Consider the following 114,912-nt stretch of genomic DNA (forward strand, 5'->3'; position numbering starts at 1 on the left):
CGCCAACCCGACGCTGCCGAAGCAGGGCGAGCGGTTCCTCGGCACGGTGGTCAAGACCGCCGCGTTCGGCGCGTTCATCTCGCTGCTGCCGGGTCGTGACGGCCTGCTGCACATCTCCAAGGTGGGCGACGGCAAGCGGGTCGAGCGCGTTGAGGACTTCCTCAACGTCGGTGACCGGGTCGAGGTCGAGATCGCCGACATCGACGCGCGCGGCAAGATCTACCTGGACAAGGTCCGGCCGGAGGGCACCGAGGCGCCGGCCGCCGGCGAGGCCGCCGGTGGCGACCGTCCGGCTGGTCGTGACCGCGGCGACCGGGCTCCGCGTGACCGCGGCGACCGCGAGCGTGGCGGCGACCGGGGCGGGCGTGGCCCGGAGCGCGGCAACGGCGGCGGCGAGGGCGGCGGCGGCGAGGGTGGCGAGGGCGGCGAGCGTCCGCGCCGCCGGACCCGGCACAGCTGACCGTCGTACAACGCATCACCCACCCCTCGTCGAACCGGGAGCAAGTCGTGAGTCGGGCCTTCAGCGCGCCGTTTCCACCGGATCGACGGGGGGTGGCCCCCTCTCGGGACACCGGGGCGGGCCGCTCCGGCGGCACCGCCCGCGCGGTGACCCGGACGCTCAGCGACGATCCGCTGGGCGGCACGGTACGACGTACCGTGCTGCCCAGCGGGCTGCGCGTCCTCACCGAGGCGATTCCGGCGATGCGCAGCGTCTCGTTCGGCGTCTGGGTGGCGGTCGGCTCGCGCGACGAGACCGGTCCGCAGGCCGGTGCCGCGCACTTCCTTGAGCACCTGCTGTTCAAGGGCACGCACAAGCGCACCGCCCTGGAGATCTCCTCGCAGATCGAGGCGGTGGGTGGCGAGACCAACGCCTTCACCACGAAGGAATACACCTGCTACTACGCCCGCGTGCTGGACGAGGACCTGCCGCTCGCGGTCGACGTGATGTGCGACCTGGTGGCCGACTCGCTGTTGGAGCCGGCCGACGTCGAGACCGAGCGTGGCGTGATCCTGGAAGAGATCGCCATGCACGACGACGAGCCCGGTGACGAGGTGCACGACCTCTTCGTCCAGGCCGTCTACGGCGACCACCCGCTGGGCCGACTGATCTCCGGCACCGCCGAGACCGTCACGCCGATGACCCGCCGGCAGATCCAGAGTTTCTACCGGGGCCGCTACACGGCACCGCAGATCGTCATCGCCGCCGCCGGCAACCTCGACCACGCCGCAGTGGTCAAGATGGTCCGCCAGGCGGTGCGTGGCACCCCCCTGGACAGCGACCCGGCCACCCCGGCGCCACACCGCGCGGCAACCCCCACCGTACGGACGAAGCCGGCGACCACAGTGGTGGAGCCGAAGGAGACCGAGCAGGCGCACGTCATCCTCGGCTGCCCCGGCATCGACCGCCTCGACGAGCGGCGCTTCGCCCTCGGGGTGCTCAACAACGTGCTCGGCGGCGGCATGTCCAGTCGCCTGTTCCAGGAGATCCGCGAGCAGCGCGGCCTGGCGTACTCGGTCTACTCCTACGCCAGCCAGTACGCCGACACCGGCCTGTTCGCCGTCTACGCCGGCTGCGCGCCGGGCAAGGTGGACGAGGTGCTGGCCCTGACCCGCGCCGAGCTGGCCCGGGTCGCCGCCGACGGGTTGACCGAGGCCGAGGTGGCCCGGGGCAAGGGCATGAGCAAGGGCTCGTTCGTGCTCGGCCTGGAGGACACCGGTTCCCGGATGAGCCGGCTGGCCAAGGGCGAGCTGCTCTACGGCGACCTGATGCCGGTCGACGAGCTGCTCCGACGGGTCGACGAGGTCACCGTGGAGGACGTCAACGTCCTCGCTGCCGAGCTGCTCAGCCGGCCGATGTCGCTGGCCGTGGTCGGCCCCTTCGGCGCGGGCGACTTCGCGGTCTGAGGTCTGCCGCGCGGCGCGGTCGACGGCACCCCGGTCGGGGCGTCCCGGCCGGTGGAGCGCACCGGATCCGGCCGGAAGGGCACGTCCCGATTGGGATAGGTTGTGCCCCGTGACTGACGAGCAGGACAAGACCCCGGCCGAGCCGCTGAGGGTCGGCGTGTTGGGTGCGCGCGGCCGGATGGGCATCGAGGTCTGTAAGGCGGTCGACGCCGCCGACGACCTCGAACTCGCGGCGTCGATCGACCAGGGCGACAGCCGCTCCGCCGTGTCCGCCGCCGAGGTGGTCGTCGACTTCACCACGCCCGATGTCGTCATGGACAACCTGCGTTGGTGCATCGACCAGGGCATCAGTGCGGTCGTCGGCACGACCGGCTTCACCGAGCAGCGGCTGGAGCAGGTGCGTGGCTGGCTGGCCGACAAGCCCGGGGTGGGCGTGGTCATCGCCCCGAACTTCGGCATCGGCGCGGTGCTGATGATGCAGTTCGCCGCGCGGGCCGCCCGGCACTTCGAGTCCGTCGAGATCATCGAACAGCACCACCCGCGCAAGCTGGACGCCCCGAGCGGCACCGCCACCCACACCGCCCGGCAGATCGCCCGGGCCCGCGCGGAGGCAGGCCTCGGCCCGGTGCCGGACGCCACCAAGGACGAGGTGTCGGGCGCGCGCGGCGCCGACATCGACGGGGTACGCGTCCACGCCGTTCGTGCCACCGGCCTCGTCGCCCACCAGGAGGTGCTCTTCGGCACCACGGGCGAGACGCTGACCATCCGGCACGACTCGTACGACCGGGCGTCGTTCATGCCGGGCGTGCTGCTGGCCGTCCGCGCGGTGCGCAACCGCCCCGGCCTCACCGTCGGTCTGGACGCCCTGCTCGACTGACGGTCGGTTCCTCCGCCACGCGGCTAAGATCTGAGCCCCCAGCTCGGGTAGGATCCGGCGGATGATCAATGGGGGACACCTGGACCGGGCCGGGCGACGGGTGACGCTCCGGCCGGTCGACGACGACAACTGGCGGGCTGTGGCCGACGTCGCCCCGCGTGACGACCAGCGCCGGTTCGTGGCCGCGCTGGGCGCGCGGTACCTGCTGCTGAGCAGCCGCTCGGAGGTGTGGACCTCGCTCGCCGTGTACGCCGACGAGACGGTCGTCGGCCACGTCATGTGGGGCGTGGACGACGACGGCTCGCACTGGATCGGCGGAATGCTGATCGACGCCGCCGAGCAGGGCCGGGGCGTCGGCCGGGCCACCGTGCAGACGCTGGCCCCCTGGCTGGCGGCGCGGGAGGGCAACCCGCCGGTCCGCCTCTCGTACCACCCGGACAACACCCCGGCCGCCGCCCTCTACACCTCCCTGGGCTTCCACCCCACCGGAGCGGTCGACGACGAAGAGCTGGTCGCCGAAGCCAATGGCGGGTCGGACAAGGGCTGACCGACACGGTGCGGCGGCCCGGCAGAGGCCGCCACACCGGTCGCGTCACTCTTCTGCGGGCACCTTCTCCGCCGGGACGCCGACGTGCAGGCGCACCTGAGGCACCAGCATGTCGTCGACGTCCAGCGCGCGGGCCGCGCCGTCGGGCTCCCAACCGGTGCTGGTGAGGAACTTCCGGGTCGCCTCGTCACCCTCGAACGCCCAGGCCACCGCCCGGCTCAGCCCGTCCTCCCGCCACAGGTCGACGGCGGCGGCGAGCAGCCGGCTGCCGTGCCCACGCCGGCCCCACCGCGGCTCGACCAGCAGGTCGGTCACGGCGGCCACGTCGGGGCCGAGCGCGTCGGCCGGCTCACCCGGGGCCAACGCCTCGGCGTCAGCCGGGCCGGAGGCGGCGAACCCCACCAGATACGATTGCTCGGCCTGTTCGACGGCGACCAGCACCCGGTGCGCGCCCGAGGGCGGCTCCAGCACCGCGGCGCTCCACCGCCGGGCGAGGAACGCCTCGTCCAGGTTGTCGAGCACGTGCCGAGGCAGAATGCGGCGGTACGCGACCCGCCAGGTTGCGAGCTGGATGCGTGCGATCTCGCCGGCGTCCTCGGGACGCGCCGGGCGGACGTACCCGAGAGCCATGGGACGGAAGCCTACGCAGGGCGAGGGAGACGACGGTGGCGCAGGGTGCCAACAGGACGACCGCGCAGGTCACCGGGGTGGTGGTGCTCGCCGCGGCGGTCACCGCGTTCCTCGCCGTCGTGGCCGTCCGGCACGGTTTCTTCGACCTGAAGGTCTACTACGGCGCGTTGACCTGGTGGGTGCACGACGGCGGGGAGATCTACGACTACCTCAAGCCGGGCACCCAGTACGGCTTCACGTACCCGCCGTTCGCCGCGCTGGTCATGCTGCCGATGGCGTACCTGCCGTGGACGGCCGCGATCGTGGTGAGTGTGCTCGCCAGCGTGGTCACCACAGCGGTGCTGCTCTGGTGGCTGATCGACCCGATCGCCCGCCGGGCCGGCTGGACCCGGTGGTTCGCGCTCGCCGTGGCGCTCTGCCTGGCCGCCGCGTTCGAACCCATGCGGGAGACGGTCAACTTCGGTCAGGTCAACACGCTGCTGCTGTTCCTGGTGGCCGTGGATCTGCTGCGGCTGCTGCCGGCCGGCAACCGGTGGGCCGGGGTGGGCATCGGGCTCGCCACCGCGATCAAACTGACCCCGGGTGTCTTCATCGTCTATCTGCTGGTGACCGGGCGATGGCGGGCGGCGCTCACCGCCAGCGGCACCGCCGCCGGGGTGACGCTTCTGGCCGGTGCGCTCTTCCCCGACGCGTCCCGGGAGTTCTGGACCGAGGCGCTGTGGAACACCGGCCGGGTCGGTGAGCTCGCGTTCGTCTCCAACCAGTCGCTGCGCGGGGTCGTCGCCCGGCTCGACCCGCAGCACCCGAGCACCCTGCTCTGGCTGCTGCTGGTGCTCGGCACCCTGGCGCTCTGGGCCTGGCGGTCCCGGGCCGCCGTCGCGGCCGGCGACGAGGCGACCGGTCTGGCGTTGACCGGCGCGGTGATGTGCCTGGTCAGCCCGGTCACCTGGGTGCACCACCTGGTCTGGCTGCTGCCCGCGCTGATCCTGCTGGTCGACAACGCGATGGCCGCGCCGGCCGGCCGCCGACGGCGGGTCCTGCTGGTCGCCGCGACCATCGGGTACGCGGTGCTGATCAGCCGCACCGTCTGGTTCTGGGAGAAGGACTTCACCGGGGTCGACGGCTTCCTGGGCAGCAACGCCTACGTGTGGATCAGCCTGGCGCTGCTGGCCTTCCTGCCGATCCGCCGTTGGCTGACCCCGGGCGGCTCAGCCGTCGAGGCGTCCGGCGTACCGCAGCTCGACCAGCCCGACCGGCGGGCTCCCACCGGCAAGCGGCACCTGGTAGGTCGACTGCTCACCGTCCGGTGACAACCCGGCCCGCTCACAGAATCGTCGGGCCCGCCGGTTGTCCGCCAGCACCCACAGCCGATAGTCGGTCCAGCCCCGCTCGTGCAGCCCCGCCCGGGCGGCGGCCAGGAGCGCGGTGGCGGTCCCGTCACCCAGCACGCCGGCTCCACGTAGATCGCCAGCACCTCGCCGACCGTCGGGTCCAGGTCGTCGCGGTCCTGGTCACGGCGGTACGGCCCGAACGTCGTGAAGCCCACGACCAACCCGTCCACCTCGCCGAGCAGGGTGGTGAACGGGTGCTCGGGGTCGGCGGTGCCAATGTCGCGACGGCGCTGTGCCCACGCCGCCACGTTCAGCCGCCGCAGCACCTCGTCCGGCATGAAGCCGGCGTAGCCCGCCTGCCAGCCGTGCACGTGCACCCGGGCGACGGCTTCGGCGTCGTCCGGCTCCTCCCGACGGATGGTCAGCATTGCACCGTTCTATGCCCCGTTGGCCGTCGCGTCCAGCTTCCCGCACCGGCGTCGTACCGATGAATTATCGTCGCCGACGATGACCGCACCGGAATCACTCTCGCTCGCCCAGGCCCGCCGCGTGGCGCTCGCCGCCCAGGGCTTCGCCGACCCCGCGCCAACCGGCGTGCCGACGCGCCGGCATCTACGCCGGGTGCTGGACCGGGTCGGGTTGATCCAGATGGACTCGGTCAACGTGCTGCAACGCGCGCACTACCTGCCGCTCTACAGCCGGCTCGGGCCCTACCCGACCAGGTTGCTCGACAAGGCCGCCTACAGCCGCCCCCGCGAGTTGTTCGAATACTGGGGTCATGAGGCGTCGCTGGTCCCGGTCGAGCTGCACCCGGTGCTGCGCTGGCGGATGGCTCGCGCGCACAGCGATTCCTGGGGCGGCATGCAGCGGATCGCCCAGGAGCAGCCGGAGCTGGTCGCCTGGGTTCGCGACGAGGTGGCCGCCCGCGGCCCGCTGACGGCTGCCGAGATCGAGCACGACGCACCTCGGGAGACCGGCAACTGGGGGTGGAACTGGTCGGCGGTCAAACGGGCGTTGGAGTTCCTCTTCTGGGCCGGCGAGGTGACCGCCGCGGAGCGCAGCACCTCCTTCGCCCGCCGCTACGACCTGCCCGAGCGGGTGCTGCCCGCGGCGGTGCTGGCCGCGCCCACCCCGACCGACGCCGAGGCGTACCGCACGCTGGTCGCCCTCGCCGCGCGGTCACTCGGGGTGGCCGCCGAGCCGGAGCTGCGCGACTACTTCCGACTGCCGCTGGACGGTGCCCGCCAGGCCGTCGCGGAGCTGGCCGAGGCCGGTGAGCTGGTGCCGGTCACGGTGGCGGGCTGGCGACAGCCGGCCTGGCTGCACGCGTCCGCGCGGCTGCCCCGGTGGATTCGCGGCAATACCCTGGTCAGCCCCTTCGACCCGTTGATCTGGGAACGTGCCCGCACCGAGAGGTTGTTCGACTTCAGCTACCGGATCGAGATCTACGTCCCGGCGCCACAGCGGGTCTACGGCTACTACGTGCTGCCCTTCCTGCAGGGCGACCGGTTCACCGCCCGGGTCGACCTGAAGGCCGATCGCAAGGCCGGTGTGCTGCTGGTGCCGGCCGCGTGGGTCGAGCCCGGCGCCGACCCGGGGGAGACCGCTGTGGCGCTCGCCGCCGAGCTGCACCGACTCGCCGGCTGGCTCGGTCTGGACGCGGTGGAGCCGCCCACGGCCGGCGACCTGGCCGGTCCGCTCACCGCCGCGTTGACCGGCGTGTCCGGTGTACCGTGAGCGCGTGACGAGCGCTCCCGGACCGGTCGACCAGCCGCAGCCCGCCCCCGGGGCGGTTCACCCGGTGCCTGTCGGCACGGTGTCGACCAGCTCCAGTCCGACCGGCCTGGCATCGGCCGGCGAGGTCCCGGCCGACCCGGCATCGGGTGGCTCGGGTCCGGCCGGCTGGCCGACGGTCCCGCCGGATGGTTACGCGGAACTGAAGCCGGACCGGATCACGCGGTTCGTGCTGCGGCTCTACGAGCGTTCACCGCGCTGGGCGGTGCCGCTGGCCGCGGTCGGTTGCGTCGCCATCGGCATGGGCTACGCGTTGCTCAGCAATCCGACCCACGCCGCCCCGGACGCCGCGCCCACCTGTCTGCTGAAGTTGACCACCGGGCTGGACTGCCCGGGCTGCGGGGGCACCCGCGCACTCTGGTACGTGCTGCACGCCGACCTGCCGGCCGCCGCCCGGCACCACTTCCTGTTCGTCTTCGCGCTGCCGTTCCTCGCGTACCTCTTCGTGGCCTGGGCGGGAAACCAGGCGTTCGGTTGGCGACTGCCGGAGCTGCGACTCAGCTCGAAGGTCATCGTCGGGTTCATGGGCGCGTGGCTGGCCTTCTCGGTGTTGCGCAACCTGCCCTGGGCGCCGTTCACGTCGCTGTACGTCTGAGCGCGCCCCGCCGCCCGAGTCGATCACGCGGCGAGCGCCGCGCAGGCGGGCGCGTCCCGGCGGCGGTGCCGCCCGCGTCCTGAGTGATCGACATTGCACGAGGCGTGCCTGAGTTGGGGCGGGAGGCACCGCGCCACTACAGTCCCTGGCATGCCGGAGATGGTGCAGCCCCAGGTCAAGTTGATCGCGTGGACCCAGTTCGCGGCCCCGGACGACGTGCCGTGGTCGACCGACGCGGAAGGTGGCCAGGCGCTCGCCGAGTTCGCCGGCCGGGCCTGCTACCAGTCGTGGAAGAAGCCGAACCCGGCGACCGCCACCAACGCCGGTTACCTGGCGCACATCCTGGAGGTCGGGCACCTGTCGGTGCTTGAGCACGGGTCGGTCACCTTCTACTTCACCGGGGTGTCGCGCTCCTTCACCCACGAGTTGATCCGGCACCGGCACTTCTCGTACTCCCAGCTGTCCCAGCGTTACGTCCCGGAGCGGGACGCGGCCATGGTCGAGCCGGCGGTCATCGCCGACGACCCGGAGCTGCACAAGAAGTTCACCGAGGCTGCCGAGGCGAGCGTTCGGGCGTACAACGAGTTGCTGGAGGGCCTCGAAGAGCGCTTCTCCGACGAACCGAACCCGACGCTGCGCCGCAAGCAGGCCCGGCAGGCGGCCCGGGCGGTGCTGCCCAACGCCACCGAGACGCGGATCGTGGTCACCGGCAACTACCGGGCGTGGCGGCACTTCGTCGCGATGCGCGCCACCGAGCACGCCGATGTGGAGATCCGTGAGCTGGCCGTGGAGTGCCTGCGGCAGCTCCAGGACGTCGCCCCCAACGTGTTCGCCGACTTCGTGATCTCCACGCTGCCGGACGGCACCGAGGTGGCGGCCAGCCCGCACGAGGCGTCCTGAGCCCTTCCCCGGCGGGCCCCGGCTGGTCGTCCGCTAGGTTGGAGGGTATGACGCACGACCACCTCGACGCCCCGGCACGACCGGCGTCCCGCCCCTTCGGCCGGCTGCTCACCGCCATGGTGAGCCCGTTCACCCCCGACGGCTCGCTCGACCTCGACGGCGCCGCCCGGCTGGCGAGCCACCTGGTCGACGAGCAGGGCAACGACGCACTGGTGGTCAACGGCACCACCGGCGAGTCGCCGACCACCACCGAGGCGGAGAAGGACCACCTGATCCGGGCCGTGGTGGAGGCCGTCGGTGACCGCGCCAAGGTGGTCGCCGGGGTCGGCACCAACGACACCCGGCACACCATCGAGCTGGCCGCCGCCGCCGAGAAGGCAGGTGCGCACGGTCTGCTGGTGGTGACCCCGTACTACAACAAGCCGCCGCAGAGCGGGTTGTTGCGGCACTTCACCGCGGTGGCCGACGCCACCGGCCTCCCGGTGATGCTGTACGACATCCCACACCGCTCCGGCGTGCCGATCGACACCGAGACGCTGGTCCGGCTCGCCGAGCACGGCCGGATCGTCGCGGTCAAGGACGCCAAGGGCGACCTGACCGCCACCAGTTGGGTGACCAGCCGGACCGCCCTCGCCTTCTACAGCGGCGAGGACGCCCTCGCCCTGCCGGCGCTGGCCGTCGGCAGCGTGGGCCTGGTCGGCACCTCGACGCACTTCACCGGGGCGCTGACCGCACAGATGATCGAGGCGTACGACGCGGGGGACATGCCGACCGCGCTGGCGCTGCACCGGCGGCTGCTGCCGCTGTTCACCGGCATCTTCCGCACGCAGGGCACGATCCTGGTGAAGGCGGGCCTGGCATCGCTGGGTCTGCCGGCCGGCCCGGTGCGACCCCCGCTGGTGGACGCCACCAACGACGAGATCGCCCAGCTGCGCGCGGACTTCGCGGCAGCGGGCATGGAGCTGCCCGAATGATCAAACGACACGATGGACGCCGAGTGACGGCGTCGCAGATTGAGGTGGACGCGTGACCGAGGCGCACATCGAGGCGGAACTACCCCCGCCGCTGCCGGAAGGTGGCCTGCGGATCATCCCGCTCGGCGGGCTCGGCGCCATTGGTCGGAACATGACCGTCTTCGAGTTCGACGGCAAGTTGCTGATCGTCGACTGCGGGGTCCTGTTCCCCGACGTCGAGCAGCCAGGTGTGGACCTGATCCTGCCCGACTTCGGGCCGATCCTGGACCGGCTCGCCGACGTCCAGGCGATCGTGCTGACGCACGGTCACGAGGACCACATCGGCGCGGTGCCCTACCTGCTCGCCCACAAGCCCGACATCCCGCTGGTCGGCTCACAGTTCACCCTCGCCCTGGTCGAGGCCAAGTTGGCCGAGCGGCGGATCCAGCCGTACACGCTGACCGTGCGGGAGGGCGGCCGGGAGCGGCTCGGCCCGTTCGAGTGTGAGTTCTTCGCGGTCAACCACTCGATCCCGGACGCCCTCGCGGTGGCCATCCGCACCCCTGCGGGCCTGGTGCTGCACACCGGCGACTTCAAGATGGACCAACTCCCGCTGGATGGTCGGATCACCGACCTGGCTGGCTTCGCCCGGCTCGGCGCCGAAGGTGTCGACCTGCTGCTGTCCGACTCCACCAACGCGGAGATCCCTGGCTTCGTCACCCCGGAGCGGGAGATCGGGCCGGTGCTCGACTCGATCTTCGCGAAGGCCAAGGGCCGCATCATCGTGGCGTCGTTCGCGTCGCACGTGCACCGCGTGCAGCAGGTCTTCGACTCCGCCGCGGAGCATGGCCGCAAGGTCGCGTTGATCGGGCGGTCCATGGTTCGCAACATGGGCATCGCCCGTGACCTCGGCCTGCTCAACATCCCGGCCGGGCTGGTCATCAGCATCGACGAGGCGACCACGCTGCCGCCGGACGAGATCGTGCTGATGTCCACCGGTTCGCAGGGTGAGCCGATGAGCGCGCTGGGCCGGATGGCCAGCGGCGATCACCGGCACATCACCATCGCCCCCGGCGACACCGTCGTGCTGGCCTCCTCGCTGGTGCCCGGCAACGAGACCTCGGTCTACCGGGTGATCAACCGGCTTGCCCGGGCCGGCGCGGTCGTCGTGCACAAGGACGTCGCGAAGGTGCACGTCTCCGGGCACGCCCCCGCCGGAGAGCTGCTCTACCTGCTCAACGTGGTTCGGCCCAGCAACCTGATGCCCGTGCACGGCGAGTGGCGCCACCTGCGTGCCCACGCCCGGCTCGGCATCGAGTCCGGGGTCGCCGCCGACCGGGTGGTGATCTGCGAGGACGGCGACGTGGTCGACCTGGTCGAGGGTCGCGCCACACTGGTCGGGCACGTGAAGAGCCGGTACGTCTACGTGGACGGCCTCGCCGTCGGTGACGTCAGCGAGTCGCTGCTCACCGAGCGGCGGATCCTCGGCGACGGCGGCTTCATCGCCACCACCGTCGTCGTGGACTCGGTCACCGGCAAGGTGGTCGCCGGCCCGACTTTGTCCGCGAAGGGCTTCTCCGAGGATCCGGAGGCGTTCAACCCGGTGGTCCCGCTGGTCACCGAGGCGCTCAACCGGGCCGCGGCGGACGGCATCACCGACCCGCACCAGCTCCAGCAGATCGTCCGGCGCACGGTCGGTCGGTGGGTCAACGACAAGTACCGTCGTCGCCCGATGATCGTGCCCACCGTCGTCGAGGTCTGACACAACGCGTGACCGGGCCGGCCACCGACATCCCGTGGATGTCGGTGGCCGGCCCGGCTCGTTCAGGAGGTGTTCCGGCTCAGCCCCGGAACAGCCGCCGCCGCAGCACCAGCAGCCCGACCCCGAGGGTCAGCAGGGCCGCTCCGATGAGGCCGTACGTGCTGCCGGAGACACCGGTCCGGGGCAGTTGCGCCGCCTCCGGGGTGGACGTGGTCGCGGTGGCGGTCGGGCCCGCGGTGGCGGTCGGGCTCGGCGTGGTGGTCGGACCGGCCGGTGGCGGGGTGGTGGCGTCGCCGGCACCTGACCCGCCCGAGCCGCTCAGGCGCAGCGTCAGCGCGGTGTCCTTGTTGGTGTAGCGGTTGGCGGGGGAGAGTGACACCTTCACGGTCTTGGTGCCCCCGGTGACCGCCAGCCGTACGTCGAAGCTGTCGGTGGCGCCGTCGGCGAGCACGTTCGGTCGCAGGATCTCGCAGCCCACGCCGACCATCCGGCCGCTGTCGGCGCACGCCGGCGCGGCCACCCGCACCCCGGTCGGGGTGGTGATGGTCAACGAGTATCCGCCGATGTCGAAGGTGCCCGTGTTGGTGACCCGCACCCGCAGCGTCGTCGTCCCGTTGACGATCGGGCCAGCGGTGGCCCGCAACCGCAGCGAGGTGCGGTCCGGCCAGTTGATCCGGAAGTCGGAGAACTCGTCGGTGACCCCGGCGGCGTCCCGGCCGGCGACGGAACCCCACGCCTGCGCCCCGAAGACCGGCTCCGCAGCCGTCGAGGCCACCGTCAGCCGGTACACCCGCTCACCCCTGGCCGGCAGTTCCGCACCCCCGCAGAGCCAGGTACGCGGCGTGCCCTGGACGGTCCGGCAGTCCCCGCCGAGGGTCAGGTCGGTGTTGGCCGGCAGGCGCAGCACGAAGAAGCCCTTCGCGGCCGTGCTGCCCGGGTTCCTGACGGTGACCTCCAGCGGACCGGACGGCGACCAGGGGTCGCTACCGAGGAAGACGATGTCGCCCCGAGCGGTGATCGTGGGTGCGGCTTTCGCGCTCGTCGAGGCGGCCGGCGCGGCGACGGCCGGCCCGGCGAGGGTCGGTACGAGGAGCAGAGCGGCGGCGACGAGGCCGGAGGCGAACAGGCGGTTCATGGTGACTCCCGGGGTGCGTGGTCGGTGATGGCCGTAGCACATCGACGCGGCACTTCCGGTTGCGTCCTGTCGGATGTCGCACAGTCGCGCCCCGGAGCGCAACCATTCGCCCTGTTCGCGACTAGGGCCTGTTTCATAAGGGCGGTCGAGCCGAGGCGGAGTCCGGGCGGCGACGCGGCAAGGCGGGGTTTCGTCCGGATACCGGTGTTGTATCTGGACGAGACCGCAACGCCGCCGGTCGGCGTCCGGGCCCGCCGCAGGCCGGCCAGTCCTTGTGAAACAGGCCCTAAGGGAGCGCCGCGACCGCCTCGGCGTAGGCGACGCCGGTGGCGATGGCCGCGTCGACCAGCACCGTGAGCTGCGCCGGGGCCACCCCGTGGGTCAGATCGGTGGCCACGTCGCCGGCCAGCACCAACTCCTCGCCGATGTCGTGCGCGTAGGCCTTGGGCAGCAGCCGGTCATGGTTCCAGGCGTTGCAGAAGGCGTACGCCTCGGAGCGGCGGGTCGCCGGCAGCCGGCGGGCGGCCATTGCCCGGGCGTGCAGCACCTCGCCACGTTCGCCGGCCCGCCGGAACTGGATCACCACGCCGCCCCACCGGCCGACGACGGTGTCGCCCTCCTCCACCAGGTACTGGTCGCCGCGCCGGTCCAGTACCGCGGTGATCATGTCGACGGTCAGCGCCATCAGCTCCCGCTCGCCCGACCCGCTCGCCTCGTCGGACCCGTCGGCGTCGGGCTCGTCAGACCCGTCGGCGTCGGGCCCGTCCGGCTCGTCGTCGGCGGGCAGCGCAACCGGTGCCGTGAGCGGGCGCTCCGCGAGCCAGGCGGCCATCCGGCCGGAGTGGTGGCCGGTGCCGTTGCGGGCGTCGAAGCTGCCGGCCAGTTCACTGGCCACCCCGAGCAGCAGGGCGCCGAGTGTGGACACGTCCGGCTCGGTGGCGGGTCGTCCGCCGTACGCCGGTCGGGGCAGCGGTCGCCCACCCAGCCCCGCCTCCTCGGCCAGCGTGCAGACCAGCGCGCCGGCGGCGGCGAACTCCATCGCGGCGAGGTCGTCGCTGGGTCGGTCCAGTCTGGGCAGCTGTTCGGTCAGGATGGTCAGCCCTCGTTCCAGGTGCCCACCCAACGCGCAGAACCGCAGGTGCGCGGCGAGGTACGGGAACGCGGCCGGCTCACGCCGGTGCCGGCGGTACGCCCGCACGTGCGCCGCCGCGGCCCGCTCCGGCTCCCCGGCCCGCAGGGCGGGCAGCAGACCGGCGACCAGGTCCCGTTCGGGCTGGTCGGTGCAGGGCTCCGGCTCGCCGTCGCGCTTCTCCAGCTCGCCGAGCGCGGCTCGCCACTCACCCCAGCCGGCCAGCAGCTCCGCCCGCCGAGCGGAGGCGCAGCCCGGGCAGCCACCGGCGGGGCCGGGCCGTTTCCCGGACCACCGCTCATACCAGTGGCGGGCGGTCGGCTCGTCGCCCAGGTGATCGGCGATTCGGCAGTGCAGCTCCGCGACGGTTGGCGCGTCCGGACCATCCGTGCCGACCCGGTGGGCCAGGTCGTGCAGCAGGGCCCTGGTCTGGTCCAGCCCGACCCGGGGGGTGCCGAGCAGTGCCTCCACCGCGTACCGCTGGTAGCGCAGCAGCAGCCCGGTCTCGTTGTCGGTCAGCAGCTCGGGTCGGTGGTCTGCGGCCGCCCGGCAGCGCCGGACCGGCTCGACCAGGCGCCACCGCTCCCCGTCGAGCAGGTACGCCTCGATCAGCGCGAACCGGGCGTCCACCCCGGACCGGACGTCCCCGGCGGCGTCGGCGCGCTCGGCGAGCCGTTCCAGGGTCACCTGCCGGTCCGGGCCGTCGGGCAGGTCCCGGGCATCGGCGAGCGCGGCCTCCAGCGCCGGAAGGCGGCCCCCGCCGACCGGGCCGTCGGGCGCAGCGCCGGCCCGGTTGGTGCGACTGCCCGTGAACTCGTCCCGGCCGGTCACGACAGCACCGCGCCGGGCAGTCGGCGGACCGCCACGGCGAGCTGGCAGCCGGTGGAGATGCCACAGTCGAGCAGTTGGTCGAGCTGGTGCGGGGTCACCCCGCGTTCCAGGTCGGTGATCACCTCGCCGTAGACCCGGGCTCGACCGTCGTCGTCGACGTGCACGAACGCCTTCGGCCAGAGCCGGTCGTGGTTCCACGAGTTGCAGAAGGCGTACAGGTCGGGCACCTGCTCGATTCCGAAGGTGGGAGTGACCATGGTGCGTACCTGGAGCAGCTCGCCGTCGCCGCCCAGGCGGAGGAACCAGATCATGTTGTCGTCGAAGCGGCCCACCAACTCGCCGTCCACGGTCAGGCCGACGGGCCGGCCACGGGCGGCGAGCACCGCGGCGACCAGTTCGCCGCTCAGTGGACGCAGCGCACCGGGGTGCCCGGCCAGCGGATCGTCGGGATCGCCCGCGGTTTCCGGCGACGCCATGGGGCATCCCTTCTGAGGCGGATATCACGACCGGCGGTGGCGGTCGTGTTGCGACGCGCGGACACGACCCGGAAAAGCGGGGATCTGCCCGGCCCCACCGTTACCGTGACTCTATGGCGGGCCGTACCTCTCAGGCGAGCCGGCGGCGCGGCGCGTCGCCGCGCGGTGGCACCAACAGTCGTGCCCGTCAACCGGCGAAGAAGACCCGGGCACCGGTCCGGCGGCGCACCCCGCCCGCCCGGCCCGGCCCGGCCGTCTACGTGGGCCGGGCGGTCGGCGCACTGTGGATGGGTCTGGCACACGGGATGGGCTGGGCGGTGCGGGCCGCCGGCCGGCAGGCCGCCTCGGCCCGCGACCTCGACCCGGAGCACCGCCGGGACGGCGCCGGGCTGCTGCTGTTCGGGCTCGCCCTGCTCTCCGCCGTGGCGCTCTGGCTCTCCGGAGCGGGCCCGGTGGGCGCGCGACTGGCCGACACGATCCGGCTGTTCCTGGGCGCGATCTCGGTGGTCGTGCCGGTGCTGCTGATGATCGGGGCGTGGCGGCTGATGCGTCAGCCGGCCGACCCCGAGCACCGGGGCCGTGGGCTGATCGGCTGGGGTTCGCTGCTGGTGTCGACCGCAGCGCTGCTCCAGATCGGCCAGGACCCCGCCGACCCGCTGGAGCGTGACTTCGCGGGCGGTCTGGTCGGCGCGGGCGTCGGTGGTCTGCTGGAGCGGGCCGTCACCGCCTGGGTGGCGGTGCCGCTCCTGGTCCTGCTGCTGCTCTTCGGTCTGCTCGTGGTGACCGCGACGCCGATCAACAAGATCCCCGAGCGCCTCGGGCTGCTCGCCGGTGGGCTGGTCGCCGCACCGGACTCCTCCACGGAGGACGCCGACGAGCAGGCTGCGAAGCCGACGCGTAAGCGGCCGGCGAAGCGGATGCCTCCGCCGCTCGACCCGGACGACTTCGAGGACCTGGACGGCGCGGACCTCCAGGAAACCATGGTGCTGCCGCGCAAGTCGCCGGCGAAGGTGCCGGCGAGCCGCAAGCCGTCGGTCGAGCCGCCGGAGCACTCGCCCGCGCCAACCCGGGCCGAGCAGCTCGCGTTGACCGGGCTCTCCGGGGACTACACCCTCCCGCCGGCCAACATGCTCAGCGCCGGCGCCGCCGCGAAGACCCGCAGCAAGGCCAACGACGAGGTGATCGCCGCGCTGACCGGCGTGTTCGACCAGTTCGATGTGGACGCGGCGGTCACCGGCTTCACCCGCGGCCCGACGGTCACCCGCTACGAGGTGGAGTTGGGACACGGCGTCAAGGTCGAACGCATCACCCAGCTGTCCCGCAACATCGCGTACGCGGTGAAGTCGCCGGACGTGCGGATCCTCAGCCCGATCCCGGGTAAGAGCGCCGTCGGCGTGGAGATCCCGAACACCGACCCGGAGAACGTCGCCCTCGGTGACGTGCTGCGCTCACGGGCGGCGACCAGCGACCACCACCCGATGGTGGTGGCCCTCGGCAAGGACATCGAGGGTGGCTACGTGGTGGCCAACCTCGCCAAGATGCCGCACATCCTCATCGCCGGCGCCACCGGCGCGGGCAAGTCGAGCTGCCTCAACACCCTGCTGGTGTCCATCCTCACCCGGGCCACCCCGGACGAGGTGCGGCTGCTGCTGATCGACCCGAAGCGGGTCGAGATGACCGGCTACGAGGGCATCCCGCACCTGGTCACCCCGATCGTGACCAACGCAAAGAAGGCGGCCGACTCGCTGGACTGGGTGGTCCGCGAGATGGACATGCGCTACGACGACCTCGCCGCCAACGGGGTTCGGCACATCGACGACTTCAACCGCAAGGTCCGCAACGGCGAGATCAAGGCCCCGCCGGGCAGCGAACGGGAGATGCGCCCGTACCCGTACCTGTTGGTGATCGTGGACGAGTTGGCCGATCTGATGATGGTCGCGCCGCGCGACGTGGAGGACTCGGTCGTCCGGATCACCCAGCTCGCCCGGGCCGCCGGCATCCACCTGGTGTTGGCGACCCAGCGCCCCTCGGTCGACGTGGTGACCGGTCTGATCAAGGCGAACGTGCCGTCCCGACTGGCGTTCGCCACCTCCTCGCTCGCGGACTCGCGGGTCATCCTCGACCAGCCGGGCGCGGAGAAGCTGCTCGGCCGTGGCGATGGGCTGTTCCTGCCGATGGGTGCCTCCAAGCCGGTCCGCATCCAGGGCGCCTGGGTCACCGAGCGGGAGATCGCCGACGTCGTCAAGTTCTGCAAGGACCAGCGCGAGCCGGAGTTCCGCAAGGACGTGCTGGCCCCCGCGCAGGAGACCAAGAAGAAGCCCGACGAGGACATCGGCGACGACCTGGACCTGCTGGTGCAGGCGGTGGAGCTGGTGGTCACCTCGCAGTTCGGCTCGACCTCGATGCTCCAGCGCAAGCTGCGGGTCGGTTTCGCGAAGGCGGGCCGTCTGATGGACCTGATGGAGACCCGTGGGGTGGTCGGGCCGTCGGAGGGGTCGAAGGCGCGCGACGTGCTGGTCAAGCCGGACGAGCTGGAGGACGTCCTGGCCGGCCTGCGCGGCGACGGGGAATGACCGGGGAATAGCAGCGAGGGCCGGTCGACGGTACGACCGGCCCCGGAACGCACGACGGGCCCGCCGAGGCAGGGCGGGCCCGTGGCTGGGAAAGCGTGTCAGTTGCTCATCAGAGCGGCGAAGACCACCACGCCGAGGATCGCGGCGACGACGCTGGCCGCGGCGGCGTACCAGCCGAGCGGCTTGTCACCGAGCACGGCGCCGACGATGCCCGCGATCACGCCGAGCACGCCGAAGATGATCGGGTTGAGCAGCAGGGCGAGGACCGCGAAGACGAAGCCCACAATGGTGAGGATGCGGGCGGCGTTGCTGCGGGGACGGGCGGTGCTCGGCATGTCGGCCATGTCTTCCTCCGTGTGAGAGCCTGTCGTGACGGATCGATGACTACCCACTGTGCGGACCTGTCACGCGTACTTCCTCAGTGGAAGATCTTCAGACCGATCACGCCCACGACCACCAGCAGCAGGCAGAGGATCCGGGGCAGGCTCGCCGACTCGCCGAGCGCGAGCATCCCGACCAGCGCGGTGCCGACCGCGCCGATGCCCACCCAGACCGCGTACCCGGTGCCTACCGGGATCTCCCGCAGGGCGTACGACAGCCCGGCCATGCTCAGGAGCAGGGTCACCACGAACACCACGGACGGGATCAGCCGGCTGAAGCCGGCGCTGCGGTCCAGGGCGATCGCCCAGGCCGTCTCCAACAGTCCCGAGATCACCAGCACGAGCCAAGCCATCGTCCACCTCACGAAAAGGCGCCCGGGCTGTCGCGCCGGGACGAGTCTGCACGTCACACGGGGCGTCTTGGCCTGACCGGGTACGCCCACCACTCGTCCGGGGCGGCCACGAGCATCCGGGGCCACCGAAGCCGACGCTAGCACCGGCGTCGGGCGTCGGGCGGTGACTCCCGCCACGGCCCGTTGACCTCCACTTCACTTCAACTTGCAGTATTGCTGGCATGACTCTGCTCTACGCCGACCCCGAGGTCGCCGCCGCGATGGACGCCGCCACCACGGTCGCCGCCATGCGGGCCGCTCTCCTGGCCGCGTACGAGGGACGGCTGATCGCTCCACCCCGGGCCGCCGCCCCGCTCGACGGCGGGCGGATGGTGCTCACCGCCGGGCACCTGGTCGGCGAGTGGTACGGCTTCCGCTCCTACGACACCTTCGGCCACGAGCAGGGCGAACAGTTGGTGGTGCTGCACGACGCCCGCACCGGGGCGGTCCGGGCGGTGGCGGTCGGCGAGGAGTTGGGCTCCCGGCGTACCGGAGGGTTGGGCGGCCTCGCTGTCGACGCGCTGGCCCGCCCGGACGCGGCCACCCTCGGTGTGATCGGCTCCGGCCGGCAGGCGTGGACGCAGGTCTGGGCCGCCGCCGCAGTCCGCCCGTTGCGCGAGGTGGTGGTGCACAGCCGCTCCGCCGCCCGCCGGGACGCCTTCGCCGCCCGGGTCCGCGCCGAGCTGGGTGTGCCGGCCCGCGCGGTGACCACCCCGGGCGCGGCCGTCGCAGGGCGCGACCTGGTGGTGCTCGCCACCACCAGCCCGACCCCGGTGCTCTGCGCCGCCGACCTCAGCCCCGGCACGCACGTCAACGCCGTCGGCTTCAAGCAACTCGACCGCAGCGAATTCGGCACCGACCTGCTGGACACCGCCGACCTGCTGGTCACCGACTCACCGGCCCAGGCGGCGGACTACCAGCCGCCCATGCTCGCGGCCACACCCCCGTACGCCGAGCGGTTGCGCGACCTGGGCGGCATCCTGGCCGGCGCGGTCCCCGGCCGGACCACCACGGACCAGGTTTCCGTCTTCTGCTCCACCGGCCTGGCCGGGACCGAGGTCTTCCTGCTCGACGCGCTGACCCGCGTCGGTGCCGCGGCGCGCTGACCGGCCGCGGCCGGGGCGGAACGACGGTGCGTGGGTCGTGCCCGCAGCCCGCGTGCGTGGGGTTCCCCGGCCGGCCCGGTACCCTCGGATGGTGTCTGCCACCGCTCCTTCTCCTTCCGACCACGCCGAGGGCCGTCGTGTCGCCCTCCTGACCCTCGGCTGTGCCCGCAACGAGGTCGACTCGGAGGAGCTGGCCGCCCGGCTGCACGCCGACGGCTGGCAGGTGAGCACCGACGGCGAGGGCGCCGACGTGGTGGTCGTCAACACGTGTGGTTTCGTGGAGAAGGCCAAGCAGGATTCCATCCAGACCCTGCTCGCCGCCGCCGGCACCGGGGCCAAGGTCGTCGCCGCCGGTTGCATGGCCGAGCGGTACGGCCGGGAGCTCGCCGACAGCCTGCCCGAGGCGCAGGCGGTGTTGAGCTTCGACGACTACCCGGACATCGCCGCCCGGCTGAACGCGGTCGTCGCCGGTGAGCAGATCACCGCGCACACGCCCCGGGACCGGCGGGAGCTGCTGCCGTTGACCCCGGTGAAGCGGCGCGACAGCGGCGTGTCGCTCCCCGGGCACGGCACCGTGACCCGCACCACCACCGACACCGACGAGCACACCCCGGCACACCTGCGGCAGATCCTGCGCCGTCGACTGGACACCGGCCCGGTGGCCTCGCTGAAGCTCGCCAGCGGCTGCGACCGGCGCTGCGCGTTCTGTGCCATCCCCGCCTTCCGCGGGGCGTTCGTCTCGCGTACGCCCGACGAGCTGCTCGCCGAGGCGGAGTGGCTGGCCAAGTCCGGCGTACGGGAGCTGGTGCTGGTCAGCGAGAACTCCACCTCGTACGGCAAGGACCTGGGCGACCCCCGCGCGTTGGAGAAGCTGCTGCCGCAGCTCGCCGCCGTGACCGGCATCGTCCGGGTGCGGGCGAGCTACCTCCAGCCGGCCGAGACCCGGCCCGGGCTGGTCGAGGCGATCGCCAACACCCCGGGCGTGGCCCCGTACTTCGACCTGTCGTTCCAGCACTCCAGCGAGCCGGTGCTGCGCCGGATGCGGCGTTTCGGCTCCACCGACCGGTTCCTGGAGCTGCTGGCGAGCGCCCGTGCGCTGGCCCCGGACGCTGGCGCCCGGAGCAACTTCATCGTCGGGTTCCCCGGCGAGACGCGCGCCGACGTCGACGAACTGGTGCGGTTCCTGACCGAGGCCCGGCTCGACGCGATCGGCATGTTCGACTACAGCGACGAGGACGGCACCGAGGCCGCCGGCCTGCCCGGCAAGGTCTCCGCCGCCACGATCAAGCGACGGTACGACCGGCTCAGCGCGCTCGCCGACGAGCTCTGCTCGCAGCGGGCCGAGGACCGCCTCGGCACATGCGTCGAGGTGCTGGTCGACACGATCGAGGACGGCGTGGTGGAGGGCCGGGCGGCGCACCAGGCGCCGGAGGTGGACGGCTCCACCACCCTGGTCGCCCCGGCCGAGGGTGGGGTCGACCTTTCCGCGCTGCGCCCGGGTGACCTCGTACGCGCAACGGTGACCGGCACCGAAGGGGTGGACCTGCTCGCCGTGCCGGATGAGATGATCTCGGCGGCGCCCGGCGCGGCACGGTGACGGCGGGCCCGAGCGGAGCGGGGGAGCCACGTGGTGCGGTACCGGGAACGCCACGGCGACCCGAGCGGGGTGCGGCGGTGACCGGGGCGACGGAGTCGACGCCCGGCCGGGCGGTGGTGGCGGTGGTGCCCGTCCTCAACGCGGCCAACGCGCTGACCGCCCTGCGGCTGGTGCTGGTGCCGGTCTTCGCCGCCTCGGTGGTGGTGTCCGGGATGACCCACTCCGGCTGGCGGATGGCGGCGTGCCTGATCTTCGCGGTGGCCTCGGCTACGGACCTGGTGGACGGCTGGATCGCCCGCCGGTTCGGGCTGGTCACCTCGGTCGGCAAGGTGGCCGACCCGATCGCCGACAAGGCGCTCACCGGCGCGGCCCTGGTGCTGCTCTCCTGGTACGACCTTCTGCCCTGGTGGGTGACCGCGCTGATCCTCGTCCGCGAGCTGGGCATCACCGGCCTGCGGTTCTGGGTGATCCGGCACGGTGTGATCGCCGCCAGCCGAGGCGGCAAGGTCAAGACGGCGCTCCAGATCCTGGCCATCGCCTGGTACCTCTGGCCGATGCCGGCCGCCCTGGCCGCCGTCGGCCCGTGGATCATGGCCGCCGCCGTCGTGGTCACGGTCGCCACCGGCTTCGACTACATAGCCCAGGCCCTACGCCTCCGCCGCCCCCGCTAAAAACCCCACCCCCACCCCACCCACCCCCACCCCCTCCGTTGATCATGAAGTTGTTGCCATCCGCAGCGGCGTGTCGTGGCGATAACTTCATGATCGACGCGATCGGGTGGGCAGGGTTGGGGGCCGTTGGGTGGGGAAGGACGAATTCATGCAGCGCGAGGCTAGTGGTGGTGTCGAGCGGCCGTCGGATGGTGCGGCGTCGGACGAGGCCGTGATGGGCAGCGCGGCGGCGGGTGTGGTGCACCGGTTGGTGCAGCGGCACGAGACCCTCGCGACTGTCGAATCGCTCACCGGCGGGTCGCTGGCCGCGTCGATCGTCGACATCGCCGGGGTCAGCGGGATCTACCGGGGTGGCCTCGTGGTCTACGCCACCGAGTTGAAGGGCACCCTGGCCGGCGTCCCCACCGACCTGCTGTCCGAGCGGGGGCCGGTGGACCCGGACGTGGCGGCGGCCCTCGCCGAGGGCGGGCGCCAGCGCTGCGGCGCGGACTGGGGGGTGGCGACAACCGGCGTCGCCGGCCCCGAACCGCAGGACGACAAGCCCGTCGGCCTGGTCTACGTCGCGGTCGCCGGCCCCAACGGTGGGGAGGTCCGCCAGCTCGACCTGGACGGCGGGCGGGACCACGTCCGCGCGGTCGCGGTGATCGAGGCTCTGCGGCTACTCGCCGAGCGGATTCACGACGCCGACGTGAAGGACCCCGACCTCGACCCCGACGCCCAGGGCTCCGGCCCCGACGCCCAGACCCCCGAACCCGCAACCGACCACCCCTAGGCCCCAGAAGTCGACGGGCCGGAAGATCCAGTCGAGACCGCCGGGGGCACCCGGGACAGGGCCGGAACGGCCGATGCCGCGCGCCGGTGAGCCCGCGCCGGCGAACCGACGGGCGGGGCGGGATGTCGGCCGGGCCCGCAACGGGTACGGTTGCGGGAAGGCTCCGACGTTCGGGGTCGGCGCGGTCCGCCGCGACCGGCTGCCCAACGGCGGGCGCGAGGTATCCCTCAGGGGGAGGTGCGATGATCCTGCTACGCCGGGTGATCGGTGACGCACTGCGGGCGCGCCGGCAAGGCCAGCAGCGCACGCTGCGTGAGGTCTCCACCGCCGCCAACGTCAGCCTCGGTTACCTCTCCGAGATCGAGCGGGGGCACAAGGAGCCGTCCAGCGAGCTGCTCGCCGCGATCTGCGACGCCCTCGGCGCGCGCCTGTCCGAGCTGCTGCGTGAGGTGAGCGACACCGTGGCGCTCGCCGAGCAGATGCCCGGGGTGCTCGTCTCGATGCAGGAGGAGCAGGCCGATTCCTCGGCCGCGTCCAAGAGCACCAACCGGGGTGTGCGTCAGGTCACCTCCGATGGCAAGGTCGCCGTGTCGGTCCGTCAGGATTCGCCGCTCAAGGCCACGCTGCGCAGTGCCCGCGTCCGCCCGAACGAGCGCGATCGGGACGTGGTCTGCGCGGCCTGAGCCCGTCCTTCCGGTTGACCATGGGCGGGCTGGCCCCGGCCGCGTAGGGTGGCCCGCAGGAGCTGCCGGTGCCGTCGACCGCCCCGTACGGATGCCTCGTTGGCGTTCGGCTGGGACGATGGAGACCGGCCGGTCGTGGTCGGTCGGTCCATCCGGCCCGGCTGTGGTGGAGCGACGCTACTGAGGGGATACCGCGGAGATGGCGAACCCGTTCGTCAAGGGTTGGAACTACCTGATGGCGCTCTTCGGTGCGAAGATCGACGAGCACGCCGATCCCAAGGTGCAGATCCAGCAGGCCATCGAGGATGCCCAGCGGCAGCACCAGGCGCTGGTCCAGCAGGCCGCCGCCGTGATCGGCAACCAGCGTCAGCTGGAGATGAAGCTGTCCCGGCAGATGTCCGAGGTCGAGCGGTTGCAGGGCAACGCCCGACAGGCCCTGGTGCTGTCCGACCAGGCCCGGGCCAAGGGTGACGAGGCCGAGGCGGTGCGGTTCGAGCAGTCGGCGCAGACCCTCGCCACCCAGTTGGTCTCCTCCGAGCAGGCCACCGAAGACCTCAAGACCCTGCACGACCAGGCGTTGGGTGCCGCAGCCCAGGCCCGCCGTGCGGTCGAGAACAACTCGATGATCCTCCAGCAGAAGCTCGCCGAGCGCACCAAGCTGCTCAGCCAGCTGGAGCAGGCCAAGATGCAGGAGACGGTGGCCCGCTCGCTGGAGTCGATGTCGTCGTTGACCGCGCCCACCAACACCCCGTCGCTGGACGAGGTGCGCGACCGCATCGAGCGGCGCTACGCCAACGCGATGGGCCGCGCCGAGCTGGCCGGCAACTCCGTCGAGGGCCGGATGTTGGAGATCCAGAAGTCAACCATCGACTCGGCCGGCTCCGCCCGGCTGGAGCAGATCCGGTCCAGCATGGCGGGGGAGCAGCTCGGCGGCGCGTCGCAGCGACCTGCCGTCCCGCAGGGCGAGAAGGCCGGCCCGGCCACCGACCCGACGGCCGCCGCCCGGCTGGACGAGCTGCGCGCCAGCATGGCTCGCGAGCGCGGCACCGGCGACCCGACCTCCGCCGGCTGAACGACCGGACCGAGGGGGTCAGGGTGGCAGCAGACGAGCGGACTCGATACTTCCGGAGGCTGGACCGGCTTCGCCGCTCCGCCCGACGGTGGAGCGTGCTGGCCGGTGGGCTCGGCGGTGCGGCGGCGGTGCTGACCCCGTACGCCGGCCTTGGTCTTCCCGACGCGGCCTGGGCCGGCGCCGCGGGCAGCGCGGTGGCGCTCGCCGCCTGGCGGTGGATCGACGCGCGCGCCCTGGCCGCCCAGCCGGCGCCCCCGCACTCGATCCGGCCGAGGCCGCGGCCCGGTCGCGGGCCCGGTTGATCGCCGCCGTCGAGCGGCTGCCGGTCGGCCCGGGCGTGCTGGCCGAGGTTCGCCGGGTCCGCTCCCGGATCGCCCTGCGCGGCACCAGCGCGGGCGAGCAGTGGGCCCGACTGGACCGGGCGGCACTCACCCTGGCCGGGATGGCCCCCCGACTCACCGGGCTGGCCGGACCGGCCGTGCAGGAGGCCGCCACCGCCGATGCTTCGTTGCGCGACCTGGCCGCACGGGTGGCCAGCGTCGAACGTGCGCTGCGGCTGGCCCCGGCCGACGCCCGGGCGCCGCTGGCCGAGGCGCACGCCGTGCTGACCGGCCAACTGGAGAGCGGGGTCGCGGCCTACGAGCGGCTGGTGGTCGCTGCCGCCGGCTACCTGGCCGAGGACGCCCGACCGGAGGCCGCCCACCCGGCCGCCGACCGGCTCACCGAGGCGACCGACCTGCTGCACGGCGTCGCCGGCGCCCTGGCCGAGCTGCGCGCCGTCGGCACGCCGCTGCGCGCACCGACCCGCTGAGAGCAACGCCGACGGCCGGTCCGTCGGGCCGGTCACTGTGGTGTCGTGACCAGCACCAGGCCGGTGTAGGGCGAATTGCCCACGACGTTGAACGACCGGATCCGGTAGTGGTAGGTCACGCCCCGGGCCAGCCCCGTGTTGGTGAAGCCTCGACCGGTCACCGTGAAGGTGGCGACCTCCCGGTCGAATGCCGGGTCGAGTGCCCGCTGCACGATGAACCCGGACCCGGGGCCGGTCGGTGTGCTCGCCGCCCAGGCCAGGATCACCGTCGCCGTGTCCGGCCCGGGAGCGCTGGCCGTGGCGCTCACCCCGCTGGGGGTGCCGGGTGCGGGTGGGCAGCTCACCGTGGCGACTGTCGACCAGGCCGAGGCGGCGCCCAGGTAGGTGGTCCGAACCCGGTAGTAGTACGTGGTGTCCGGTGCGACAGTGACGTCCAGGTGGTTGTCGCTGACCCCGATCGCCGTGGTGCCCGGGCCGCTGGTGAACGTCGGGTTGGTCGCCCGCTGCACGTCGATGCCGGTGGCGAACGACCGGTTCGACCAGCGCAGCGCCACCCGCAGCGGCGCGGCTGGCGGCAGCGCCGCGACCAGGCCGCTCGGTGCCGCCAGGTGCACCGAGGCGGGCACCCCGTTCGACCAGGACGAGTAGCTGACGGCGTTCTCCGCCCGGATCCGGTAGTGGTACGTCACCCCGGGGGTGACTGTCGCGTCCGTGTACCGGGTGGCGGCGGCCGCGACGGTGATCGTGGTGACCTCGCCGCCGAAGGTCGCGTCGGTGGCCCGTTGCAGCAGGTGGCTGGTGGCAGGTGGTCGCCCGCCGTTGCTGGTCCAGGCCAGGGCGATCGCGGGTAGCGCGGTGGCCGAGCCGGGCGCCGGTGTGGCGGTCAGCCCGGTCGGTGCCTTCGGCGCCACCCGCAGCACCAGCGGCCGGGTCATCCCGCCGTCGCGGTGGCCGGCGAGGTGGCTGTGCCAGCGGTACTCCCAGCCCAGGTTGACCAGTTGGTTGACCACCGTGGCGGGCCGCCCGTCCGCGGGGCTGACCGGCGTTGACCCGGTGCGCGCCCCGGCCGGGAGGCCCGGGTCGAGCAGCCGGACGCTGTCGCCCAGCTTGAACGGCAGCACCGGGGCGACCGGGCGCAACGCCACCACGACGTCCTCCCGCGGGTTGACCCGGACGACGTCCTTCCAGCCCAGCTCCGTGCCGTGCGGCGGCCGCAGCGTGCCGTCCCAGCCGACCCGGTTGACCACCTGCACGTCGCAGCCGCCGAAGTGCAGCGGCTCGGTCTGCCGGACGTTGCCACTGATCCGCCAGAGTTGGGTGCCATCGGTAGGGGTGCCCACCGGTACGGCGGGATCGGTGGCGAAGAGCACCTCGGTCACCGGATCGGTCGGGCCCAGCGGCAGCGTCGTCGGGTTGAGCGGCCCGGCGTGCGGGTGCCCGACGCCGAGCCGGCCAACCCACCGGCCGTGATCCGGCTCGAAGACCTGCTGGGCGGCCTTGACCGCGATCGGCAGGGTCACCGGGCCGGCACCGCCCGCCGGGGTGAACGTCACAGTGGTGGCGTGCACCGGCACCGCAGTCTCCGACGTTGTGCGGGTGCCGAAAGCCGGGTCGTACGCCGGCTGCGGCACGATCGGCGGGCGTTGGCTGGCCGCGTACGCCAGGGGCAGCCTCTCCCTTAGGCGGGCCAGGTCGTACGGCGGCGCGGGTGTCCCGGTGACCCGGAACTGGAGCAGGGTGCGGGTGTTCGGGCCGTACCCCGGCTCGGTGGGGGGCGGGCCGCCCTCGGCGGTCCGGTCCGCTGCGTCGGTGTGCTGGTCGTAGCGGGGGTCGTAGCCCGGCAGCGGAGCGGGGGCGTCGTTGTACAGGATCAGCGTGCTGCCCGGTGGCACGGCGGAGAAGTCGACCAGCACGTCGGCCCGCTCACCCGGGGCGAGCAGCAGGGTGTGCCCGTCGACGTTCAGCACGGTCGGGTCGAGCCGGTCGTACCGGTAGCCGATCGGGCGGTTCGGCAGCACCACCGGGGCGGGCAGCAGCCCGGCCTCGTTGCCGATCTGGATGAACTCGGGCCCGGCTGTGCGCGGGTCCGGCACGCCGCCGTCGCGTCCGTCGGTCGGCCACCCCGGCGGTCGGTCCGCGGCCCGCACGGCGGGCACCATCGGCACCTCGCCGGCGTCGGCGTCGGCGAGTGCGCCGTCGGCCGTCCACATCGCCGCGTCGGAGCAGGCGCGGTAGAGCTGGAGGTTGAGGCTGCGGTCCAGGCAGGCGTTGAGGATCCGGAACCGGTACGCGCGCGGCCGAACCTCCAGGTACGGGTAGGCGACGCCGTTGACGAGCGGGGTGTCGCCGTACGCCTCGGGGACCGCCGACGGGTGCGGCAGCCCAGGGCTCAGCGGCGGTTCGTCCGGCGCGTCCACCGGGTCGTGGTGCGGGTTCGGGGCCCACCCGTCGGTGCGGGTGCCGCCCGGGGTGGGGTTGCGCGACCAGGGGCCGTAGTCCCACCGGCCGGTGGGGTTGCGTCCGCCGGACCGGTACGGGTTCTGCCGCGGCTGGTACACGTGGGGGTGCCAGAGGCTTCCCCGGGCACCCCAGCGTTCCCGGTCCCAGGTCGGGTCCTCGGCGGCGAGCTGGGTGTCGTCCGGCACGAACGTCTTGTCCTCGATCACCAGCGGCAGTTGGTCCGCCGGCAGCACGTCGTCGGCGACGAGCTGGTCCTCGGCCGGGTCGGTGAGCAGGTAGAGCGCGAGCTGACCGCCGTAGACGGTGAGCCGGGCCAGGCCGAGGGTGTTGTCGTGCAACCACAGCAGCCGGCCGCTCTGCTCGTTCGGGTAGTAGAGGGTGGTGGCCCCGGCACCCGGCGCCGGCATGTCCGGCACGGGCGTCACGCCCGCCCCCGTCGGGTACGGGGTGATCTCCCCGGCCGGAGTGATCCACTGCCCCGGGTTGCCGGCGCTGGTCCAGCCGGTCTGCGCCCCGGCCAGGTGCAGCACCGCCCGGTTCTGTGGGTACGGGGCCGGCCCGTCCAACGGGCCGGGACCTGCGCCCTCGATCGTGTCGTCCACGGGCAGGAACAACTCGCCGGCCCGGCCGGTGGGGAGCTGGTTGATGAACTTCACCCGGACCGGTCGACCCCGGCGGGCGAGGATCATCGGGCCGAGGTGCCAGGGCCGTTCGGGGGTGCCACCGTGTTGTGGCCCGTCTCGTCGGTGCCCAGGTTGAGCTGCCGGTAGCCGCGCAGTCGGGTGGCCGGCAGGTCCCGGTGCAGCCGCTGCGCGTACTCCTGGAGGCCGATCTCGTAGTAGTCGCATCCGGGGTAGCTGATGGTGTCCGGGGCTGCCACCGGCAGGTGGCTGCCGAGGTCGGTGCGGCTCTGCTGGCCCGGAACGGGCAGCGGGTCGACGAACTTGCGCAGTCCGGTGCCCGGCACCACCCTCCCCGCGGGGTCACGTGCCGGGCGAGGACTGTGGGCGAAGTTCGGCACAGGACCGAAGCTGCGCGGCACCACGGCCGGGTCCAGACTCGGTGCCGGCGTGGTCTCCTCGGCGGTACGCGCGGCCGGCACGGACGCCGTCCGGCCGTTGGTCTCGCGTGTGGTCCGCTCGAAGAAGGTGGAGCGGAGCCTGCGGAACATCGCCATGACTCTCCCCGGGGTCGGGGCACGACGTCCGCCACCCCGGCGTGGCGGACCTCGGCACTCTGCTGACGGTCGGTGAGGGTTCAACCGCAGCATGCGACTCCGACGGCCGGATAGGAATTACCCAATCGTCCGTTTCTGGCGTGGCGTTGGTGAATGGCCGACCTGGTCAGCCGGGCTCAGGCCGGTCCGGGTGCTCGGGTTGGCAGACCGGACACCAGTAGGTGACCCGTTCGCCCAGCTCCTCCTTGCGGATCGCCGTGCCGCAGCGGCGGCACGGCTGGGCGCGGCGGCCGTACACGTAGCTGGTCTGCCCCCGGTGCAGGGAGCCGGTGCTGCTCTGCGTCCACCGTCCCCGGTTGGCCGCGAGCAACCGTTGCGCGAGGGCCACCATGCCGGGCAGGTCCGGCACCGCGCCGACCGGCGTCCACGGCGACACGCCCCGCAGGAACAGCACCTCGCACTTGTAGAGATTGCCGACTCCGGCCAGGTTGTGCTGGTCGAGCAGCGCCTCACCGATGGTCTGCTCCGGGTGGTCGGCGAGCCGGCGGACCGCCTCGGCCGGGTCCCAGTCCGGCCCGAGCAGATCGGGGCCGAGATGGCCGACCAGTCGGTCCTCCTCGGCGGTCGGCAGCAGGGTCATCTCGTGCAGGTGGTAGCCGACCGCGACAGCGCCGGGGCTGTGCAGCACCACCCGGATCAGGTGCGCGGGCCGTCCGCCCCACCGTTCCCCCGGGGCGTACGCCCGCCAGGCGCCGTCCATCCGCAGGTGCGAGTGCAGGGTCCAGTCGGCGTCGGGCGCGGGTCGCCCTGCGGGACTCCTGTCGGGGGCGCTGAGGCGCAGCAGCAGGTGTTTGCCCCGGCTGGCCGACTCGCGCACGGTCCAGCCGCTGAGGTCGGTGGTCGCCAGTTGCGGCACCCGGAAGTCACTCTTGGTGATCCGCGCGCCGGCCAACGCGCGGTGCAGCACGCGCGCGGTGTTCCAGACGGTGTCGCCTTCGGGCACCCTGCCATCCTCCCTCTTTTGAGCATCATTCGCATGTGTCGCCATTTGTACACAGGTTCCTCATGATCTCCCGACATGCGAAGGTCAGGGGGTTCTGAGGAGAATGCCCATGACGCGACCTCGTTGTCGTATCCCATCCGTCGCCCTCGTCGCCACTCTCTCGCTGTTGCTCGCCGCCGCGTTCCTGCCCGCCCCCAGCGCAGACCGGGCCACACCCGTCGCCGGCAGTCCGATCATCCTCACCGCCGGGGCGCCCGGTGGCGAACGGTGGGACGTCGATGTCTCGGTCATCGACCGCGACGACGTGAACGTCCGACGCACCGCCGCCGGGCTGCGACTGCGGGAGGCCCGGGCCACCGGCCACCGCGCCCGAAGCCCACACAGCGCTGTCGCCGAGGGCATGCTGCTGACCACGCCCCGCACCCTGGCCCGGCCGGCCACCCGGGTCCGCGCCGAGATCAGCGCCTCGGTCCCCGGCGGGGCGACAGTGGAGGCGCAGGTCCGCGGCTGGCGGACCGCCGGCTGGACGGAGTGGCAGGCCGCCACCGGCGGTGCGGTCTTCGACCGGCCGGTCACCCGGGTGCAGACCCGGGTGGTGCTGACCGCGCCCAACGGCGGGGCCACCGCGACCGTGAGCGGCGTGCGGCTCACCGCCGACGCGACAGCCGCCGTCTCCGCCGCCACGCCCGGCCGCACCTACCGGGTGTACGCCACCCGTATCGGGTTGGTCGGCGAGGTGACCGCCAACGGCCGTACCGTGCAACCCCGGGACCACTTCGTGGCACTCCCGTCGCGGCGCGGTCTCTCCCCACTCAACACCGGCGACTACACAGTGCGGGTCTGCACGACCAGCGGCGCCCGCTGCGAGTACGCCCCGGTCTGGGACGTCGGTCCGTGGAACACCCGCGACGACTACTGGAACCCCTCGTCGGTGCGGGAGAACTGGAAGAACCTGCCGCAGGGCCGGCCCGAGGCGCAGGCCGCGTACCAGTCCGGCTACAACGGCGGGCGGGACCAGTTCGGGCGTACGGTGCTCAACCCGGCTGGCATCGACCTGGCCGACGGCACCTTCTGGGACGGCCTGCGGTTGACCACCAACGCCTGGGTGGACGTCGCCTACCTGTGGACCGGCGGCGGGCCACGTGGCGTGGTCGGTGACGGCCCGCTCAACATCCGCTCCGGGGCCAGCACGTCGTACGCGACCCGTGGTCTCGCCGCCCGGCTGGCCCACGTGCCGATCCAGTGCTACGTCACCGGTCAGTCGGTGGCCGGCCCGTACCGCACCACCACCCGCTGGAACCGCCTGACCACCGGCCAGTACGTCAGCCACGCCTACATTTCGAGCGTGTACGGCGGCAGCGTGCCGGTCTGCTGACCCGTGCCCGCCTCGTCGAGTGCTGCGTCAGGGGCGCTCGTCGGGGCGGGCCTGGCGCACCATGTCCTGGTAGCGCGGGTGGCTGGCACCGTAGACGGCGTAGTTGAGTCGAGCGTGCGAGAGGCTCAGGTCGCCGTTGGGGCCACCCCGGACGGCGTCGGCGTCCGCGTCGGTCTGGCCGTCGTCGGTCCAGAAACAGACCGGGCAGGTCCCCCCGCCGGTCCGGGATGCACAGCAGGGACAACCCACGGGAACCACTTGTTCACCCACCGGGGCAGCATTCCACAGTCGAACATCGGCCCGATACCCGCAGGAGGTCCCTCGGGAGACACCCCGGGGAGGCCCACCCAACACACCCACGCCCCGGCCCTCCACTCGTCGCCGTCGCCGCCCTGCCGGCCGGGATCGTACCCGCGTCGAGTGGTCCAGCGGTGGGTGGCGGATACGGGACAGCGCAGTGACCGACCGGCCCCTCCCGTCGCCGGAAGCCGTTGGGCAGACTGCCCTGGTGACAATTCGGAGCCTGCCCGCCGTCGGAGCCCTGCTGGTCGCCGTTACCCTCACCGCCGGTTGCGGCAGTGACGACGACGGCCGGTCGAGCGCAGCCCCATCCGCCTCGTCCGAGGTGACCCCCACCGGCGTTCCGAGCGCGCCGACGTCCCCCACCACGAGCGCGCTGGTCGCCCCGGTGTCACCTTCCGCCGGGGCGCAGGGTCCGACCGAGCGCCGGCCGGCCAGCCCGCCACCGGTGGTGCTGCCAAAACGGCCGGCCAGTGCGCCCGGTGCGAAGCAGGTCGTCGACGCCTTCCGGGCCGCTGGCCTGAAGGTGCCGCGCCCGAAGGACCGTTCCGTCGACTGTGGCCCGGACGGCCTCGGTCTGGGCTGCTCCGAGCTGATCGCCACCGACGCGGTCACGGTCTACGTGTTCCCGGACGACACCAGTGCCAGTGACATCGCGGAAACCTGGGGCGGCCAGTCGTACCAGCGTGGCGCGGTGGTGCTGAACTATCTGGAGGCGAAGACCCCGGCCGCTGACCGCCCGCGCTACGAGAAGGTGCTCGACGGCCTGCGCTGAGTACCGGGCCTGGCGGCGGAGGGGCCGGGGCATGTCGTTCTTCTGAGCGTGATGCCTGTGAGTCATCTTGATGACTCACAGGCATCACGGTCTGTGTGGCATCGCCCGGCGAGCGTTGGCTGGGCGGGCGGGTCAGCCCCGCAGGCGCAGGCCGCGGGGGGTGGCCCGGAAACCGGCGGCGGTCAGCGCGTCGCGCAGCGGTGAGGAGTGCACCGCCTCGCCGTCGGCCCGCTCCACCGACATCGCGCCCAACGCCCCGGAGTGAACGGCGTCGGCGAGAGCCTTGCCGGCCGCGGCCAGGGTGTCGGTGTCGTCGCTGAAGGAGAGCAGCGTGCGGCCGCCGCGTTCGACGTAGAGGACGAGGTCGCCACCGACCTGCACCACCAGCGCACCGGCCTTGCGGCCGGCCCGGTGCCCGGTCGCCGGGGCGGCCCCGTCGCCGGAGTCGAGCACCCGTTCCGGCCAGGGCAGCGCCGCGCCGTACGGGTTGGCGGGGTCGGTGGCCGCGAGCACCGTGGTCGGGGTGCCCCGGCCACGGGCGCCGTCGGCGGGCTCCGCCAGGGCGCGCAGTCGGTCCACCGCGCCGGGCACCGCGAACTGCGCCGCGCCCAACCCTTCGACGAAGTAACCCCGACGGGCCGCGCCACGCTCCTCCAACGCCGACAGCACCGGGTAGACCGCCGAGAAGCCGCCGACCACCTGCTCGGCCATCACCGCGCCGCGGGTGACCACCCCGTGCCGCTCCAGCAGGACGTCGGCGAGCGCGGCGGCACGTCGCGTCGGGTCGACGTCCCGTTCCGGGAGGCGTGACCAGCGACCGGCGACGGTCGGCGGACCACCCCGGGTGGGCAGCGCCACCCGGCCGGGCCGCCGGTAACGGGTGCGCGGCGCGGAGGGCCGCGAGCGGTGCGCCCCGCCCGCACCGAGCACCGCGCGCAGCGGCGCCAGGGTGTCGTTGGTGAGGTGCCCGGCCCACACCAGATCCCAGATCACTGTGGTCAACGCCGCGTCGTCGGTCGAGCCGACCCGGTCGGCCAGCGGCCGGAAGAACAGCGCCTGCCCGTCGCCGAGCGCGTCGAGCACCGCGTCGTGCAGCGGGGTGCGGGTAAGCGCCTCGTCGGGCGGCGGGAGCAGCAGCGGTGCGGCGTCCGCGTACGCGAGAGTGACCCAACCGTCGCCGCCGGAGATCGCGCCCGACCCGGCCCAGAGCACCTCCCCACTGGCGCACAGCTCGTCGAGCTGGGCAGGGGAGTAGTCGGCGACCCGACCGGGCAGCACCAACCGCTCCAGGGCGGACGCCGGCACCGCCGCGCCCTGTAACTGCTCCACCGTCGCGGCGAGCGCCTCCACACCTCGGGCGGACGAGCCGACCTGCTGCCAGCGGGGCAGGAACGCGGCCAGCGCCCGGGGTGGCACCGGCTCGATCTCCCGGCGCAGCGCCGCGAGCGAGCCGCGGCGCAGCATCCGCAGGACCTCGGCGTCGCACCACTGGGCGCCGGCCGAATCCGGGGTGAACTCACCGGAGACCACCCGCCCGGTGGCACCGAGCCGACGCAGCGCCTGCTCGACGACGAACACGCCCAACCCGAAGCGGGCCGCGCAGCTGGCCGCGGCGAACGGCCCGTGGGTGCGGGCGTAGCGGGCCACCAGGTCACCGAGCGGATCGGCCACCGGGGCGAGGTACGCCTCGGCCACCCCGACCGGCAACGCCACGCCGAGGGCGTCGCGCAGACGGGCGGCGTCCTCGACACCCACCCAGCGCTGTTCGCCGGCGATGCGGACCCGCAGCACGCGGCGGGTCGCCTCCAGCTCGGTCAGCCAGGCCTCCGGCACACCCCGCTCGGTCAACTCGGCGTCGCTCAGGTCACCGAGCACCCGCAGCAGCTCGACGACGTCCTCCGCATCGCGGGGGCGGCGCTGCTCGGTCAGCCAGCGCAGCTGCCGATCGGTCTCGGTGAGCACGGCCGGGTCGAGCAACTCGCGCAGGTCGACCCGGCCCAGCAGCTCACCGAGGAGGGTGGAATCCAGGGCGAGCGCGGCGGCGCGACGCTCGGCGAGCGGCGCGTCGCCCTCGTAGAGGAACGCGCCGACGTAGCCGAAGAGCAGCGACCGGGCGAACGGCGACGGCGCGCTGGTCTCGACCTCGACCAGCCGCACCTTGCGGGTGGCCAGGTCGCGCATCAGGCCGGCCAGCGCCGGCTGGTCGAAGACGTCCTGGAGGCACTCCCGGGCAGCCTCCAGGGTGACCGGGAAGTCCGCGTACTCGCGGGCGACGTCGAGCAGTTGCGCGGCGCGTTGGCGCTGCTGCCAGAGCGGCTGGCGGCGGCGCGGGTCGCGGCGGGGCAGCAGCAGTGACCGGGCGGCGCACTCCCGGAAGCGGGCGGCGAAGAGCGCGGAGGTGCCGACCGACTCCTCCACGAGCTGGGTGATCTCGTCGGGCTCGAAGACCACCACGTCGGCGCCGGGCGGCTCGTCCGCGGTGTCCGGAAGTCGGACCACGATGCCGTCGTCGGAGGGCATCACCTGGGCGTCCACCCCGTACCGTTCGGCGAGCCGGCGGCCCACGGCGAGCGCCCACGGCCCGTTGACGCGGGCGCCGAGGACGCTGTGCACGGCGAGCCGCCAGTCGCCCAGCTCGTCGCGGAACCGCTCGACCACGACCGTGCGGTCGTCGGGCAGCGAGCGGGTAGCCTCCCGCTGCTCGCGCAGGTAGGCCATCAGGTTGCTGGCGGCCCAGTCGTCCAGACCGCCGTCACGCAGGGCGGCCAGCGCCGCCTCGTCAGTCTGTCGCAGCAGGGTGCGCACCCGGGCGCCGATGGCCCGGCCCAGCTCCACCGGCCGGCCCAGCTGGTCGCCCTTCCAGAACGGCATCCGCGCGGCCTGACCGGGGGCGGGCGAGACCAGCACCCGGTCGGGCGTGATCTCCTCGATGCGCCAGGAGGAGGAGCCGAGCAGGAAGACGTCGCCGACCCGGGACTCGTAGACCATCTCCTCGTCCAGCTCGCCCACCCGGGCGGCCCGCTCGGCGCCGGCCAGGAACACCCCGAACAGGCCCCGGTCGGGAATCGTGCCGCCGCTGGTCACGGCGAGCCGCTGCGCGCCGGGACGGCCGGTGAGCAGGTCGGTGGCCCGGTCCCAGACCAGTCGGGGGCGTAACTCGGCGAAGGCGGTGGACGGGTAACGGCCGGAGAGCATGTCCAACACGGCGTGCAGCGCGGAGTCGGGCAGCTCGGCGAAGGGCGCGGCCCGGCGGACCAGCACGGCCAGGTCGCCCAGCGGCCAGGGCTCCAGTGCCACCATCGCGACGATCTGCTGGGCCAGCACGTCCAGTGGGTTGCGTGGGTAGTGCAGCTCCTCGATCGCGCCGTCGGCCATCCGCTCGGCGACCACCGCGCAGGAGAGCAGGTCGCCGCGGTGCTTGGGGAAGACCACCCCGCGCGAGATCGCGCCCACCTGGTGCCCTGCCCGGCCGACCCGTTGCAGGCCGGAGGCCACGCTGGGCGGCGCCTCGATCTGCACCACCAGGTCGACAGCGCCCATGTCGATGCCCAGCTCCAGGCTGGAGGTGGCCACCACCGCCGGCAACTGGCCGGACTTGAGCGCCTCCTCGATGTGTTTGCGCTCCTCGCGGGAGACGCTGCCGTGGTGGGCGCGAGCGATCACCGGCGCCGCGCCGGTGGCCGCGCCGGACTGGGCCATCACCTCGGCCGGCGGCCGGTTGCGCACCGGACCGGCCGGGTCACCCCACCGCTGCGCGCCACCCGCCGGGTCGTCGCCGGCCGGCAACCCTTCCGGTAGGCCGATCGCGCCGTCGTCCGACGCGGCGGCCACCGCCTCGGCGGCCAGCTCGTTGAGCCGGGCGCAGAGGCGCTCGGCGCTGCGGCGCGAGTTGGTGAAGACGATGGTCGAGCGGTGCTGCCCGATGAGGGTGAAGACCCGCTCCTCCACGGCCGGCCAGATCGACGCGCGGCGTGGCCCGAGGCCGCCGAGGTCGTCCTCCGGTTGCTCCTGCTCGTCCAGGCGGGTCATGTCCTCCACCGGGACCTGCACGCTGACCTCGATGGTCTTGGCGGTGGCCGGCTGCACCACGTCGACCGGGCGGGCGCCGCCGAGGAACTGCGCGCAGGCGTCGATCGGGCGGACGGTGGCGGAGAGCCCGATGCGCTGCGCCGGAGCGGGCAGCAGCTCGTCGAGGCGTTCGAGGGAGAGGGCGAGGTGGGCGCCGCGTTTGCTGCCGGCCACCGCGTGCACCTCGTCGACGATCACCGTCTGGACGCCGCGCAGCGAATCGCGCGCCGCGGACGTGAGCAGCAGGAACAACGACTCGGGAGTGGTGATGAGGATGTCCGGTGGGGTGCGGGCGAAGGCGCGCCGCTCGTCGGCCGGGGTGTCGCCGGTGCGCATGCCGACGGTGATGTCGGGCGGTGCGACGCCCAGCCGTGTCGCTGCCTGCCGGATCCCGGCCAGTGGGGCGCGCAGGTTGCGCTCCACGTCGACGGCGAGGGCCTTGAGGGGGCTGACGTAGAGCACGCGACACCGCTGGCGGGCCTCGGCCGGTGCCGGCTCGCGGGCGAGTCGGTCCAGTGACCAGAGGAAGGCCGCGAGCGTCTTGCCCGAGCCGGTGGGTGCCACCACGAGGGCGTTGCGACCGGCTGCGACCGAGCGCCAGGCGCCGGTCTGTGCGGCGGTGGGAGCGGCGAAGGCGGCCTCGAACCAGGCGCGGGTGGCCGGACCGAACCCGGCGAGCACCGCGCCGGCGTCTGCGTCTGCCCCGGTCACCGATCCATCGTGCCCCGCCGGTACGACAACCACGAGCGACCCCGGGGGAATGCGCCCCGAGACTAGCAAAAAGCGTGGAAGGTGCGCTTGATCCGTTAAGTCTCACTTAACTGCTTGCTTGTACGGAGCAACATAAAGTAACTTCACCCCCAACGCGAACCGGGGTGAGGGGATTTGATGGCCGGCGAGCAGCGCACCATCGAACCGGGCACCGACGTGCTGATTCGCAAGGTCGACAGCCACCTTGCCACTCTCCGTGGCGGCCTGCACGGCCCCGAGCTCGACCTTGCCGAACGCCTCGCCCACTGCCTGCGGGAGCTGGTCCTCTGCACCGCCCAGGCGAGCGCCGCCGATCGCGGCCAGGTGCGCGTCGCCGTCCACTACTTCGTGCTGCGCCGGGAGAGCCGAGGCCGGTTGCTGTCGGTGCGCTCACTGGCCGCCGCGGAACGGGTGGTCGACCGGGTCGCGCGTCAGCTCGGCCGCCTCGACCTGCTGGCCGAGCTGCGCCGCGACCGCCCCGCACCCGACGATGCCCAACCCCTGGCCAACACCCTGCTTCACTGACGAATTCTGGCAAAACCGCCCGGAGGGCCACGAACTGGCGTCTGATCGCTGCTAGGCGCCACCGCTGCACGGGCGTCGGCCACCTCGATCGGGAGCGCAGGTGCTGGTACTGCTCGTCCTCCACCTCGTGGCGGCTCTCGCCGCGCCTCTGCTCGTGCGGTGGTGGGGATCCAATGCCTGCTACGCCCTGGCGCTGGCGCCAGCCGCCGCGTTCTGCTGGGCGCTGGCCCGCACCCCGGCCGTCAGCGACGGCGGGGCCGTGGTCGAGACGTACCCGTGGATCGGGCAGTTGGGCCTGGACATCGCGTTGCGGCTCACCACGCTGTCCTGGTTGATGACGCTGCTGATCGGCGGCATCGGTGCGCTGGTGCTCATCTACAGTGCCCGCTACTTCGGCGCCCGCTCGACCGGCCTCGCGCAGTTCGCCGGGGTCCTGGTCGCGTTCGCCGGCGCGATGCTCGTCCTGGTCCTCGCCGACGACCTGCTGCTGCTCTACGTCGGTTGGGAACTGACCACGATCTTCTCGTACCTGCTGATCGGGCACAGCACCGAACGGCGCTCCAGCCGGTGGGCGGCGGCGCAGGCGTTGACCGTCACCACGCTGGGTGGGCTCGCCATGCTGGTCGGGTTCATCATGCTGGGCGAGCACGCCGGCACCTACCGCTGGTCGGAGATCGTCGCCCAGCCACTGCCCGGCGGCGGCTACCTGGTGGGCGCCGTGCTGCTCATCCTGGCCGGTGCGCTGTCCAAGTCGGCGATCCTGCCCTTCAGCTCCTGGCTGCCGGTCGCGATGGCGGCACCCACGCCGGTCAGCGCGTACCTGCACGCCGCCGCCATGGTCAAGGCCGGCGTCTACCTGGTCGGGCTGCTCGCGCCGGCGCTCGCCACTGTCGGTCCGTGGCGACCGGTGGTGCAGATCGCCGGCGTGGCCACCATGCTGCTCGGCGGTTGGGCCGCGTTGCGGCAGACCGATCTGAAGCTGCTGCTGGCGTACGGGACGGTCAGTCAGCTCGGCCTCCTGATCGCGGTGACCGGGTCCGGCACCCCGGACGCCGCTCTGGCCGGCGCGGCGATGCTGCTGGCGCACGCGTTGTTCAAGTCGGCGTTGTTCCTGGTCGTCGGCGTCATCGATCATGGCGCCGGCACCCGTGATCTGCGCGAGCTGTCCGGGCTGCGGCACTGGTCCAGGCCGCTGTTCGTGGTCGCGGTGCTGGCTGCGGCGTCGATGGCCGGTGTGCCGCCGCTGGTCGGCTTCGTGTCCAAGGAGGCGGTGTTCGGGGCGTTCACCGATCAGCCGGTGCTCCTCACCGGCCTGGTCGCCGGGACGGTGCTCACCGTCGCGTACAGCGCCCGCTTCCTCTGGGGCGCGTTCGCCGACCGGCCGGGGGTGGAACCGGTCCAGTCGGAACCCATCGCCGCGTCCCTGCTGGTCCCGCCGGCGGTGCTCGCCGGGGTCGGTCTGCTCGCCGGTCCGGCCGCGGGTGTGCTGGACGAGCTGCTGCGTCCGTACGCCGACCTGCTCGGTGGGGTCGACGTGCACCTGGCGCTCTGGTCCGGGCCGACCCCGGCGCTCGCCCTGTCCGTGGTGGCGCTCGTCGGTGGCGGCCTGCTGTTCGCCGTGCGCGGGCCGTTGGCCCCGGTGCTGGCCCGGCTCCGCTCGCCGGTGGGAGGCAACCAGGGGTACGAGTGGATCGTGGGCCGGTTCGACCGGTTGGCCATCGAGGTCACCGGCGCGACCCAGCGCGGTTCCCTGCCGCAGTACCTGGGCATCATCCTGATCACCCTCGTGCTGGTGCCCGGCACGGCGATGATCTCCGCCAGCCCGTGGAGGGCCCGGATCCCGCTCTGGGACAACCTGCTGCAACCGGTGGTCGTCCTGGTGATCGCGGTCGCCGCGGTGCTGGCGGTCGGTGCCCGCCGTCGCCTGACCGCGATGCTGTTGGTGGGGATGACCGGCTACGGCACCGCGATGCTGTTCGTCCTGCACGGCGCGCCCGACCTGGCGCTCACCCAGTTCCTGGTGGAGACCGCGACGATCGCGGTCTTCGTGCTGGTGCTGCGGCGCCTGCCGGAGCGTTTCTCGGCCCGTCCGTTGCGGCGGACCCGCTGGGTCCGTCGGGCGATCGGGGTGGCGGTGGGTGTGGTGGCCGCCGGGCTGGCCCTCACCGCCGTCGGTGCCCGCCGGGCACCGGACATCAGTGCCGCCTTCCCGGACCTGGCGGTCCTGGAGGGGTACGGCCGCAACGTGGTCAACGTGACACTGGTCGACATTCGGGCCTGGGACACCATGGGCGAGCTGTCGGTGCTGGTGGTGGCCGCGACCGGGGTGGCCAGCCTGATCTTCGAACGGTCCCGGACCGGGCCGCGACCGCGCCGGCCGGAGTCCGATCAGCGGGTGGACGAACCCGGCCGGCCGGTGTGGCTGCGCGGCGGCCCCACCCTCTACGAGGAGCGCCGCTCGATCGTGTTGGAGGTGGTCATCCGGCTGATCTTCCACACCGTGGTGCTGTTCTCCCTCTTCCTGCTGTTCTCCGGGCACAACGCGCCGGGCGGTGGCTTCGCAGGCGGTCTGGTGGCGGGTCTCGCCCTGGTGGTCCGCTATCTGGCCGGCGGTCGGTACGAGCTGACCGAGGCGGCGCCGGTCGGCGCCGGTCCGATCCTCGGCGCCGGCCTGGCCATGGCGGTGGGCAGCGGAGTGGTGGCGCTGCTGGTCGGCGGGACGGTGCTGGAGAGCGCCAAGGTCGACCGGTCCCTGCCGCTGATCGGGGACGTCCACCTGGTCACGTCGCTCTTCTTCGACATCGGTGTGTACCTGGTCGTGATCGGGTTGGTGCTGGACATCCTGCGCAGCCTCGGCGCCGAGGTGGACCGGCACATCGAGGCCACCGGGACGGCCACCGGTGGCCTGGCCGTCGACAAGGGGGACCGGGCATGACGGAGAGCGGTGCGGGACCGACGCTGGTGCTGGTGCTGGCCGTCGCGGTGCTGGTCGGGTGCGGGGTGATCCTGCTGTTGGAGCGCAGCCTGACCCGGATCCTGCTCGGGGTGATCCTGATCGGCAACGGGGTGAACCTGTTGATCCTGTTGGGTGGGCGCTCGGGTGGGGCACCGATCGTCGGCACCGGTGCGGTGGGGCAGATGAGTGATCCGTTGCCGCAGGCGATGGTGTTGACCGCCATCGTGATCACCTTCGGGTTCACCGCGTTCCTGCTCGCGGTGGCGTACCGCAGCTGGTATCTCACCGGCGACGACGAGGTGCCCGACGACCTGGAGGACCGGCAGATCATCCGCCGGGCGGACCGGAACGAGGCGGGCGCCGTCGACCACGGTGGAGAGGGCCCGGACGCCGACCCGGAGCAGGTCGATCCCGAGCCCGCCCGCCGTCGGCTCCGACGGGGGAAGGAGTCGTGATGAGCGCGTTGGTGCCGCTGCCGGTGGTGGTGCCACTGCTCGGTGCGGCGCTGACCCTGCTGCTGGCTGGGAAGCCCCGACTCCAGCGCGCGATCAGCGTGTTCTGCCTGGGCGGCACTCTCGCCGTGGCGTTGCTGCTGCTCGTGCAGGCGTACCGGCACGGGCCGGTGGTGGTGGCCGTCGGTGGGTGGCCGGCACCGGTCGGCATCGTGCTGGTCGCTGACCAGTTGGCCGCGCTGATGGTGGTGGTCTCGTCGGCGGTGACCCTCTGCGTGCTGCTGTACTCGATCGGCCAGGGCGGCAGCGAGACGAGCGAGTCCGCCCCGGTGTCGATCTTCCACCCGACGTACCTGGTGCTCACCGCGGGCGTCACCAACGCGTTCCTGGCCGGTGACCTGTTCAACCTCTTCGTCGGCTTCGAGATCCTGCTGGCCGCGAGCTTCGTGCTGATCACGCTGGGAGGCACCGAGACCCGGATCCGCACCGGGTCGACGTACGTGGTGGTCAGCATCCTCTCCTCGATGATCTTCCTGACGTCGGTGGGCCTGGTGTACGCGGCCACCGGCACGCTCAACCTCGCCCAGCTCGCCCAGCGCCTCGACGACCTGCCCGACGGCGTCCGACTGGCCCTGGAGCTGATGCTGTTGCTGGCATTCGCGATCAAGGCGGCGGTCTTTCCGCTGTCGGCCTGGTTGCCGGACAGCTACCCCACCGCACCGGCCCCGGTCACCGCCGTCTTCGCGGGCCTGCTCACCAAGGTGGGCGTGTACGCGATCATCCGCACCGAGACGTTGCTGTTTCCCGGTGGGCAAGCGGACACGTTGCTCATGGTCGTCGCCGGTCTGACCATGGTGATCGGCATCCTCGGCGCGGTGGCCCAGTCCGATCTGAAGCGGCTCTTCTCGTTCACCCTGGTCAGCCACATCGGCTACATGATCTTCGGGGTGGCGTTGAGCACTGTCGCCGGGCTCTCCGGCGCGATCTTCTACGTGGTGCACCACATCACCATCCAGACCACGTTGTTCCTCGTCGCCGGGCTGGTCGAGGAGCGCGCGGGCAGCACCGACCTGCGCCGCATCGGCGGGCTGGCCCGGGTGGCGCCGCTGCTGGGTGTGCTGTTCTTCGTGCCAGCCATGAACCTCGCCGGTGTGCCGCCGTTCTCCGGTTTCCTCGGCAAGCTCGGCCTGCTCCAGGCCGGCGTGGCGGCCGGCGGGCCGCTACCGGGGGTGCTGGTGGCGGCTGGCACGGTGACCAGCCTGCTCACCCTCTACGTGGCGTCCCGGGTGTGGAACATCGCCTTCTGGCGCGCGCCCCGGCTGGCCACCAGCGAGCCGGCCGTCCCACTGCCGAGGCTGATGATCGGGGCCACCGTTGCCCTGGTCACCCTAGGGCTGGGGCTGACCCTGCTGGCCGGTCCGCTCTTCGACGTCACCACGGACGCGGCCGCCGACCTGCGGCTGCGCACCCCGTACGTGCATGCCGTGCTGCCGGGCGGTGTGCCGTGACCGGCACCCCTGAGCCGGCTCCCGACGCCCCCGGGCCCGCCGTGGTGGGGCGTGGCCGGCTCGGGCGCTGGCGCGACCAGGTGGTGGCACTCGGGTGGCTGGTGGTGGTCTGGAACCTGCTCTGGGGCGACGTCAACTGGGGCAACCTGATCGGCGGCCTGCTGGTGGGCGGCGCGGTGCTGGTGTTCTACCCGCTGCCGGCGGTCAGCTTCGGCGGCCGGCTGCGGCCCGGGGCGCTGCTGGTCTTCGCCGGCCGGTTCGTCGTCGAGCTGGTCAGCGCGAGCCTGCACGTCGCCCGGATCGCCGTGCAACCCGGCTACCGGCCGCGCGGCGCGATCATCGGGGTCCAGTTGCGGGTGCCCAGCGACCTGAACCTGGCGCTCACCGCCGAGGCGGTCTCGCTGGTGCCGGGCACGTTGATCCTCGAGGTGGACCGGGATTCCGGAACGCTCTACCTGCACGTGCTGGACACCCACGGGCCGGCTGACCTGGAGGTGGCCCGGCAACGCACCCTCACCATCGAGCGGCGGATCGTCCGTGCGGTGGGCTCGGCCGCCGAACTGCGCCGCATCGAGACCGACCCGTCCGAGAAGGGAACCCGCTCGTGACCACGTTCCTGGCCGTCGTCCTCACCGTCCTGCTGTCGGTGACCGCGCTGCTCGCGCTGGTGCGCCTCTACCGTGGCCCGTCACTGGTGGACCGGGTGATCGCCGCGGACATGCTGCTCGCCACCATGGTCGGCGCGGTGGGCGCCGAGGCGGCGGTCAACCGGCACGCCACCACACTGCCCGTGCTGGTGGTGCTCTCCCTGCTCGGCTTCGTGGGCTCGGTGTCGCTGGTCCGCTTCGCGGTCCGGGAGCAGCAGTGATCGCCACTGTCGCGGACTGGCTGGGCGCCGGTTGTCTGGTGGCCGGCGCCGTGCTCGGCCTGGCCGCCGCGATCGGCGTGCTGCGGTTCCCGGACGCGCTGAGCCGGATGCACGCGGCCACGAAGCCGCAGGTGCTCGGGGTGCTGCTGTTGCTGCTGGGGATCATGTTGCGGCTGCGCTCCCCGGCGGACCTGGGCATGATCCTGCTCGTGGCGGTCTTCCAGTTGGCGACCGCACCGGTCGCGGCCCAGATGATCGGGCGGGCCGCGTACCGGTCGGGGCGACTCGATCGGAGTCTCCTCGACGCCGATGAGCTGGCCGAACGCGGTTCCGGCACGGGGTCGGCGGGGCCGGCGTGACGGCCTGGGGCGGGGCCGCGTGACGGCGTGGGGCGGCGCCGGCGTGACGGCCTGGGATGGGGTCGGTGAACCGGACGATCCGCTCCTTCGGCCCACCCCCAGCGGAGTCCCAGCCAGCGCCGATAAAATAGCGGCATGATCGACTCTTCTGCCCAGGAGGGCAGCAGTAGCCAGCCGGGTCGTGCCCGGCATATCCCCGTACCGACGACCCCGGGAGCCCTGAGCGACCCGTGTTGATCGTCGTTGGTCTTCTTCTGATCACTCTCCTCACTGCCGCCACCGGCTATTTCGTGGCGCAGGAGTTCGGCTATGTCGCCGTGGACCGGGGCAAGCTGCGCCAGCTTGCCGATGACGGCGACGCCGCCGCCGCCCGGGCCCTGACCGTCACCAGCCGGCTCTCCTTCATGCTCTCCGGCGCCCAACTCGGCATCACCGTCACCGCCCTGCTGGTCGGTTACGTCGCCGAGCCCTTCCTCGGCGGCGGCCTCGCCGACCTGTTCGGCGTGGCGGGCGTCAGCGAGGCGGTCAGCCTGCCGCTCTCGGTGGCGTTGGCCCTGGTCATCGCCACCATCGTGCAGATGGTCCTCGGCGAGCTGGCCCCGAAGAACCTGGCCATCGCCCGGGCCGAGCAACTGGCCCGGGCGCTGAGCCGGTCCACCCTGATCTATCTGGCCGTCGCCGGGCCGCTGATCCACCTCTTCGACCGGGCATCGGTACGCCTGCTGCGCCGGATCGGCATCGAGCCGATCGAGGAGCTGCCCAGCGGCGCCACCCCGGCGGACCTGGAACAGATCATCGCCGAGTCCCGCGAGGAGGGCAGCCTCGACGTCGAGATGTCCACGCTGCTCGACCGAGGTCTGGACTTCCGGGAGCTGACCGCCGGGGAGGCCATGGTGCCCCGGGTCGACGTGCACACCGTACGGGCGCACGAGCCGGTCAGCCGGGTGGTCGAGCTGCTGGACACCGGTCACTCCCGCTTCCCGGTACGCGGTACGGAGGGCGTCGACGACCTGATCGGCGTCGTCGGCATCGCCGACGTGCTCGGCGTACCCCCGGGGGAGCGGGCGACCACCCCGGTGAGTGCGGTGGCGGGGCCGCCGCTGCTCGTACCGGAGACGTTGCCCCTGCCCACGGTGCTCGACCGCCTGCGCTCCGGTCATCGGCAGATGGCGTGTGTGGTCGACGAGTACGGCGGCTTCGCCGGCGTGATCACGCTGGAGGACATCGCCGAGGAGCTGGTCGGCCCGATCCGGGACGAGGACGACCCACCGGAGCGGGCACCCGCCCGGCAGGACGACGGGTCCTGGGTGGTGCCGGCCCGCTGGCGGATCGACGAGGTCGCCGACAGCACCGGCATCGCCCTGCCCGAGGCCCCGGAGTACGACACCCTGTCCGGGTTGGTGATGCGGGAGCTGGGTCGGGTGCCGGAGGTGGGTGACCGGCTGGAGATCAGCCTGCAACCCGAGGGGGCGGACGGCGAGGTCGACGAGGCGGAGCCCCGCGCGTTGGTCGAGGTGCTGGCCGTGGACCGGCACGTGGCCGACTCGGTGCGGCTTCAGCTCACCAAACCGGGGGTGAGCGCGTGAGCGCGAGGAGTGAGCTTGCGAACCACGCAGTCGCGAATGAAGGAAGGCACCGATGAGCCCCGGGATCGCGCTGTTCAGTTCGGTGGTCCTGCTGGCGCTGAACGGGTTCTTCGTGGCCGCCGAGTTCGCCCTGGTGGCCAGCAAGCGCTACCGCCTGGAGCAGGCGGCGGCCAACGGTGGTCGGGCGGCACGCGCCGCGCTGGACGGCGTCCGCGAGCTGTCGCTGATGCTGGCCGGCGCACAGCTGGGCATCACGCTGTGCACACTGGGTCTCGGCGCGTTGGCCGAGCCGGCGATCGAGCACCTGCTCAGCCCCCTGCTGCACGCGGTGGGCCTGCCGGACGCGGCCAGTCACCTGATCGCCCTGATCTTCGCCCTCGGGGTGGTCACCTTCCTGCACCTGGTGGTGGGGGAGATGGCACCGAAGTCCTGGGCGATCACCGACGCGGAGCGCTCGGCGACGCTGCTCGCTCTGCCGTTCCGCGCCTTCGCCCGGGTGTCCCGGCCGGTGCTGTCCGCGCTCAACGCCCTGGCCAACGCGATCCTGCGGCTGTTCGGGGTCAACCAGCAGGATCAGCTCGCCCAGGTGCACGGCCCGGACGAGTTGCGGATCCTGCTGGAGCAGTCCCGTGAGCACGGGCTGCTCGGCGCCGAGCAGCACCAGCTGCTGACCAGCATGCTGGAGTTGCAGGGCACGTCGGTGGCGCAGGTGATGGAGCCGTTCGCCACCATGGTGACCGTCCGTCGGGACGACCCGGCCGGGCGGATCGAGGAGGTCAGCCGCGACAGTGGGCGGTCCCGGCTCGCGGTGCTCGACGAGGCGGGCGACGTCTGCGGCCTCGTGCACGTCCGGGAGGCGGTGCGGGTGGTCACCACCGGTCGCGTCGCCACCGCCGGCGAGTTGATGACACCCGCGTTCACCCTGCCGGCGACGTCCTCGGTCACCGAGGCGGTGGCGGCGATGCGGGCGCGGCAGTCGCAGCTCGCGTTGGTGCGCAACGGCGGTGGCCCGGCCCGGCCGATCGGGTTCGTCGCGCTGGAGGACCTCCTGGAGGAGGTCATCGGCGAGTTCGACGACGAGACCGACACGGTCCCGCGCGGGCGTCGGTTGCGCTGACCTGCCGACCCGGCCGCACTGACGAAGTGCGGCCGGGCCAGCGGTCGGCACGGCAGCGGGCTTGAGCCGACCCCGACCGGGTAGGCGCGCCTGGTGGGGCCGGCGGAGCCCCGTCCCGGGAGGGGGCGCGCGGTGCGGTTGACGGGCGTGTCCCCGGAGTCCGGTGGGACCGGGCTGTCCGTGCAGACCACGCTCCCCAACCCGAGCACCCGGCCGGGCCTGCGCCTGCCGGGGCGGGTGACCCTCGCGGCCGGGCCGGAGGACGTGCTGGTGCGGCACATCCGGCTCGGTCTCGTCAGCACTGTCGAACCGGACGACCCGGCGGCCCCCCGGCGTCTCATGCAGTTTCACCAACTACCGATCGCCGGCCGGTTCGTCGTGCCCGCTGGTCGGCGGCGGGCTGTCGACTTCGCGTTGCCGCTGCCCTGGGAGACCCCGGTGACCACGTTCGGCGGGGTGCCGCTGCTGAGCCTGCGGATGGGTCTGCGGACCGAGGTGTCCCTCGACCCCGATCTCGACCAGGGCGCCATGGTGCCGGTCTTCGTGCATCCGCTCCCGACGCAGCAGCACGTGCTGGCGGCGCTGGACACCCTCGGTTTCATGATCCGTCAGTCCGGGTTGCTGCAGGGTGGGCTGCCCGGGGTGGAGCACACCCTGCCCCTGCACCAGCGCTGGGGCTACTGGGTGGGGCCGCTCTACGCCGGCCCGATCACCGAGCTGGAGGTGATCTTCGTGACGAACTCGGCAGGCCTGGAGGCGATCCTCTGGATGGATCGTCGGCTGGCGCTGGCCGGGATCACCCACCAGAGCATCAGCCGGTTCCGGATCTGGCACGAGGACGCCGAGCGGCGGGACTGGGTCGCCACCGTTGACGGCTGGATCCGGCAGGCGATCAACCGGCATGCCGCCGCGGCCGCGCACGCAGACTGGTCCGCGCAGATCGCGGGGTCCGCCCACGTCAGCCGCCACCCCGACGAGCCGATCCGACCCGGTTACGGCCTCGGCGGCACCGCTGGCGGCGCCGGCGTGGGAGGTGGCGGCTCCGGCGGCGGCGACGGCACCTGACCCCGCAGCCGGGTCAGCCGGCGCTGGCTGTGGCCAGCTTGAGGCTGAAGGCCAGGAACAGGGCTGCCACGGCGGTGGTGCCGCCGGCCGCCAGGCGGCGGCGCTGGCGGAACTGCGCGGCCAGGAAGGTGCCCGCGAAGATCAACGCGGTCAGGTACAGCGCGCTGGTCACCTGGGCGATCAGGCCGAGCAGCAGGAACGACAGCGCCGGCCAGGCATAGCCGGGGTCGACGAACTGGATGAAGAACGAGATGAAGAACAGGATCGCCTTCGGGTTCAGCAGGCTGATCACCAGCGCCTTGCGGAACGGGCTGCGCATCGCCGCCGGCTCCGCGGCGTCGATGAGCCGCGGCGTGCTCGGGTCGTTGCGGTCGCGCCAGCGCCGCCAGGCGCCGAGCAGCATCGTCACCCCGACATAACCGAGGTACGCGGCACCCGCGTACTTGATCACCATGAACAACGGGGGGTACGCCTTGAGTAGCGACGCCACCCCCGCGGCGGAGAGGAACATCAGCACCCAGTCGCCCACGAACACGCCGGCGGCGGCCCGGTAGCCGACCGCGACACCCCGTTTGGCCGCGGTCGAGAGCACGAAGAGTGAGTTTGGCCCGGGCAGCAGAATGATGGCCACGGTGCCCAGCACGTACGTCCAGATGTCGGTGATCCCCAGCACGCCCGCCATCATCACGCCACCTGTGCCGTCCGCAGAAGTCTTTCTCGCAGCGTGGCCTGTGCGTTCGGCCACTCGTCGACGGTCATCGAGTACTGGACGGTGTCCCGCCAGGAGCCGTCCGGGCGTTGCCGGTGCATCCGCAGCACCCCTTCCCGGGTTGCGCCGAGGCGTTCGATGGCCGCCTGGGAGCGGACGTTGCGGATGTCGGTGTGCCACGCCACCCGTACCGCGCCCAGGTCGTCGAAGGCCCGGCTGAGCAGCAGCAACTTCGCCTCGGTGTTGATCCCGGTACGCCACCAGGGTCGGCCGAGGAAGGTGTGCCCGATCGCCACCGACCGCCGCTCCGGGTCGATCTCGTAGTAGGACGTGCTGCCGACCACCGCTCCGGTCGCCGCGCACCGCTGCACCCAGGCCACCCGCTCGCCACGGTGCTGGGCGGTCAGGGCGGTGCCGATCACGTCGGCAATTTCGGCGGGGGAGGTCGGTGGTGCGACGCTGAGGTGCCGCCACACCTCCGCGTCCCCGGTGGCGGCGTGCAGCTCGTCGGCGTGCGCCAGGTCCAGCGGCTCCAGCCGGACGTGCTCGCCGTGCAGCGTCACGGGGTCGTGCCAGGGCGTGCGGGCCGTCCGCAGGTACGCCGGCAGTGGTGCGGTGACTCCGGCGTCGGGCTCGGGTTGCCCGGCGGTCACCCGCAGCGGCAGCACCCCGGCCCAGTGCGGTAGGTGCAGGTCGTCCTCGTCCTCGCGGACCCCACCACTGCGGGCCCGGACGGACACCTCGTGCAGGGGCAGCGCCAGCACGGCGGTCTCCGCCAGCTCCCGCCGGCTGGGCGGGCGGGTCTGGGTGCTGCGTCCCGCGCCGACCTTCTCCACCAGCGCGGTGAGCATGGCGAGCTTCTCCCGCTCCTCGGTGACCAGTCGGGCGGTGCCGTGCGCGACGACCGAGCGGTAGTTGGCGCTGTGGTGGAACTGGGACCGGGCGTAGACCAGCCCGTCGAGCACTGTCACCGCGACGCAGACCGGGAGACCCTCACTCCGGGCGGCGAGCAGTGGCCGGCTGCCGGTGGAGCCGTGCAGGTAGAGCGTGTCGCCGATACGGACGTGCAGGGTGGGCAGCACCCGTGGCTGGCCGTCGACGGTGAAGCCGAGCGCGCAGTCGTACGCCTCGTCGAGCACGGCGTGTGCGGCGGCCCGGTCGTAGCTCATCCGGTCGCGGGAACGGTGGGGTGTGGTCCGGGCGGTGGGTGGATACATGCGCGCCCCTTTGTTCTAGTACAATCCCGTATTTGTGTCAGCACGCTATCAGCTCAGTGGTACGACGGCCGTCGAGATTTCGGCCAGCATCGAGTCAGGCATCCGTACGGGCGCACTTCCTCCGGGGGCCGCGCTGCCACCGGTGCGGGCACTCGCCGCCGAGCTGGGCGTCAGCCCGGCCACCGTCGCCCGCGCCTACCAGGAGCTGCGCCAGCGTGGTCTGCTCGCCACCGCCGGTCGGCACGGCACCCGGGTACGCCCCCGCCCACCGGTGGCCGCCCGCCGCTCCGCGCTGCGCCCCGCCCCGTTACCCGGAGCCCGTGACCTGTCCCGGGGGGAACCCGATCCCCGGTTGCTTCCCCCGCTCGGCCCGCACCTGGCGGCGCTCGCCGCCGACGCCGGCCCGCCGGTCGGCTACTCCCATGCCGGCGTCGTGCCCGAGCTGGCCGAGGCGGCTCGCGCCCGACTGGGCGCCGACGGCGTACCGGCCGGGGAACTCACCCTCACCGGCGGCGCGCTGGACGGCATCGAGCGGCTGCTCGGTGCCCATCTGCGTCCCGGCGACGCGGTGGCCGTGGAGGACCCGGGCTGGGCCAACCTGCTGGACCTGGTCGCCGCGCTGGGGCTGCGCCCGATCGGCGTACCGCTGGACGACGAGGGGCCGCTGGTGGCCGGGGTGGCCGCCGCGCTCGCCGCCGGAGCGCGGGCGCTGGTGGTCACCAGTCGGGCGCAGAACCCGACCGGCGCAGCCGTCTCCGCCGCCCGCGCCGAGGAGCTGCGGGCGCTGCTCGCCGGCCGGCGGGACGTGCTGCTGATCGAGGACGACCACGCCGCCGAACTGGCCCGCGTACCCCTGCACCCGCTGGCCGGGGCGACCGCGAGCTGGGCCTTCCTGCGGTCGGTGAGCAAACCCTTCGGCCCCGACCTGCGGCTCGCGGTGCTGGTCGGCGACGAGACCACTGTGGCCCGGGTGGCCGGCCGGACGCGCGTCGGTGCCGGCTGGGTCTCCACGGTGCTGCAACGACTGGTGCTCGCCCTCTGGCGGGACCCGGCGGTCGACGAGCTGGTGCGGCGGGCGGCGCAGAGCTACGAGCAGCGGCGCGACGGCCTGCTGACCGCGCTGGCGGAGCACGGCCTGAGCGCGCACGGCCGCAGCGGCATCAACGTCTGGCTGCCGGTGCAGGACGAGACCAGCGCGGTCACCGCGTTGCGCGACGCCGGTTGGGCGGTGGCCCCCGGCGCCCTCTACCGGATCGCCGCCCCGCCCGCCCTGCGCGTCACCGTCAGCTCCCTGGACGCCGACGACCTGGAACCCCTGGCCGCCGCCCTGGCCCACGCCACCAACCCCACCCCACCACCGGGCTTTCCCACCTGACCAGACCTCGTCCCGAGGCACGGCCGGCAGGTTGCGGCAGGAAAGTGCACGGTTGCGGTGATTCGGGGCGGACGGGATGGGTATGCGGGCCGCCGGAGGTGGGGGCCATGGCTTCAGGTGGGGCGCGCAAGGGAATCTGGATCGCGGTGGCGTTGGCGATCATCATCATCGTCATCGTGCTGATCGCGATCTCTTCCGGCGGCGACGGCGGCGGCAACGGGTACTGACGCGCGTCGGCGGCGACACCGCGCCGGGGCGTACCCGGCACGATGCATCGAACGGGTATATAACAGTCCGCATGGCTGAGCAGACCGACAGCGCCCCGGGCGCCCAGCGGTTCATCCCACCCGACGCCGACACCATCGACGACCTGCGGACCGCGGCCGGCGGCTGTCGGGGCTGTGAGCTCTATCGGGACGCCTCGCAGACGGTCTTCGGACGGGGCGACGAGAGCGCCCGGGTGGTGCTGGTCGGCGAGCAGCCCGGCGACATGGAGGACCAGAAGGGGTTGCCCTTCGTCGGCCCCGCCGGCAGGCTGCTGCGCCGTGCGGTCGACGACGCCGGGCTGGACCCGGGTCACCTCTACCTCACAAATGCCGTAAAGCACTTCCGGTTCGAGTTGCGCGGCAAGCGGCGGATCCATCAGACCCCGGACCAGTCGCACATCACCGCCTGCCGCCCCTGGTTGGTCGCGGAGTTCGCCCGCCTGCGTCCGGAGATCGTGGTGGTGCTCGGCGCGACCGCCGCCAAGGCGCTGCTCGGCCCGTCCTTCCGGGTCACCCGGCAGCGGGGCGAGCTGCTGCCCTGGCCGGAGTCGGCCCAACACCCCGCAGACTTCGAGCAGGTGCCGGTGGACAACGCAGGAAAGCGGGCCGACGCGCCGCAGGCTCGGCTGCTGGCCACCATCCACCCGTCTGCCGTCCTGCGGGCCGACGACCAGGACAAGGCGTACGAGGGCCTGGTCGCCGACCTCAGCATCGTCACCCGCGCCCTGCCCGATTAGCCCGACGGCTCTGCCGACCGCCGCCGCGACCGCGCGAGTAGAACCACCGCCCGCACAACATCGGGGAAAGTGCTGCTTCCGGGCCCGCTGACACAGCAACTTCACCGAAGTTGCGCAGATCTTGGGGCGGGCGACGGTCGCCGGGGCAGTGGGTTTTGCTGTCGGCAAAACCCACTGCCGCTGGTCGGTGCGGGTGCGCGAGGATGGGTCATCCCTTCCTGAGGAGCGCCGATGGCCACCGACCTGACCACGCCGCGTACCGTCGCCCGACCCGACGTCGCGTCGATCCAGCGGCGTACCCTGCGGCTGCTCTTCACCACCCAGATCATCGGCGGGATCGGTGTGACCATCGGCATCGCCGTCGGCGCGCTGCTCGCCGCCCGCATCGCCGGCACCGCTGTGGCGGGCGTCGCGCAGAGCGCCGGGGTGGTCGGCGCCGCGCTGCTCGCCGTCCCGGTCACCCGGATCATGGCGCGGCACGGTCGCCGGCCGGGCCTGGTGCTGGCGTACGCGATCGGTGCCGTCGGCGGCGTGCTGGTGGTGCTGGCCGCGGCCACCCGCTGGGTGCCGCTGCTCTTCCTCGGCATGCTGCTCTTCGGCGGTGGCACCGCCGCGAACCTCCAGGCCCGCTACACCGCTGTGGACCTCGCGGAGCCGGCCCGTCGAGGTCGGCAGCTCTCCCTCATCGTCTGGGCCACCACCATCGGTGCGGTGGCCGCGCCGAACTTCGCCGCGCTGGCCGACCGGGTCACCACCGGTTGGGGGCTGCCTCCGCTGGCCGGCCCGTTCGCGTTCAGCGCGGCGGCGTTCGTGCTGGCTGCCGTCGTACTCCTCGGGTTGCTCCGGCCCGACCCGCTGCTCACCGCGCGCAGGCTCGCGGCGGCCGACGCACCGACCGCCGGCCCGCCGCTGGCAGCCGACGCGCCGGCGACCGCCGTGGCAGCCGACGCGCCGGCGACCGCCGTGGCAGCCGACGCGCCGGCGACCGCCGTGGCAGCCGACGCGCCGGCGACCGCCGTGGCAGCCGACGCGCCGGCGACCGCTGTGGCGGCCGAGGCACCGGCGGCCGGCGTTGGTGTGACGCCGGCCACCGCGCCGGTCAAAGTGCGCGCGCCGCGTGCCGCCGGGATGCGGACGGCCTGGTCGGTGGTACGAGGGCGGCCCGCGGCCCGGCTCGGCATCGCCGCCGTGGCGGTGGGTCACCTGGTGATGGTGGCGGTGATGGCGATGACCCCGGTCCGGCTCGGCGAGTCGCACGCCGACGCCGACGTGCTGCGGCTGGTCGGCATCGTGCTGAGTCTGCACATCGCGGGCATGTACGCCTTCTCCCCGGTGGTGGGTTGGCTCACCGACCGGTTCGGCCGGCGGGCGGTGATCCTCGGTGGGGTCGGTCTGCTGCTGGCCGCCTGTGCGGTCGCCGGCACCGCCGGGCACCACACACCCCGGCTGTCCGTGGGTCTGGTCCTGCTCGGGCTGGGCTGGTCGGGGACGATGGTGGCCGGTTCGACGCTGCTGTCCGAGTCGGTGCCGGCCGGTGTCCGGCCGAGCGTCCAGGGGTTCTCCGACCTGATCATGGGATTGGCCGGGGCCGCCGCCGCAGTGGTGAGCGGGTTTGTCATGCAGTTCGCCGGTTATCCGGTCCTCACCCTGCTCGCGGCGGTCGCGGCGGTGCCCCTGGTGGCGCTAGCGTTGCGCCCGGTGCCGACCGGGGCACCGGACGAGGAGGGCTGATCACTGTGCGGCTGACCGATTTCTGGACGCGGCTGGATGAGGCGTTCGGGCCCGGCTACGCGGCCAGCATCGCCCGCGACCAGGTGCTGTCCCAGCTCGGCGGACGGACCATCGAACAGGCGCTGGCGTCGGGGGAGCAGACGCACATGGTGTGGCGGGCGGTCTGCGCCGCGTACCCCGACCGAGTGCCTGCCCGACTACGCTGAGCAGCCTTTTCGCCCCTCCCGCGTGTCGCTTGTCGAGTCGTACACCTGTTCGGCTACTGTCCACAGCTGGGTGCTCGTCCACAGCTCGCGGCCCGTCGGCTGGTTTTCTGTCGGACCTAGCGCCTAGCGTGTCCGCGTGACGCGAAGCTCAGCAAAGACGCCGGCGAAGGCAGGGGTGGCAAACATGGCAGCAGGGCCTGACCGGGAGAAGGCACTCGACCTTGCTCTCGCTCAGATTGACAAGCAATTCGGCAAGGGCTCGGTGATGCGGCTGGGTGACCGGCCGGTCGTCCAGACCGCGATTATTCCGACCGGCTCCATCGCGCTCGACGTGGCCCTCGGCATCGGTGGCCTGCCGCGCGGCCGGGTGGTCGAGATCTACGGCCCGGAGTCCAGCGGTAAGACCACGGTGGCGCTGCACTCGGTGGCCAGCGCGCAGCGGCTCGGCGGCATCGCCGCCTTCATCGACGCCGAGCACGCGCTCGACCCGGAGTACGCGAAGGCCCTCGGGGTCGACACCGACGCGATGCTCGTCTCCCAGCCGGACACCGGTGAGCAGGCGTTGGAGATCGCGGACATGCTGATCCGCTCCGGCGCGATCGACATCATCGTGATCGACTCGGTGGCGGCCCTGGTGCCGCGTGCCGAGATCGAGGGCGAGATGGGCGACAGCCACGTGGGCCTCCAGGCCCGGCTGATGAGCCAGGCACTCCGGAAGATCACCGGTGTGCTCAGCAACACCGGCACCACGGCGATCTTCATCAACCAGCTGCGGGAAAAGATCGGCGTCATGTTCGGCAGCCCGGAGACCACCACCGGTGGTCGGGCGCTGAAGTTCTACGCCTCGGTCCGGCTCGACGTGCGACGCATCGAGAGCCTCAAGGACGGCACCGACGTGGTCGGCAACCGCACCCGGGTCAAGGTCGTGAAGAACAAGGTCGCCGCACCGTTCAAGCAGGCCGAGTTCGACATCATGTACGGCAAGGGCATCTCGCGTGAGGGCTCGCTGATCGACGTCGGCGTGGAGCAGGCGATCATCCGCAAGTCCGGAGCGTGGTACACGTACGACGGCGACCAGCTCGGCCAGGGCAAGGAAAAGGCTCGGGAGTTCCTGAAGGAAAACCCGGACGTGGCCGCCGAGATCGAGAAGAAGATCCTGGAGAAGCTCGGCGTCGGGGTCGGCGCGGGTGACGCCGCCGGTGGCCCGGAGCTGCCGCCGGTCGACTTCTGATCGGTCGCTGACCCATGGCAGGACGACGCGCCCGTACGGGGCGGGGCTGGGATGCCAGTCCGCCTCGTACGGGCGACGCCAGTGACCCACCCCGTCCTCGACGGGGCCGCCAGGCCGAGCCGCAGGCAGACAAACCGGCGTCCCCACCCCGCGACGAGTCGGAGATGGCCCGCGAGATCTGTCTGCGCCAGCTCGCCGTCCGGCCACGCACCCGGGCCGAGCTGGCCGGAGCGTTGGCCAAGCGGGGCATCTCCGAGCAGGTGTCGGCCGAGGTGCTCGACCGCTATGACGAGGTCGGCATCATCGACGACGCCGCGTTCGCCCGAGCCTGGGTGTCCAGTCGGCACACCGGGCGAGGCCTGGCTCGCCGGGCGCTCGCCAACGAGCTGCGCCGCAAGGGTGTGGACGGCGAGGTGGCCACCGAGGCGCTCGGTGAGCTGGATGAGGAGACCGAGGCCGACACCGCCCGCACCCTCGTGGAGCGCAAGCTGCGCACCGCCCGAGGTGAGCCCGACGCGGTCTTCCGTCGGCTGGTGGGCATGCTGGCCCGCAAGGGCTACCCGCCCGGCGTGGCGATCCGGGCAGTGAAGGACGCGCTGGCCGCGCAGAGCGCCGAGGCGGCCGAGTTCGCCGAGCAGATCGACGCCGACGCGCTCGCCGACGCCGAGGGTGAGTTGGACCGCGACAACCGTCCGGTCGACTGAGAGTCGCGCTGGGTGCTGTGGGGTGGTCCGATGTTGAAGGCGTGTCTGAACGGTGGGCGCAACAGTGACGCCCACCCGGCGGTGCCGGTCACCCCGGCGCAGTTGGCCGCCGACGCGGCCCGTTGCGCCTCGCTCGGCGTCGCGGCTGTGCACGTCCATCCCCGCAACGCGTCCGGTGTCGAGTCGCTGCGCCCGGAGGTCATCGCCGACGCGCTCACCGCGATCCGCGCCGCCCGGCCGGGGCTGCCGGTGGGGGTGAGCACCGGAGCGTGGATCGAGCCGGATCCGGCCGCCCGGGTGGCCGCCGTCCGAGCCTGGGCGGTGCTGCCCGACTTCGCCTCGGTCAACGCGCACGAGGCCGGTGCCGAGGCCGTCGCCGCCGCCCTGCACGAGCGGGGTGTGCTCGTCGAGGTGGGGCTCTGGACGCTCGACGCCGTCGAGGCGTACCGGTCCTGGCGGGTGCCGGTCGGGCGGATCCTCGTCGAGTGCATGGCGGAGGAGGCGCCGGTCGCGGTGGCCGACGCGGCGCGGATACTCGCCGCGCTGCCGTCGTCGACGGGGGCGCCCACCGGATCGCCGTCGGCGGCACGCTCACCGCAGGGCGCGGTGGCTACACCGGTGCTGCTGCACGCCGAGGGCCCGGCCACCTGGGCGGTGCTCGCCGAGGCGGTCGGCCGTGGGCTGCACACCCGCATCGGGCTGGAGGACACGCTCCTGCTGCCCGACGGCACGCCGGCACCCGGCAACGCCGCGCTCGTCACCGCCGCTCTGGCCGCCGGCGCTCGCTGAGCTGAGATTCCCACCAGCCCGGCCGTTCGGGTCAGCAAGGTCGCTGGTGTCACAAAAGTCGGCTCGACGCGGGGTGATGCCGTCGCTGATCAGGCACGACATCCGGATCAGCGCCAGTGACTCGCCGTGTTTGTCCCGTCGTGTCCGACACGGCATCAGCTCGGAGTGACACCGCAACTTCGCTCCGTTCGGGGGGTTTGATCATGAGTCCTTGACCAGAGCACCCCCGGCGACCTAGCCTCGCCATACAGGCTCACATTGCCCGACCATTGCAGGCTAAGCGCACAACATAGATCGCGTAACAAGACAGCATCACTTTGGCCGGCTCCGCGGCCTTTGGCGGCAACTCCGGACAGGCCGTTCCGGGACGCCGCGACAACTGCACCCGGTCGCCGACGTTGCCCGCGGGCACCGCCGGCGGAGAGAGCTACCCACGGCCAGCCGCTCCGGTCGGGCGTCCACAGCCGCAGGAGTGTGCCCCGGCACGGTCGCTGCGGTCTCGACCTTAGGGGAGGCGGCCATGGCGGGGCGGCGGCACAGGTTCACCGGTAGACCCGACGGGGTCCCGGCATGAACGCCTTCGACGTCGTGCTCCTCGCGGCCGTCCTCGTCCTCGCGGTGGTGGTGATCGGGGCCGTGCTGGTGGGCATCCGGACACTGCGCCGGATGGGCGCCGCGCCGGCTCCGGAGGATCCCGCCTTCATCGCCGAGAAGGACCGTCAGGAGCAGTCCCTCGCTGCCCTGCGGACCGCGGCCGACGAGGTGAACAGCACGATCGACGTGGCGAAGTCCGCCGCTGCGGCTGCCCGTACCGAGGCGGCGGCGGCGAAGGCCGAGGCGAAGGCGGCCCGCGCCGAGGCACGCCGGGTCCTCGACGACGCCCGCGCCGAGGCGGACACCGTTCTGGAGCGCGCCCACAAGCAGGCCGAGGCGGACGCCGAGCAGTTGCGGACGGCAGCCCGGCGCAGCGGTGAGCGGGAGGTCGCGGTGCTCGCCGCCACCACCCGGGAGCAGGCCGCGGAGGTGGAGCGCCGGGCCGCCCGGATGGACGAGCGGGAGCGGATGCACACCGAGGAGGTGGAGCGGTTCGCCGAGCGGGAGCGGCAGCTCACCGCAGCGAAGGCCGCCCTCGCGGCCCGGGAGTCCGCGCTCGCCCAGCGGGAGGCCGAGCTGACCGAGTCGGAGGAGCTGCGCCGCCGGGAGCTGGAACGGATCGCCGGGCTCACCGCCGACTCGGCGCGACTGGAGCTGGTCGAGGCGATCGAGACGTCTGCCAAGCGGGAGGCGGCGCTGCTCGTGCGGGACATCGAGTCCGACGCGCGCAACACCGCCGAGCAGCGGGCCCGACACATCGTGGTGGACGCCATCCAGCGGGTTGCCAGCGAGCAGACCGCGGAGAGCGTCGTCAGCGTCCTGCACCTGCCCGGTGACGAGATGAAGGGGCGGATCATCGGCCGGGAGGGGCGCAACATCCGCGCCTTCGAGTCGGTGACCGGCGTCAACCTGATCATCGACGACACCCCCGAGGCGGTGCTGCTCTCCTGCTTCGACCCGGTCCGCCGGGAGGTGGGTCGGCTGACGCTGGAGAAGCTGGTGCTGGACGGGCGGATCCACCCGCACCGGATCGAGGAGGTCTACGACCTGGCCCGGCAGGAGGTGGAGCAGCTCTGTCTCCGCGCCGCCGAGGACGCCCTGGTCGAGGTCGGCATCACCGAGATCCACCCGGAGTTGGTGACCCTGCTCGGCCGCCTGCGCTACCGCACCTCGTACGGGCAGAACGTGCTCAAGCACCTGGTCGAGACCGCGCACATCGCCGGCATCATGGCCGCCGAGCTGCGACTGGACGTGCCCATCATCAAACGGTCGGCGTTCCTGCACGACATCGGCAAGGCGCTCACCCACGAGGTGGAGGGCAGCCACGCCATCATCGGCGCGGACCTGGCCCGCAAGTACGGCGAGCACGAGGACGTGGTGCACGCTATCGAGGCGCACCACAACGAGGTGCCCCCGCAGACCATCGAGGCCGTCCTCACCCAGGCCTCCGACGCCTGTTCCGGCGGTCGGCCGGGCGCGCGTCGGGAGAGTCTTGAGGCGTACGTCAAGCGCCTGGAGCGGATCGAGGAGATCGCGGCCGGCAAGCTCGGCGTGGACAAGGTCTTCGCCATGCAGGCCGGCCGGGAGATCCGGGTGATGGTCAAGCCGGACGACGTGGACGACATCGGGGCGGCAGTGCTGGCCCGGGACGTGGCCAAGCAGATCGAGGAGGAGCTGACCTACCCGGGTCAGATCCGGGTCACCGTGGTTCGCGAGTCCCGGGTCACCGAGATCGCCCGTTAGTCGGAACAGCGAAAGGGCCAGCCCGGAACGCCGGGCTGGCCCTTCTCCTTGCGAGCTGAGCGTCAGACGGCCCCGCCGGTGCCCTCGGCCTGGGACATCAGTGCAGCCGGCGGCGGGTTCTGCGCCGGGGTGCCCGCGGTCTTGCGGCCCCGGGCGAGCCGCCGCTGAACGTACTGGGCGAGCTTCGACAGCGAGTAGTTCACCACGATGAAGAGCACGGCGATCACGACGTACACCTGGATCGGGTTGCCCAGCGCGCCGATGATCTGCTTGCCGATGTTCAGGGTCTCCTCGTAGCTGATGATGAACCCCAGCGAGGTGTCCTTGAGCACCACGACCAGCTGGCTGATCAGTGCCGGCAGCATGATCCGGAAGGCTTGCGGCAGCAGGATCATCCGGGTGGTCTGTGTCGGGGAGAGCCCGATGGCTTCAGCGGCCTCCGCCTGGCCACCCGGCAGCCCCTCCATGCCGGAGCGGAGGATCTCGCCGATCACCACCGAGTTGTAGATGGTGAGGCCGATGACCAGATACCAGAGGTTGTCGAAGTAGAGGCCGAACTCGGGGAAGCCGCGGGCCACGAAGAAGATGGTGATCACGACGGGCAGACCGCGGAACACCTCGACGCAGACGCGGGTGATCGCCGACAGCAGCGCGCTGAGCCCACGCAGCAGGTACGCCAGCGGCGTCGCCGCACCGACGAACCGCCGTCGGGTCAGGCTCTTGAGCTGGATCCGCAGCACGGCGAGCAGCGTTCCGACGACCAGCGAGGCCACGATGGCCATCGCCGCCGCGATCAGGGTGTTCTTGAAGCCGAGGCCGATCCGCTCCCAGACCAGGGAGAAGTTCTCGTTGGAGGGGTCGACGAGCGGCCCCCACAGCTCCATCGACAGCTGGCCTTTTTCGTCCAGGGGTCGGTAGATCAGGAAGTACGCCCCGACGAGCAGGGCCACGCCGGCGACGATGCTGCTGATCAGGGTGATCCGCCGCTGCCGGGGGCCGGGGATGTCGTAGAGGACGCTGGTCTGCTGACTCATCGGGCCACCGCCTGTCGCTTCTCGATCCGGTCCAGCAGGGCGCCGAGCGGCACGGTCATGATCAGATAGCCGAGCGAGATGCCGATGGCGACCGGGACGAAGGCGTAGCCCTCGGCCGAGGTGAGCTGGTCGGCCGTGGCCGACAGGTCACCGACCACGCCGAAGAAGCCGACCAGCGCCGAGTTCTTGATCATCGCGATGATCACCGAGCCGAGCGGCACGATGGATGCCTTCCACGACTGCGGCAGCACCACGTGGCGCAAATTCTGCCCGAAGGTCAGGCCCAGCGACCGCGCCGCCTCCGCCTGGCCGGCGGACACCGCGTTCACCCCGGACCGCAGCGCCTCGCAGACGAACGCCGCGGTGTAGAGCACCAGGGCGATCAGTGCGAATCGGAAGTACGGAAGGTCGGTGCCGAGCCGGGTGAACAGCGCGTCGATCACCGGGATGCGGAGGAAGTCCGCGTTGGAGCCGAGCGCCGGCAGGCCGAACGCGGCGAAGAACATCACCACGGTCAGCGGCATGTTGCGGAAGACGTTCACGTAACTGGTGCCGACCGCGCGCAGCGGCGGCACCGGTGAGATTCGGAGCACCGCCACGACGGCGCCCAGGATGAGGGCGCCGATCGCGGCGAGGATGCAGATCTGGAGGGTGAGCCAGAAACCACCCGCAAAGACGTCGAACTTGTCGATGAGCACGTTCACGGCTCGGTGTTCCTCCCCACCCTCCAGATCGAAGGATCAGATCAGTAGCGGTTGATGGTGGGCGCCGCGCCCAGTTCCGCGCCGAACTTGCCGGCGGTGTCGTCCCAGGCCTTCTTCCAGCTGCCGTCGGCGACAGCCTTGTCCAGCGTGTCGTTGATGAAGCTGCGGAAGTCCGCGTCCTCCTTCTTCACACCGATGCCGTACGGCTCCTTGGTGAAGTTGCTGCCGGCCAGCTTGAAGGAGGCCTCGTCCTTGGCGATGTAGCCGAGCAGGATCACGTTGTCCGTGGTCACGGCGTTGACCTGGCCGCCCTTGAGGGCGTCGCGGCACTTGTCGTAGGTGTCGAAGAGCACCAGCTGGGTGCCGACGTCCTTGACGTACTGCTTGATCGTCTCGGCCGGGGTGGAGCCGGTGACCGAGCAGACCTTCTTGGTGCCGTCCTTGAACGAGTCCGGACCGGTGATGGTGGTGTCGTCCTTCTTGACCAGGATGTTCTGGCCGGCCTCGTAGTACGGGCCTGCGAAGGCGATCCGCTCCTTGCGCTTGTCGTTGATCGTGTAAGTCGCGGCGACCAGGTCGACAGTGCCGTTGACGATCACGTCCTCGCGGACCTTCGAGGGGGCCTCGACCCACTCGATCTTGTCCTCGGGGATGCCGAGCTCCTTGACGACGATCTTGGCGATCTCGACGTCGAAGCCCTCCGGCTTGCCGGACAGGCCCTTCAGGCCGAAGCCGGGCTGGTCGAACTTGGTGCCGATCTTGATCTTCTGGGCCTTGTTCAGCTTCTCCATGGTGCTGCCGGCGGCGAAGGACTTGCTGCCAGCACCGGTGTCCCCGCCGTCGTCGTCGCCACCGCAGGCGGTGAGGCCGAGCGCCAGAGCGGCGACCGCGGCGACTGCCGCAACGCGCTTGATACGCATACTCTTCTCCTTTTTCAACGGAGCCCACCGAGTACGGCGCGCTCCACTACGGACGCCTAGTGCGTGAGGATCTTGGAGAGGAAGTCTCGGGCCCGCTCACTGCGCGGGTTCGCGAAGAACTCCGCGGGCGGGGCATCCTCGACCAGTTGCCCGTCGGCCATGAAGATGACCCGGTTCGCCGCGTGCCGGGCGAAGCCCATCTCGTGCGTGACCACGACCATCGTCATGCCGTCGCTGGCCAGCGAGGTCATCACGTCGAGCACCTCGCCGACCATCTCCGGGTCCAGCGCGCTGGTCGGCTCGTCGAAGAGCATCGCCTTGGGCTGCATGGCCAGCGCCCGGGCGATGGCCGCCCGCTGCTGCTGACCGCCGGAGAGCTGGGCGGGGAACTTGTCCGCCTGGTTGGCGATGCCGACCCGGTCGAGGAGGGCCAGGCCGCGCTCGCGGGCGGCAGTCGGCTTCTCCTTGCGGACCTTGATCGGGCCGAGGGTGACGTTCTCCAGGATGGTCTTGTGCGCGAAGAGGTTGAAGGACTGGAAGACCATCCCCACCTCGCTGCGCAGCTTCGCGAGGGGCTTGCCCTCGGCCGGAAGCGGCTGGCCGTCGAAGGTGATGGTGCCGGAATTGATCGGCTCCAGTCGGTTGATGGTGCGGCACAGCGTCGACTTGCCGGAGCCGGACGGGCCGATCACCACGACCACCTCGCCCCGACCCACCGACAGCGAGACGTCGTCCAGCACGTGCAGCGGCCCGAACCACTTGTTGACCGCGTCCAGCACGATGAGCGGTTCGCCCGTCGTCACGTCGTCCACCGTCCCCTGTCATCTCCCGGATCGGGGTCGGTTGACCCCCGGTGCGGCCACTGTAGGCGGCCTGATGTGGCGGAATGCAACTCAGCGGGTCACGGAGCGGTAACACCGGCCATGATCGGCCCCGGCCGTCCGATTCTGGTCACCGTAAGGGCCACAACGGTGGCGATCGTGGCGCGTTGTCGCGATCATGGGTGGATGACCGAACCGGTACGGCTGACCCGTTACGCCCGCGGCGGCGGCTGCGCCTGCAAGATCCCGCCGGGCGAGCTGGAGATCATGGTGGCCGGTCTCGGCCCGGCAACCGGCACCGCCGAGTTGCTGGTCGGGCTGGATCACGGCGACGACGCGGCGGTGGTGCGCCTGGACGAGCGGACCGGCCTGGTCAGCACCGCCGACTTCTTCACCCCGGTTGTGGACGACGCGTACGACTGGGGTCGGATCGCCGCGGCCAACGCGCTCTCGGACGTGTACGCGATGGGCGGCACCCCGCTGATCGCGCTCAACCTGCTCTGCTGGCCGCGCGACGTGCTGCCGATGGAGTTGGCCGGCGAGGTCCTGCGCGGTGGGCAGGACGTGGCGCGGGAGGCGGGCTGCCACCTGGCGGGTGGGCACAGCGTGGACGACGACGGCCCGAAGTACGGCCTCGCGGTCACCGGCACGGTCCGGCCGGACGAGCTCATCACCCTCGACGCCGGGCGGGCCGGGATGCCGTTGTCCCTGACGAAGCCCCTCGGGGTCGGTGTGCTGAACACCCGGCACAAGACCACCGGTGAGAGCTTCCCGGAGGCGGTGGCCACGATGAGCGCCCTCAACCGGGACGCCGCCCGCGCGGCGGTCGCTGCCGGCATCCGCTGTGGCACCGACGTGACCGGGTTCGGGTTGCTCGGGCACGCCTCGAAACTGGCCCGGGCCAGCCAGGTCACCGTGGCCATCGACACAGCCCGGGTGCCCTATCTGGCGGGGGCGCGGGAGGCGCTGCGCGACGGCCACGTCAGCGGCGGCAGCCGGCGCAACCTGGAGTGGGTGACCCCGTGGACCGACTTCGGGGCGGCCGGCGAGGGCGAACGGCTGCTGCTGGCCGACGCGCAGACCTCCGGCGGCCTGCTGGTGGCCGGAGAGGTGCCCGGCGCGCCAGTGGTGGGCGAGCTGCTGCCCCGGGGCGAGCACCTCGTCGTCCTGCGCTGACCCGACCCGGCCCGGCACATCGTTCGACCTGCGGTTGTGGTCGTCGGACACGCGGCTGCGATGGTGCGGATCGGGCACCATACCCGATAAACTGTCACCTTCCCGCTACTCCGAGCAATGCTGCTCAGGGAAATTTTGCCCGGAATGGTCACAGACCGGTAACTTGCCCCCGGCTGGGGTCAAATGCCCCCCACCATCGTGTGTAAGGCCCGATTCAGAGGCCGGTGGGGACGAACGCAGCGAGGAGGCGGAATGACCGAGCTGTGGAACTGGAGAATCGACGGGGCTCAACCCGTGGAGGTCTACCCGGCGCTGGCCGAGGCGCTTGGCCGGGTGGTGATGCCGCTGGCGGTGGCCGACCCGGCCCGGTTGCCGGCGTACGCGGTGGTGTGTGACGTCTGGCAGGCGCCGGGCGAGTTCGCGACGGTGGTCGACTGCTACGGGGTGCCCGATCAGCTCCCCGAGCACGCCAGCATCGCCGCGCTCGCACGACTGCTGGGCCGCAACTGCCTGTTGCGCGACGACACGCTCGACGCGGGCCGGCACCTGCTCGTGGCTCCGGACGGCACGGTCCGTCCGGTGCACTTCGACGTGCGGGACACCGACGACGGTGAGGTGCTCAGCAGGTGGCGGCTCTGCACGCTGGGCGACCCGGGCTGCCGGGGCTGGTCGCAGTGTCACCGCTCACGTTGGGCGCCCGACACGGTCGCCCCGGCGCTCGCCGCGGCCTGACCCTCTCCAGGGTCAGGTCCCGGTCGGCCGGGGTGCCGCGCCGGTCCGTCGGACAGGGCTGGCGATCAGTGGGAGGCGGTGGCCTGCCGGTCCGGGGTGCCCGAGCCGGCACCCCGCACCACCAACTGGTCGAGCAGCGTGCGGGTCGCCTCGGCCACGGCGGCCACCGCGGCGTCGAACGCGGCGGCGTTGTGCGCGGCGGGCGCCCGGAAGCCAGAGATCTTCCGGACGTACTGCAACGCCGCCGCCTCGACGTCCGCGTCGGTCACCTGCGGGGTGAACGGCTCACGCAAGGTCTTGATGCTCCGGCACATGTGCGCTCCTCTCGGGTTGCCACTCGTGGTGCCGATGGCTGTACCGACGGTGACACTGGGTCGATATTTGTCTATCCTGGTCACGGACCAGAGCCTTTCGAGCCATTCTCGCCGCTCGCGCCCCCAGCGCCCCGGGCCCCCGGAGACTCATTGTGGACCATGCCCCCACCCGCTCACCCCGTCCCGACCCAGATGACCTCGCACGCAGCCTGCACACCCCGTTGGATCGGATCGCCGTCGAGCACGCCGATCTGATCGAGGCGATCCGCAGGCGCGTCGTCGCGGGCCAATCGGTGCCGTCCGGCAGCGTGCCCGTCGCCGCCTTCAACTCGTCCATCTGAGCGATGGTCTGCCGGTGCGGTGCGCCCGGAGCGGGCGGATCCTGCCGGCCGATCAGCCAGTTCGTGCTGAAGGTGCACAGTCGGTGCGACCTCAGCTGCGACCACTGCTACGTCTACCAGCACGCCGACCAGACCTGGCGGGGCCGACCGGTGCGGATGCCACCGGCGACGGTGCGCGCCGCCGCAGGGCGCATCGCCGAGCACGCCCGCGAGCACGAGGTGCCGGACGTGCACGTGGTGCTGCACGGCGGTGAGCCGCTGCTGCTGGGTGCCGCCGGGCTGCGCGAGGTGCTGGCCGAGCTGCGGGCGGCGATCACCCCGTGGACGCGGCTCGACCTGCGTATGCAGACCAACGGTGTGCTGCTCGACGAGGAGCTGTGCCGACTGCTCGTCGACTACGACGTGCGGGTCGGTGTGTCGTTCGACGGCGACCGTGCCGCCAACGACCGCCACCGGGTCTTTGCCCACGGCGGCAGCAGCCACGACCAGGTCCGGTCGGCCCTGGCCCTGCTCCGGCGACCGGCGTACCGCAGCAGCTACGCCGGCATCCTCTGCACTGTCGACGTCCGCAACGATCCCGACCGGGTCTACGAGGCGCTGCTGGCCGAGAGCCCGCCCCGGGTCGACCTGCTGCTGCCCCACGCCACCTGGGACCACCCACCGGAGCGTCCCGGCCCCGGCTCCACCCCGTACGCGGACTGGCTGGGGCGGATCCACCGGCGGTGGGTGGACGACGGGCGCCCCGGGTCGATCCGGCTGTTCGAGGCGCTGATGCCGGGTGGCGGCGGCACCGAGGCGTTCGGCCTCGCGCCGGCCGACGTGCTGGTGGTCGAGGCCGACGGCACCTGGGAGCAGGTCGACTCGCTGAAGACGGCATACCATGGCGCGGCCGGCACGGGGTTCGACGTGTTCGACCATTCGGTGGACGAGGCCGCCCGGCATCCCGGGGTGGCCATCCGACAGGACGGCGTGCAGGGGCTCTGTGCCACCTGCCGGGCCTGCCCGGTGGTCGACCGTTGCGGCGGAGGCCTGTACGCCCACCGCTGGCGCACCGGCTCCGGCTTCGACAACCCCTCGGTCTACTGCGCCGACCTGCTCCGCCTGATCGACACTGTGGACGCCCACCCGGCGCCCGGCCACGTCGCGCCGAGCCTGTGGTCCGCCGCCTCTCCGGTCGACGACCTGCTGGACGACCTGGCGACCGGGCACGGGTCGCCGCAGACCGTGAGACGACTCGCCGACGACCAGTTGGCCATCACCCGGATGCTGTTGGCGGCCTGTCGGGAGTTGTCCGACAGCGCGACCGCCTGGGAGGTGCTCGCCGACCTTGAGCTGAAGGCGCCGGAGGCGGTCCGAGCGGTCCTGGAGCACCCCTTCGTTCGCCCGTGGCTGGTGCACCGCCTCGACCCGTCGGCCCGGTCCGGCGCCCGCGCGGCTGCCGACCCCCTGCCGGCCCTCGCCGTCGCCGCGGCCGTCCGGGTGGGCGTCCCCGTCACCGTGGACGTCCCGGTGCGGGCCGACGCGATCACGGTGCCCACGCTCGGCAGCCTGCTGCTGCCCGGCCTGGGGGAGCGCGCCGAGGTGACAGTCCTGCCCGGTGGGTTCCGGGTCCGGGGCGGGTCGGCGGACCGGACCGTCCTCCTCGACACGGTCGAGCCGTCGGCCGGCTGGCGACCGGTGCGCGACGTGCCGACGCCGGCTGGTCGGCTGTCCATGGAGGACGGCGACCCGTACCGGGACTGCTACGGCCAGCCGGTGGCATCGCGCCTGGACACCCCGGCCGCGCAGGCGTTGGGCCGTACCCTGGTCGAGGCCTGGCAGATCGTGCGCCGGGACGTGCCGGCGCACGCGGCGACGCTCGACGGTGGTCTGCGCGCCGTCGTGCCGCTGGCACCCGACCCGGCGCGACCACTGCGCAGCGCGACCGCCCGGCACGCGTTCGGTGCGGTCGCCGTCACCCCCCATCCGGACCCGGAGACGATGGCGGTGCTGCTCGTGCACGAGTGGCAGCACGCGAAACTCGGTGCCGTGCTCGACCGGTACGACCTGGTGGCACCCGGGCGCAGCCCCCGGATCACGGTGCCGTGGCGCCCCGACCAGCGGCCACCCGAGGGGGTTCTCCAGGGGGTGTACGCCCACCTGGCCGTCACCCAGGTGTGGCGGGCCCGGGCGGCGACCGACGGCGGGGAAGCGTCGGCGCACGCCGCCCGTTACCTGGCGTGGACCCGGGACGGCGCCGACGCGCTGCTGGCCAGCGGGTCGCTCACCGCGGCCGGTGAGCGGTTCGTCGGTCAGCTGCGCCACGCCCTGGAGGAGACCCGTGTCGGGTCCCGATGAACGCCATCCGCCCGCACTGGGCCGTCCCCACCTCGCCGACGACCTGCGAGCGCTGGGCGTACGCCCGGGTGTGTGCCTCCTGGTGCACTGCGGTCTGCGCCGGGTGGGCCCGCTGGAGCACGGCCCCGCGACCCTCGCCGGCGCCCTGCGGGACGTCCTCGGCCTGGCCGGCACGCTGCTGGTGCCCACCCAGACCGCCGGCAACTCGACCACCTCCCGGGCGCACCTGGCGGCCGTCGCCGGGATGGACCGGGCGCAACGCGAGCGGTACGAGGCGGCGCTGCCGGGCTGGGACCGCCAGACCACGCCCTCGCAGCGGATGGGCGTGCTCGCCGAGTACGTCCGCTGTGCCCCCGGTGCGATGCGCAGTGACCATCCGCAGACCTCGTTCGCCGCGCTCGGCCCTCGGGCCCGGCAGCTCACCGATGGCCACGACCTCACCTGCCACCTGGGAGAACGCTCACCGGTGGGTGGCCTTTACGCAGCCGACGGGCAGATCCTGCTGCTCGGCCTCGGTTACGAGGCGTGCAGCGCCCTGCACCTGGCCGAGTACCGGCTGCCGGTGCCGACGCCGGAGCGCGACTACCACTGTTTCCGGCTCGTCGACGGCCGCCGCGTACGCCTCGACTTCCGCGGGCTCGACCTGGACGACAGCGACTTTCCCCGGGTGGGTGCCGCGCTCGACGGCACACCGATCGTCCGGCACGGGCGGGTCGGGCGGGCCCAGGCTCGCCTGCTGCCGGCACGAGCCGCCGTGGACTTCGCGGTCGGCTGGTTCGCCGCGAATCGCCTGGCGGCGCAGCGTTGACGCGGGGACTACGCTGATGTTCCGGCCGCGTGGGGAGGGCGGAGGGGTGAGCACAGTGGACGCACCCTCCAGACTGCGCGCCCCGCTCTTCTTCATCAGCTATTCCCGGGCCCCGGTCGGCCGCGCCACCGGCAAACCCGCCGAGTACGTCTCCCGGTTCTTCGAGGACCTCTCCGTCCACGTCAGTGAGCTGGTCGGCCCGGTGACCGGAGTGGACGCCGGCTTCCTGGACAGCTCCATCGCCGGCGGTGAACGGTGGAGCCCGGAGCTGCTCCAGGCCGCCGGCACCTGCCAGGTCTTCGTCCCGCTGGTGTCCAGCGCGCTGCTCGGCAGTGACTGGTGCGGCCGGGAGTGGGATGCGTTCTCCCGCCGGACGATTGTCCCGCGGCACAGCTCCGCCTCGCCCCACGAAACGGCCATCGTGCCGGTCACCTGGTCGCCGACGAACGGCACGGCGCTGCCCCGGGTGCTCCGCGACATCCAACGGTTCACCCCGACCGCCGTGCCGGATCCCGACATCGCGGTGCACTACCAGCGGGATGGGGTCTACGGGTTGCTGACCATGCAGTGGGAGAACGCGTACCGGGCGGTGGTCTGGCGGCTCGCCCAGCGGATCGTGGCGATCCACCGGTCGTACGTGGTGCAGCCCTGGGTGCCGGCGAGCGTGGACGAGCTGTGCAACCGGTTCACCGAGGAGCCGGGATGAGCCCGCCGACGGACCGGCGCCGACCGGCAGCGCGCGGGACGTACTTCTTCCTCAGCTACGCCCACTCGGCGCCCCCGCCGGGCGCCCGCGCCGACGCCGACGTCTGGGTCGGCCAGTTCTTCGCCGACCTGTCCGACGAGGTGCGGCGCCAGGCGCGACCGGTGGCGGGGATGCGTATCGGCTTCTTCGACCAGCACATCCCGTTGGGCGCCGACTGGAAGGCGGCTCTCGCGGAGGCGCTGGGCGACGCCGAGGTCTTCGTTCCGCTCTACTCGCCCGGCTACTTCAGTCGCCCCTGGGCGTTGGGGGAGCAGGAGTCCTTCCGGGCCCGGCTGGCCGCCGCCGGGTCGGCCCGGCTGACCGCCGGCCACCTCACCCCGGTGCTGTGGATCCCGTTCCCACCGTGGGAGGCGCACCCGGAGCTGGACGGCGCCCTGGACCTGGGCCGGGACGTCCCGGCGTACGCCGAGGACGGCCTGCGGGCGTTCTGCATGCTGGCCTCCTACCGGGCACAGTACGAGCTTCTGCTGAGCCGCCTGGCCAGCCGGATCGTGCACACCGCCGAGCGGCGACCGCTGGGCCCGTCCCGCGCGCCGGGCCTCGACGAGGTCGTCCGCCCGGGGCCGACCGACCCGGACTTCGTCGTCGCCGTCCTGGCGCCGACCCGGGACCACCTGCCGACCGACCGCGACCCCGCCGGCTACGCGGCCAGCGGCCGGCTGTGGCGACCGTACGGGCGCCGCCAGGAGCTGCCCGCCGCCGAGTACGCGGCCAGCACCGCCGAGCGGCTCGGGCTGTCCGCCCACACGGCGGACTTCGCGCAGGCCGCCGGGCTGCTCGATCGCCGACCGGCCGTGCTGCTTGTCGATCCGTGGATCGCGGCCTCGCCGGACGCCGCCGCGATCCTCACCGGCATGCTGCACGGCCTGCGGGAGTGGGTGGTTCCGCTGGTGGTCACCGACGACGACGACACCCAGGACGCCAGCCGGTGGGCGACCGAGGTGACGCAACTGCTGCACGACGCCGGCCTGCCCCAGGTCAAGCGGGCCTGCAGCATGCCGGAGTTCGTCGACCTGATGCCGGCGCTGGTCACCGAGGCTCGCCGTCAGTTCCTCAAGTACGGCCCGGTGGTTCCCTTCGAACCGCCGCCGGAGCCGGTGCCGAGCCTGCGTGATGGCCTGCCGCCGGCCGGCTCGACCGTCACCCCCGATCCCGCGTCCACGCCTGACGATCCGGCCCCATTGCGTCCCCACGGAGAAAACCGATGAACAACGATCGCGAAGGCCAGGTCGTCACCTTCTACTCGTTCAAGGGTGGGACGGGCCGGACGATGGCGTTGGCCAATGTGGCCTGGATCCTCGCGGCCAGCGGCCGCCGGGTGCTCGTCGCCGACTGGGACCTCGAGTCACCCGGCCTGCACCGCTTCTTCCACCCGTTCCTCGACGCCGAGGCGATCCAGGGCACCAGCGGTGTGATCGACATGATCCGCGACTACGAGTGGGAGACCACCCGGGTCGACGACCGGCCGGACCGCTGGATGGAGCAGTACGCCCGGGTCGGGCGGCACGCCTTCTCACTGCGCTGGAACTTCCCCGACGGCGGCGGTCTGGACTTCCTCTCCGCGGGCCGGCAGAACAGCGACTACGCCGTCTCGGTGAGCGGGCTGGACTGGGACAACTTCTACAACCGGCTGGGCGGTGCGCAGTTCTTCGAAGCGCTGCGGGCGGACATGAAGCGCCAGTACGACTTCACCCTGATCGACAGCCGGACAGGGTTGAGCGACGTCGCCGACATCTGCACCCTGCACCTTCCGGACACGCTGGTCGACTGTTTCACGCTCAGCGACCAGGGCATCGACGGCGCGGCCCGGGTGGCGCACTCGGTACGCGACAGGTACCGGCGGCGTGACATCCGGGTCCTGCCGGTGCCGATGCGCGTCGACCAGGCCGAGAAGGAGCGGGCCGAGGCGGGTCGTCTGCTGGCCATGCGGCGGTTCGCCGGGTTGCCCGCGGGCATGACCGAGGCCGAACGGCGGCGCTACTGGGCTGCCGTCGAGGTCCCGTACCGGCCGTTCTACGCGTACGAGGAGACACTGGCGACGTTCGGGGACCCGCCCGGCTCGCCGACGTCGCTGCTGGCCGCGTTCGAGACGTTGACCGGGATCCTCACCGACGGCGCGGTGACCGCGCTGCCGCTGATGGACGAGTCGGTGCGGGAGCGGGGCAAGGCCCGTTTCCGTCGACGCACCGAGGCGATCGACGACCAGATCGTGCTCCGGTGTGCGCCGGAGGACGCCATCTGGGCCGAGTGGCTGGAGCGGGTGCTCAGCTCGGCCGGGTTGCGGGTGGTGGAGCCCACGGCCGCCGTCGGGTCCGCGGGCACGCCCGCGCCGCGCACGCTGACAGTGGTCTCGCCGGCCTACGTGGCGACGCCGTCCGGCGGTCTGCCCGACCGGGACACCAGCACCGGTTCCACGGCGCTCGCCGTGTACGTCGCCGACCTGCGCCCGCTGGCGGAGTTCCCCTCCCAGAGCTCCACCAACCTGGTCAATGTGAGCGCGGCGACCGCCGTGGAGCGGGTGTTGCGGCTGGTCGGCCGGCCGGTGCCGTCGTCTGCGGACGGCCCGGCGGGCGGGAGCACCCGTTTTCCCGGCACCGAGCCGTTGATCTTCAACGCCCCCAACCGGAACGCCCGGTTCACCGGCCGGGAGGACGACCTGGCCCAGCTGCGCGCGCAACTGCAGAGCGGGGGCAGCGCGGTGGTGCTGCCGGTCGCCCTCCAGGGCATGGGCGGCGTCGGAAAGACACAGGTGGCCCTGGAGTACGTGCACCGTTACAAGACCGCGTACGACGTGGTCTGGTGGATCGTGGCGGACCCGCCGCAGTTCGTCGACACCGCCCTGGCCGACCTCGCCAGCCGCCTCGGCATCCTCGCCGGGCCGACCGTGCCTGACACGGTCCGGTCCGTGTTGCAGGTGCTGGGCCGGGGCGAGCCGTACGAGCGGTGGCTCGTCGTGCTCGACAACGCCGAGGAGCTCGACCAGATCGAGCCCTTCCTGCCCCAGGGCCCCGGGCACGTCCTGCTGACCTCGCGCAACCGCGCCTGGGGTGACCGGGCGAACCCGATCCAGGTGGACGTCTTCAACCGCACCGAGAGCGTCGCGCACCTCGCCCAGCGGGTGCCCACGATCAGCGCCGAGGAGGCCGACCGGGTGGCCGAGGCGCTCGGCGACCTGCCGATCGCGGTGGCGGCGGCTGGCGCGTGGCTCGCGGACACCGGCACGTCGGTCGCCGACTATCTGCGGCAGATCGAGCGGCACGGTCCCAGCGCGCTCTCCGTCGAGGCGACCTGGGACCTGTCGCTGAACCGGCTGCTCGACCAGGCGCCCGCCGCGTACCGGCTGTTGCAGCTCTGCTCGGTGCTGGCCCCGGAGATCGCGCTGGAGCTGATCTACAGCGACGAGATGGCGGCGGCCCTCGTGCCGTTCGACCCGTCGGTGTCGGAACGGCTCGTCCGCGGTGCGCTGGTCCAGCAGATCAACCGGCTCGCCCTGCTCAAACTCGACGTCCAGGGCGGCCGGGTCCAGGTGCACCGGTTGTTGCAGGCGGTCGTACGCGACCGGATGACCGACGACGAGATCGACGCGGCCCGACACCAGGTGCACCTGGTGCTGGCGGCGTCCCGGCCCCGCGGTGACGTGGACGACCCGACCACCTGGCCCCGGCTGCGGATGCTCTGGCCGCACCTGGAGGTCTCCGAGGCGTTGAACTGCCCCGACGAGTCGGTGTGTCAGCTGCTCATCGACCGGGTCCGCTACCTGTGGCAGCGCGGCGGTCTGGACCAGGCCGACGGGTTCAGCCAGGAGGTGGACGAGACCTGGTCCGCCCGGCTCGGCGACACGCACGACGAGGTCGAGGCGTCCGCGCTGGTTCGACAGTTGCTGCACCTGCGCTTCAACCGGGCGAACATCCTGCGCAGCCTGGGCCGGTTCGACGAGGCCCGGGACCTGGACGAGGCGGTGCTGGCCGAGCAACGCCGGCTGCTCGGCCCGATGCACCCGCACAGTCTGATGACCGCCGGCAGCCTCGGCGGTGACCTGCGCGCGCTCGGCCGCTACGCCGAGGCGCTGGAACGGGACCGGTCCACGTACGCCTCCTGGCTCCAGGTGTTCGGCGAGGACCACCCCCGGACGTTGAGCGCGGCCAACAACCTCGCCGTCTCCTACCGGCTGGTCGGCGACTACCGGTCCGCCCGCAGGTGGGACGACGAGGTGCACCAGCGGCGGCGGCTGGTGCTCGGCCCCACCCACCCGTACACCCTGGTCTCCGCCGTGCGTCTGGGCAGCGACCTGCGGGAAGCCGGTGAGTACGAGAGGTCGGTCACCCTGCTGCGCACCGTGTACGACACGTACTGCGAGGTGCTCGGGTCGGACGACGGTCAGAGTCTCGCCGCGCAGGTCAACCTGGCGGTGTCCCTGCGCAGCGCCGGTCGGGGAGCCGAGGCCGCGCCGATGTTCGAGACGGCCTACCGCGAGCTCGACGAACGCTTCGGGCCGGACAACCCGGACACGGTGGCGTCCCGGTCGAGCCGCGCGGCGAACCTGCTGGCCGTCGGCGACGCGGCCAGGGCGTTCACCGAGATGACCGCCGTGAGCCAGGCGTACGAGGAACAGCTGCGCCTCGGCGCGGAGCACCCGCACACGTTGGCGACGCTGAGCAACATCTCCGCTGCCGAGCGCGCACTCGGGCGCAGGTCGGATGCTCGTGCGTCGGCGGCCCGGGCCTCCGGCGAGCTGCGCAAGGTGCTCGGCCCCGACCACCCGCACACCCTCGCCGCGGACGTGAACCACGCGGTGTGCCTCGCTGAGGAGGGGGAGTGGGACTCTGCGCGGGAGCGACTGCGGGAGACCGCCGGTCGCCTGTCCACGGTGATCGGCGCGGAGCACCCCGACACGCTGCGCTGCCTCGGTGATCTCGCCCTGGTGTCGAGGCGGGCCGGTGGCGAGGCCCCCGCCGAGGACGTCGGCGCGGTGGCGGACCGGCTGGCCGAGGTGATCGGCCCGGAGCATCCGACGGTGCAGACCCTGCGTGAGCGACGGTTCGTCGTCCGGGTGATCGACCCGCACACGATCTGACCGGGGTCGGTCCGGCGGGGTGGGTCAGGTCCGCCCCGCCGGGTCGAGCACTGAACGACTGTCGGTCAGACCCGCGGGGTGGTCGCGAGGTCCGGCGTGGCCAGCCAGGTGAGGGTCTGCGGCAGGATCTCCACAGCGCCGAAGTGCGCGGCGCCGGGCTGCACCTGGACCTCGGCCCGCGAGATCCGCGACGCGAGCCAGTGGGAGTGCTCCACCGGCGAGAAGCGGTCCTGCTCGCCGTGCCAGAGCCGGACCTCCGCCTGGATGGCGCTCAGGTCGAACCCCCAGCCACGCCGTATCGCCAGCACGTCGTCGATCCAGCCCTCGGGGCCGTGCCGCAACGCCTCGGAGTACATGTCGGTCAGCAGCCGGCGGATCGCGACGTCGTCGACGACCCGGATGTCCTCGTCGGGCAACTGGGGGCGCAGGAAGTCCAGCAGCGTCATCGGGTCCCGCCGGGCCTCCTCCGCGCGGACCTTCAGGTTGAGCGTGAGCTCGGCCAGGTCCTCGTCGGCCTGCCCGTAGTCCTCCACGTTCGACTCGGCCATCCCGGCGTACCAGTCCAGGTCGGGTGCGCCGGCCGGGGCGAGCCCCACCAGCACGGCGGCGCGGGTGACCCGGTCCGGCAGCAAGGCCGCACAGGCCAGAGCGTGTGGACCGCCACCGGACCGGCCCACCACCGCGAACCGCTCGATGCCGAGGTCGTCGGCGATCGCCGCCACGTCGGCCGCCGCGTCGGCGACCCGCCGACCCTCGTGCCGGTCGGAATCGCCGTAACCGGGCCGGTCGTAACAGACGAGGTGCACGCCGAGGCGGTAGACGACGATGCCCCGGGGCCGGGGGCCGCTGCGACTCCCCGGGGTGCCGTGCAGCAGGAAGACCGCAGGACCGTCCGGCGAGCCGGAGGTCTCCACCGCGAGGTGCCGCCCGTCCGGGGTGGTGACGGTGCGCTGTGCCGCATCTTGTCGCGTCACGGTTGGCCTCCCGCGGGTCGTCATGTGCTCCCCCGTGAATGGAGCCGCGCATTGTCGGCGCTGAGTGCAAAGCCCCCGAAACCGCCCAGAACACATTCTTGTTGTGCAGCGTACTGCCCGTCGTGGATGCCCGCTATGGGCCGCCGGGTCAATGCCGGTGGGTTGGGGCCGCCGAACGGGCCGCTACCCTGGTAGCCCGAGGGGAAGGGGCACCAAGAGGGTGGCTAGGACCTACAACGTCGTGACGTACGGCTGCCAGATGAACGTGCACGACTCTGAGCGCATCTCCGGCCTGCTCGAACAGGCCGGCTACGTGCGTGCGGTGCCCGCCGACGACACCCCGGACATCGTCGTCTTCAACACCTGCGCCGTCCGGGAGAACGCCGACAACCGGCTCTACGGCAACCTCGGTCGGCTGCGCCCGGTGAAGGACAAGCACCCCGGGATGCAGATCGCGGTCGGCGGCTGCCTGGCCCAGAAGGACCGGGGCGAGATCGTCCGCAAGGCGCCCTGGGTGGACGTGGTCTTCGGCACCCACAACATCGGCTCGCTGCCGGTGCTGCTGGAGCGGGCCCGGCACAACGCCGCCGCCGAGGTGGAGATTCTGGAGTCCCTCGACGTCTTCCCCTCCACGCTGCCCACCCGCCGCGAGTCCACGTACGCCGGGTGGGTGTCGATCTCGGTCGGCTGCAACAACACCTGCACGTTCTGCATCGTGCCCGCGCTGCGCGGCAAGGAGAAGGACCGCCGTCCCGGCGACATCCTCTCCGAGGTGCGCGCGCTGGTCGACGAGGGTGTGCTGGAGGTGACCCTGCTCGGGCAGAACGTCAACTCCTACGGCGTGGAGTTCGGCGACCGGTACGCGTTCGGCAAGCTGCTGCGGGCCTGCGGTGACATCGACGGGTTGGAGCGGGTCCGGTTCACCAGCCCGCACCCGAAGGACTTCACCGACGACGTGATCGCCGCGATGGCCGAGACGCCGAACGTCTGCCACTCGCTGCACATGCCGTTGCAGTCCGGCTCCGACGACGTGCTCCGGGCGATGCGCCGGTCCTACCGCTCCGAGCGCTACCTGGGGATCATCGAGAAGGTCCGGGCGGCGATGCCGGACGCGGCGATCACCACCGACATCATCGTCGGCTTCCCGGGTGAGACCGAGGCCGACTTCCAGCGCACCCTGGACGTGGTCCGCGAGGCCCGGTTCTCCTCGGCCTTCACCTTCCAGTACTCGAAGCGCCCCGGCACCCCCGCCGCGACCATGGACGACCAGTTGCCCAAGCAGGTCGTGCAGGAGCGCTACGAGCGGCTGATCGAAACCGTCGAGGAGATCACCTGGGCGGAGAACAAGCGCTTGGTGGGCGAGACCGTCGAGGTGCTGGTCGCGGTCGGCGAGGGCCGCAAGGACGAGCGCACCGGCCGGATGTCCGGTCGGGCCCGCGACGGCCGGCTCGTGCACTTCGCGACCGACACCGCGGACGGGGAGTCGCTGGCCGAGCAGATCCGCCCGGGTGACATCGTGCACACCACGATCACGTACGCCGCGCCGCACCACCTCAACGCCGACGGCGCGCCGGTGGCGCACCGGCGTACCCGGGCCGGCGACGCGGCCGAGGCGGGGCGCTCCCCGCGTACCCCCGGGGTGTTGCTCGGTCTGCCCACGATCGGCGCACCGCCGGTCGCCGCCGCACCGACCGCCGGCTGCGCCACCCACTGAGCACGGGAGGGCCCCTTGTCGTCGCACCACGACAAGGGGCCCTCGTTCAGACCGTGACCCGACCGGCGCCGGCGGACGGCCGACGCGCGAAGCGCCGGCCGTCCCGACAGCTCAGCAGCTGGCGCCGTTGAGCTTCACCGTGCCCGGCGCGCTGGCGGTCCCGTTGGCGGTGAAGCCCACGGTGACCGACCCGCCCGCCGACAGCGACGGGGCGTGCCCCGGCGCGGCCGCGGTGACCGTCGTGCCGGACTGGGAGACCGTGGCGTTCCAGCCACTGCCCAACGTCACCCCGGACGGCCAGGCCCAGGTGACCGACCACGGGTTCACCGCGGCGGAGCCGGTGTTCTTCACTGTCAACTCACCCTGGAAGCCGCCCTGCCAGGAGTTGACCTGCCGGTAGCTGGCAGTGCAGGCGCCGGTGGGCGGGTCCGTCGGTCCGTCGGGCGGTGGGGTGGTGGTGCCGCCACCGGTCGGCGCGATCAGGTACGGCTGGAGGATCGCCTGCTTGGTGGTGTTGACGTTCGTCCAGTCGTCCAGCGCGATGCCGCCGGTGTCACCCGAGTTCGGGTTCCACGACCAGTAGGTGAAGGACATCCCGGTCACCCCGGTGCCGGTGTAGGCCATCAACTTCTCCAGCCACACCCTGTCCTTCGGGTCCGCCAGGGTGCTGCCGAACTCACCCATCATGATCGGCGCGATGTTCTGCTTGTACAGGTAACCCCAGTACTTGTCCCAGATGGCCGGCATGTTCGCCGGGTAGTCCGGGGCGTCGAACCAGCTCTGCCGGTAGACCGAGGTGGCGTACTCGTGCGGCGAGTAGACCAGGCGGTTCGCCACGTTCAGCCGTACCGGGAACTGACCGGCCTTGGACAGGTTGCCACCCCACCAGCCACAGTCCTCGTCGTTGCTGGTGTCGCCGTCCCACACGTTGGAGAGGCCACCGCTGGGGCAGCTCACCCCCTCCACGAAGATCAACCAGTTGGGTTGGACGCCGAGGATCGCGTTACCGGCCCGCTCGGCGGCGAGCCGCCAGTCCCGGGTGGTGTCGCCGCAGCCCCAGCACGCGCCGGTGGCCGCCGGGTTGGTGCCCTCGGCGTGCGGCTCGTTGTGCAGGTCCGCGCCGATCACCGTGGGGTTGCCCGCGTACCGCTGGGCCAGCATCTTCCAGTCGTTGATCCAGGTCGCCTCGGAAACCGTCGACGTGTACCACAGCGGCGACTGCCCGGCCGCCGTCGGCCGGTGCCGGTCCAGGATGATCCGCATCCCCTTGCTGCCGGCGTAGTCGATCACCTTGTCCAGGATCTGCAACGGCGACAACCCGACCAGATCCGGGTTGACGAAGTCGTTGATCCCGCTGGCGGTCGCGCCCGGCTTCAGCGCGTCGTTCGAGTACGGCACCCGCAACGTGTTGTAACCCAGCCGGGCCATCGTGTCGAGCTGCCCCCGCCACGGGTTGTTCGACCACAGCCCGTGGAAGGTCTTGTTGTCGGTCTCCATGCCGAACCAGTTGATACCGGTCAACCGGACCGTGGCGCCGGTGCTGTCCACGATCTGATTGCCGCTGGTGTGCAGGTAACCGGTGCCGGTGCCACCCGGCGCGGCGACCGCCGGACCGGTGCTGACCGCGACGGCGACGAGCGCGCCAGCCGCGGCGGTGGCGAGCGCGGCCAGCGCGCCGCCGAAAGAGGTGGGACGGTGCATGCGAGCTCCACTTCGGATGCCCGACGCCGCCGTCGGCGGCGCGGGCGGAAGACCGGGGAAGGCCGTCCGCCCGTCACGCTCCCTCAGGAGTACGCGCACAGCGCGGAACGACCCATGTCACGCGGACGTGATCACTCGCGTAACGCACACCGACGATCCCCGACGACGTCGTACCGCCGTCAGCGCCCTCGCGTCGATGCCCGACCTGGCTCTGTCGCTCATTCTGATCAGCAGTCTTCAATGCGTCAACCAGCCGTCCGGCTGGCCCCACCCACCGCCCCGCGCCCGCGCCCCGTGCCGGCCCCGCGCCCCGCGTCCCGTCCCGCGTCCCGTCCCGCGCCCCGCCCCCCGCCCCCCGCCCCGCCCCGCGCCCCGGCAAGCCGGCAACTTCAGGGAAACTGCTGCCTCCGGCGCATCTGAGGCAGCAGTTTCGGGGAAGTTGCGAGGATCTTGGACGGGGCGCCGGCCGCGAAGGCCTTGGACACGCGGGAGCCCCCGGTCCCCTCTCAGGGAACGGGGGCTCCGGAAGACGTCAGCTCAGCCAGCCTGCTCGGCGAGTTGGAGGAACTGCCGCTTGGCGGTGAGCGCCTGCTCGGCTTCCTTGATCCGGCGTGCGTCCCCGGCGCTCTGCGCCCGGGCCAGCCGGTCCTCGGCTTCCGCCACCTGCGCCCGCATCTGGGCGAGCAGCGGGTTGTCCTCCTTGGTGGTGCGGCGCCACGCCGAGTCCATCACGTCGCGGACCTTGTCGTCGATGGCGCGCAGCCGGCGCTCCAGCCCGGCAGCCGCCTCGCGGGGGACCCGGCCGGCCTCGTGCCACTGTGCCTGGATCTCCCGCAGCTTGGCCTGGGCGCCCTTCGGGTCGGCGTCGATGTCCAGCGCCTCGGCCTCGGCGAGCAGGGCCTGCTTGCGCTCCAGGTTGCCGCGCTGCTCGTTGTCCCGGGCGGAGAAGACCTCACTGCGCCGGCTGAAGAAGGCGTCCTGCGCACCCCGGAATCGTTCCCAGAGCTTCTGCTCGGCCTCCTTGGAGGCGCGCGGCGCGGCCTTCCACTGGGTCATCAGATCCTTGAGCTGGTTGGCGGTGGCGGCCCAGTCGGTGGATTCCTGGAGCTTCTCCGCCTCGGCGACCAGCTCCTCCTTGACTGTCTGCGCCTGCTTGCGCTGCGAGTCCAGGGAGGCGAAGTGGGCGCCCCGACGTCGGGTGAAACCGTCCCGGGCGGCGGCGAACCGCTTCCACAGCTCACCGTCGGCCTTCTTGTCGACCCCACGGATGGTCTTCCACTCGTCGAGGATCTCCTTGAGCCGGTCCCCGGCGGTCTTCCAACCGGTGGATTCGGCAGCGAGCTTCTCGGCCTCCTCGACCAGCGCGGTCTTGCGGGCCAGGGCCTCACCGCGAGCGGCGTCCCGGGCGGCGCGCGCCTCACCGGCCTTCTCCTCGGCGAGGGTCGCCAGCTTGTCCAGGCGAGCGGCCAGGGCGTCGATGTCGCCGACGACGTTGGCCTCGGGGAGCGTGGCGCGGATCCGCCGGATCGTGCTCAGCGAGTGCCCGGCATCCGCCGCACCCGACTTGAGCCGCGCTTCGGTCAGATCCACCTCGGTGACCAGATCGGCGAAGCGGCGCGCGAAGTGTGCCAGACCTTCCTCCGGCGCACCCGCCTGCCAGGATCCGACCACCCGCTCACCCTCGGTGGTCTTGACGTATACGGTGCCGTCCGCGTCCACCCGTCCGAAGGCAGTCCAGTCGCTCATGTGCCCATCCTCGTTCTCCCGGCGTCGAGGGAATGGACCCCCGTCGCCGCCACGGCGCAGCCAAGTTGCTTCCGGCATTGTCACAGGTCTTACCCGGTCCGCGTCGAGCGCCTATCGCCGACCGTGACCATACGGTGTCCTAGGGGCCGAATGACCGGATCGGCGCGGAGACGCACCGGGGATTCCCGCTACGGTGAACGGGTGCCACTGGTCGCCGCCGCTGTCTGCCCGCATCCGCCCCTGCTCGTGCCGGAGGTGGCCGGCTCCGCAACCCCCGAGCTGGACGACCTGCGGACGGCCTGCGACACCGCCGTACGCCGGTTGCTGGCAGCCGACCCGGACCGCGTGGTGCTGCTCGGCACCGGTCCGGTGACCGGGCCGATCCGCCCCCCGGCCACGGGTTCCCTGCAGCCCTGGGGTGTCGACCTGGACGTGCCGCTGGTCCCCGGTCAGCCCGATCGGGGGGCGGTGCTGCCGTTGAGCCTGGCCATCGGCGCGTGGCTGCTGGCCCGGCACGACGCGCGACCGTCGCTGACCGCCGTGCAGGTGGCCGCCGACGCCGGTCTGGCCGAGCTTTCCGCGCTCGCCGACGAGGTGTCCGCCACGGGTGACCGGGTGGCGTTGCTGGTGCTCGGGGACGGGTCGGCCTGCCGGGGAGAGAAGTCACCCGGGTACGACGACCCGCGCGCCCTCCCGTACGACCAGCGGGTTGCCGGGGCGCTGGCCGACGCGGACCTGGACGTCCTGCTCGCCCTCGACCCGGTGGTGTCGGCGGAGCTGAAGGCCGCCGGCCGCGCGCCCTGGCAGGTGCTCGCCAGCGCGGCCCGCGCGGCCGGCGGGGGATGGCGCGGCGAGTTGCTGCACGACGCGGCCCCCTACGGTGTCGCCTACTTCGTGGCGTCCTGGGAGCGGGTGTGACCAGCGACGCGGGGGGCACTGCGGGGGGCACTGTCGTCGCGGTGGTCGGCCCGACCGCGGCGGGCAAGTCGGCGCTGAGCATCGCGTTGGCGCACGCCCTCGACGGCGAGGTGGTCAACGCCGACTCGATGCAGCTCTACCGGGGTATGGACATCGGCACCGCCAAGTTGACCGTGGCCGAACGGGACGGGGTGCCGCACCACCTGCTGGACATCTGGGACGTCACCGAGCCGGCGAGCGTCGCGGAGTACCAGCGGCTGGCCCGCGCGGCGGTGGACGACATCCTGTCCCGGGGTCGGGTGCCGCTGCTGGTCGGTGGGTCCGGGCTGTACGTGCGGGCGGTGCTGGAGCGTTTCGAGTTCCCCGGCACCGACGCGGTGCTGCGGGAGCGGTTGGAACGCGAGTTGGCCGAGGTCGGCCCCGCGCCGCTGTACGCGCGGCTGCGCGCCGCCGACCCGGTCGCCGCGGACGGCATCCTGCCCGGCAACGGTCGGCGGATCGTCCGGGCCCTGGAGGTGATCGAGCTCACCGGTGCGCCGTTCACCGCCTCGCTGCCGCAGCCGACGCCGTACTACCCGTCGGTGCAGCTCGGCGTCGACCTGGACACCGGGCTGCTGGACGAGCGGATCGCCCTGCGGGTCGACCGGATGTGGGCTGACGGCCTGGTGTCGGAGACCCGCGAACTGGTCGGGCGGGGGCTGCCCGAAGGGCGGACGGCGAGCCGGGCGCTGGGCTACCAGCAGGTGCTGCGCATGCTCGCCGGTGAGCTGACGGAGTCGCAGGCGCACGACGAGACGGTTCGCGCCACCCGGCGTTTCGTCCGCCGGCAGCGGTCGTGGTTCCGGCGTGACCCGCGGATCCACTGGCTGGATTCGGCGACTCCGGACCTGATCGGGGCCGCCCTCCGTCTGGTGCCCGCGGCTGCGCGATGATGGGGGCGTGGAGTTCACCAAGGGCCACGGCACCGGCAACGACTTCGTCCTCCTTCCCGACCCGGACGGTCAGCTCGACCTGACCCCGGAGCTGGTCGCGGCGCTCTGCGACCGGCGGCGGGGCATCGGCGCGGACGGCGTGCTGCGGGTGGTCCGCGCGGCCAAGCATCCGGAGGGCGCCGGGCTGGCCGGCGAGGCCGAGTGGTTCATGGACTACTGGAACGCCGACGGTTCGTTCGCCGAGATGTGCGGCAACGGTGCCCGGGTCTTCGTGCGCTACCTGCTCGACACCGGGCTGGCCACGCCCGCCGGCGCGGCGTTGCCGGTGGCCACCCGGGCCGGCGTCGTGCGCGCGCTGGTCGAGGGCGACGTGGTGTCCGTCGAGATGCGCCGCCCCCAGGTGTACGACAGCTCCGCCGCCACCCTCGGCGGGCTGACCCTGACCGGTGCGGTGGTGGACGTCGGCAACCCGCACCTGGTCTGCGTCCTGCCGGCGGGTGTGGAGTTGTCCGCGCTGGACCTGACGACCGCGCCCGGGTTCGACCCGGAGGTCTTCCCGAGCGGGGTGAACGTGGAGTTCATCGTGGCGGGCGACCCGGTCGACGCCACCGACGCGCACAGCCTGATGAGGGTGTATGAGCGTGGCAGCGCCGAGACGTTGTCCTGCGGCACCGGTGCCTGCGCGGTGGGCGCGGTGGCCCTGCGTGACGCCGGACGGGACACCGGAGTGGTCGCCGTGGACGTGCCCGGTGGCCGCGTGACGGTCACGGTGACGGCGGACTCCTGCTGGTTGTCCGGCCCAGCCGTCCTGGTGGCAACAGGCGAGCTGGACCCCAGCGCCCTGCCCCGCCACCCGGGTTGATCAGCGCCCTGCCCCGCCACCTGGGTTGATCAAGAGGTTTGCGTCAGGAACAACGCGGATCCTGACGCAAACCTCTTGATCAACAAGGGGAGCGCGTCAGGGGGTCGCGCTGGCGTTGGCCGCGATCTCGGGGAGGTCCGACGGGCCGGGGTCGGCTGCCGGAAGTGGGCTGGGGTTGTTCGCGGCGGCGCGGACGGCGGCGGCGACCGCCGGGGCGACCCGGGAGTCGAAGACGCTCGGCACGATCACCGTCGGGTTGATCTTGTCCTCACCGACCACGTCGGCGATGGCCTGGGCGGCCGCGAGGGCCATCTCCTCGGTGAACTCCTCGGCGTGCGCGTCGAGCATGCCGCGGAACACACCGGGGAAGGCGAGCACGTTGTTGATCTGGTTCGGCTGGTCCGAGCGACCGGTGGCGACCACGGCGGCGTGCTTGCGCGCCTCCCGGGGGTCGACCTCCGGGTCCGGGTTGGCGAGCGCGAAGACGATCGAGTCCTTCGCCATCTGGGCGATGTCGTCGCCGGTGAGCAGGTTCGGCGCGCTCACCCCGATGAACACGTCGGCACCCCGGATCGCACCCGGCAGGTCGCCCGAGTAGTTCTCCTTGTTGGTGTTCTCCGCCAGCCACTGCCACGCCGAGTTGAGCCCGGTCAGCCCGCGGTGCAGGGCGCCCTCCCGGTCGTACGCGATGATGTCGCCGACGCCCTGGCGCAGCAGCAGCTTCATGATCGCGGTGCCGGCCGCGCCGGCGCCCGAGACGACCACGCGGACGTCCTCGAGCCGCTTTCCGACCACCCGCAGCGCGTTGGTCAGCGCCGCCAGCACGCAGATCGCGGTGCCGTGCTGGTCGTCGTGGAAGACCGGGATGTCCAGCGCCTCGCGCAGCCGGGCCTCGATCTCGAAGCAGCGCGGCGCGGCGATGTCCTCCAGGTTGATCCCGCCGTACGCGGGCGCGATCGCCTTGACGATCTGCACGATCTCGTCGGTGTCCTGGGTGTCCAGCACCACCGGCCAGGCATCCACCCCGCCGAAGCGCTTGAACAGCGCCGCCTTGCCCTCCATCACTGGCAGCGACGCGGCCGGGCCCAGGTTGCCCAGGCCGAGCACCGCCGAGCCGTCGCTGACCACCGCGACGGTGTTGCGCTTGATGGTCAGCCGCCGGGCGTCCGCCGGGTTCTCGGCGATCGCCATGCAGACCCGGGCCACCCCAGGGGTGTACGCCCGGGACAGCTCGTCACGGTTGCGCAGCGCGACCTTCGAGGTCACCTCGATCTTGCCGCCGAGGTGCAGGAGGAACGTCCGGTCCGACACCTTGCGGACGTCCACGCCGTCCAGCGCGGTCAACGCGTCGACCACCTGGTCGGCGTGGCCGGCGTCGGCGGTGTCGCAGGTCAGGTCGACGATCACGTGGGTCGGGTCCGAGTCCACCACGTCCAGCGCCGTGACGATCGCCCCGGCCTCGCCGACCGAGGTGGTGAGCCGGCCGATCGATGAGGCGTCCGCGGTTACGGCGATCCGGATGGTGATTGAAAATCCGGCGCTCGGCAGTCGGGTGATGGCCACGGGATCCCTCCGTCACGGCTGTGCGGCCAGTCGGCCGCCGCCCGCATTTCTACCGGGTTGTCGAGTCCGACCAGCATTCGCCCCCACTTTTGGCGACCTTCAGCATGGGCATATAGCAGGTGCGTTCGGCGTTGTGTCATGTCAGGATTACGTTCTACTTATCAAAACGGACAGGAGAACCGCTTGCGAGACCAGGAGAGCTTTGTCCCCGTCGAGGACGAGCTCGACGACGTCACCACCGGCGAGATGGAGCTGTCGGAGCGGCAGTCCCTGCGACGCGTCCCGGGCCTGTCAACCGAGCTCACCGACGTCACCGAGGTGGAATACCGCCAGCTGCGGCTGGAGCGGGTCGTCCTGGTGGGCGTCTGGACCGAGGGCACGATCGCCGATGCGGAAAATTCGCTGACCGAGCTTGCCGCGCTGGCCGAGACGGCCGGTTCGCAGGTGCTCGAAGGGCTCATTCAGCGTCGCACACGACCCGACCCGGCGACGTACATTGGCCGCGGCAAGGTCGACGACCTCGGCGCGGTGGTGCTTTCCACCGGTGCCGACACGGTCATCTGCGACGGTGAGCTGTCGCCGTCGCAGCTGCGCAACCTGGAGCAGCGCACCAAGGTCAAGGTTGTCGACCGGACGGCGCTGATCCTCGACATCTTCGCCCAGCACGCCAAGAGCAAGGAAGGTAAGGCGCAGGTCGAGCTGGCCCAGCTCCAATACCTGCTGCCCCGACTGCGCGGTTGGGGTGAGACGCTCTCCCGGCAGACCGGTGGTTCCGGCCGGGGCGGCGGCGCCGGTGGCGGTGTGGGTGTGCGTGGTCCCGGTGAAACCAAGCTGGAGACCGACCGGCGGCGGATCCGCCACCGCATCTCCCGGCTGCGCCGCGAGATCAAGAACATGCGCACGGTACGCGTCACCAAGCGTGCCCGACGCACCCGCAACTCGATCCCCGCCGTGGCCATCGCGGGCTACACCAACGCCGGCAAGTCGAGCCTGCTCAACCGGCTGACGGACGCGGGTGTGCTGGTGGAGAACGCGCTGTTCGCGACGTTGGACCCGACCACCCGTAAGGCCACCGCCTCGGACGGGCGGATCTACACGCTCTCCGACACGGTCGGCTTCGTCCGGCACCTCCCGCACCAGATCGTCGAGGCGTTCCGCTCGACGCTGGAGGAGGTCGCGGAGGCGGATCTGGTGGTGCACGTCGTCGACGGCACCCACCCGGATCCGGAGGAGCAGGTCCGGGCGGTGCACGAGGTGCTCGCCGAGGTGAGCGCGGATCGTCTCCCCGAGCTGCTGGTGGTCAACAAGACCGACGCCGCCGACGAGGACACTCTGCTGCGGCTCAAGCGGCTCTGGCCGGACGCGATCTTCGTATCGGCGTACTCCGGCAGGGGCATCGAGGACCTGCGCTCGGCCATCGAGGACCGGCTGCCGCAGCCGGCCGTCGAGGTCCGGGCGGTCCTGCCGTACGACCGGGGTGACCTGGTGTCCCGGGTGCACCGCACCGGCGAGGTGCTCAGCACGTCGCACCTGCCGGAGGGCACCCTGCTGCACGTCCGCGTCAGTGCGGAGCTGGCTGCGGAGCTGGCGCCGTTCGACGTCGCGCGGCAGGGACAGGCGGCCGGCACCCGGTCCTGAGCCCCACGGCGTCATCCACCTGAAACGCGTGGCATGCGACACTGGCCGAATGCGCCGCGTTGTTTCCTCGGTCACGGTTGCCCTCGGCCTGTTCGGGGCAACCGTGGCGCTCGCCGGAGTCGCCGCTGCGGCCCCCGCGCCCGTGTCGTCGGGGCTGCCCGCTGCCGCTGCCGGTCAGAAGCGGTGCACGATCGTCGACGAGCGCCTGCGGGAGCTGTCCGGGCTGGTCGCGACCAAGAGCGGTTACATCGTCATCAACGATGGCACCGAGGTCCCGGCACGCAAGCGGGTCTTCTTCCTCGACAGCAAGTGCAAGATCTCGAAGGAGCCGGTCCGATACTCCGGGCAGGGCCCCTTCGACACCGAGGATCTGGCTCTCTCCAAGGACGGCAGCACCCTCTGGATCGCCGACATCGGCGACAACGCCGACTCGAAGGAGCGCCGCAGCCGCATCGCGCTCTGGTCGATGCCGGTCACCGGCACCAAGCAGCCGACGCTGCACCGGCTCGCGTACCCCGAGGCCAAACCGCGCGACGCCGAGGCGTTGCTCATCGGCGACGACGGTAAGCCGCTCATCATCACGAAGGTGACCAGCGGCAAGGCCGAGATCTACACCCCGACGGCGGCCCTGAAGAGCGGCGACACCGACCCGGTGCCGATGAGCAGGGCCGGCGAGATCGAGTTGCCCAAGACGCAGACGGAGAACCCGCTCAACACGTTCGGTCGGATCGCCATCACCGGCGCGGCCCGGTCCCCGGACGGCTCCCGGGTGGTCCTCCGCACCTACGCGGACGCCTTCGAGTACGACGTGAGCGGCGGCGACATCGTCGGCGCGCTCACCACCGGCAAGCCCCGGGTGACGGCGTTGGCCGACCCGTTCGGCGAGGCCATCAGCTACACGCCGGACGGGAAGTCGTTCCTGACCGTCTCCGACGCGGCCCGCTTCGCCGAGGACGAGCCCCTCGACATCCTCAGCTACACACCGTCCACCTCGACAGCGGCGCCACTCGCAGCGGCCGGCGGTGCCAAACCGGCCGCGGCGAAGTCGTGGACCGACGGTCTGAGCCTCGACGACATCACCTACCTGGTCGGCGCCGTCGGGTTGATCGGCCTCCTGTTGGTCGGCGCCGGGATCATCGGCATCGTCCGGGCTCGCCGACGGCCGCCGGCCGCCGACGGGCCCGACTCGGCGGACCCGGATGGTGAGCCGTCAGGCCCACGTGCCGGTCGTGCCGCCGACGGGCCCGCGGGGCCCACCGGCCGGAAGAGCGGTGTCTACGGTGGTGGCGCGCCAGCGGGTGGCGCGGTCTACGGCGGTGCCGCGGGTCGCGGCGGCCCGGCCCCGGCGGGTGGTGCGGTGTACGGCGGCGGTGGTCGCCCGGCTGACGGTGGCTACGGCACGCCACGGCCGGACGCCGGCAGCGGCGTGTACGGCGGAGGTCGTCCCCCAGCCGGCGGAGGTCGTCCCCCGGTCAGTGGTGGCGCTCGTCCTCCGGTTGCTGGCGGCGGTCGCCCTCCGGCCAGTGGTGGCGGTCGCGCACAGGGTGCTGGCGGTCGTCCGCAGAGTGGGGGCGGTCGTCCTGGCGGCGGTGTGTACGGCGATGGCGGCGGCCAGCCCGGCGCCGGTCGGGCGGAGCCGCCCCGGCGCGGTGGGCAGGAACCCGACCAGCGGGGCCAGCGGCCCGGCCGCCGGCGTGACGACGACGGGCCCGTCGATCCGTACGGGCAGTATCCCGGGGGCGGCCGCGGCTATCGAGGCGACCGCTACTGATGAGCGTCGCCGCGCTCACGCGCCCCTGAACAACCAACGCGGGTAGGCCGCGCGCCTGAACAGCGGGCGTGGGTGGGCCGCGCTTCTGAACAGCGGGCGTGGGTGGGCGCCGTGGGCACCCACCCGCCGGCCGCTCAGATTCGGCGCAAGACCGCCACGACCCGGCCCATGATGGTGGCGTCGTCACCGGGGATCGGGTCGAAGGCCGGGTTCTGCGGCATCAGCCAGACGTGCCCGTCGCGCCGTCGGTAGGTCTTCACGGTCGCCTCGCCGTCAAGCATGGCGGCCACGATCTCGCCGGAGTCGGCGGTCGGCTGCTGCCGCACGACGACCCAGTCGCCGTCGCAGATCGCCGCGTCGAGCATCGAGTCGCCCTTGACCTGGAGCATGAAGACTTCACCCTCGCCCACCAGCTCGCGGGGGAGCGGGAAGATGTCCTCCACGGCCTGCTCGGCGAGGATCGGCCCACCGGCGGCGATCCGACCGAGCATCGGCACGTACGCCGGGGTCGGTCGCTGCGCCCGGGACAGCTCGTCGTCGATGGCCTCGCTGGGAGCACGGACGTCCACCGCGCGCGGCCGGTTCGGGTCGCGGCGCAGGAAGCCCTTCTTCTCCAACTCCTTGAGCTGGTAGGCGACGCTGGACGGCGACACCAGGCCGACGGCCTCGCCGATCTCGCGGACGCTCGGCGGGTAGCCGTGCCGCTCGACCCAGGTGCGGATGAACTCCAGGATGCGACGCTGGCGAGCGGTCAGGTCGATCGTCGCCGGGTCGGGGAAGGCGCTGACCACCGGGGTGACCTGGCGCACGGCGGGCTGACCCGTCCGGCTGCGCGCGGCGCTGCGGCGTCGGGTGGTGGCCGGCGGGCCCGCCTCGGTGATCTGCTGCGGGCTCTTCGGCCGGCTGGCCCGGTCCTCGGTCACGTCCGTCCTCCCTGGTCGGCGCTGGGTGCCTCGTCGGCTCGTGGTGCGTGCGGTGGTGCCACGTTGTTCATGACCGTATAGGTGAGATCGGTCATTTTCAAACATCTGTACGACCTCTCACCGGCGTGTCGGGGTGAAAACCGCTCCGGTCGTACGGATGTTCTGATAAATGGTACGTCAGGTAGCACTGGTGTTCGATCATCAGCCGTTTTCCCTGTCACTCTGGCCCGCTGGCCGGTAACCCGGGCGGGGCGTTCGCGTTGGGTCTTCGGGCGTGCCGATGGTCGCGGATGACCGGATGGTCCGTGACGCGCCGGACACGCCGGTCAACTTGACCCGGCTTCCCCAGCGACATACGGTCAACCCCTAGATGTAGTAGTGACACGGGCGTAAGTTGCCCACAGGTTGGGTCCGACTACCGACCGCACTCCCGTAACGTCGATCACGGCGGGCGCCATCCGAGGGTGGCACCGCCGTGGTGAGTCGTGCCCGGGAGTGTCCGGTGTGGGCGCAGTTGATCATTTTTAGGAGGTGGGCGATGCGGTGTCCGTACTGCCGGCACGCTGACTCCCGGGTGGTCGACTCGCGGGAGGCCGACGACGGCCAGCTCATCCGACGGCGGCGTTCCTGCCCGGAATGCGGCAAGCGGTTCACCACCGTCGAGGAGGCGGTCCTCGCTGTCGTCAAGCGCAGCGGGGTGACCGAGCCGTTCAGTCGTACGAAGATCATCGGCGGGGTGCGCAAGGCGTGCCAGGGCCGGCCGGTGGACGACGACTCACTCGCGCTGCTCGCGCAGCGGGTGGAGGAGACGGTCCGGGCCAAGGGGGCCGCCGAGATCCCCAGCCACGACGTGGGCCTGGCGATCCTGGGGCCACTGCGCGACCTGGACGAGATCGCCTACCTGCGGTTCGCCAGCGTCTACCGCTCCTTCGACTCACTCGCGGACTTCGAGCGCGAGATCGAGACGTTGCGGGCCGCGGCGCGCGCCCGGGGGCAGGGCAGGGCCGATGCGGTTGAGGCCGCCGGCCGTACCAGCTGAATCTTCACACTTTTTCAAGAGATTGGGACGCGCGGTGGGTGACCGCGCAGACGAGGGGGGCGACGGCGTGACAACTAGCCGTTCACGAAACAAGGCAGGCGCGGGGCTGAAGATCGAGCGGGTGTGGACGACCGAGGGGGTCCACCCGTACGACGAGGCCACCTGGGAGCGCCGCGACGTCGTGATGACGAACTGGCGGGATGGCTCGATCAACTTCGAGCAGCGGGGGGTCGAGTTCCCGCAGTCGTGGAGCGTCAACGCGGCCAACATCGTGACCACCAAGTACTTCCGGGGCGCGGTGGGGACCCCGGAGCGGGAGTGGTCGCTCAAGCAGCTGATCGACCGGGTGGTCACCACCTACCGCACCGCGGGCGAGGAGTACGGCTACTTCGCCAGCCCGGCCGACGCCGAGATCTTCGACCACGAGCTGACCTGGATGCTGCTGCACCAGGTGTTCAGCTTCAACTCGCCGGTCTGGTTCAACGTCGGCACGCCGTCGCCGCAGCAGGTCAGCGCCTGTTTCATCCTGGCCGTCGACGACTCGATGGACTCGATCCTCGACTGGTACAAGGAGGAGGGGCTGATCTTCAAGGGCGGCTCCGGCTCCGGGGTCAACCTGTCGCGGATCCGCTCGTCGCGTGAGCTGCTCTCCTCCGGCGGCACCGCCTCGGGCCCGGTCAGCTTCATGCGTGGCGCCGACGCCTCCGCCGGCACCATCAAGTCCGGCGGCGCGACCCGCCGGGCGGCCAAGATGGTCATCCTCGACGTGGACCACCCGGACATCGAGGAGTTCGTGGTCACGAAGGCGCGCGAGGAGCACAAGATCCGCGCCCTGCGCGACGCCGGGTTCGACATGGACCTCGGCGGCTCCGACATCGTCAGCGTGCAGTACCAGAACGCCAACAACTCGGTCCGGGTCTCCGACGAGTTCATGTCGGCGGTGGAGAACGGCGGCGGCTTCGACCTGCGCGGTCGGCTGGACGGCTCGGTGATCGACACCGTCGACGCCAAGAAGCTGTTCCGCACCATCTCCCAGGCCGCCTGGGAGTGCGCCGACCCGGGCCTGCAGTACGACGACACGATCAACGACTGGCACACCTGCCCGGAGACCGGGCGGATCACCGCGTCGAACCCGTGCTCGGAGTACCTGCACCTGGACAACTCCTCGTGCAACCTGGCCTCGCTCAACCTGATGAAGTTCCTCCGCGCCGACGGTGGCTTCGAGGTGGAGAAGTTCGTCAAGTCCGTCGAGTTCGTCATCACCGCGATGGACATCTCGATCTGCTTCGCGGACTTCCCGACCGAGAAGATCGGTGAGACCTCCCGCGCCTACCGGCAGCTCGGCATCGGCTACGCCAACCTCGGCGCCCTGCTGATGGCCACCGGCCTGCCGTACGACTCGGACCAGGGCCGCTCGGTCGCCGCGTCGATCACGTCGCTGATGACCGGCACCGCCTACCGCCGTTCCGCCGAGCTGGCCGGCGTCGTCGGCCCGTACGACGGCTACGCCCGCAACGCCGAGCCGCACAAGCGGGTCATGCGCAAGCACGCCGCGGCCAACGACGAGATCAAGCCGACCAGCCCGGTGGCCACCGCGATCGTCCGCGAGGCGACCAAGCAGTGGACCCAGGGCAACAAGATCGGTGACAAGTTCGGCTGGCGCAACGCGCAGGCGAGCGTCCTCGCCCCGACCGGCACGATCGGCTTCATGATGGACTGCGACACGACCGGCGTTGAGCCGGACCTGGCGCTGGTCAAGTTCAAGAAGCTGGTCGGCGGCGGCTCGATGCAGATCGTCAACCAGACGGTTCCGCGCGCCCTGCGCAGCCTCGGCTACCCCGAGGAGCAGGTCGAGGCGATCGTCGAGCACATCGCCGACCACGGCCACGTGGTGGACGCCCCCGGCCTCAAGCCGGAGCACTACCCGGTCTTCGACTGCGCCATGGGGGAGCGGACGATCGCCCCGATGGGTCACGTGCGGATGATGGCGGCCATCCAGCCGTTCGTCTCCGGCGCGATCTCCAAGACGGTCAACATGCCGGAGGCGGCCACCGTCGAGGACGTCGAGAAGATCTACTTCGAGGGCTGGAAGCTCGGCCTCAAGGCGCTGGCGATCTACCGGGACAACTGCAAGGTCGGTCAGCCGCTCTCGGTCGCGAAGTCCAACAAGGCCACCGAGCCGGCCGCCGTCGAGACCGCGCCGGTCGCGGTGGAGAAGGTCATCGAGTACCGGCCGGTGCGTAAGCGCCTGCCGAAGAAGCGCCCGTCCGAGACGGTCAGCTTCTCCGTCGGAGGTGCCGAGGGCTACCTCACCGCGTCGTCCTACCCGGACGACGGCCTCGGCGAGGTCTTCCTCAAGATGTCCAAGCAGGGCTCGACCCTGGCCGGGGTGATGGACGCCTTCTCGGTGGCCATCAGCATCGGTCTGCAGTACGGCGTGCCGCTGGAGACGTTCGTCAGCAAGTTCACCAACATGCGCTTCGAGCCGGCCGGCATGACCGACGACCCGGACGTGCGGATGGCGGCCTCGGTGATGGACTACATCTTCCGTCGCCTGGCGCTGGACTTCCTGCCGTATGAGCGCCGCGCCGAGTTGGGCATCTTCACCGCTTCGGAGCGGGCCGCCCAACTGCGGGCCGAGGCCGACGCGGAGGCCGCCGGCGTCACCGGTGCCGAGCTCACCGCGATGGCGTCCTCGGCGCCCGTGGAGGCCCCGGCCAAGTCGGAGGCCGTCGCCCAGCCGGCCCAGGAGATGGCCGACGTGGCCGCCGCCAAGCCGGCGCCGAGTGTGGGTTCCAGCACGGAACTGCTGGAGGCCGTGATCGGCAAGGCCGCCGACGCGCCGCTCTGCTTCACCTGCGGCACGAAGATGCGCCCGGCCGGCAGCTGCTACGTCTGCGAGGGCTGCGGTTCCACCAGCGGCTGCAGCTGACGTACGAACGCGAGATCCGCGAGCGCGGCAGGGATCACCTGCCGCGCTCGCGGCGTTTTTGATCGACTCGCGTTCCAGGAAACCGGTGCATCAACCTCGCCAGGACACCCCGACTTCACGAAACCCGAGTCGGTCACGGGGCCGCAGCACTCGAGGAGGCGGGTGAGGCAGCGCACGGGAACGGGGGCTGAATTACCGAGGAACGGGCTGCGACGATGAGGGCATGACGACCGCCGAGGCGTACGCGGAGTTCGGCAGGCGGGAGGCGCGCGGGGTGTCGCCCACCTATGAGCGTCTCTCGCATGCCGTCGCCCACGACGATGCCCTGCTCGCCCTGCTTGATGCGCTTCCGCCGGCCAAGCGGCAGCCCAACCTGTTGTTCAGCGTCGTCCGCTGGCTCGGCGGCCCGGTCGACGACCCGGCCGCCTTTCACGACTTCACGGTGACGCACTGGCCCGCCGTCAAGGCGGAGCTGCTAACCCGGGCCACCCAGACGAACGAGAGCGGCCGGTGTGCGGTCCTGCTGCCGGTGCTCGCCGCGCTGCCGCAGCCCCTCGCCCTGCTGGAGGTCGGCGCGTCCGCCGGGCTCTGCCTCTACCCCGACCGGTACGCGTACCGCTACGGCAAGCACCAGGTCGGCTCCGGCGAGCCGGTCCTGGAGTGCGCGGCCAGCGGTCTGGTGCCGCCGACCCGCGTACCCCAGGTGGTGTGGCGGGCCGGCCTGGACCTCAACCCTCTCGACGCGACCGACCCCGGCGACGTGTCCTGGTTGGACGCGTTGATCTGGCCGGAGCACGCGCACCGGCGGGCCCGGCTGCGCGCCGCTGCGGCGGTCGCCGCGGCCGACCCGCCGCTGCTGGTTCGCGGCGATCTGGTGGACGACCTGCCGGCGCTGGCCGCCCGGGCACCGGCCGACGCGACGCTGGTGGTCTTCCACACGTCAGTGCTCTACCAGGTGCCGCCGCCGCGCCGGGAGGAGTTCGTCCGGTTGGTCCATGAGCTGCCCGGTCACTGGATCGGGAACGAGGCCCCGGAGGTGCTGCGGCACGACGGACTGCCCGACCCGCCGGACGATGCCATGCACAACGTCCTCGCGTTGGATGGCAGGCCGTTGGCCTGGGCCCGGGGCCACGGCCAGGCGATGACCTGGTTCGGGTGACGCCGCGAGTCGGCTCAGCGAGCCGGTTCGGGCATCCGGGCGCGTAGGGCCTGGATGAACCACTCCGCCGCCGGGGCGACCGCGTCGCCGGTCGACCAGCCGTTGAGCACCGACAACAGGTCGACATAGCGGTCCCGGCGGGGATCGTTCGCCACGGTCAGTCGGTCGAGCAGCCGCTGGCGCAGGTCGGCGTCGTCAGGGCGCCCCCGCAGACGCGCGTACCGGTCGATGACCCTCGCGACCACGGCATCCGCCTCGGGAGCGGTCGGATCGAGACCGGCCGCCAGGGCGGGTGCCACCGCGTCCCGAACCACCGCGACGGCGTCCGGGCGCGGCAGTCCCGGGACGTCGTGGTCGGCGGCGTGCTGGCGCGCCAACCGTCGCATGCTCGCCAGGAAACTGGCGTCCTGGCACAGCTCGGCCAGCTCCAGCCACGCCTCGACCTGCTCGGTGCTGGGCTCGTCGGGCAGGCTCGGTGTCATCGACACGACGACGCCGGGCGAGGTGGGCTGGTCGCGCAGACCAGCGAAGACGGTGTTCAGGAAGTCGCCCACCAGGTGCCCCCGCTCGCGAGTGGTGAGCTGGGCCAGACGGTGCAGATCGTCCACCTCCGCCGGGCCCGCCCCGCGCCTCGCCGCGACGGTGAGCACCGCCTGGCGCAGCCGCAGCACCCGGATCTGCACCGCCAACGCCTCGGCGTGCGCGGCGGCCACCTCGGGCAGGGTCACCTCGCGGTTCACCACGCGACGAACGGTGGCCAGGTCCACGCCCAGCTCGCGCAGGGTGCGGACCAGTTCCAGTCGGGCGACCGCCTCGGCGTCGAACAGGCGGTAGCCGGCGGGGCTCCGGTCGGTGGGCGGCACGATTCCCCGGTCGGCGTAGTACCGGATCGTCTTGACGCTCAGGCCGGTTCGCTCGGCCAGGTCGCCGATCGTGTACAGCGGTTTCCCGTTCATGTCCCCACCCTGCTGTCTCCCCCGCTGGAGACTCAACCCGACACCAGCGACAGGCGCATTCGACTCGCTCAGACCCGTCCCTGGCACTGTTGTGTCCTCCGGCCAGACGTCGGTGGTGGGTCGCGCAACCCGTCCCGGACAGGGCATAGTGGCCCGCGGTGCCATCGACCGGTGTTGCCTGCTCTTGCTGAAGGTGGTTGGAAGTGACGACGCGCCTATGTGTCCGATGGACCCGAGCGGCCGCATTGATCACGCTGATCGGGGGGACGTTCGCGGTGTCGGCGGCGCCCGCGACGGCCGCCCCGCAGCCCGTCCGGATTCTGAGCGTGTCGGCGGAGAACGTGAAGCCCAACGAGACGGTGCGCGTGCGGTTCAGCGTCACCAACACCGGCAGCAGGGCCGAAACGGCCATCGTGGTGGTCGGCGGCGGCCTGCGATGCACCTCCGGATGCCGGGCAGAGCCGAAGCTGGGACCCGGCCGGAGCCAGACCTTCGACACGACGCTCGTCGCCCCTGCGGCTCGTCCGAATGAGATCACCGGCCTCAACATCTCAGTCGCCGTGCGGCTTGCCGGGCAGAACAGCTATGACCACAGGACGGTCTACGTCCACGGCCCGGGTGCGTCGCCATCCGGCGGGGACAAGCCGGCAGCCGGGGTGAAAAGTGTCTCCGGCCGGGTCCGCGACGCCAGCGGAAAGGCAATCGGCGGCGTGAACCTGACCGTCACGGACAGCGCCGGGCACGAATACCGGACGACCAGCAACCGCAGCGGCCAGTTCTCGATCACGTCGAGCGACGGCAAGCCGATCGCCGAGGGCACCATCACCGTCCGCGCGACCATGGACGGCTACGGCACCGCTCGCACGACCGTACGAGGCACTGCCGGTGACGTCGCGACCGTGGGGCTGACCCTCTCGGCGGTGGCAGCGCCCACCAGGACGTCGGCGTCGCCCGCCGTGGAGGCAAGCCCTCTCGCCGCGGAGGAGGTGGGCGAGGACACCCCCCAGGCTGCGCTGCCCACCCTCAAGGCCGTCAGCGAGGAGGGAAGCAGTTCGTTGCCCTTCCTGCTCCTGGGTGGCCTGCTGGTCGCCGCGGGCGTGGGCGCGCTCTCTCTGGTGGTGATGCGCCTGAGGAACACCCGGGACGCGGTGGCGGAGGCGGGTGTTCCCTCGACGACCCAGCTGTTGGCGCCGGCCGGTGGGAGCATGGCCGACGCTCCGACCGCGGTACTGCACCTCGGGCAGGTGGGCGGGTTCCCTGGCTCGTACGGCGCGCCCCCGCAGGGTGGCATCCACCAGAACGACTACCGGGGCTGAAAGCGCAGGAACGTCGAGACCCTGGCAGTGAACCTGTCGGCGTCGTCAAGCCACGGGTAGTGCCCCGCGCCCGGCTGCACGACCAGCTCGGCGCCCGGAGCCAACTCCGCGAGTTGGGCGACCAGGCCGGGCGGGGCGCCGAGGTCGACCTCACCGGCCAGCACGCCTACCACCACATCGGGAACCCGGTCGGCGCGGGCGTCCTCCGCGAGGCGGGCGGCGACGGCCCCGGGGAGCGTCCCGCATACGGCAGTGACGGCTTACCGATACCGATCTATCCATGCTGCTCCCTAGCGTTGCGTCCAGTCATCCCGGCCGGACGTGGGAAGGGAGCTCCGATGACCGATGAAGCGATCCGCAGCAAGTCGCCGCAGCGACAGGTGCCGCTCGGCACCCCGGACGATCCGGGCTCGATCCACGGCCTCGCCGTCGCCGGGTCGACGCTGCTGGTGGCCCACTACCCCGCCGCCGGGTGGGGACGGCTACACCGGCTGGACCCGCACACCCTGGCGCCGGTGGCCGATCCCCTCCCGGTCGGCCACCAGCCCCGGGCGGTGACCTGGCACCCGGGCCGGCGGGCCGCGTACGTGATGAACCGCGGGGTGCAGAGCTACAGCGTGTCGCAGTGCGAGCTGGACACCGGTCGGGTCACGGACATCCCGATCGGCTTCGGCATCATCGCCATCACCGTCGACCCGGCCGCCGACCTGCTGTACGTCGCCGACTGGGCGCACAAGCGGCTGATCGTCGTCAACATCGCCGACCCGTCGAGCCGGCGGATGGTCGAGCTGCCGTCGGCGCCGGTCCGGCTGGCGGTGGGCGCCGGTGGCGACGTACTCGTGACGCTGTCCCTGCAATCGGTGCAGCCGCCGGTGGACGCCTTGGCCGTGGTGCGCCCGGACGGTTCGCTCCAGGTGGCACCGATCGAGCCCGCACGCCTGCAACCCGGGCCGGTGGCGATCGGGGCCGACGGCCTGGTCCACGTCGGCTCGCTCGGCGGCGGCACGGTGCACCCGTTGGCCGGCGTGCACGACCCGGACACCGGCGTACGGCTCGGCTCCGTCGGCACCGCGGCCGGGGTGCGGGGTCTCGCGGCGCACCCGCACCTGCCCCGGGCCTGGGCGGCGACCGACCGCGGCGCGCAGCTCGTCGACGCGAGCAACCCGTACCTGCCGCAGGTCCTCGACCCGATCCTGACCGGCCGCAGCCCCTACGGCATCGCGGTGGCCGGGGACGGCACGGTCTACGTCGGCGACGACCGCGACGGCACGGTGTCGCTGCTCGAACCCGACCTGACCGAGCTGCCCCTGACGGCCGTCACCACCCTGCTCGACCACGCCGGCTACCCGAGCACCGGTGGGCTGGGCGCGGCGATCCGGTCCTACCAGACGGTCCACGAGCTGCCCCGGACCGGGCGGCCCGACCCGACGACGGTCGCCCACCTGACCGCGCCCGGCTGCGGGAACGCCGACCCGGGTGCGCCAACCGCCGGCTTCGCCGTGGAGGGGCACCACTTCCAGCACACGAATCTGACCTACCACCTGGGGAACATGCACATGCCGAACGCCCGGCCCGGGTTCACCGACGAGCTCAAGGAGGAGCTGATCCGGGTGTCGTTCGACGAGTGGCGGCGGATCCTCGGGGAGAACTGGTACGGCCCGCTGACGTTCACCCGGGTGGACGACCCGGCGCGGGCGGACATCCTCTTCTCGGTCGGCTACGACCCGGTCTTCGACGACAGCAACTGGTTCCGCACCGTCTACGCGGTGACGAAGTGGGGGGCGTCGCAGGGCTGGCCGGGGGCGGGCGGTCAGCTTCCGGTGATCTTCAACCGAGAGATCGCCTGGGACGCGCCCGGCTACTTCGACCAGGTCTGGTACAACAGCGACTTCCGGCACGTCGCGACACACGAGATCGGCCACGCGCTGGGCATGCACCACGGCAAGAAGAAGAACGTGATGTACCGCAACGCCACCTGGTACCGGGTGCCGAAGTCCGACGACCAGGCCGGCTTCCGTTACATGTACGGCCGCCTGCCGTTCGTCTCCGGCATCGGTACGCAGGTCCTGCCCGGCCACAACCACGTCGCCGGTCCGGACTGCGAGCAGCACCTGCTGGTGTACTTCGGCGACGGCGACGACTGGGCGTACACCCGCCTCACCGCCGACCTGGGCGCGCCGCGACTGGCGCGCGGTCACGCGGTCAGCGCCTTCTTCGCCCACGACGGGGTGCCGTCCTACGTGTACCGGGGCACCGACGACCGGGCGCACCAGCTCTGGTTCGCCGACGGCTCGTGGTGGTGGAACGACCTGAACGCCGAGAGCGGTGGCGCGCCGCCGGCCGGCGGGCAGCCGCACGCCTATCGCAACGGCGACACCCAGCGGGTCGTGTACGCCGCCGACGACGGGCGGGTGATCCGGCTGTCGCAGCCGCCGGAGCAGGGCTGGTCGTGGGAGGACATCTCGCAGCCCGGCGCCGGCCACCCGATCGGCGCCCCTTCGGGTACGTCGACCACGGCACCGGTCTGGACGTCATCGCGTACCGGGACAACGAGGAGGGTCTGCGGATCCTCCAGGAGGGCCCGGCACAGTGGACGAACCTCTCGCTGACCTGGGCCACGCAGCAGGAGAACCCGCTGCCGTTGACCGGCCACCCGGTGTGGGGCATGGCCGGCGCCGGTGAACAGCACCGGCTCTTCGCCCTGGACCACCGGCAGGACATCCGGCTGTACTTCCTCGGCGCCGACGGCTGGCACACCAGTTCGCTCACCGCGGAGCTGGGCCTGCCGCCGGCCAGCGCCCTGGCGGTGCAGCGCATCTTCAGCGTCGACGACGTCGAGTTGGCCTGGGTGCTGGTCTTCGCCGACTTCGACGGGCGGCTGTGGGAGGTGCGCTCCTCCGGCGACGGCTGGACGGCGCACCAGATTCAGGCCGAGGGCATGACGCCCGCCGGGCTGCACCTGGTGTCGGTGTGGCTGAGCGACACCGAGCGGCACGTCGCCCAACTCGCCGCGAACGGCACGATCCAGCTGCTGTCCCGCTCACTCAGCGATGTGGTGGCCGACGAGTGGCGGGCACGGAACCTCACCGTGCTGACCGGGGTGGTGTGACCGGGGCGGTCAGGCCCGGACCCGGGCACGGGCCGGTGCGCGCCCGTTTTCTGTACCGCTGAGTTGTGCGAGCATGGTCGTCCCCTGTGTCTTCCCCCGATGGAAGGATGCCCGTGGCAGAGACGGCACCCCACCGGTCCACCGAGCCCACCAAGATCGACACCACCGTTCCGCACTCGGCCCGGATCTGGAACTACTGGCTGGGCGGCAAGGACAACTTCGAGATCGACCGCCAGGCCGGTGAGCAGGTACGCCAGCTCTTCCCGGCGATGATCGAGACGGCGCGCGAGTCCCGGGCGTTCCTGTCCCGCGCGGTGCGGTTCCTCGCCGGCGAGGCGGGCATCGGGCAGTTCCTCGACGTCGGCACGGGGCTGCCCACCGCCGACAACACCCACGAGGTCGCCCAGCGGGTCAACCCGCGCAGCCGCGTCGTCTACGTGGACAACGACCCGATGGTGCTGGCGCACGCGCGGGCGCTGCTCGTTGGCAGCCCGGAGGGCCTGACCCGCTACATCCACGCCGATCTGCGCGAGCCCGCGGCGGTGCTCCGGCAGGCCGCCGAGCACCTCGACCTCACCCGGCCCGTCGCGGTGCTGCTGTTCGGCGTCATGGGCCACGTCGGCGACGACGACGAGGCGGTCGCCATCATCCGCACGCTGCTCGACGCCCTGCCGTCCGGCAGCTACCTGGCGCTCTCCGACGGCACCGACACCAGCGCGGGCGTGGTCGAGTCGCACCGGCAGTACAACGAGAGCGGCGCGCTGCCGTACCACCTGCGCAGCCCGCAGCGGCTCGCCCGCTTCTTCGAGGGCCTGGAGCTGGTCGAGCCCGGTCTGGTGCCGTTCACCCACTGGCGACCCGAGCACGACGGCGCGCCGACGGACCTGGACGGCTACTGCGCGGTCGGCCGCAAACCCTGACCGGCAGCCGCCGCACCACCGGGCAGAGCCGTCGGCCACAGCGGCGGCGAAAGGTCCTGCTGCGGCTGCTGCTCGCGGGCGGCGCCGACTCCGACGAGGTGAACGCCGCGCTCGCCCGCCACCGATGAGCGCCCGGCCCGGCGGGCTTCCCTAGACTGCCTCGGTGAGCGGAGAGCGACGACCCCTGGCCGACCGGCCGCTCACCGAGCCGCACCCGTCCCGGCTGTCGCCGGAGCACCCCGACCGGGCCCGGATCCTCGCCGCGCACGACGCCGCGCTCGCCGCCGGGGAGGCCGGCTATCTCGACCCGGAGAGCGGGTTGTTCGTGCTCAGCGCCAGCTTCCTGGCCCGCCGTGGCACGTGCTGTGGACGCGGCTGCCGGCACTGCCCGTACGTGGATGATCCACAGTCCGGATAGGCGCGGGCAGACCGGCGGAACGAGGGCTTCCGCCCGCCACCGACACCCCGTACGGTGTCCGACGGACACCTGGCGGGCGCCTTCCGCCGTCGGTCGGCGAGAGGGTGGAACGTGCGCGGGCGGATCGTGGTCGCCGGGGTGGCGGGGCTGCTGGTGAGCGGCTGTGCTGCCGACGCCGAGCCGGTGGCGGTGCCGCCGCCGGTGCCGATCGCCGTGGACGTGGCGGCGGCCTCCTCGGGCGGGGCCTGCCGGCTGCTGGACTTCGCGGTGATCGAGCAACTGGTCAAGGTGCGCTTCGACGTGGCGGCGGCCAGCGAACAGGGCGACACGCACACGTGTGTGGTGCGGGCCAGGAGCGCGACGCTGCCGGAGCTGACACTGAGTGTGTCCGAGACCACGATCGACAAGGCCACCTTCGCCGCGGATGTGGTGCCCGACAAGGCGGCGAAGGTCACCGGGCTGGGTCAGCAGGCGTACCGGCGGACGACCGCTGCGGCGAGCGGGCATGGGCCGGTCGCCGAGGTGGGCTGGCTGGCCGCCGACGGACGGTTGGCCACTGTGAGTTGGACCGCGGCCCGTGGCGGCGAGCGCTCGGCGGCGGAGAAGCTGACCGGTGACCTGGCCGCGCTGGCGAAAAAGGTGGACACCCGGGCGTTGTGACGCCCGGGTGTCCGGTTGATCAGTTGGCGGCGACTCAGCTGGCGGCGACGAAAACCCGGGAGGCGACCTCGCGGGGCAGCCGCACCCGGTCCCCGGAGCGGTCGATCGAGACGCCGTCGCGCTCCTGTGCCACGGTCACCGTGGCGCCCGGGTCGACACCGGCGGCGTGCAGCTGACGCAGCACGTCGGCGTCCTTCTGCACGCTCTCGCAGATCCGGCGCACCACGACCGACCCGGAAAGACCGGGGAAGGCCAGGTTGCGCTCCCCCTCGGCGGCCTCGGTGGCCTCCGCGGCCGGCGAGCCCAGCTCCTGAAGCCCTGGGATCGGGTTGCCGTACGGGGAGCGGGTCGGCCGGTTGAGCAGGTCGTACACCCGCTTCTCCACCGCGTCGCTCATCACGTGCTCCCAGCGGCAGGCCTCCTCGTGGGCCTCCTCGTAGGGCATCCCGATGACGTTGACCAGCAGCAGCTCGGCGAGGCGGTGCTTGCGCATCACCGACACGGCGCTGCCGCGACCCTGGGCGGTGAGCGTCAGGTGCCGGTCTCCCTCGACGGTGAGCAGGCCGTCGCGCTCCATCCGGGCGACGGTCTGGCTCACGGTGGGGCCACTCTGCTGCAGCCGTTCGGCGATCCGGGCACGCAGCGGCGGCACCCCCTCCTCTTCCAGCTCAAGGATGGTGCGCAAATACATTTCGGTCGTATCGACCAGGTCGTGAGACTTCATAAGGTCAGCGGCCCTCCGATGCACGATGCTACCTCGGGTGTTGGCCCGCCGGCCGCCGCCGAACCGTGAGCCCTCGGCACGAATGGTGTTGGATGGTTGCCATGTCCGGTACCCAGAAGCCGCTGGTCGAGGTGGATCGGCTCACCGCCGAGCTCGACGACGCCGATCCGCCCACCCTGCTCGACGTCCGCTGGCGGCTCATCGGCCCGCCCGGCCACGACGACTACCTCGCCGGTCACCTGCCCGGCGCGGTCTTCGTCGACCTGGACACCGCACTCTGCGGGCCGCCCGGCGTCGGCGGTCGGCACCCACTGCCCGACCCGGCCGCGTTGCAGGCCGCGTTGCGGGCCGCCGGCGTCCGCGCCGGTCACCCCGTTGTGGTGTACGACGGTGGCGACGGCCTGGCTGCCGCCCGGGCCTGGTGGACGTTGCGCTGGGCGGGGCACCGGCCGGTGCGCCTGCTGCACGGTGGCTTCCCGGCATGGGTCGCCGCCGGCCTGCCGGTCTCCACCGACGCGCCCGCCCCGACCCCCGGCGACATGGTCGTGCGTCCCGGTGATCTTCCGGTGCTCGACGCGGGGCAGGCCGCCGAGCTGGCCGCCGCGGACGACGCGGTGCTGCTCGACGTGCGGGCGGCACCGCGTTACCGGGGCGAGGTCGAGCCGATCGACCCGGTCGCCGGGCACGTGCCGGGAGCGGCGAACCTGCCCGCCGGGGAGTACGTCGGCCCGGACGGGCGCTTCCCGGCCGCCGATGTGCTGAGCGAGCGGTTCGCCGCCGCCGGGGTCACCGGGGCGCGGGCCGTCGGGGCGTACTGCGGCTCCGGGGTGACCGCCGCGCAGGCGGTGCTCGCGCTGCACCTGGCAGGTCGCACGGACGCCGCGCTCTACGTCGGTTCGTGGAGCAACTGGGTGGCCGATCCGACCCGGCCGGTCGCCTCCGGGCCGACTTCCGACCGCTGACCAGCGCGTGCGGTGGGCCGACGAAGGTCCTCGTGCGACGATGGGCTCATGTCCGACGACACTGTGGTGGTGTGGGACGAGTCGCTGCTCGCCTACGACATGGGTGACCATCCGCTCGATCCGGTCCGGGTGGAGTTGACCATCGCGCTCGCCCGTGAGCTGGGCGTCCTGGATCGCCCCGGGGTGCGCATGGTCAAGCCAGAGCCCGCCGACGACGCCGCGCTGACCCGGGTGCACGACCCGGCCTACCTGGCCGCCGTGCGTGCCGCGCCGCGCGATCCGCTCTTCGCCGGGTACGGGCTGGGCACGTCCGACAACCCGGTCTTTGAGGGGATGCACGAGTCCAGCGCGCTGATCGCCGGTGCGACGATGGCTGCCGCCGAGGCGGTCTGGCGCGGTGACGCACGACGGGCGGTGAACGTGGCCGGTGGCCTGCACCACGCGATGCCCGCCCGAGCCTCCGGCTTCTGCGTCTACAACGACCCTGCGGTGGCCATTGCCCGGCTGCTCGACCTGGGCGCCGAGCGGGTCGCGTACGTGGATGTCGACGTGCACCACGGCGACGGGGTGCAGCAGATCTTCTGGAACGACCCCCGGGTGCTCACGATCAGCCTGCACGAGACCCCGCTGGCGCTCTTTCCGGGCACGGGCTTCCCGGACGAGACGGGTGGGCCGGGCGCGCAGGGCAGCGCGGTCAACATGCCGCTGCCGCCGGGTGTCGAGGACAGCGCCTGGCAGCGGGCGTTCCACGCCATCGTGCCGTCGGTGCTGCGCGCGTTCCGGCCGCAGGTGCTGGTCAGCCAATGTGGCGCCGACGGGCACCGACTGGACCCGCTCGCCGACCTCAACCTGACGGTGGACGGCCAACGGGCCACCTACCTGGCGATGCGGGCACTCGCCGACGAGCTGTGCGACGGTCGGTGGGTGGCCACCGGCGGTGGTGGGTACGCCCTGGTCGAGGTGGTGCCTCGGGCGTGGAGTCACCTGCTGGCCGTGGCCACCGGTGACCCGATCGCCCCGGCCACGCTCACCCCACTCGCCTGGCGGGAGCTGGTCGCCTCCCGTCGTCTGGGCCGGGAGGTGCCGTTGCGGATGACCGACGACGCGGACCCGTCGTTCGAGCCGTGGCAGCCGACCGGCGAGCCCAACGCGGTGGACCGGGCGATCGCCGCGACCCGCAAGACGGTCTTCCCGTTGCTCGGGCTCGACCCGTACGACCCGCGGGACTGAGCCGGGCCAGGGGAGGGCCACGCCGGTGACGACCGTGAGCCAGCCGGTGGACGTGCTGCTCAGCGACGGCAGCACCGTCCAGTTGCGACCGATCGACCCGTCCGACGCGCCGGGCATCGTGGCGATGCACAGCCGCTTCTCCGAGCGCACCCGCTACCTGCGGTATTTCTCGCCGTACCCGCGCATCCCGGAACGGGACCTGATCCGGTTCGTCACCGTCGACCACCGCGACCGGGAGGCGTTCGTGGTGCTGGCCGGCGACCGGATCGTCGCGGTCGGCCGTTACGAGCGGCTCGGCCCGCAGGCCCCGGAGGCGGAGGTGGCCTTCGTCGTGGAGGACGCCTACCAGGGCCGGGGCATCGGCTCGGTGCTGATGGAGCACCTGGCCGACGCGGCCCGGCGCAACGGGATCATGAGCTTCGTCGCCGAGGTGTTGCCGGCCAACGGGACGATGCTGCGCGTCTTCGCCGACTTCGGCTACCAGGTCCAGCGCGAGTACGCCGACGGCGTGGTGCACCTGAGCTTCCCGATCGCGCCCACCGAGGCCACGCTGGAGGTGCAGCGCGGCCGGGAACACCGCACCGAGGCCCGTTCCATCGCCCGGCTGTTGGCCCCACGTGGCATCGCCGTCTATGGCGCCAGCGCCACCGGTCAGGGCGTCGGCGCCGCGGTGCTCGGGCACCTGCGCGACGGCGGCTTCACCGGCGTGGTGGTGCCGGTGCATCCGAGCGCGTCGACAGTGGCGGGGCTGCCCGCGTACCTCTCCGCGGTTGAGGCCGGGGCACCGGTGGACCTGGCGGTGGTGGCGGTCCCGCCGGAGGCGGCGACCGCTGTGGTCGCCGACGCCGCCGCCGCGGGGGTGCACGGCCTGGTCGTCATCTCGGCCGGCTTCGCCGAGGCCGGCGCCGAGGGCGCGGCCACGCAGCGGGCGCTGGTCCGCGCGGCGCACGCCGCCGGCATGCGGGTGGTCGGCCCGAACTGCCTGGGCGTGGCCAACACCGACCCGACGGTACGCCTCAACGCCACCCTCGCCCCGGCGCTGCCGCCGGCCGGTCGGGTGGGCATCTTCAGCCAGTCCGGCGCGTTCGGGGTGGCGCTGCTCGCCGAGGCGGACCGGCGCGGTCTGGGGCTGTCCAGCTTCGTCTCGGCCGGCAACCGGGCCGACGTCTCCGGCAACGACCTCCTCCAGTACTGGCAGGACGATCCCGGCACCGACGTGATCATGTTGTACCTGGAAACCTTCGGTAACCCGCGTAAGTTCGCCCGGCTGGCCAGGCGGATCGGCCGTGCCAAACCGGTCGTCGCGCTCGCCTCGCCGGCCCGTCCGGTCGGGGTCGGAGACACCGCCGGCCCGGACGAGGTGGCGGTGGCCGCGCTCTTCGCCCAGTCCGGGGTGATCCGGGTGGACACCGTGCCGGAGCTGCTCGACGTGGGTGTGCTGCTGGCCAACCAGCCGTTGCCGGTCGGCGGACGGGTTGGTGTGGTCGGCAACTCCTCGGCCCTGACCGGGCTGGCAGCCACCGCCTGCGTCGGGCACGGCCTCACTGTGGCCGACGGTCATCCCCGCGACGTCGGGCCGAGCGCCGGTGCCGCCGAGTTCGCCGCCGCTCTCGCGGAGACGGCCGCCGACGAGGGGGTGGACGCCCTGGTGGTGGTCTTCGCCCCGCCGCTGCCCGGGCAGCTGACCGATGTGGACGCCGACGTGACCGCCGCGCTGCCGGCCGCCCTCGCGCTGGGCAAACCGACAGTGGCGACGTTCCTGGTCGGCCGGCTGCCGCCGGGAGTGCCCGCGTACGGGGGCGTGGAGGAGGCGGTGCGGGCGCTCGCCCGGGTGCACCGGTACGCCGAGTGGCTGCGCCGCCCGCCCGGGGTGGCACCCGAGCTGCCCGGCATCGACCGGGCCGCCGCGCAGGCCGCGCTCCGCGCCGACGGCACCGACCCGGGGGCGCTGCTGGCCGCGTACGGCATCGACGTGGTGGCCTCGGTGCCCGTCGACTCGGTCGGCGCGGCGGTGGACGCGGCGACGCGGCTGGGGTTCCCGGTGGCGCTGAAGGCGGCGGATCCCGGGCTGCGGCACCGGGTCGACCTAGGCGCGGTCCGGCTCGACCTGCCCGACGAGCCGACCTTCCGCCGGGCGTACGCGGAGCTGGCGGCGACCTTCGGCGCGGACGTGCTGGTCCAGCCGATGGTGCCGCCCGGTGTGGCCTGCGTGGTGGAGTTGGTGGAGGACCCGGCGTTCGGGCCGGTGGTCGGCTTCGGCCTCGGCGGGGTCGCCACCGAGCTGCTGGGCGACCGGGCCTGGCGGGCGGTGCCGCTGACCGACCGGGACGCGGCCGAGCTGGTCGACGAGCCCCGGGCGGCGCCGTTGCTGCGGGGGCACCGGGGCGCCGCGCCGGTCGACCGGGCGGCCCTGGCCGACCTGCTGTTGCGGGTCGGTCAGCTCGCCGACGAGCAGCCCCGGGTGCGGTCACTGACCCTCAACCCGGTGCTCGCCCGCCCGGACGGCATCTCGGTCCTGCACGCCCAGGTGCGCGTCGGCGGTGTGGTTGCCCGCCCGGACACCGGCCCCCGCCGCCTGTGACGGGGGCGGTCAGGCGCGGCTGGAGATCTGCTGGACGGCCCAGGCGTTGCCGTCCGGGTCGGTGAAGAAGACGAAGCCGACATTGTCCAACGGGTGCGGCGTGGGGCTTGGGCTGGCACCCAGCACCTGAACGTCGCTGACCTCCACACCACGTTCGACCAGCTCCGCGTGGGCCCGCTCGATGTCGGGCACCACCAGTTGCAGACCCTTGAGCGACCCCGCTGGCATGTCCGGGACGGCGCCCTTGCCGATCACGATCGAGCAGCCGGAGCCGGGCGGGGTCAGCTGGATGATCCGCGCCTCGTCGCCGATCACGGTGTCGTGGTCCACCACGAAGCCGAGCTGCTCGGCGTAGAACTTCTTGGCCCGGTCCAGGTCGGTGACCGGCACGATCACCACTTCCAGCGTCCAGTTCATGGTTGCTCTCCTCGTATCGTCGTTGTGGAACGCAGCAGGTCGGCGAGCCGCGTGTAGCTCTGCCCGACCCCTCGGGTCATCGGGTAGCGCAGCACGGTTTCCCGCCCCTCCGCGGTGGCGTAGCGCAGCGTGGTGGTGACCGTCGTCCGGCCGGCCAGTTCGGTGAACTCGTGGCCGACCAGCGTCTCGCCCGGGTAGGACTGGTCGTCGAACAGCTCGGTGCAGACCAGCCGGTGCGGTGGCTCGATCTGCCGGTAGACCCCAGCCTGGACCATCCGCGCGCCCTCCGGGCCCTGCGACACGAACCGCCACTGCCCGCCGACCCGCAGGTCGACATCGCACTCCACCAGCCTCCAGCCGCGCGCGCCGTACCACCGGACCAGCAGCTCGGGTCGGGTGAATGCGGCGAACACCAGGCGTGCCGGTGCCTCGAACAGCCGGCTCAGCACGATCTCCCGATCACCCGGGGTGTGCACGACGAGCGGGTCGTCGACGCTGCTCACCCGCGCGACCCGTCCGGTCGGGAGCGTCGACGGGCGGAGTCGGTCTGGTCGACTGCCTGGAGTTCGTCGAGCAGCGCGTCGAGGCGCTGATAGCTCTCCGCCCAGTAGTCGCGGTAGTCGGCGAGCCAGGCTGTCGCCTCCCGCAGCGGCCGGGCCTCCAGGCGGCAGGGTCGGCGCTGGGCGTCCCGTCCCCGGCTGACGAGGCCGGCGCGTTCCAGCACCTTGAGGTGCTTGGAGATGGCCGGTTGGCTCATCGCGAAGGGTGCTGCCAGCTCTGTCACTGTCGCCTCCCCGGTCGCGAGCCGGGCGAGGATGGCCCGTCGGGTCGGGTCGGCCAGCGCCGCGAAGGTCGCGTCCAGCAGTTCGGTGCCCACCACGTATAACCTCCTGGTTTTATAACCACATGGTTTCTACCGTGGATGGTGCCACCGGTCAAGCACCCCGACAGCATGGAAGGCCCCGGCGAACCGCCAGGGCCTTCCACGAGCAGGTGCGTCAGCAGGCGTACGACTCCAGGCGCTGGGCCCGCTCCGGCGCGCGCAGCTTCAGCAGCGTCACCTTCTCGATCTGCCGGATCCGCTCCCGGGACAGACCGAACTCCCGACCGACCTCGTCCAGCGTGCGCTGCCGGCCGTCGTCGAGACCGAACCGGAGCCGGATGACCGCCTGCTCCCGCTGGGACAGGGTGGCCAGCACGATGCTCACCTCGTTGCGCAACTCACCCTGGGCGGCGGCGTCACCCGGCTCGGTGCGCGGGTCCACGGAGGCCACGAAGTCGCCGAGCGCGCTCTCACCGTCGTCGCCGACGGCCTGGTCCAGGCTGACCGGCTCCCGGTCGTAGGAGATCAGCTCGATGACCTGGATCTCGGGGATCTCCAGGGCACGGGCCACCTCGGCGACAGTGGGTTCGCGGCCCAGCGTCACCGCCAGCTCGCGGCGGGCGCGGACCATCCGGTTGACCTGCTCGACCATGTGCACCGGGATGCGGATCGTGCGGGCCTGGTCGGCCATCGCGCGGGTGATCGCCTGCCGGATCCACCACGTCGCGTACGTGGAGAACTTGTAGCCCTTGGCGTAGTCGAACTTCTCCACCGCCCGGATGAGACCGAGGTTGCCCTCCTGGATCAGGTCGAGGAACGCCATGCCACGGCCGGTGTAGCGCTTGGCGATGCTGACGACCAGCCGCAGGTTCGCCTCCAGCAGGTGGTCCTTCGCAGCCCGGCCCTCCGCGACGATCAGCTCCAGGTCGGCCCGCAGCTCCGCGGAAACCGGGGTGCAGGTGGCGAGCTTCTCGTCGGCGAACAGGCCGGCCTCGATCCGACGGGCCAGGTCGACCTCCTGCGCGGCGGTCAGCAGCTTCGTGCGGCCGATCCCGTTGAGGTACGCCCGGACCAGGTCGGTGGAGATGCCACGCTCGTCGGTGGCGTCCAGGTCGGTGAGGACCTCGGAGGTCCCGTCGGTGTCGGTCGTGGTGGCCGGGCGCATCCGGTGTTCCGTCATCTGAAGGGCCATCTCTGTCTCTCCCCGTTTCCACGTCTGTGCCGTGTCTCCGGCCCAGTGGTGCCGGTGTGCACACAGCTTGGCGGTCGGGGCGTAAAACGGGAGTGAGGCGATCGGGCACCCGACAGGAATCAGGTCGGGTCTCTGGCGCGGTGTGTCGTCCCGGTGTGCGGTTGCCCGCCCCGACTACGTTGCGGACGGCCGGCCAGCTCGGGTCGGCGACGACGAAAGATGGAGGACGGCGTGGTCTTCAAGCGGCTCATGAAGGCGATGGGGGTCGGCGGCCCATCGGTGGAGACGGTGCTGGCCAACCCGAACTGCCGCCCGGGCGGCCAGCTGGAGGGCCGCATCCAGGTGGTCGGCGGCGACCACCAGGTCGACATCGACCACGTGACTCTCGGTCTGGTCACCCGGGTCGAGGTGGAGAGCGGCGACAACGACTACGACACCACTCAGGAGTTCCGCCGCCAGCAGATCACCGGCGCGTTCCGGCTGGAGCCGGGGCAGCGCCACGACATCCCGTTCCGCTTCGACGTGCCGTGGGAGACACCGGTCACCGAGCTGTACGGGCAGCACCTGCACGGCATGACGATGGGCCTGCGTACCGAGCTGGAGGTCGCCCGCGCCGTCGACAAGGGTGACCTGGACGCCGTGTCGGTGCACCCGCTGCCCGCGCAGGAGCGACTCCTGGACGCGTTGCTGCGACTGGGCTTCCGGTTCGCCCGCGCCGATGTGGAGCGTGGGCACATCTACGGCGTACGACAGACGTTGCCCTTCTACCAGGAGATCGAGTTCGGCCCGGCGCCCCAGTACGCCCGCTCGATCAACCAGTTGGAGGTCACCTTCATCGCCGACGCGCAGCAGATGCAGGTGGTGCTGGAGGTCGACAAGCGCGGCGGCGTCTTCACCGAGGGGCGGGACGCCTTCGGCCGGTTCACTGTCGACCACGCCACCGCCGACCGCACCGACTGGACCGCCGAACTCGACAACTGGCTCCGCCAGTCCCTGTCCCGCCGAGGCCTCTTCTCCTGACACCACCCCCGCCCCCGGCCCCCTTCCGGCCCGTTGATCATGAAGTTATTGCCACGACACGCCGAGGCGGCGGGCAATAACTTCATGATCAACCAGGGTGGCGGGGGTTGGGGTTAGAGGTCCAGGAGGAGGGTTCGGGGGCCTACGTTGGTGCTTTCCACCAGCATGTGGGCGCGGAAGCGGCCGGTTTCCACCGGCGAGTTGCGCTGGCGCAGTGCGTCGACGACCGCGGTCACCAGTGGTTCGGCCACCTCGGCGGGGGCGGCTGCCGTCCAACTTGGCCGGCGACCCTTGCGGGCGTCCCCGTAGAGGGTGAACTGGCTGACCACCAGGATCGGCGCGCCGGTGTCGGCGGCGGACCGCTCGTCGTCCAGGATGCGCAACTCGTGCACCTTGCGGGCCATCGTCTGAGCGGTCTCCGCGGTGTCGGTGTGGGTCACCCCGAGCAGCACCAGCAGGCCGTTCTCGATCGCGCCGACCACCTCGCCGTCCACTGTCACGCTGGCCCGCCCGACGGTCTGCACCACCGCACGCATCAGCAGCCCGCCGCAAGGCAGCCCGCCGCAAGGCAGCCCGCCGCAACGCCGGCAGCCGGCGCAGAGCATGCCCGCGTCACGCGGTCACCGCCTCGATGAAGCCGCGCTCGACCAGGTGCGCCACGATCGGGCCCGCGGCCTCGGCCATCTCGTCGGGCTCGACGTCGTGCGCCGTGGCGAGCAGGGCGAGCTGGTCGCGCAGCGGTAGGCGGCCGTCGGCGCCACCGACCAGGGCCAGCACCAGCGGGTCGATCTCCTCGGTCCAGCGCAGGCCGTGCGGCATCGCGAGGACCTGCCGATCCACCCCCCAGCCCTCGTCACCCATGGTGGCCTCCTGGCGCAGTTGGAGGCCCTCGGCGGCCCGGTAGCGCTCGGCGAGCAGCGCTTCGGTGTCGCGTACCCGCAGAAAGTCCTGGCGGTCGAACCAGGCGGCCACCTGGTCGCCCAGCGGCGGCTGCACCCGCTGGCGCAGGTCCTCCACCCGGACCAACGGGTCGGCGTGCCCGCCCCGTCGCAGCGACACGATGCCGAAGCCGATCCCCTCCACCTTGTGCGCGTCGAACCAGTCGAGCCAGGCGGCCATCCGCTGCGGGTCGGTGGTCTCGCCGGCGTCGGTGAGCCACAGGTCGACGTACGCCATCGGGTCGGCCACCTCGCGCTGGATGACCCAGGCGTCCAGGCCGGTCCCGGAGAACCAGCCGGCGACCCGCTCGTCCCACTCCTCGCCGGCGACGTGCACCCAGTTCGCCAGGTACTGCATGGTGCCGCCCTCGGTGAGCAGGCCCGGGGCGGCGGCGGCCAGCTCGGCGCCGATCGCGTCACCGACCCGGCCGGAGTCACGGTAGACGTGCGTGGTGGTGCCCGGGCCGACCACGAACGGCGGGTTGCTCACCACCAGGTCGAAGCGCCGGCCGGCAACCGGGGCGACCAGGTCGCCGCGCAGCAGCTCCCAGTCCTGACCGTTGAGGGCGGCGGTGGTCGCGGCGAAGCGCAGTGCCCGCTCCGAGAGGTCGGTGGCGGTCACCGAGTCGGCGTGGGTGGCCAGGTGCAGGGCCTGGACGCCGGAGCCGGTGCCGAGGTCCAGCGCGCTGCCCACCGGCCGGCGGATGGTCGCCCCGATCAGGGTGTGGGTGGCCCCGCCGATGCCGAGCACGTGCTCGGCGTGCAACGGCCGACCCGGTCGGGCACTGGCCGGCACGTCGGCGAGCACCCACCAGTCGTCGCCGTACGGCTCCAGGTCGACGCCGGCACGCAGCCCGTCGCCGTACCGCTCGACCAGCCCACCGGCCAGCGCCTCCTCCAGGCTCAGCGGCGCCAGCGCAGCGGCCACCTGCCCTTCCGGCTCGGTCTGGTCGCAGATGAACACCCGGATCAGGGTGCCCAGTGGGTCGCCGTCCTCGGTGGCGCGCAGCGCGGCCCGGTAGTCGTTACGGGCGACGGCGGTGGTCGCCTGGGCGCCCAGGCGCTCGGCGATGCCGTGGCTGGTGAAACCGGTCCGGGTCAGCGCGTCGCGCAGCGCGTCGACGCCGGCGGGGGAGAGCAGCATGTCGTGTTCGTCCACCCCGACATCCTGCCTGCCGTCGCGGAGAAAGCCGTCACCACCCGCGAGATTCGACCCCGACCTCCGGCCGCTTCAGCTCCGCACCGGTCGCGGCCGAGGGCCCGCCGGGCACCGCCACGACCGGGTCCGGCGGTACGACCGTCGCCAGCCCTCGACGCGCGGCCATCCGGTCGACGACCAGGGCGTACGCGGACAGCACCAGCACGTCGACGAGGACGAGCTGCCATGGGGCGTCGGCCATCGTCTCGTCGGCGCTGAGCTCGCCGAACGCCGCCGCCAGGGTGAACGCGGTCAGATTGTTCACCACGTGCAGCGCGATCGCGGCCTCGAGCCCGCCGGTTCGCACCGTCAACCAGCCGAACAACGCGCCCATGAATGCCAGGTCCAGGAAACCCCAGACCGTGCCCCAGCCGTGCGCCGCGGCGAAGAGCACCGCCTGAAGGGCGATCGCGGGCCAGGGTGAGCGGAGATACGCGCCAACGGCCTGTAACAGCCAGCCCCGGAAGGCGTACTCCTCGGCGGCGGCCTGGAATGGCACCAGCAGCAGGACCATCAGCAGGCCGGCGGCGAACTCCGGCCCACCCACCCACGTGTCCGCCGGGGCGAGCACCGAGCTCTCGCCGGTCAGCCCGAGCAGCAGGTCCGCGCCGAACAGCATGACGATGATCAGCGGCGTGGCGATCAGGAGGCAGCGGCCGAGCCAGTTCCACCGCAGCCGGCCGAGCACCGACGAGAGCGTGCCTGCGGGCCGGCGCTGCACGAGCCAGGCCGCGCCGAACAGAAGTGGGAGTAACAACGCCAGCGAGGCGATCAGCAGTGCGGCGTCCGGAATCGGGCCGAAGGTGGGAAGCCCGTCGGCGTCGTACGGGCGGTTGGTGAGCTCGGCCACGACGGCGGCGACGCCGAAGAGCAGGCAAAGGACCACCACCGCCGAAACAACCAGCGCGACGGTGCCGACGATGGGTTGCCACCAGTGATGCCGGGCAGTGCGGCCGAGCCGGTGGTACGGGGAACCGGGCGGGGCGGTCAAAAGCATGTGAGCGAGCGTGACAGACGAGTGCCACGTGTCGCGAGACGATCGGAGCGTCGGCGTCCGCCCGGATCGGTGGGCCAGGCAGGATGGTCCGCATGACGCTAGTGCTGCCCATCGACCCAGAGGCCAACCGGTTGCTGGAGCGCAGCCCACTGGCCCTGCTCATCGGGATGACCCTGGACCAGCAGGTGCCGATGGAGAAGGCCTTCTCCTCGCCGTACGTGCTGGCGCAGCGGCTCGGCCACGAACTGGACGCGGTCGAGCTGGCCGGGTACGACCCGGAGGCCCTGATCGCGCTCTTCGCCCAGCCGCCCGCACTGCACCGGTTTCCGAAGGCGATGGCGGCCCGGGTGCAGGAGGTCTGCCAGGTCCTGGTGGAGCGCTACGACGGTGACGCGGCGATGCTCTGGGCCGACGTCGCCGACGGGCCGGAGCTGCTGCGCCGGGTCTCCGGGCTGCCCGGCTTCGGCAAGCAGAAGGCGCAGATCTTCGTGGCTCTGCTCGGAAAGCGGTTCGGGGTCTTCCCGCAGGACTGGCGGACGGCGGCCGGCGGGTACGGCGACCCGGGCGCGTACCGGTCGGTGGCCGACGTCACCGACGCCGACTCGTTGCGCCGGGTGCGCGAGTACAAGCAGCAGATGAAGGCGGCGGCCAAGGCGAAGACCGCCGGCGGCTGACGCGACCGGCCTGGTGAGGGCTGCCGCTCAGGCGGCGGTGGGGTGCGCCAGCGAGGCCAGCGCGCGCCGGACGTCGGCCAGCGAGACGGTCGCGGAGTCGTCCAGGTCGGCGAGGCCGGCCTCGATCCACTGGCGCATCAGCGTGGTGACCCCGATGCCTCGGGCGTCGGCGGCGGCCCGCACCCGCTCGTACGTCTCCAGTGGCAGCCGGACCGACCGGCTCACCATCGGCACGTCGGTGTCGGGGGCGGGGAGGTCCACCCCCGGGCCCTCGTCGATCAGCTCGGCGATCCGGTCGTCGCCGCTGTGGAACTGCTTGGTCGCGTCGTTTCGGTGCATCGTCACGGCCTCCTCATCGGCGAGATCTCCGCACGGCCTCGTCGTAGCGCTTGGACTCGGCGTCGCTCAGCTCACGAGCGGAGAGGATGTCCCAGTCGTTGTCGGTGCCATCGGCCTCGGCGAGCAGCACCGCCAGTCGGCGGCCCCGACGGGCGGCGGCGTAGACCACCATCACGTCGTCACCCAGATGGCGGATCACCCGTCGGGCGCTGTGCAGCGCCTCCCAGACTTCCCCGGGTGTGACGTCGTAGACCCTCAGGTTGGCCAACGCCTCGTCAGTGAAGCTGAACCTGCTGCCCACGCCAGGCAGCGTACCACGCACGTAACACGCGACGGGATGAGTCGAAGTTCGCTGATCACGGCCCTGCGGTGACAGGATGAGGCGTAACCCCCTCGAGGAGGTCCATGGTGAAGCGTCAGGCGTACCAGCCGATTCTGATCACCGACGCCTCGCGCAGCCAGGGTGACCAGCTCACCAGCCGTCAGCGCCGCTACGTCCTGATGATGGGCATCCGGGTGGCCTGCATCATCGCCGGCGCGATCCTGGTCGGTGCGAACGCCCCGCTGCTCTGGCTCTGGCTGCCGTTGTGCGCCCTCGGCATGGTGCTCATCCCCTGGCTGGCCGTGCTGCTGGCCAACGACCGGCCGCCGAAGGAAGAGCACCGGCTGGCCAACAGGTTCCACCGCCGGCACACGGACGACACCCCGCCGATGAGCCTCACCACCGAGGAGCGCCCGCACAAGGTCATCGACGCCGAACCCTGACCCGCGAACGGGCCAGGGTTCGAGCACTCGGGAGCCGCGACCGTGCGCCGACGACTACGGCTGCGGTCGTGCGCCGACGGTGGAGACGGCCAGCGCCCCCAGGTCGGTGGCGCGGCTCAGCGCCGCGGCCGGGGTGGCACCCGTGAGCCAGGCGGTGAGCAGGCCAGCCGCGAAGGCGTCCCCGGCCCCCGTGACATCCACCACGG

The 114,912-nt window shown here is 72.3% G+C and carries 99 protein-coding genes, 2 pseudogenes and 1 riboswitch (2 of these 102 cut by a window edge); of the genes and pseudogenes, 66 read left to right on the forward strand and 35 right to left on the reverse strand.

Annotation, left to right across the window (positions count from 1 at the left end; genetic code table 11):
* The 4 genes from AC3CF1_RS26680 to AC3CF1_RS26695 all read left to right on the forward strand — a co-directional run.
* Positions 1-460 carry the final stretch of a polyribonucleotide nucleotidyltransferase gene (locus AC3CF1_RS26680; protein ID WP_488451530.1) on the forward strand. The gene continues 1,931 nt to the left of window position 1, outside the view, so 460 of the gene's 2,391 nt are visible here — the last part of the coding sequence; its start codon lies off the left edge, out of view; it ends in the stop codon at positions 458-460.
* Between the two features lie 47 nt (positions 461-507).
* Entirely contained in the window at positions 508-1,905 is a 1,398-nt protein-coding gene (locus AC3CF1_RS26685) for a M16 family metallopeptidase (RefSeq protein ID WP_088946716.1), read from the forward strand.
* Positions 1,906-2,014: 109 nt separating this feature from the next.
* The gene (gene dapB / locus AC3CF1_RS26690) at positions 2,015-2,782 is read left to right on the forward strand and encodes a 4-hydroxy-tetrahydrodipicolinate reductase (RefSeq protein WP_179782607.1); all 768 of its coding nucleotides are present in this window, start codon (positions 2,015-2,017) and stop codon (positions 2,780-2,782) included.
* A 61-nt stretch (positions 2,783-2,843) separates the two neighbouring features.
* On the forward strand, positions 2,844-3,329 hold the full coding sequence (locus AC3CF1_RS26695) for a GNAT family N-acetyltransferase (RefSeq protein WP_099851300.1): 486 nt from the start codon (positions 2,844-2,846) through the stop codon (positions 3,327-3,329).
* Positions 3,330-3,374: 45 nt separating this feature from the next.
* Here the strand turns inward: AC3CF1_RS26695 and AC3CF1_RS26700 are convergent, their stop codons facing one another.
* Positions 3,375-3,959, reverse strand: a complete 585-nt coding sequence (locus tag AC3CF1_RS26700; RefSeq protein WP_354981111.1) for a GNAT family N-acetyltransferase — start codon at positions 3,957-3,959, stop codon at positions 3,375-3,377.
* A 35-nt stretch (positions 3,960-3,994) separates the two neighbouring features.
* Between AC3CF1_RS26700 and AC3CF1_RS26705 the strand changes: the two genes are divergently transcribed.
* The 6 genes from AC3CF1_RS26705 (at position 3,995) to AC3CF1_RS26730 (ending at position 11,294) form a co-directional block, all read left to right on the forward strand.
* Complete coding sequence (locus tag AC3CF1_RS26705) at positions 3,995-5,269, forward strand: glycosyltransferase family 87 protein (protein ID WP_488451531.1); 1,275 nt, start codon at positions 3,995-3,997, stop codon at positions 5,267-5,269.
* A gap of 528 nt (positions 5,270-5,797) precedes the next feature.
* Positions 5,798-7,027, forward strand: coding sequence for a winged helix-turn-helix domain-containing protein (locus tag AC3CF1_RS26710; RefSeq protein WP_488451532.1), 1,230 nt, complete (start codon positions 5,798-5,800; stop codon positions 7,025-7,027).
* 106 nt (positions 7,028-7,133) lie between these two features.
* Entirely contained in the window at positions 7,134-7,679 is a 546-nt protein-coding gene (locus AC3CF1_RS26715) for a DUF2752 domain-containing protein (protein WP_357967883.1), read from the forward strand.
* 159 nt (positions 7,680-7,838) lie between these two features.
* Positions 7,839-8,579: an FAD-dependent thymidylate synthase gene (gene thyX, locus AC3CF1_RS26720; RefSeq protein WP_488452135.1), complete on the forward strand. Its 741-nt coding sequence runs from the start codon at positions 7,839-7,841 to the stop codon at positions 8,577-8,579.
* Between the two features lie 47 nt (positions 8,580-8,626).
* Positions 8,627-9,553 carry a 4-hydroxy-tetrahydrodipicolinate synthase gene (dapA, locus tag AC3CF1_RS26725; RefSeq protein ID WP_354981109.1) on the forward strand — a complete coding sequence of 309 codons (927 nt, stop codon included), beginning with the start codon at positions 8,627-8,629 and terminating at the stop codon, positions 9,551-9,553.
* Positions 9,554-9,605: 52 nt separating this feature from the next.
* A complete protein-coding gene (locus tag AC3CF1_RS26730) occupies positions 9,606-11,294 on the forward strand; it encodes a ribonuclease J (RefSeq protein ID WP_088946724.1) in 1,689 nt (562 codons plus the stop codon).
* Between the two features lie 79 nt (positions 11,295-11,373).
* Here the strand turns inward: AC3CF1_RS26730 and AC3CF1_RS26735 are convergent, their stop codons facing one another.
* From AC3CF1_RS26735 to AC3CF1_RS26745, 3 genes are all read right to left on the reverse strand, one after another.
* The gene (locus tag AC3CF1_RS26735) at positions 11,374-12,429 is read right to left on the reverse strand and encodes an LPXTG cell wall anchor domain-containing protein (RefSeq protein ID WP_354981108.1); all 1,056 of its coding nucleotides are present in this window, start codon (positions 12,427-12,429) and stop codon (positions 11,374-11,376) included.
* Positions 12,430-12,715: 286 nt separating this feature from the next.
* Positions 12,716-14,389, reverse strand: a complete 1,674-nt coding sequence (locus tag AC3CF1_RS26740) for a type III secretion system chaperone family protein (protein WP_435794530.1) — start codon at positions 14,387-14,389, stop codon at positions 12,716-12,718.
* Positions 14,386-14,865: a type III secretion system chaperone family protein gene (locus tag AC3CF1_RS26745; protein ID WP_354981107.1), complete on the reverse strand. Its 480-nt coding sequence runs from the start codon at positions 14,863-14,865 to the stop codon at positions 14,386-14,388. Before AC3CF1_RS26745 ends, AC3CF1_RS26740 begins: the two co-directional genes overlap by 4 nt.
* A gap of 113 nt (positions 14,866-14,978) precedes the next feature.
* Here AC3CF1_RS26745 and AC3CF1_RS26750 point away from each other — a divergent pair, with 113 nt between their 5' ends.
* The gene (locus tag AC3CF1_RS26750) at positions 14,979-17,438 is read left to right on the forward strand and encodes an FtsK/SpoIIIE family DNA translocase (RefSeq protein ID WP_488451533.1); all 2,460 of its coding nucleotides are present in this window, start codon (positions 14,979-14,981) and stop codon (positions 17,436-17,438) included.
* Between the two features lie 98 nt (positions 17,439-17,536).
* Here the strand turns inward: AC3CF1_RS26750 and AC3CF1_RS26755 are convergent, their stop codons facing one another.
* A complete protein-coding gene (locus AC3CF1_RS26755) occupies positions 17,537-17,782 on the reverse strand; it encodes a hypothetical protein (protein WP_488451534.1) in 246 nt (81 codons plus the stop codon).
* 74 nt (positions 17,783-17,856) lie between these two features.
* Positions 17,857-18,171, reverse strand: a complete 315-nt coding sequence (locus AC3CF1_RS26760; RefSeq protein ID WP_179782620.1) for a DMT family transporter — start codon at positions 18,169-18,171, stop codon at positions 17,857-17,859.
* Positions 18,172-18,227: 56 nt separating this feature from the next.
* Positions 18,228-18,300: riboswitch (guanidine-III (ykkC-III) riboswitch) on the reverse strand.
* A gap of 92 nt (positions 18,301-18,392) precedes the next feature.
* On the opposite strand from AC3CF1_RS26760, the gene AC3CF1_RS26765 reads away from it, so the two are divergent.
* From AC3CF1_RS26765 to pspM, 7 genes and pseudogenes are all read left to right on the forward strand, one after another.
* The gene (locus AC3CF1_RS26765) at positions 18,393-19,316 is read left to right on the forward strand and encodes an ornithine cyclodeaminase family protein (RefSeq protein WP_488451535.1); all 924 of its coding nucleotides are present in this window, start codon (positions 18,393-18,395) and stop codon (positions 19,314-19,316) included.
* An 88-nt stretch (positions 19,317-19,404) separates the two neighbouring features.
* A complete protein-coding gene (gene rimO / locus AC3CF1_RS26770; protein WP_355163472.1) occupies positions 19,405-20,913 on the forward strand; it encodes a 30S ribosomal protein S12 methylthiotransferase RimO in 1,509 nt (502 codons plus the stop codon).
* A 77-nt stretch (positions 20,914-20,990) separates the two neighbouring features.
* Positions 20,991-21,584: a CDP-diacylglycerol--glycerol-3-phosphate 3-phosphatidyltransferase gene (gene pgsA / locus AC3CF1_RS26775; protein WP_088946731.1), complete on the forward strand. Its 594-nt coding sequence runs from the start codon at positions 20,991-20,993 to the stop codon at positions 21,582-21,584.
* Positions 21,585-21,798: 214 nt separating this feature from the next.
* Entirely contained in the window at positions 21,799-22,356 is a 558-nt protein-coding gene (locus AC3CF1_RS26780) for a CinA family protein (protein WP_354981419.1), read from the forward strand.
* A 242-nt stretch (positions 22,357-22,598) separates the two neighbouring features.
* Complete coding sequence (locus tag AC3CF1_RS26785; RefSeq protein ID WP_088946732.1) at positions 22,599-23,039, forward strand: helix-turn-helix domain-containing protein; 441 nt, start codon at positions 22,599-22,601, stop codon at positions 23,037-23,039.
* Positions 23,040-23,238: 199 nt separating this feature from the next.
* Positions 23,239-24,111, forward strand: a complete 873-nt coding sequence (locus AC3CF1_RS26790; protein WP_354981102.1) for a PspA/IM30 family protein — start codon at positions 23,239-23,241, stop codon at positions 24,109-24,111.
* A 23-nt stretch (positions 24,112-24,134) separates the two neighbouring features.
* Positions 24,135-24,922, forward strand: a pseudogene (gene pspM, locus AC3CF1_RS26795) (phage shock envelope stress response protein PspM).
* A gap of 32 nt (positions 24,923-24,954) precedes the next feature.
* Here pspM and AC3CF1_RS26800 read toward each other — a convergent pair.
* Positions 24,955-28,559 (reverse strand): annotated as a pseudogene (locus AC3CF1_RS26800) (hypothetical protein).
* A gap of 166 nt (positions 28,560-28,725) precedes the next feature.
* Positions 28,726-29,562 carry a DNA-formamidopyrimidine glycosylase family protein gene (locus AC3CF1_RS26805; protein ID WP_488451536.1) on the reverse strand — a complete coding sequence of 279 codons (837 nt, stop codon included), beginning with the start codon at positions 29,560-29,562 and terminating at the stop codon, positions 28,726-28,728.
* A 109-nt stretch (positions 29,563-29,671) separates the two neighbouring features.
* On the opposite strand from AC3CF1_RS26805, the gene AC3CF1_RS26810 reads away from it, so the two are divergent.
* Positions 29,672-30,937, forward strand: coding sequence for a hypothetical protein (locus AC3CF1_RS26810; protein ID WP_488451537.1), 1,266 nt, complete (start codon positions 29,672-29,674; stop codon positions 30,935-30,937).
* 27 nt (positions 30,938-30,964) lie between these two features.
* Here AC3CF1_RS26810 and AC3CF1_RS26815 read toward each other — a convergent pair whose 3' ends face one another.
* Positions 30,965-31,207 (reverse strand): CPCC family cysteine-rich protein, encoded by a 243-nt coding sequence (locus tag AC3CF1_RS26815; RefSeq protein WP_088946738.1) that lies wholly within the window; start codon positions 31,205-31,207, stop codon positions 30,965-30,967.
* 238 nt (positions 31,208-31,445) lie between these two features.
* Between AC3CF1_RS26815 and AC3CF1_RS26820 the strand changes: the two genes are divergently transcribed.
* Complete coding sequence (locus AC3CF1_RS26820) at positions 31,446-32,012, forward strand: hypothetical protein (protein WP_354981097.1); 567 nt, start codon at positions 31,446-31,448, stop codon at positions 32,010-32,012.
* A 132-nt stretch (positions 32,013-32,144) separates the two neighbouring features.
* Here the strand turns inward: AC3CF1_RS26820 and AC3CF1_RS26825 are convergent, their stop codons facing one another.
* Positions 32,145-36,791, reverse strand: a complete 4,647-nt coding sequence (locus AC3CF1_RS26825) for an ATP-dependent helicase (RefSeq protein WP_488451538.1) — start codon at positions 36,789-36,791, stop codon at positions 32,145-32,147.
* 177 nt (positions 36,792-36,968) lie between these two features.
* Here AC3CF1_RS26825 and AC3CF1_RS26830 point away from each other — a divergent pair, with 177 nt between their 5' ends.
* The 10 genes from AC3CF1_RS26830 to AC3CF1_RS26875 all read left to right on the forward strand — a co-directional run bounded on the left by AC3CF1_RS26830 (position 36,969) and on the right by AC3CF1_RS26875 (position 47,266).
* A complete protein-coding gene (locus AC3CF1_RS26830) occupies positions 36,969-37,355 on the forward strand; it encodes a hypothetical protein (RefSeq protein WP_488451539.1) in 387 nt (128 codons plus the stop codon).
* 100 nt (positions 37,356-37,455) lie between these two features.
* A complete protein-coding gene (locus AC3CF1_RS26835; RefSeq protein WP_488451540.1) occupies positions 37,456-40,290 on the forward strand; it encodes a Na+/H+ antiporter subunit A in 2,835 nt (944 codons plus the stop codon).
* A complete protein-coding gene (locus tag AC3CF1_RS26840; protein WP_354981093.1) occupies positions 40,287-40,766 on the forward strand; it encodes a Na(+)/H(+) antiporter subunit C in 480 nt (159 codons plus the stop codon). The genes AC3CF1_RS26835 and AC3CF1_RS26840 overlap by 4 nt, the downstream gene beginning before the upstream one ends.
* Entirely contained in the window at positions 40,766-42,271 is a 1,506-nt protein-coding gene (locus AC3CF1_RS26845; RefSeq protein ID WP_354981092.1) for a Na+/H+ antiporter subunit D, read from the forward strand. Before AC3CF1_RS26840 ends, AC3CF1_RS26845 begins: the two co-directional genes overlap by 1 nt.
* Positions 42,268-42,879, forward strand: a complete 612-nt coding sequence (locus tag AC3CF1_RS26850) for a Na+/H+ antiporter subunit E (RefSeq protein WP_357967492.1) — start codon at positions 42,268-42,270, stop codon at positions 42,877-42,879. Before AC3CF1_RS26845 ends, AC3CF1_RS26850 begins: the two co-directional genes overlap by 4 nt.
* Positions 42,876-43,139, forward strand: a complete 264-nt coding sequence (locus AC3CF1_RS26855; protein ID WP_088946747.1) for an MrpF/PhaF family protein — start codon at positions 42,876-42,878, stop codon at positions 43,137-43,139. Before AC3CF1_RS26850 ends, AC3CF1_RS26855 begins: the two co-directional genes overlap by 4 nt.
* Complete coding sequence (gene mnhG, locus AC3CF1_RS26860) at positions 43,139-43,498, forward strand: monovalent cation/H(+) antiporter subunit G (RefSeq protein ID WP_354981418.1); 360 nt, start codon at positions 43,139-43,141, stop codon at positions 43,496-43,498. Before AC3CF1_RS26855 ends, mnhG begins: the two co-directional genes overlap by 1 nt.
* 230 nt (positions 43,499-43,728) lie before the next feature.
* Positions 43,729-45,084, forward strand: coding sequence for a hemolysin family protein (locus AC3CF1_RS26865; RefSeq protein ID WP_088946748.1), 1,356 nt, complete (start codon positions 43,729-43,731; stop codon positions 45,082-45,084).
* Between the two features lie 52 nt (positions 45,085-45,136).
* On the forward strand, positions 45,137-46,201 hold the full coding sequence (locus AC3CF1_RS26870) for a hemolysin family protein (RefSeq protein ID WP_088946749.1): 1,065 nt from the start codon (positions 45,137-45,139) through the stop codon (positions 46,199-46,201).
* A 132-nt stretch (positions 46,202-46,333) separates the two neighbouring features.
* Positions 46,334-47,266: a sporulation protein gene (locus tag AC3CF1_RS26875; RefSeq protein WP_354981090.1), complete on the forward strand. Its 933-nt coding sequence runs from the start codon at positions 46,334-46,336 to the stop codon at positions 47,264-47,266.
* A gap of 13 nt (positions 47,267-47,279) precedes the next feature.
* Here AC3CF1_RS26875 and leuE read toward each other — a convergent pair whose 3' ends face one another.
* Together leuE and AC3CF1_RS26885 are read right to left on the reverse strand one after the other, a co-directional pair.
* On the reverse strand, positions 47,280-47,951 hold the full coding sequence (leuE, locus tag AC3CF1_RS26880; protein WP_179782641.1) for a leucine efflux protein LeuE: 672 nt from the start codon (positions 47,949-47,951) through the stop codon (positions 47,280-47,282).
* Positions 47,951-49,192, reverse strand: a complete 1,242-nt coding sequence (locus AC3CF1_RS26885) for a bifunctional pyridoxamine 5'-phosphate oxidase family protein/GNAT family N-acetyltransferase (protein ID WP_488451541.1) — start codon at positions 49,190-49,192, stop codon at positions 47,951-47,953. The genes leuE and AC3CF1_RS26885 overlap by 1 nt, the downstream gene beginning before the upstream one ends.
* 34 nt (positions 49,193-49,226) lie before the next feature.
* On the opposite strand from AC3CF1_RS26885, the gene AC3CF1_RS26890 reads away from it, so the two are divergent.
* The 8 genes from AC3CF1_RS26890 to rny all read left to right on the forward strand — a co-directional run bounded on the left by AC3CF1_RS26890 (position 49,227) and on the right by rny (position 58,568).
* A complete protein-coding gene (locus AC3CF1_RS26890) occupies positions 49,227-50,567 on the forward strand; it encodes an aminotransferase class I/II-fold pyridoxal phosphate-dependent enzyme (protein WP_488451542.1) in 1,341 nt (446 codons plus the stop codon).
* Between the two features lie 298 nt (positions 50,568-50,865).
* Positions 50,866-51,570, forward strand: a complete 705-nt coding sequence (locus AC3CF1_RS26895) for a UdgX family uracil-DNA binding protein (RefSeq protein WP_210925693.1) — start codon at positions 50,866-50,868, stop codon at positions 51,568-51,570.
* Positions 51,571-51,801: 231 nt separating this feature from the next.
* A complete protein-coding gene (locus AC3CF1_RS26900; protein WP_488451543.1) occupies positions 51,802-53,301 on the forward strand; it encodes an MFS transporter in 1,500 nt (499 codons plus the stop codon).
* A 5-nt stretch (positions 53,302-53,306) separates the two neighbouring features.
* Positions 53,307-53,507, forward strand: a complete 201-nt coding sequence (locus AC3CF1_RS26905; RefSeq protein WP_238681837.1) for a DUF3046 domain-containing protein — start codon at positions 53,307-53,309, stop codon at positions 53,505-53,507.
* Positions 53,508-53,691: 184 nt separating this feature from the next.
* A complete protein-coding gene (recA, locus tag AC3CF1_RS26910; RefSeq protein ID WP_053656326.1) occupies positions 53,692-54,738 on the forward strand; it encodes a recombinase RecA in 1,047 nt (348 codons plus the stop codon).
* A 14-nt stretch (positions 54,739-54,752) separates the two neighbouring features.
* Positions 54,753-55,442, forward strand: a complete 690-nt coding sequence (locus AC3CF1_RS26915; protein ID WP_088946756.1) for a regulatory protein RecX — start codon at positions 54,753-54,755, stop codon at positions 55,440-55,442.
* Between the two features lie 30 nt (positions 55,443-55,472).
* Positions 55,473-56,231: a 3-keto-5-aminohexanoate cleavage protein gene (locus AC3CF1_RS26920; protein ID WP_488451544.1), complete on the forward strand. Its 759-nt coding sequence runs from the start codon at positions 55,473-55,475 to the stop codon at positions 56,229-56,231.
* Between the two features lie 570 nt (positions 56,232-56,801).
* The gene (gene rny / locus AC3CF1_RS26925) at positions 56,802-58,568 is read left to right on the forward strand and encodes a ribonuclease Y (RefSeq protein WP_210792257.1); all 1,767 of its coding nucleotides are present in this window, start codon (positions 56,802-56,804) and stop codon (positions 58,566-58,568) included.
* Positions 58,569-58,630: 62 nt separating this feature from the next.
* Here the strand turns inward: rny and AC3CF1_RS26930 are convergent, their stop codons facing one another.
* Genes AC3CF1_RS26930 through AC3CF1_RS26945 form a run of 4 tightly spaced genes read right to left on the reverse strand, consistent with a single transcriptional unit; the run spans position 58,631 to position 62,038 of the window.
* Entirely contained in the window at positions 58,631-59,602 is a 972-nt protein-coding gene (locus tag AC3CF1_RS26930; RefSeq protein WP_355160860.1) for an amino acid ABC transporter permease, read from the reverse strand.
* Positions 59,599-60,306, reverse strand: coding sequence for an amino acid ABC transporter permease (locus tag AC3CF1_RS26935; protein ID WP_354981078.1), 708 nt, complete (start codon positions 60,304-60,306; stop codon positions 59,599-59,601). The genes AC3CF1_RS26930 and AC3CF1_RS26935 overlap by 4 nt, the downstream gene beginning before the upstream one ends.
* A gap of 41 nt (positions 60,307-60,347) precedes the next feature.
* The gene (locus AC3CF1_RS26940) at positions 60,348-61,226 is read right to left on the reverse strand and encodes a glutamate ABC transporter substrate-binding protein (protein WP_488451545.1); all 879 of its coding nucleotides are present in this window, start codon (positions 61,224-61,226) and stop codon (positions 60,348-60,350) included.
* A gap of 56 nt (positions 61,227-61,282) precedes the next feature.
* Positions 61,283-62,038, reverse strand: a complete 756-nt coding sequence (locus AC3CF1_RS26945) for an amino acid ABC transporter ATP-binding protein (protein ID WP_088946762.1) — start codon at positions 62,036-62,038, stop codon at positions 61,283-61,285.
* Positions 62,039-62,233: 195 nt separating this feature from the next.
* Between AC3CF1_RS26945 and selD the strand changes: the two genes are divergently transcribed.
* Positions 62,234-63,223 (forward strand): selenide, water dikinase SelD, encoded by a 990-nt coding sequence (selD, locus tag AC3CF1_RS26950; RefSeq protein WP_099851356.1) that lies wholly within the window; start codon positions 62,234-62,236, stop codon positions 63,221-63,223.
* 252 nt (positions 63,224-63,475) lie between these two features.
* Positions 63,476-63,955, forward strand: coding sequence for a hypothetical protein (locus AC3CF1_RS26955; RefSeq protein ID WP_088946764.1), 480 nt, complete (start codon positions 63,476-63,478; stop codon positions 63,953-63,955).
* A gap of 65 nt (positions 63,956-64,020) precedes the next feature.
* On the opposite strand, the gene AC3CF1_RS26960 is transcribed toward AC3CF1_RS26955, so the two are convergent.
* Positions 64,021-64,269: a DUF2277 family protein gene (locus AC3CF1_RS26960; protein WP_355160861.1), complete on the reverse strand. Its 249-nt coding sequence runs from the start codon at positions 64,267-64,269 to the stop codon at positions 64,021-64,023.
* A 404-nt stretch (positions 64,270-64,673) separates the two neighbouring features.
* Here AC3CF1_RS26960 and AC3CF1_RS26965 point away from each other — a divergent pair, with 404 nt between their 5' ends.
* From AC3CF1_RS26965 to fxsT, 5 genes are read left to right on the forward strand one after another with little or no spacing between them, the layout of a single operon-like run.
* A complete protein-coding gene (locus AC3CF1_RS26965) occupies positions 64,674-66,947 on the forward strand; it encodes an FxsB family cyclophane-forming radical SAM/SPASM peptide maturase (protein WP_488451546.1) in 2,274 nt (757 codons plus the stop codon).
* Positions 66,931-67,755 (forward strand): AAC(3) family N-acetyltransferase, encoded by an 825-nt coding sequence (locus tag AC3CF1_RS26970; RefSeq protein WP_488451547.1) that lies wholly within the window; start codon positions 66,931-66,933, stop codon positions 67,753-67,755. The genes AC3CF1_RS26965 and AC3CF1_RS26970 overlap by 17 nt, the downstream gene beginning before the upstream one ends.
* A 46-nt stretch (positions 67,756-67,801) precedes the next feature.
* Positions 67,802-68,461, forward strand: coding sequence for a TIR-like protein FxsC (locus AC3CF1_RS26975; protein ID WP_158240881.1), 660 nt, complete (start codon positions 67,802-67,804; stop codon positions 68,459-68,461).
* Positions 68,458-69,729 (forward strand): TIR-like protein FxsC, encoded by a 1,272-nt coding sequence (locus AC3CF1_RS26980; protein WP_488451548.1) that lies wholly within the window; start codon positions 68,458-68,460, stop codon positions 69,727-69,729. The genes AC3CF1_RS26975 and AC3CF1_RS26980 overlap by 4 nt, the downstream gene beginning before the upstream one ends.
* Positions 69,726-73,595 carry an FxSxx-COOH system tetratricopeptide repeat protein gene (gene fxsT / locus AC3CF1_RS26985; protein WP_355162334.1) on the forward strand — a complete coding sequence of 1,290 codons (3,870 nt, stop codon included), beginning with the start codon at positions 69,726-69,728 and terminating at the stop codon, positions 73,593-73,595. The genes AC3CF1_RS26980 and fxsT overlap by 4 nt, the downstream gene beginning before the upstream one ends.
* Positions 73,596-73,660: 65 nt before the next feature.
* On the opposite strand, the gene AC3CF1_RS26990 is transcribed toward fxsT, so the two are convergent.
* Entirely contained in the window at positions 73,661-74,569 is a 909-nt protein-coding gene (locus AC3CF1_RS26990) for an alpha/beta fold hydrolase (RefSeq protein ID WP_355162335.1), read from the reverse strand.
* A 220-nt stretch (positions 74,570-74,789) separates the two neighbouring features.
* On the opposite strand from AC3CF1_RS26990, the gene miaB reads away from it, so the two are divergent.
* On the forward strand, positions 74,790-76,283 hold the full coding sequence (gene miaB, locus AC3CF1_RS26995) for a tRNA (N6-isopentenyl adenosine(37)-C2)-methylthiotransferase MiaB (protein ID WP_488451549.1): 1,494 nt from the start codon (positions 74,790-74,792) through the stop codon (positions 76,281-76,283).
* A gap of 111 nt (positions 76,284-76,394) precedes the next feature.
* Here miaB and AC3CF1_RS27000 read toward each other — a convergent pair whose 3' ends face one another.
* Both AC3CF1_RS27000 and AC3CF1_RS27005 read right to left on the reverse strand, forming a co-directional pair.
* Positions 76,395-77,984: a cellulase family glycosylhydrolase gene (locus tag AC3CF1_RS27000; RefSeq protein WP_488451550.1), complete on the reverse strand. Its 1,590-nt coding sequence runs from the start codon at positions 77,982-77,984 to the stop codon at positions 76,395-76,397.
* Between the two features lie 537 nt (positions 77,985-78,521).
* A complete protein-coding gene (locus AC3CF1_RS27005) occupies positions 78,522-79,730 on the reverse strand; it encodes a DUF349 domain-containing protein (RefSeq protein WP_141908317.1) in 1,209 nt (402 codons plus the stop codon).
* A gap of 150 nt (positions 79,731-79,880) precedes the next feature.
* On the opposite strand from AC3CF1_RS27005, the gene AC3CF1_RS27010 reads away from it, so the two are divergent.
* The 3 genes from AC3CF1_RS27010 to dapF are packed head-to-tail and all read left to right on the forward strand — an operon-like array spanning position 79,881 to position 82,442.
* Positions 79,881-80,648, forward strand: a complete 768-nt coding sequence (locus AC3CF1_RS27010) for a class III extradiol dioxygenase subunit B-like domain-containing protein (protein WP_488451551.1) — start codon at positions 79,881-79,883, stop codon at positions 80,646-80,648.
* Positions 80,573-81,580, forward strand: coding sequence for a tRNA (adenosine(37)-N6)-dimethylallyltransferase MiaA (gene miaA, locus AC3CF1_RS27015; protein WP_412769049.1), 1,008 nt, complete (start codon positions 80,573-80,575; stop codon positions 81,578-81,580). The genes AC3CF1_RS27010 and miaA overlap by 76 nt, the downstream gene beginning before the upstream one ends.
* Before the next feature lie 7 nt (positions 81,581-81,587).
* The gene (gene dapF, locus AC3CF1_RS27020) at positions 81,588-82,442 is read left to right on the forward strand and encodes a diaminopimelate epimerase (RefSeq protein WP_488451552.1); all 855 of its coding nucleotides are present in this window, start codon (positions 81,588-81,590) and stop codon (positions 82,440-82,442) included.
* Between the two features lie 96 nt (positions 82,443-82,538).
* Here the strand turns inward: dapF and AC3CF1_RS27025 are convergent, their stop codons facing one another.
* A complete protein-coding gene (locus tag AC3CF1_RS27025) occupies positions 82,539-84,005 on the reverse strand; it encodes an NAD-dependent malic enzyme (protein WP_354983919.1) in 1,467 nt (488 codons plus the stop codon).
* A 183-nt stretch (positions 84,006-84,188) separates the two neighbouring features.
* On the opposite strand from AC3CF1_RS27025, the gene hflX reads away from it, so the two are divergent.
* Together hflX and AC3CF1_RS27035 are read left to right on the forward strand one after the other, a co-directional pair.
* A complete protein-coding gene (gene hflX, locus AC3CF1_RS27030; RefSeq protein WP_088946778.1) occupies positions 84,189-85,643 on the forward strand; it encodes a GTPase HflX in 1,455 nt (484 codons plus the stop codon).
* Positions 85,644-85,692: 49 nt separating this feature from the next.
* Positions 85,693-87,414 carry a hypothetical protein gene (locus AC3CF1_RS27035; protein WP_488451553.1) on the forward strand — a complete coding sequence of 574 codons (1,722 nt, stop codon included), beginning with the start codon at positions 85,693-85,695 and terminating at the stop codon, positions 87,412-87,414.
* Between the two features lie 134 nt (positions 87,415-87,548).
* Here AC3CF1_RS27035 and lexA read toward each other — a convergent pair whose 3' ends face one another.
* Complete coding sequence (gene lexA / locus AC3CF1_RS27040; RefSeq protein WP_088946780.1) at positions 87,549-88,337, reverse strand: transcriptional repressor LexA; 789 nt, start codon at positions 88,335-88,337, stop codon at positions 87,549-87,551.
* 538 nt (positions 88,338-88,875) lie between these two features.
* Between lexA and nrdR the strand changes: the two genes are divergently transcribed.
* The 3 genes from nrdR (at position 88,876) to AC3CF1_RS27055 (ending at position 93,467) form a co-directional block, all read left to right on the forward strand.
* Positions 88,876-89,376, forward strand: a complete 501-nt coding sequence (gene nrdR, locus AC3CF1_RS27045; RefSeq protein ID WP_088946781.1) for a transcriptional regulator NrdR — start codon at positions 88,876-88,878, stop codon at positions 89,374-89,376.
* Positions 89,377-89,443: 67 nt separating this feature from the next.
* On the forward strand, positions 89,444-92,308 hold the full coding sequence (locus tag AC3CF1_RS27050) for a vitamin B12-dependent ribonucleotide reductase (protein ID WP_488451554.1): 2,865 nt from the start codon (positions 89,444-89,446) through the stop codon (positions 92,306-92,308).
* A gap of 223 nt (positions 92,309-92,531) precedes the next feature.
* Entirely contained in the window at positions 92,532-93,467 is a 936-nt protein-coding gene (locus AC3CF1_RS27055; protein WP_488451555.1) for a DUF2332 domain-containing protein, read from the forward strand.
* Positions 93,468-93,481: 14 nt separating this feature from the next.
* Here the strand turns inward: AC3CF1_RS27055 and AC3CF1_RS27060 are convergent, their stop codons facing one another.
* The gene (locus AC3CF1_RS27060) at positions 93,482-94,423 is read right to left on the reverse strand and encodes a MerR family transcriptional regulator (RefSeq protein WP_354983923.1); all 942 of its coding nucleotides are present in this window, start codon (positions 94,421-94,423) and stop codon (positions 93,482-93,484) included.
* Positions 94,424-94,626: 203 nt separating this feature from the next.
* On the opposite strand from AC3CF1_RS27060, the gene AC3CF1_RS27065 reads away from it, so the two are divergent.
* Complete coding sequence (locus AC3CF1_RS27065) at positions 94,627-95,739, forward strand: carboxypeptidase-like regulatory domain-containing protein (protein WP_488452136.1); 1,113 nt, start codon at positions 94,627-94,629, stop codon at positions 95,737-95,739.
* Here AC3CF1_RS27065 and AC3CF1_RS27070 read toward each other — a convergent pair.
* On the reverse strand, positions 95,727-95,903 hold the full coding sequence (locus tag AC3CF1_RS27070) for an alpha/beta fold hydrolase (RefSeq protein WP_488451556.1): 177 nt from the start codon (positions 95,901-95,903) through the stop codon (positions 95,727-95,729). The genes AC3CF1_RS27065 and AC3CF1_RS27070 overlap by 13 nt on opposite strands.
* A gap of 174 nt (positions 95,904-96,077) precedes the next feature.
* Here AC3CF1_RS27070 and AC3CF1_RS27075 point away from each other — a divergent pair, with 174 nt between their 5' ends.
* From AC3CF1_RS27075 to AC3CF1_RS27095, 5 genes are all read left to right on the forward strand, one after another.
* Positions 96,078-98,348: a matrixin family metalloprotease gene (locus AC3CF1_RS27075; RefSeq protein ID WP_488451557.1), complete on the forward strand. Its 2,271-nt coding sequence runs from the start codon at positions 96,078-96,080 to the stop codon at positions 98,346-98,348.
* A 32-nt stretch (positions 98,349-98,380) separates the two neighbouring features.
* Positions 98,381-98,848 (forward strand): hypothetical protein, encoded by a 468-nt coding sequence (locus tag AC3CF1_RS27080; RefSeq protein ID WP_488451558.1) that lies wholly within the window; start codon positions 98,381-98,383, stop codon positions 98,846-98,848.
* A 107-nt stretch (positions 98,849-98,955) separates the two neighbouring features.
* Positions 98,956-99,768: an SAM-dependent methyltransferase gene (locus tag AC3CF1_RS27085; RefSeq protein ID WP_354983927.1), complete on the forward strand. Its 813-nt coding sequence runs from the start codon at positions 98,956-98,958 to the stop codon at positions 99,766-99,768.
* A gap of 163 nt (positions 99,769-99,931) precedes the next feature.
* Entirely contained in the window at positions 99,932-100,186 is a 255-nt protein-coding gene (locus tag AC3CF1_RS27090; RefSeq protein WP_355163079.1) for a C1orf53 family protein, read from the forward strand.
* 111 nt (positions 100,187-100,297) lie between these two features.
* Entirely contained in the window at positions 100,298-100,846 is a 549-nt protein-coding gene (locus tag AC3CF1_RS27095; RefSeq protein ID WP_488451559.1) for a hypothetical protein, read from the forward strand.
* A 34-nt stretch (positions 100,847-100,880) separates the two neighbouring features.
* Here AC3CF1_RS27095 and AC3CF1_RS27100 read toward each other — a convergent pair whose 3' ends face one another.
* Positions 100,881-101,570 carry an iron-dependent transcriptional repressor DtxR gene (locus AC3CF1_RS27100; RefSeq protein WP_088946789.1) on the reverse strand — a complete coding sequence of 230 codons (690 nt, stop codon included), beginning with the start codon at positions 101,568-101,570 and terminating at the stop codon, positions 100,881-100,883.
* Positions 101,571-101,671: 101 nt separating this feature from the next.
* On the opposite strand from AC3CF1_RS27100, the gene AC3CF1_RS27105 reads away from it, so the two are divergent.
* From AC3CF1_RS27105 to AC3CF1_RS27115, 3 genes are read left to right on the forward strand one after another with little or no spacing between them, the layout of a single operon-like run.
* A complete protein-coding gene (locus AC3CF1_RS27105; protein WP_488451560.1) occupies positions 101,672-102,532 on the forward strand; it encodes a sulfurtransferase in 861 nt (286 codons plus the stop codon).
* Between the two features lie 48 nt (positions 102,533-102,580).
* On the forward strand, positions 102,581-103,762 hold the full coding sequence (locus AC3CF1_RS27110; RefSeq protein WP_210925720.1) for an acetoin utilization protein AcuC: 1,182 nt from the start codon (positions 102,581-102,583) through the stop codon (positions 103,760-103,762).
* A gap of 25 nt (positions 103,763-103,787) precedes the next feature.
* Complete coding sequence (locus AC3CF1_RS27115) at positions 103,788-106,343, forward strand: bifunctional acetate--CoA ligase family protein/GNAT family N-acetyltransferase (RefSeq protein WP_488451561.1); 2,556 nt, start codon at positions 103,788-103,790, stop codon at positions 106,341-106,343.
* A gap of 9 nt (positions 106,344-106,352) precedes the next feature.
* Here AC3CF1_RS27115 and AC3CF1_RS27120 read toward each other — a convergent pair whose 3' ends face one another.
* The 4 genes from AC3CF1_RS27120 to sigB form a co-directional block, all read right to left on the reverse strand.
* Complete coding sequence (locus AC3CF1_RS27120) at positions 106,353-106,760, reverse strand: VOC family protein (RefSeq protein WP_488451562.1); 408 nt, start codon at positions 106,758-106,760, stop codon at positions 106,353-106,355.
* Positions 106,757-107,263, reverse strand: a complete 507-nt coding sequence (locus tag AC3CF1_RS27125) for an SRPBCC family protein (protein ID WP_355161851.1) — start codon at positions 107,261-107,263, stop codon at positions 106,757-106,759. The genes AC3CF1_RS27120 and AC3CF1_RS27125 overlap by 4 nt, the downstream gene beginning before the upstream one ends.
* Complete coding sequence (locus AC3CF1_RS27130) at positions 107,260-107,637, reverse strand: ArsR/SmtB family transcription factor (RefSeq protein ID WP_330463956.1); 378 nt, start codon at positions 107,635-107,637, stop codon at positions 107,260-107,262. The genes AC3CF1_RS27125 and AC3CF1_RS27130 overlap by 4 nt, the downstream gene beginning before the upstream one ends.
* 121 nt (positions 107,638-107,758) lie before the next feature.
* Positions 107,759-108,775, reverse strand: a complete 1,017-nt coding sequence (sigB, locus tag AC3CF1_RS27135) for an RNA polymerase sigma factor SigB (RefSeq protein WP_370452985.1) — start codon at positions 108,773-108,775, stop codon at positions 107,759-107,761.
* A 231-nt stretch (positions 108,776-109,006) separates the two neighbouring features.
* Between sigB and AC3CF1_RS27140 the strand changes: the two genes are divergently transcribed.
* On the forward strand, positions 109,007-109,795 hold the full coding sequence (locus AC3CF1_RS27140) for a sporulation protein (RefSeq protein WP_210792390.1): 789 nt from the start codon (positions 109,007-109,009) through the stop codon (positions 109,793-109,795).
* A 113-nt stretch (positions 109,796-109,908) separates the two neighbouring features.
* Here the strand turns inward: AC3CF1_RS27140 and dtd are convergent, their stop codons facing one another.
* The 3 genes from dtd to AC3CF1_RS27155 all read right to left on the reverse strand — a co-directional run bounded on the left by dtd (position 109,909) and on the right by AC3CF1_RS27155 (position 112,928).
* Entirely contained in the window at positions 109,909-110,331 is a 423-nt protein-coding gene (gene dtd / locus AC3CF1_RS27145; protein WP_488451563.1) for a D-aminoacyl-tRNA deacylase, read from the reverse strand.
* A 76-nt stretch (positions 110,332-110,407) separates the two neighbouring features.
* The gene (locus AC3CF1_RS27150; protein WP_488451564.1) at positions 110,408-111,892 is read right to left on the reverse strand and encodes a DUF7782 domain-containing protein; all 1,485 of its coding nucleotides are present in this window, start codon (positions 111,890-111,892) and stop codon (positions 110,408-110,410) included.
* 34 nt (positions 111,893-111,926) lie between these two features.
* Positions 111,927-112,928: a CPBP family intramembrane glutamic endopeptidase gene (locus AC3CF1_RS27155; protein ID WP_488451565.1), complete on the reverse strand. Its 1,002-nt coding sequence runs from the start codon at positions 112,926-112,928 to the stop codon at positions 111,927-111,929.
* A gap of 83 nt (positions 112,929-113,011) precedes the next feature.
* Here AC3CF1_RS27155 and AC3CF1_RS27160 point away from each other — a divergent pair, with 83 nt between their 5' ends.
* The gene (locus AC3CF1_RS27160; RefSeq protein WP_488451566.1) at positions 113,012-113,602 is read left to right on the forward strand and encodes an HhH-GPD-type base excision DNA repair protein; all 591 of its coding nucleotides are present in this window, start codon (positions 113,012-113,014) and stop codon (positions 113,600-113,602) included.
* 27 nt (positions 113,603-113,629) lie between these two features.
* Here AC3CF1_RS27160 and AC3CF1_RS27165 read toward each other — a convergent pair whose 3' ends face one another.
* Both AC3CF1_RS27165 and AC3CF1_RS27170 read right to left on the reverse strand, forming a co-directional pair.
* Positions 113,630-113,941 carry a hypothetical protein gene (locus AC3CF1_RS27165; RefSeq protein ID WP_088951534.1) on the reverse strand — a complete coding sequence of 104 codons (312 nt, stop codon included), beginning with the start codon at positions 113,939-113,941 and terminating at the stop codon, positions 113,630-113,632.
* Positions 113,942-113,954: 13 nt separating this feature from the next.
* A complete protein-coding gene (locus AC3CF1_RS27170; protein WP_088946797.1) occupies positions 113,955-114,242 on the reverse strand; it encodes a hypothetical protein in 288 nt (95 codons plus the stop codon).
* A 104-nt stretch (positions 114,243-114,346) separates the two neighbouring features.
* Here AC3CF1_RS27170 and AC3CF1_RS27175 point away from each other — a divergent pair, with 104 nt between their 5' ends.
* Positions 114,347-114,706 (forward strand): DUF3099 domain-containing protein, encoded by a 360-nt coding sequence (locus AC3CF1_RS27175; RefSeq protein ID WP_488451568.1) that lies wholly within the window; start codon positions 114,347-114,349, stop codon positions 114,704-114,706.
* A 54-nt stretch (positions 114,707-114,760) separates the two neighbouring features.
* Here AC3CF1_RS27175 and AC3CF1_RS27180 read toward each other — a convergent pair whose 3' ends face one another.
* Positions 114,761-114,912, reverse strand: the end of a protein-coding gene (locus tag AC3CF1_RS27180; protein ID WP_488451569.1) for a carbohydrate kinase family protein. Its footprint extends 748 nt past the window's final position; the window shows 152 of its 900 coding nt (coding positions 749-900); its start codon lies beyond the right edge, outside the window; the stop codon is at positions 114,761-114,763.

This window comes from Micromonospora sp. MGP-C2 (genome assembly GCF_057766525.1).

What these genes read in the sequence shown, in the direction of transcription:
- AC3CF1_RS26845 (WP_354981092.1), top strand. Translation starts at nt 40,766, where the DNA reads ATGAGCGCGTTGGTGCCGCTGCCGGTGGTGGTGCCACTGCTCGGTGCG.
- AC3CF1_RS26895 (WP_210925693.1), top strand. Translation starts at nt 50,866, where the DNA reads ATGGCTGAGCAGACCGACAGCGCCCCGGGCGCCCAGCGGTTCATCCCA.
- AC3CF1_RS26765 (WP_488451535.1), top strand. Translation starts at nt 18,393, where the DNA reads ATGACTCTGCTCTACGCCGACCCCGAGGTCGCCGCCGCGATGGACGCC.
- AC3CF1_RS26840 (WP_354981093.1), top strand. Translation starts at nt 40,287, where the DNA reads ATGACGGAGAGCGGTGCGGGACCGACGCTGGTGCTGGTGCTGGCCGTC.
- AC3CF1_RS26785 (WP_088946732.1), top strand. Translation starts at nt 22,599, where the DNA reads ATGATCCTGCTACGCCGGGTGATCGGTGACGCACTGCGGGCGCGCCGG.
- AC3CF1_RS27075 (WP_488451557.1), top strand. Translation starts at nt 96,078, where the DNA reads ATGACCGATGAAGCGATCCGCAGCAAGTCGCCGCAGCGACAGGTGCCG.
- AC3CF1_RS27005 (WP_141908317.1), bottom strand. Translation starts at nt 79,730, where the DNA reads ATGAGCGACTGGACTGCCTTCGGACGGGTGGACGCGGACGGCACCGTA.
- AC3CF1_RS26900 (WP_488451543.1), top strand. Translation starts at nt 51,802, where the DNA reads ATGGCCACCGACCTGACCACGCCGCGTACCGTCGCCCGACCCGACGTC.
- AC3CF1_RS26885 (WP_488451541.1), bottom strand. Translation starts at nt 49,192, where the DNA reads ATGTATCCACCCACCGCCCGGACCACACCCCACCGTTCCCGCGACCGG.
- rny (WP_210792257.1), top strand. Translation starts at nt 56,802, where the DNA reads ATGAACGCCTTCGACGTCGTGCTCCTCGCGGCCGTCCTCGTCCTCGCG.
- selD (WP_099851356.1), top strand. Translation starts at nt 62,234, where the DNA reads ATGACCGAACCGGTACGGCTGACCCGTTACGCCCGCGGCGGCGGCTGC.
- dtd (WP_488451563.1), bottom strand. Translation starts at nt 110,331, where the DNA reads ATGCGTGCGGTGGTGCAGACCGTCGGGCGGGCCAGCGTGACAGTGGAC.
- AC3CF1_RS27000 (WP_488451550.1), bottom strand. Translation starts at nt 77,984, where the DNA reads ATGCACCGTCCCACCTCTTTCGGCGGCGCGCTGGCCGCGCTCGCCACC.
- AC3CF1_RS26930 (WP_355160860.1), bottom strand. Translation starts at nt 59,602, where the DNA reads ATGAGTCAGCAGACCAGCGTCCTCTACGACATCCCCGGCCCCCGGCAG.
- AC3CF1_RS26920 (WP_488451544.1), top strand. Translation starts at nt 55,473, where the DNA reads ATGTTGAAGGCGTGTCTGAACGGTGGGCGCAACAGTGACGCCCACCCG.
- AC3CF1_RS27055 (WP_488451555.1), top strand. Translation starts at nt 92,532, where the DNA reads ATGACGACCGCCGAGGCGTACGCGGAGTTCGGCAGGCGGGAGGCGCGC.
- AC3CF1_RS26735 (WP_354981108.1), bottom strand. Translation starts at nt 12,429, where the DNA reads ATGAACCGCCTGTTCGCCTCCGGCCTCGTCGCCGCCGCTCTGCTCCTC.
- AC3CF1_RS27120 (WP_488451562.1), bottom strand. Translation starts at nt 106,760, where the DNA reads ATGAACTGGACGCTGGAAGTGGTGATCGTGCCGGTCACCGACCTGGAC.
- AC3CF1_RS27085 (WP_354983927.1), top strand. Translation starts at nt 98,956, where the DNA reads ATGCCCGTGGCAGAGACGGCACCCCACCGGTCCACCGAGCCCACCAAG.
- fxsT (WP_355162334.1), top strand. Translation starts at nt 69,726, where the DNA reads ATGAACAACGATCGCGAAGGCCAGGTCGTCACCTTCTACTCGTTCAAG.
- AC3CF1_RS26760 (WP_179782620.1), bottom strand. Translation starts at nt 18,171, where the DNA reads ATGGCTTGGCTCGTGCTGGTGATCTCGGGACTGTTGGAGACGGCCTGG.
- AC3CF1_RS27010 (WP_488451551.1), top strand. Translation starts at nt 79,881, where the DNA reads ATGACCGGATCGGCGCGGAGACGCACCGGGGATTCCCGCTACGGTGAA.
- AC3CF1_RS26870 (WP_088946749.1), top strand. Translation starts at nt 45,137, where the DNA reads ATGAGCCCCGGGATCGCGCTGTTCAGTTCGGTGGTCCTGCTGGCGCTG.
- AC3CF1_RS26750 (WP_488451533.1), top strand. Translation starts at nt 14,979, where the DNA reads ATGGCGGGCCGTACCTCTCAGGCGAGCCGGCGGCGCGGCGCGTCGCCG.
- AC3CF1_RS26915 (WP_088946756.1), top strand. Translation starts at nt 54,753, where the DNA reads ATGGCAGGACGACGCGCCCGTACGGGGCGGGGCTGGGATGCCAGTCCG.
- AC3CF1_RS26830 (WP_488451539.1), top strand. Translation starts at nt 36,969, where the DNA reads ATGGCCGGCGAGCAGCGCACCATCGAACCGGGCACCGACGTGCTGATT.
- AC3CF1_RS26940 (WP_488451545.1), bottom strand. Translation starts at nt 61,226, where the DNA reads ATGCGTATCAAGCGCGTTGCGGCAGTCGCCGCGGTCGCCGCTCTGGCG.
- sigB (WP_370452985.1), bottom strand. Translation starts at nt 108,775, where the DNA reads ATGGCCCTTCAGATGACGGAACACCGGATGCGCCCGGCCACCACGACC.
- dapA (WP_354981109.1), top strand. Translation starts at nt 8,627, where the DNA reads ATGACGCACGACCACCTCGACGCCCCGGCACGACCGGCGTCCCGCCCC.
- recA (WP_053656326.1), top strand. Translation starts at nt 53,692, where the DNA reads ATGGCAGCAGGGCCTGACCGGGAGAAGGCACTCGACCTTGCTCTCGCT.
- AC3CF1_RS26810 (WP_488451537.1), top strand. Translation starts at nt 29,672, where the DNA reads ATGACGCGACCTCGTTGTCGTATCCCATCCGTCGCCCTCGTCGCCACT.
- leuE (WP_179782641.1), bottom strand. Translation starts at nt 47,951, where the DNA reads ATGATGGCGGGCGTGCTGGGGATCACCGACATCTGGACGTACGTGCTG.
- AC3CF1_RS26710 (WP_488451532.1), top strand. Translation starts at nt 5,798, where the DNA reads ATGACCGCACCGGAATCACTCTCGCTCGCCCAGGCCCGCCGCGTGGCG.
- AC3CF1_RS26960 (WP_355160861.1), bottom strand. Translation starts at nt 64,269, where the DNA reads ATGTGCCGGAGCATCAAGACCTTGCGTGAGCCGTTCACCCCGCAGGTG.
- AC3CF1_RS27165 (WP_088951534.1), bottom strand. Translation starts at nt 113,941, where the DNA reads ATGCACCGAAACGACGCGACCAAGCAGTTCCACAGCGGCGACGACCGG.
- AC3CF1_RS27160 (WP_488451566.1), top strand. Translation starts at nt 113,012, where the DNA reads ATGGTCCGCATGACGCTAGTGCTGCCCATCGACCCAGAGGCCAACCGG.
- AC3CF1_RS26980 (WP_488451548.1), top strand. Translation starts at nt 68,458, where the DNA reads ATGAGCCCGCCGACGGACCGGCGCCGACCGGCAGCGCGCGGGACGTAC.
- AC3CF1_RS27105 (WP_488451560.1), top strand. Translation starts at nt 101,672, where the DNA reads ATGTCCGGTACCCAGAAGCCGCTGGTCGAGGTGGATCGGCTCACCGCC.
- AC3CF1_RS26780 (WP_354981419.1), top strand. Translation starts at nt 21,799, where the DNA reads ATGGGCAGCGCGGCGGCGGGTGTGGTGCACCGGTTGGTGCAGCGGCAC.
- miaA (WP_412769049.1), top strand. Translation starts at nt 80,573, where the DNA reads ATGGCGCGGCGAGTTGCTGCACGACGCGGCCCCCTACGGTGTCGCCTA.
- AC3CF1_RS26745 (WP_354981107.1), bottom strand. Translation starts at nt 14,865, where the DNA reads ATGGCGTCGCCGGAAACCGCGGGCGATCCCGACGATCCGCTGGCCGGG.
- AC3CF1_RS26955 (WP_088946764.1), top strand. Translation starts at nt 63,476, where the DNA reads ATGACCGAGCTGTGGAACTGGAGAATCGACGGGGCTCAACCCGTGGAG.
- AC3CF1_RS26790 (WP_354981102.1), top strand. Translation starts at nt 23,239, where the DNA reads ATGGCGAACCCGTTCGTCAAGGGTTGGAACTACCTGATGGCGCTCTTC.
- AC3CF1_RS27110 (WP_210925720.1), top strand. Translation starts at nt 102,581, where the DNA reads ATGTCCGACGACACTGTGGTGGTGTGGGACGAGTCGCTGCTCGCCTAC.
- AC3CF1_RS26695 (WP_099851300.1), top strand. Translation starts at nt 2,844, where the DNA reads ATGATCAATGGGGGACACCTGGACCGGGCCGGGCGACGGGTGACGCTC.
- AC3CF1_RS27155 (WP_488451565.1), bottom strand. Translation starts at nt 112,928, where the DNA reads ATGCTTTTGACCGCCCCGCCCGGTTCCCCGTACCACCGGCTCGGCCGC.
- AC3CF1_RS27175 (WP_488451568.1), top strand. Translation starts at nt 114,347, where the DNA reads ATGGTGAAGCGTCAGGCGTACCAGCCGATTCTGATCACCGACGCCTCG.
- AC3CF1_RS27100 (WP_088946789.1), bottom strand. Translation starts at nt 101,570, where the DNA reads ATGAAGTCTCACGACCTGGTCGATACGACCGAAATGTATTTGCGCACC.
- AC3CF1_RS27035 (WP_488451553.1), top strand. Translation starts at nt 85,693, where the DNA reads ATGCGCCGCGTTGTTTCCTCGGTCACGGTTGCCCTCGGCCTGTTCGGG.
- AC3CF1_RS26755 (WP_488451534.1), bottom strand. Translation starts at nt 17,782, where the DNA reads ATGGCCGACATGCCGAGCACCGCCCGTCCCCGCAGCAACGCCGCCCGC.
- rimO (WP_355163472.1), top strand. Translation starts at nt 19,405, where the DNA reads ATGGTGTCTGCCACCGCTCCTTCTCCTTCCGACCACGCCGAGGGCCGT.
- nrdR (WP_088946781.1), top strand. Translation starts at nt 88,876, where the DNA reads ATGCGGTGTCCGTACTGCCGGCACGCTGACTCCCGGGTGGTCGACTCG.
- AC3CF1_RS26700 (WP_354981111.1), bottom strand. Translation starts at nt 3,959, where the DNA reads ATGGCTCTCGGGTACGTCCGCCCGGCGCGTCCCGAGGACGCCGGCGAG.
- AC3CF1_RS27060 (WP_354983923.1), bottom strand. Translation starts at nt 94,423, where the DNA reads ATGAACGGGAAACCGCTGTACACGATCGGCGACCTGGCCGAGCGAACC.
- thyX (WP_488452135.1), top strand. Translation starts at nt 7,839, where the DNA reads ATGGTGCAGCCCCAGGTCAAGTTGATCGCGTGGACCCAGTTCGCGGCC.